At 60.2% G+C, this 89,878-nt stretch carries 81 protein-coding genes, 1 tRNA gene and 4 pseudogenes; 55 read left to right on the top strand and 31 right to left on the bottom strand.

Annotated features, from left to right (window positions below):
* The 6 genes and pseudogenes from RBB32_RS16555 to RBB32_RS16530 all read left to right on the top strand — a co-directional run.
* The coding region (locus RBB32_RS16555; RefSeq protein WP_306154321.1) for a VCBS domain-containing protein at positions 1–9,747 on the top strand (9,747 nt) is incomplete at its 5' end.
* Between the two features lie 76 nt (positions 9,748–9,823).
* Positions 9,824–11,890 (top strand): type I secretion system permease/ATPase, encoded by a 2,067-nt coding sequence (locus tag RBB32_RS16550; RefSeq protein WP_306154320.1) that lies wholly within the window; start codon positions 9,824–9,826, stop codon positions 11,888–11,890.
* A complete protein-coding gene (locus RBB32_RS16545; protein ID WP_306154319.1) occupies positions 11,887–13,062 on the top strand; it encodes an HlyD family efflux transporter periplasmic adaptor subunit in 1,176 nt (391 codons plus the stop codon). Before RBB32_RS16550 ends, RBB32_RS16545 begins: the two co-directional genes overlap by 4 nt.
* Positions 13,059–13,553 (top strand): hypothetical protein, encoded by a 495-nt coding sequence (locus RBB32_RS16540; protein ID WP_306154318.1) that lies wholly within the window; start codon positions 13,059–13,061, stop codon positions 13,551–13,553. Before RBB32_RS16545 ends, RBB32_RS16540 begins: the two co-directional genes overlap by 4 nt.
* Before the next feature lie 61 nt (positions 13,554–13,614).
* A complete protein-coding gene (locus RBB32_RS16535; RefSeq protein WP_306154317.1) occupies positions 13,615–14,913 on the top strand; it encodes a TolC family protein in 1,299 nt (432 codons plus the stop codon).
* A 41-nt stretch (positions 14,914–14,954) separates the two neighbouring features.
* Positions 14,955–15,105, top strand: a pseudogene (locus RBB32_RS16530) (IS5/IS1182 family transposase); the annotation flags it as partial.
* A gap of 97 nt (positions 15,106–15,202) precedes the next feature.
* Here RBB32_RS16530 and RBB32_RS16525 read toward each other — a convergent pair.
* From RBB32_RS16525 to nhaC, 4 genes are all read right to left on the bottom strand, one after another.
* Complete coding sequence (locus RBB32_RS16525) at positions 15,203–16,543, bottom strand: hypothetical protein (RefSeq protein ID WP_371931078.1); 1,341 nt, start codon at positions 16,541–16,543, stop codon at positions 15,203–15,205.
* A gap of 119 nt (positions 16,544–16,662) precedes the next feature.
* Complete coding sequence (locus tag RBB32_RS16515) at positions 16,663–16,800, bottom strand: 4-hydroxythreonine-4-phosphate dehydrogenase PdxA (protein WP_306154315.1); 138 nt, start codon at positions 16,798–16,800, stop codon at positions 16,663–16,665.
* Positions 16,770–16,985, bottom strand: a complete 216-nt coding sequence (locus tag RBB32_RS16510; RefSeq protein WP_306154314.1) for a 4-hydroxythreonine-4-phosphate dehydrogenase PdxA — start codon at positions 16,983–16,985, stop codon at positions 16,770–16,772. The genes RBB32_RS16515 and RBB32_RS16510 overlap by 31 nt, the downstream gene beginning before the upstream one ends.
* A gap of 50 nt (positions 16,986–17,035) precedes the next feature.
* On the bottom strand, positions 17,036–18,556 hold the full coding sequence (nhaC, locus tag RBB32_RS16505; protein WP_306154313.1) for a Na+/H+ antiporter NhaC: 1,521 nt from the start codon (positions 18,554–18,556) through the stop codon (positions 17,036–17,038).
* A gap of 422 nt (positions 18,557–18,978) precedes the next feature.
* Here nhaC and RBB32_RS16500 point away from each other — a divergent pair, with 422 nt between their 5' ends.
* From RBB32_RS16500 to RBB32_RS16480, 5 genes are all read left to right on the top strand, one after another.
* Entirely contained in the window at positions 18,979–20,808 is a 1,830-nt protein-coding gene (locus RBB32_RS16500) for an ABC transporter ATP-binding protein (RefSeq protein ID WP_306154312.1), read from the top strand.
* A 48-nt stretch (positions 20,809–20,856) separates the two neighbouring features.
* A complete protein-coding gene (locus RBB32_RS16495) occupies positions 20,857–22,380 on the top strand; it encodes an ABC transporter substrate-binding protein (RefSeq protein ID WP_306154311.1) in 1,524 nt (507 codons plus the stop codon).
* Positions 22,381–22,448: 68 nt separating this feature from the next.
* Complete coding sequence (locus tag RBB32_RS16490; RefSeq protein ID WP_306154310.1) at positions 22,449–23,372, top strand: ABC transporter permease; 924 nt, start codon at positions 22,449–22,451, stop codon at positions 23,370–23,372.
* 4 nt (positions 23,373–23,376) lie between these two features.
* Positions 23,377–24,216, top strand: a complete 840-nt coding sequence (locus tag RBB32_RS16485; RefSeq protein ID WP_306154309.1) for an ABC transporter permease — start codon at positions 23,377–23,379, stop codon at positions 24,214–24,216.
* Positions 24,217–24,329: 113 nt separating this feature from the next.
* Complete coding sequence (locus RBB32_RS16480) at positions 24,330–25,898, top strand: peptidase M14 (protein WP_306154308.1); 1,569 nt, start codon at positions 24,330–24,332, stop codon at positions 25,896–25,898.
* A 22-nt stretch (positions 25,899–25,920) separates the two neighbouring features.
* Here the strand turns inward: RBB32_RS16480 and RBB32_RS16475 are convergent, their stop codons facing one another.
* Positions 25,921–26,574 carry a GntR family transcriptional regulator gene (locus RBB32_RS16475; protein ID WP_306154307.1) on the bottom strand — a complete coding sequence of 218 codons (654 nt, stop codon included), beginning with the start codon at positions 26,572–26,574 and terminating at the stop codon, positions 25,921–25,923.
* 607 nt (positions 26,575–27,181) lie between these two features.
* Here RBB32_RS16475 and RBB32_RS16470 point away from each other — a divergent pair.
* Entirely contained in the window at positions 27,182–27,322 is a 141-nt protein-coding gene (locus RBB32_RS16470; protein ID WP_306154306.1) for a hypothetical protein, read from the top strand.
* Between the two features lie 109 nt (positions 27,323–27,431).
* Here RBB32_RS16470 and RBB32_RS16465 read toward each other — a convergent pair whose 3' ends face one another.
* Positions 27,432–28,238 carry a helix-turn-helix transcriptional regulator gene (locus RBB32_RS16465; RefSeq protein ID WP_306154305.1) on the bottom strand — a complete coding sequence of 269 codons (807 nt, stop codon included), beginning with the start codon at positions 28,236–28,238 and terminating at the stop codon, positions 27,432–27,434.
* Between the two features lie 113 nt (positions 28,239–28,351).
* Here RBB32_RS16465 and RBB32_RS16460 point away from each other — a divergent pair, with 113 nt between their 5' ends.
* From RBB32_RS16460 to RBB32_RS16420, 10 genes and pseudogenes are all read left to right on the top strand, one after another.
* Entirely contained in the window at positions 28,352–30,358 is a 2,007-nt protein-coding gene (locus tag RBB32_RS16460; protein WP_306154304.1) for a CocE/NonD family hydrolase, read from the top strand.
* Positions 30,359–30,443: 85 nt separating this feature from the next.
* On the top strand, positions 30,444–32,096 hold the full coding sequence (locus RBB32_RS16455) for an ABC transporter substrate-binding protein (protein WP_306154303.1): 1,653 nt from the start codon (positions 30,444–30,446) through the stop codon (positions 32,094–32,096).
* Between the two features lie 20 nt (positions 32,097–32,116).
* Positions 32,117–33,055, top strand: a complete 939-nt coding sequence (locus tag RBB32_RS16450) for an ABC transporter permease (RefSeq protein WP_306154302.1) — start codon at positions 32,117–32,119, stop codon at positions 33,053–33,055.
* A 1-nt stretch (position 33,056) separates the two neighbouring features.
* Positions 33,057–33,935: an ABC transporter permease gene (locus RBB32_RS16445; protein ID WP_306154301.1), complete on the top strand. Its 879-nt coding sequence runs from the start codon at positions 33,057–33,059 to the stop codon at positions 33,933–33,935.
* 80 nt (positions 33,936–34,015) lie between these two features.
* On the top strand, positions 34,016–34,963 hold the full coding sequence (locus tag RBB32_RS16440) for an ABC transporter ATP-binding protein (protein ID WP_306154300.1): 948 nt from the start codon (positions 34,016–34,018) through the stop codon (positions 34,961–34,963).
* The gene (locus RBB32_RS16435; RefSeq protein WP_306154299.1) at positions 34,960–35,919 is read left to right on the top strand and encodes an ABC transporter ATP-binding protein; all 960 of its coding nucleotides are present in this window, start codon (positions 34,960–34,962) and stop codon (positions 35,917–35,919) included. Before RBB32_RS16440 ends, RBB32_RS16435 begins: the two co-directional genes overlap by 4 nt.
* Positions 35,891–36,103 carry a helix-turn-helix domain-containing protein gene (locus RBB32_RS16430; protein ID WP_306154298.1) on the top strand — a complete coding sequence of 71 codons (213 nt, stop codon included), beginning with the start codon at positions 35,891–35,893 and terminating at the stop codon, positions 36,101–36,103. Before RBB32_RS16435 ends, RBB32_RS16430 begins: the two co-directional genes overlap by 29 nt.
* A 158-nt stretch (positions 36,104–36,261) precedes the next feature.
* Positions 36,262–36,420, top strand: a pseudogene (locus RBB32_RS16425) (IS630 family transposase); the annotation flags it as partial.
* A 25-nt stretch (positions 36,421–36,445) separates the two neighbouring features.
* Positions 36,446–36,577, top strand: a pseudogene (locus RBB32_RS21380) (integrase core domain-containing protein); the annotation flags it as partial.
* Positions 36,577–36,814, top strand: a pseudogene (locus RBB32_RS16420) (IS3 family transposase); the annotation flags it as partial. The pseudogenes RBB32_RS21380 and RBB32_RS16420, both read left to right, overlap by 1 nt.
* A 111-nt stretch (positions 36,815–36,925) precedes the next feature.
* On the opposite strand, the gene RBB32_RS16415 reads toward RBB32_RS16420, so the two are convergent.
* On the bottom strand, positions 36,926–37,798 hold the full coding sequence (locus RBB32_RS16415) for a LysR family transcriptional regulator (RefSeq protein WP_306154297.1): 873 nt from the start codon (positions 37,796–37,798) through the stop codon (positions 36,926–36,928).
* Between the two features lie 403 nt (positions 37,799–38,201).
* Between RBB32_RS16415 and RBB32_RS16410 the strand changes: the two genes are divergently transcribed.
* From RBB32_RS16410 to RBB32_RS16395, 4 genes are read left to right on the top strand one after another with little or no spacing between them, the layout of a single operon-like run.
* On the top strand, positions 38,202–39,077 hold the full coding sequence (locus RBB32_RS16410; RefSeq protein ID WP_306154296.1) for an amino acid ABC transporter substrate-binding protein: 876 nt from the start codon (positions 38,202–38,204) through the stop codon (positions 39,075–39,077).
* Between the two features lie 57 nt (positions 39,078–39,134).
* Positions 39,135–39,854 (top strand): amino acid ABC transporter permease, encoded by a 720-nt coding sequence (locus RBB32_RS16405; RefSeq protein WP_306154295.1) that lies wholly within the window; start codon positions 39,135–39,137, stop codon positions 39,852–39,854.
* 1 nt (position 39,855) lies between these two features.
* Positions 39,856–40,512, top strand: a complete 657-nt coding sequence (locus tag RBB32_RS16400) for an amino acid ABC transporter permease (protein WP_306154294.1) — start codon at positions 39,856–39,858, stop codon at positions 40,510–40,512.
* A complete protein-coding gene (locus RBB32_RS16395) occupies positions 40,509–41,240 on the top strand; it encodes an amino acid ABC transporter ATP-binding protein (RefSeq protein ID WP_306154293.1) in 732 nt (243 codons plus the stop codon). The genes RBB32_RS16400 and RBB32_RS16395 overlap by 4 nt, the downstream gene beginning before the upstream one ends.
* Here RBB32_RS16395 and RBB32_RS16390 read toward each other — a convergent pair.
* Positions 41,234–41,518: a hypothetical protein gene (locus RBB32_RS16390; protein WP_306154292.1), complete on the bottom strand. Its 285-nt coding sequence runs from the start codon at positions 41,516–41,518 to the stop codon at positions 41,234–41,236. The genes RBB32_RS16395 and RBB32_RS16390 overlap by 7 nt on opposite strands.
* Positions 41,519–42,071: 553 nt before the next feature.
* Here RBB32_RS16390 and RBB32_RS16385 point away from each other — a divergent pair.
* From RBB32_RS16385 to modC, 6 genes are all read left to right on the top strand, one after another.
* Positions 42,072–43,079, top strand: a complete 1,008-nt coding sequence (locus RBB32_RS16385; protein WP_306154291.1) for an LLM class flavin-dependent oxidoreductase — start codon at positions 42,072–42,074, stop codon at positions 43,077–43,079.
* 137 nt (positions 43,080–43,216) lie between these two features.
* Positions 43,217–44,359 (top strand): amidohydrolase, encoded by a 1,143-nt coding sequence (locus tag RBB32_RS16380; RefSeq protein ID WP_306154290.1) that lies wholly within the window; start codon positions 43,217–43,219, stop codon positions 44,357–44,359.
* A 76-nt stretch (positions 44,360–44,435) separates the two neighbouring features.
* On the top strand, positions 44,436–44,816 hold the full coding sequence (locus tag RBB32_RS16375) for a winged helix-turn-helix domain-containing protein (protein WP_306154289.1): 381 nt from the start codon (positions 44,436–44,438) through the stop codon (positions 44,814–44,816).
* Between the two features lie 69 nt (positions 44,817–44,885).
* Positions 44,886–45,656: a molybdate ABC transporter substrate-binding protein gene (gene modA, locus RBB32_RS16370; protein ID WP_306154288.1), complete on the top strand. Its 771-nt coding sequence runs from the start codon at positions 44,886–44,888 to the stop codon at positions 45,654–45,656.
* Between the two features lie 6 nt (positions 45,657–45,662).
* Positions 45,663–46,355 carry a molybdate ABC transporter permease subunit gene (gene modB, locus RBB32_RS16365; RefSeq protein ID WP_306154287.1) on the top strand — a complete coding sequence of 231 codons (693 nt, stop codon included), beginning with the start codon at positions 45,663–45,665 and terminating at the stop codon, positions 46,353–46,355.
* Positions 46,355–47,434: a molybdenum ABC transporter ATP-binding protein gene (modC, locus tag RBB32_RS16360; RefSeq protein ID WP_306154286.1), complete on the top strand. Its 1,080-nt coding sequence runs from the start codon at positions 46,355–46,357 to the stop codon at positions 47,432–47,434. The genes modB and modC overlap by 1 nt, the downstream gene beginning before the upstream one ends.
* An 86-nt stretch (positions 47,435–47,520) precedes the next feature.
* Here the strand turns inward: modC and RBB32_RS16355 are convergent, their stop codons facing one another.
* The 3 genes from RBB32_RS16355 to RBB32_RS16345 form a co-directional block, all read right to left on the bottom strand.
* On the bottom strand, positions 47,521–48,636 hold the full coding sequence (locus RBB32_RS16355; RefSeq protein ID WP_306154285.1) for a site-specific DNA-methyltransferase: 1,116 nt from the start codon (positions 48,634–48,636) through the stop codon (positions 47,521–47,523).
* Between the two features lie 89 nt (positions 48,637–48,725).
* On the bottom strand, positions 48,726–49,358 hold the full coding sequence (locus RBB32_RS16350) for a ribonuclease HII (RefSeq protein WP_306154284.1): 633 nt from the start codon (positions 49,356–49,358) through the stop codon (positions 48,726–48,728).
* Between the two features lie 88 nt (positions 49,359–49,446).
* The gene (locus RBB32_RS16345; protein ID WP_306154283.1) at positions 49,447–49,953 is read right to left on the bottom strand and encodes a hypothetical protein; all 507 of its coding nucleotides are present in this window, start codon (positions 49,951–49,953) and stop codon (positions 49,447–49,449) included.
* Between the two features lie 186 nt (positions 49,954–50,139).
* On the opposite strand from RBB32_RS16345, the gene RBB32_RS16340 reads away from it, so the two are divergent.
* Together RBB32_RS16340 and RBB32_RS16335 are read left to right on the top strand one after the other, a co-directional pair.
* Positions 50,140–50,379 (top strand): hypothetical protein, encoded by a 240-nt coding sequence (locus tag RBB32_RS16340; RefSeq protein ID WP_306154282.1) that lies wholly within the window; start codon positions 50,140–50,142, stop codon positions 50,377–50,379.
* 16 nt (positions 50,380–50,395) lie between these two features.
* On the top strand, positions 50,396–51,100 hold the full coding sequence (locus RBB32_RS16335) for a hypothetical protein (RefSeq protein WP_306154281.1): 705 nt from the start codon (positions 50,396–50,398) through the stop codon (positions 51,098–51,100).
* 101 nt (positions 51,101–51,201) lie between these two features.
* Here RBB32_RS16335 and RBB32_RS16330 read toward each other — a convergent pair.
* Positions 51,202–51,278, bottom strand: a tRNA-Arg gene (locus tag RBB32_RS16330).
* A 145-nt stretch (positions 51,279–51,423) separates the two neighbouring features.
* Between RBB32_RS16330 and RBB32_RS16325 the strand changes: the two genes are divergently transcribed.
* Positions 51,424–52,452 (top strand): LacI family DNA-binding transcriptional regulator, encoded by a 1,029-nt coding sequence (locus RBB32_RS16325; RefSeq protein ID WP_306154280.1) that lies wholly within the window; start codon positions 51,424–51,426, stop codon positions 52,450–52,452.
* A gap of 263 nt (positions 52,453–52,715) precedes the next feature.
* Here RBB32_RS16325 and RBB32_RS16320 read toward each other — a convergent pair whose 3' ends face one another.
* Complete coding sequence (locus RBB32_RS16320; RefSeq protein WP_306154279.1) at positions 52,716–53,576, bottom strand: LysR substrate-binding domain-containing protein; 861 nt, start codon at positions 53,574–53,576, stop codon at positions 52,716–52,718.
* A 103-nt stretch (positions 53,577–53,679) separates the two neighbouring features.
* Between RBB32_RS16320 and RBB32_RS16315 the strand changes: the two genes are divergently transcribed.
* The 4 genes from RBB32_RS16315 to RBB32_RS16300 all read left to right on the top strand — a co-directional run bounded on the left by RBB32_RS16315 (position 53,680) and on the right by RBB32_RS16300 (position 58,632).
* On the top strand, positions 53,680–54,633 hold the full coding sequence (locus RBB32_RS16315; RefSeq protein WP_306154278.1) for an NAD(P)-dependent oxidoreductase: 954 nt from the start codon (positions 53,680–53,682) through the stop codon (positions 54,631–54,633).
* A 17-nt stretch (positions 54,634–54,650) separates the two neighbouring features.
* Entirely contained in the window at positions 54,651–56,078 is a 1,428-nt protein-coding gene (locus RBB32_RS16310; protein WP_306154277.1) for an aldehyde dehydrogenase family protein, read from the top strand.
* 102 nt (positions 56,079–56,180) lie between these two features.
* Complete coding sequence (locus RBB32_RS16305; RefSeq protein ID WP_306154276.1) at positions 56,181–57,134, top strand: calcium-binding protein; 954 nt, start codon at positions 56,181–56,183, stop codon at positions 57,132–57,134.
* 103 nt (positions 57,135–57,237) lie between these two features.
* Positions 57,238–58,632, top strand: coding sequence for a hypothetical protein (locus RBB32_RS16300; RefSeq protein ID WP_306154275.1), 1,395 nt, complete (start codon positions 57,238–57,240; stop codon positions 58,630–58,632).
* A gap of 55 nt (positions 58,633–58,687) precedes the next feature.
* Here RBB32_RS16300 and RBB32_RS16295 read toward each other — a convergent pair whose 3' ends face one another.
* On the bottom strand, positions 58,688–59,659 hold the full coding sequence (locus RBB32_RS16295) for a DMT family transporter (protein WP_306154274.1): 972 nt from the start codon (positions 59,657–59,659) through the stop codon (positions 58,688–58,690).
* Positions 59,660–60,247: 588 nt separating this feature from the next.
* Between RBB32_RS16295 and rpsO the strand changes: the two genes are divergently transcribed.
* Positions 60,248–60,517 carry a 30S ribosomal protein S15 gene (gene rpsO / locus RBB32_RS16290; RefSeq protein ID WP_306154273.1) on the top strand — a complete coding sequence of 90 codons (270 nt, stop codon included), beginning with the start codon at positions 60,248–60,250 and terminating at the stop codon, positions 60,515–60,517.
* A 388-nt stretch (positions 60,518–60,905) separates the two neighbouring features.
* Entirely contained in the window at positions 60,906–63,041 is a 2,136-nt protein-coding gene (gene pnp / locus RBB32_RS16285; protein ID WP_306154272.1) for a polyribonucleotide nucleotidyltransferase, read from the top strand.
* 302 nt (positions 63,042–63,343) lie between these two features.
* Here pnp and RBB32_RS16280 read toward each other — a convergent pair whose 3' ends face one another.
* Positions 63,344–63,802, bottom strand: a complete 459-nt coding sequence (locus RBB32_RS16280; protein ID WP_306154271.1) for an Lrp/AsnC family transcriptional regulator — start codon at positions 63,800–63,802, stop codon at positions 63,344–63,346.
* Positions 63,803–63,937: 135 nt separating this feature from the next.
* Here RBB32_RS16280 and ald point away from each other — a divergent pair, with 135 nt between their 5' ends.
* Positions 63,938–65,056, top strand: coding sequence for an alanine dehydrogenase (gene ald / locus RBB32_RS16275; protein ID WP_306154270.1), 1,119 nt, complete (start codon positions 63,938–63,940; stop codon positions 65,054–65,056).
* Between the two features lie 32 nt (positions 65,057–65,088).
* Here ald and RBB32_RS16270 read toward each other — a convergent pair whose 3' ends face one another.
* The 9 genes from RBB32_RS16270 to mbfA form a co-directional block, all read right to left on the bottom strand.
* Positions 65,089–66,018, bottom strand: a complete 930-nt coding sequence (locus RBB32_RS16270) for an alpha/beta fold hydrolase (protein ID WP_306154269.1) — start codon at positions 66,016–66,018, stop codon at positions 65,089–65,091.
* Positions 66,015–66,932 (bottom strand): ornithine cyclodeaminase family protein, encoded by a 918-nt coding sequence (locus tag RBB32_RS16265; protein ID WP_306154268.1) that lies wholly within the window; start codon positions 66,930–66,932, stop codon positions 66,015–66,017. The genes RBB32_RS16270 and RBB32_RS16265 overlap by 4 nt, the downstream gene beginning before the upstream one ends.
* Entirely contained in the window at positions 66,929–67,549 is a 621-nt protein-coding gene (locus tag RBB32_RS16260; RefSeq protein ID WP_306154267.1) for an HAD family phosphatase, read from the bottom strand. The genes RBB32_RS16265 and RBB32_RS16260 overlap by 4 nt, the downstream gene beginning before the upstream one ends.
* A gap of 2 nt (positions 67,550–67,551) precedes the next feature.
* Positions 67,552–68,517 carry a DMT family transporter gene (locus tag RBB32_RS16255; RefSeq protein WP_306154266.1) on the bottom strand — a complete coding sequence of 322 codons (966 nt, stop codon included), beginning with the start codon at positions 68,515–68,517 and terminating at the stop codon, positions 67,552–67,554.
* 15 nt (positions 68,518–68,532) lie between these two features.
* Positions 68,533–68,982, bottom strand: a complete 450-nt coding sequence (locus RBB32_RS16250; RefSeq protein WP_306154265.1) for a YaiI/YqxD family protein — start codon at positions 68,980–68,982, stop codon at positions 68,533–68,535.
* Positions 68,979–70,418, bottom strand: a complete 1,440-nt coding sequence (sthA, locus tag RBB32_RS16245; RefSeq protein ID WP_306154264.1) for a Si-specific NAD(P)(+) transhydrogenase — start codon at positions 70,416–70,418, stop codon at positions 68,979–68,981. Before sthA ends, RBB32_RS16250 begins: the two co-directional genes overlap by 4 nt.
* A gap of 3 nt (positions 70,419–70,421) precedes the next feature.
* Entirely contained in the window at positions 70,422–71,255 is an 834-nt protein-coding gene (gene fghA / locus RBB32_RS16240; protein WP_306154263.1) for an S-formylglutathione hydrolase, read from the bottom strand.
* 82 nt (positions 71,256–71,337) lie between these two features.
* Positions 71,338–72,270, bottom strand: coding sequence for an AEC family transporter (locus RBB32_RS16235; protein WP_306154262.1), 933 nt, complete (start codon positions 72,268–72,270; stop codon positions 71,338–71,340).
* A gap of 45 nt (positions 72,271–72,315) precedes the next feature.
* Complete coding sequence (mbfA, locus tag RBB32_RS16230) at positions 72,316–73,293, bottom strand: iron exporter MbfA (RefSeq protein ID WP_306154261.1); 978 nt, start codon at positions 73,291–73,293, stop codon at positions 72,316–72,318.
* 149 nt (positions 73,294–73,442) lie between these two features.
* On the opposite strand from mbfA, the gene RBB32_RS16225 reads away from it, so the two are divergent.
* Positions 73,443–73,595, top strand: a complete 153-nt coding sequence (locus RBB32_RS16225; protein WP_306154260.1) for a hypothetical protein — start codon at positions 73,443–73,445, stop codon at positions 73,593–73,595.
* 90 nt (positions 73,596–73,685) lie between these two features.
* Positions 73,686–74,315, top strand: a complete 630-nt coding sequence (locus tag RBB32_RS16220; protein ID WP_306154259.1) for a TetR/AcrR family transcriptional regulator — start codon at positions 73,686–73,688, stop codon at positions 74,313–74,315.
* Positions 74,316–74,463: 148 nt separating this feature from the next.
* Here RBB32_RS16220 and RBB32_RS16215 read toward each other — a convergent pair whose 3' ends face one another.
* The 6 genes from RBB32_RS16215 to RBB32_RS16190 form a co-directional block, all read right to left on the bottom strand.
* Positions 74,464–75,648, bottom strand: a complete 1,185-nt coding sequence (locus RBB32_RS16215) for an amino acid aminotransferase (RefSeq protein WP_306154258.1) — start codon at positions 75,646–75,648, stop codon at positions 74,464–74,466.
* Complete coding sequence (sseA, locus tag RBB32_RS16210) at positions 75,648–76,505, bottom strand: 3-mercaptopyruvate sulfurtransferase (protein ID WP_306154257.1); 858 nt, start codon at positions 76,503–76,505, stop codon at positions 75,648–75,650. The genes RBB32_RS16215 and sseA overlap by 1 nt, the downstream gene beginning before the upstream one ends.
* 89 nt (positions 76,506–76,594) lie before the next feature.
* Positions 76,595–76,876 carry a hypothetical protein gene (locus RBB32_RS16205; protein WP_306154256.1) on the bottom strand — a complete coding sequence of 94 codons (282 nt, stop codon included), beginning with the start codon at positions 76,874–76,876 and terminating at the stop codon, positions 76,595–76,597.
* 84 nt (positions 76,877–76,960) lie between these two features.
* The gene (smpB, locus tag RBB32_RS16200; protein ID WP_306154255.1) at positions 76,961–77,437 is read right to left on the bottom strand and encodes an SsrA-binding protein SmpB; all 477 of its coding nucleotides are present in this window, start codon (positions 77,435–77,437) and stop codon (positions 76,961–76,963) included.
* A 150-nt stretch (positions 77,438–77,587) separates the two neighbouring features.
* On the bottom strand, positions 77,588–78,682 hold the full coding sequence (locus RBB32_RS16195) for a CaiB/BaiF CoA-transferase family protein (RefSeq protein ID WP_306154254.1): 1,095 nt from the start codon (positions 78,680–78,682) through the stop codon (positions 77,588–77,590).
* 151 nt (positions 78,683–78,833) lie between these two features.
* Entirely contained in the window at positions 78,834–79,529 is a 696-nt protein-coding gene (locus RBB32_RS16190; protein WP_306154253.1) for an SGNH/GDSL hydrolase family protein, read from the bottom strand.
* A gap of 171 nt (positions 79,530–79,700) precedes the next feature.
* On the opposite strand from RBB32_RS16190, the gene RBB32_RS16185 reads away from it, so the two are divergent.
* The 10 genes from RBB32_RS16185 (at position 79,701) to RBB32_RS16140 (ending at position 87,837) form a co-directional block, all read left to right on the top strand.
* Positions 79,701–80,630: an ABC transporter ATP-binding protein gene (locus tag RBB32_RS16185; protein WP_306154252.1), complete on the top strand. Its 930-nt coding sequence runs from the start codon at positions 79,701–79,703 to the stop codon at positions 80,628–80,630.
* The gene (locus RBB32_RS16180; RefSeq protein ID WP_306154251.1) at positions 80,627–81,388 is read left to right on the top strand and encodes an ABC transporter permease; all 762 of its coding nucleotides are present in this window, start codon (positions 80,627–80,629) and stop codon (positions 81,386–81,388) included. The genes RBB32_RS16185 and RBB32_RS16180 overlap by 4 nt, the downstream gene beginning before the upstream one ends.
* Positions 81,389–81,489: 101 nt before the next feature.
* Positions 81,490–82,287, top strand: a complete 798-nt coding sequence (locus RBB32_RS16175; RefSeq protein WP_306154250.1) for a S49 family peptidase — start codon at positions 81,490–81,492, stop codon at positions 82,285–82,287.
* Between the two features lies 1 nt (position 82,288).
* On the top strand, positions 82,289–82,459 hold the full coding sequence (locus RBB32_RS16170) for a hypothetical protein (RefSeq protein WP_306154249.1): 171 nt from the start codon (positions 82,289–82,291) through the stop codon (positions 82,457–82,459).
* The gene (locus RBB32_RS16165) at positions 82,456–83,421 is read left to right on the top strand and encodes a calcium/sodium antiporter (RefSeq protein WP_306154248.1); all 966 of its coding nucleotides are present in this window, start codon (positions 82,456–82,458) and stop codon (positions 83,419–83,421) included. Before RBB32_RS16170 ends, RBB32_RS16165 begins: the two co-directional genes overlap by 4 nt.
* 13 nt (positions 83,422–83,434) lie before the next feature.
* The gene (locus RBB32_RS16160; RefSeq protein WP_306154247.1) at positions 83,435–84,214 is read left to right on the top strand and encodes an SDR family oxidoreductase; all 780 of its coding nucleotides are present in this window, start codon (positions 83,435–83,437) and stop codon (positions 84,212–84,214) included.
* A gap of 291 nt (positions 84,215–84,505) precedes the next feature.
* Positions 84,506–86,374: an excinuclease ABC subunit UvrC gene (gene uvrC, locus RBB32_RS16155; RefSeq protein WP_306154246.1), complete on the top strand. Its 1,869-nt coding sequence runs from the start codon at positions 84,506–84,508 to the stop codon at positions 86,372–86,374.
* A gap of 109 nt (positions 86,375–86,483) precedes the next feature.
* A complete protein-coding gene (gene pgsA, locus RBB32_RS16150) occupies positions 86,484–87,143 on the top strand; it encodes a CDP-diacylglycerol--glycerol-3-phosphate 3-phosphatidyltransferase (RefSeq protein ID WP_306154245.1) in 660 nt (219 codons plus the stop codon).
* 4 nt (positions 87,144–87,147) lie between these two features.
* Positions 87,148–87,393, top strand: coding sequence for a molybdopterin converting factor subunit 1 (gene moaD, locus RBB32_RS16145; protein WP_306154244.1), 246 nt, complete (start codon positions 87,148–87,150; stop codon positions 87,391–87,393).
* Positions 87,394–87,837: a molybdenum cofactor biosynthesis protein MoaE gene (locus RBB32_RS16140; protein WP_306154243.1), complete on the top strand. Its 444-nt coding sequence runs from the start codon at positions 87,394–87,396 to the stop codon at positions 87,835–87,837.
* Positions 87,838–88,064: 227 nt separating this feature from the next.
* Here RBB32_RS16140 and RBB32_RS16135 read toward each other — a convergent pair whose 3' ends face one another.
* Positions 88,065–88,928 (bottom strand): LysR family transcriptional regulator, encoded by an 864-nt coding sequence (locus RBB32_RS16135; RefSeq protein ID WP_306154242.1) that lies wholly within the window; start codon positions 88,926–88,928, stop codon positions 88,065–88,067.
* Positions 88,929–89,050: 122 nt separating this feature from the next.
* On the opposite strand from RBB32_RS16135, the gene RBB32_RS16130 reads away from it, so the two are divergent.
* Positions 89,051–89,830: a VOC family protein gene (locus tag RBB32_RS16130; protein WP_306154241.1), complete on the top strand. Its 780-nt coding sequence runs from the start codon at positions 89,051–89,053 to the stop codon at positions 89,828–89,830.
* Positions 89,831–89,878 lie beyond the last annotated feature (48 nt).

Genomic DNA, 89,878 nt, shown 5'->3' with positions numbered 1-89,878 from the left:
GACCCGGACGGTGGCTATGAATACAGGCCGAATGCGGATTACAACGGCGACGACAGCTTCACGGTGACGGTCGATGACGGCAACGGGGGCAGCGACACGATCACCGTCGATGTCACCGTGACCCCGCAGAACGACCCAGCGACGATTACCGGGGATGGAACCGGGGCCGTTGTCGAGGCTGGCGGTATAGGGAACGCTGCGGCTGGCACCCCGACTGCGGGCGGCACCTTGACCGTCAGTGATATCGATGCCGGCGAGGCGGTTTTCCAGACACCTTCCGATCTGCAGGGAACCTACGGCACGTTCAGCTTTGATGCCGGCACCGGCGCCTGGACCTATGCGCTGGACAACGACCGTCCCGCCACGCAGGCGTTGACCGATGGCGAAATCGTCACCGACCAGCTGACGGTCGACAGCCTCGACGGCACCGCAAGCGAGACCATCGAGATCACGGTGACCGGGACGAACGACGTGCCGGTCGTGACCGATGACTCCGGGCAGGCAACCGAGGATTCGGATGGCGGCACCGACATTCTGACCGCGACCGGGCAGGTCACGATCACGGATGTGGACGCCGGCGAGGACCGCTTCGACACCGGCAGCCTTGCCTTCGATAGCGCCAGCCATGGCGGTGCCGCACTGGGCACCCTGACGGTCGACGCGACCGGAAACTGGACCTATGACGTGGACAACTCCCTGCCCGAGGTGCAATCCCTTGCCTTGGGCGAGTCGTTCACGGAAACTTGGCAGGTAACCTCGGCCGACGGAACTGCGACCAGCACCATCACCGTCACCATCAACGGCACCAATGATGATCCGGTGATCTCGGGCGTCGCAACGGGCGATGTCACCGAGGATGTCACGCTGTCCGCGATGGGCCAACTGTCGCAGGATGACGTCGATACGAGCAACTTCCATGACTGGACCGTGGAGGGGAATACCGGCGACTATGGCACCCTGACCGTCGACAGCACTGGCCAGTGGCACTACGCGCTGGACAACACAAACCCCGATGTGCAGGCGCTGCCCGTCGGCGGCACCCTGACCGAAGAGATCACCGTACGGGTGACCGACAACGATGGCGGCTACGACGAGCAGGTGGTGACGATCACCATCAACGGCACCAACGATGCGCCCGAGATATCGGCCGGGTCGGACCTCTCGGCGACGGTCACGGAATTGCCCGACGGCGACTCCGATGAAAACACGCTCGACCACGTCCAGACCGGGGCGCTTCAGGTCTCGGGTATCGACACGGCAGACACCCACAATGTCACCGCCGCACCGCAGGGCGCGGGGTACCTCGGTACGTTCACACCCGGCGCGCTCGATCCTGTCACCGGCGAAGTCGACTGGACCTTCACGGTGAACGATTCCGATCTCGATGCGCTGCGCGACGGCCAGGTCCTGACGCAGGACTACGAGGTCACGGTGGAGGATTCCCAAGGAACTCTCGACACCGTCACGGTCACCGTCACGATCAACGGCAGCAACGACCGGCCGGATGCGCAGGACGACGCGACACTGGTCGTGGCCGGCGACAATGCTGTGATGAACGTCTTGGCGAATGACAGTGACGTTGACACCGGCGAAACCGCTACCCTGACCGTGACCGAGGTGGACGGCCAGGCCATCACGGTCGGCGGGAGCATCACTCTGAGCGGCGGTCGCGGGACGGTCTCGCTGGCCGCGGACGGTACGCTGACTTTCGTGCCCGGCCCCAATGCCCCGGCCGAACTGATTCTGCCTTACACGATCGACGATGGCAGCGGTGCGGCCAATGCTACGGCGACCGCGGATTGGATCATCAACAGCGCCAGCGTCGACATCACCGACAATGCCAGCCCTGCGGGCGCCACAACCCCCGACGACGTGCTGTCCTCGGTCGACGATCTTACCCAGGTGGCGATTAACGGACAGGCGGCCGTCGGCGGGACGGTCACATCCCTGACCATCTCCGACGGCACGAACAGTGTGCCGGTCCCTGCGGGCAGCATAACGGTGCAGTCGGACGGCTCCTATTCGGTGAATGCCGACCTGAGCGGGCTGGATGACGGTACCCTGACCGTGACCGCAGATATCGAGGACGCGGCCGGCAATACATTGACAACGACCGACACGATCGACAAGGACACCGTAACGACCGTGACCATCGACCCGGTCCTGGTGGAGGAAGGGGTTACGCCGACGATCACCGGCACCGGCGAGCCCGGCGCAAGCATCGAACTGGACGTGGGCGGTACGCCATATTTCGCGACCGTCCAGCCCGACAACACCTGGAGCGTGACCCTGTCCGGGCCGCTGGGAAGCGACGAGGTACAGCTTTCCGCCAGCGCGACAGACCCCTACGGCAATACTGACACGGCTGACCGGAACATTACCGGCCTTGAAATCACCGATGATGTCACGGGTGAACCAGAGGACATCCTGGTTTCGGAAACCGGCCTGCCCGGTGGCAGCGCCGAAGGCACGGATGCGGAAACGGCAGACTCGACCTTCGTGCTGGGCACGGGCGGATCGCAGCTTGACTCCATCGTGATCGGCGGCTCGGTCTCGGGTGACGCCGTAACCGGCGGCACGACAGTGACGCTGGCCGATTTGCAGAATTCCGCGACCACGCCGGTGGATGTGGCGACCCAATACGGCACCCTCAGTATCACTGGCTATGATGCCGGAACCGGCACGATCAGCTACAGCTACACCCTGACCGGCAGCACTCCGGATCACAGCGACAGCGCGGCCAATGATATCATCCGCGAGACGATCCAGGTCGCAGCGGTGGAGAGCGACGGCGACATTCGCGTGGATAGCCTTGTTGCCGGTGTGGAAGATGATGCTCCCATGACACCGGTACCGGATACGCCGGTTTCCGTGGCCGAAGGCGGCGCTGCCGTCGGGACCGCGAATGGCGGTGACAACCTGCTGTCTAACGACATGCTGGGCGCCGATGGTGGCCGGGTGTATGAGATCACCTATACGGATACTAACGGGGATTCTGACACGATAGAAATCCCCGATGGCGGATCGGAGACCGTCAATACGCAATACGGCTCTTTGACCGTCGCCAGCGACGGCACATGGTCCTACACCCCCGATGCAAGTGTCGATCACGTCAAATCGACAAACGACACCGAACTGCGGGACGATTTCAGCTACACCACCATCGACGTCGATGGCGATGTCTCGCCGGGATCGGCGACCCAGCAGATCACTGTGACCGATACGGTGCCGGTTCTGGGTACGCCGCAGGATGCAAACCTTGACGAACAGCATCTCGCCAACGGCAGCAGCCCCGATACGGCCCTGCGCGAGGTTAGCGGTACACTCGACCTGACCCCCGGGCAGGACGATGTGAACGTGACCTTCACCACCAACAGCCCGCCCTCCGGGCTGAGCTCGGGTGGCGTGGATCTTGACTATGAGGTTTCGGCCGACGGGCAGACCCTGACCGCGACCAAGGGGGCTGGTGGGGAGACCGTCTTTGTCGTGACCCTGACCGATCCGACTTCGGCAGCGGCAGGATATACTTTCGACCTGCGCGGCCCGCTTGATCATGACGGTGCGGCAGACCTCGACCTGACCTTCGGCGTCGAGGCGCGTGACAGCGATGACGATACCGCGCTGGATGATTTCACCGTCACCGTGGTCGACGATGCGCCTGTCACAACGCTGACAGTGGACGTTGACGAGGACAGCCTGGCAGGAAATCCCGCCAACAGCTTTACCCTGTCGGCGGATATGACCGCCGCGAACACGACCGTCACCGAAGGTGGCGCGGCGCCCCTCAGCTCAACAACGCAGACCGATGGCAGCGTTGAACACGTCTTCACCAACGGTACCGTGACGGTCGGCGCCACGGGCGTGATCACTTATGTTCCTGCGCAGCATTTCAGCGGCACCGAGGATTTTGTCTTCAGTACCACCGATGATGATGGCGTCCTGACGTCCTCGGCCGTGACGGTCAATGTCGCGCCTGTGGCCGATGCGCCGAGGCTGTCGGTCGACGACGAAAACATCAATACGCCGGAGGACACCGCCGTGGCGCTGGGGCTGAAGGCCCCGATCATCACCGATGACGGCACCGGCCCGGGCAACAACGCAACCGCCGAACGGATCGGCGAGATCACCCTGACCGGTCTGCCCGAAGGCGCGACCCTGTCCTGGAGTGGCGGCGGCCCCCATGTCGTCGACGCCAGCGGCAGCGTGACCATCACGCTGAGCGATGCCGCGCTGGTGGACAGCGCCAGCGGCGAACTGTCCATGACCGGCGCCCAGTTTGAGGGGATGACGGTGACACCGCCCGCACACGCCTCGGAGAATTTCGAGGTGACCTACAGCGTGACCAGTTACGAGGTCGATGCAACCGGCACGATCCTGCCCGGCGTCGCGGGTGCCACCAGCACCGACAGCGTGGTCGTGCATGTCGAGGCGGTGACCGATCCGGTGACGCTGACCTTCGATGACACCGTCGATGCCTCGACCGTCACCAATGCCGACGCGATTGTCTATACCGGCAATACCCAGGCCGAGGTGACCCTGGAAGAGGACACCAGCGTGGATATTTCGGCAATCCTCGAGGCCAGTTTTGCCGATCTTGACGGCAGCGAAGTCCGGTCGTTCACTATTACCAACGGCTCCGGCTGGGACATCGTCGTGAACGGCACGACGGTTGCGGACGGCGACAGCTTTAACTTTCTCGCCTCGGGCCTGACGGACGATCCGACCGCGCTGCCGACCATCGAGATCGGCGGAGGCCCCGACTTCAGCGGTGAGCTTGATAACATCACTGTCGCCCTGAACAGTCAGGACACCGATGACGATGGCCATTGGGACGGCAGCGCAACCGTTCCGGGAACCACTAGCGGACCGGAAAGCGACAGCGTCACCCTGAACCTGAATGTGACACCGGTTGCGGACGATTCCACCATTCCGGCGGCCGACGGCGACGAGGATAGCGCCATCGCGTTCCTAGCCGGGTTTGCCGTTACGGACACCAGCGATAGGACCACGACCGGAGGGCAGGAGTTCGTTCAAGAGCTGTCTTTCGACGTGCCGGCAGGTTGGACTCTGACGACGCCGCCGTTTCCGCCCGGAGTATTGGTGAATACATCCGGGTCGACGGTAACAATCACCAACATGGCTAGTACGACAGGCGAGTTCGAAACCTATCTCGATACCGTCACCCTCACCCCACCAGCCCATGAAAGCAGCGATGTGACCATTCCAGTCACGGTCACGAGCGAGGACAACGCCTGGATCGACGGCGCGCCGGTTCGGGATGTCAGATCTACCGTTCATGACGTTGCCGTCACCGTGAACCCGGTGGCCGAGACCGTTGGCACCGACACCGATGGCGATGGCACGGATGACCTGACCATGAACGGTGATTTCGACTATACCACCGCCGGCGAAGAAGATGTCTGGTTCGACCTGAACAGCGACGGTTTCGACCTGGGCGGCGATTGGAACAATCAGGACACCGGCGAGCAGACCTTCGCCCGGCTGACGCCCGAACTGATACATGGAGACGGCTCGCCGACCAATGCAGTCGGATCCGAATTCCAGTGGTTCGATGGCACCACTTGGCAACAGGCGACCTTTGACGGTTCTCCGATCGATGTGCCGATGGAATACCTCGATACCCTGCAATTCCGCGCAACCGAGAATTTCTCGGGGCAGTTCCGGATCGGGGTGCAGGCCCATACCGTCGACCCCGACGACGATGGCTCCGGGCCGACGGTCGAAGCGACCAGCGGGCAATCGTACCTGACCAACGTCCTGATCTCGCCTGTCGCCGACGAGGTGACGATGTCGCTGTCGGCGCGCACCCAGGGGGTTGAGGATTCCGAGATCCCGCTGGCGATCCGCCCGCGCAGTTCGGACCCCTCCGAGACGTTCGACATCACCATCGAGGATATCCCCGCAGGGGCGGGTTTAACGTATGACGGGATGCCCGTGACGGTGACCGGAGGCGTCGCGACTTTCGACGATTTCGATCCGTCGCTGCCGCTTTTGTTGACGCCGCCGCCGAACAGCAACGACGACTTCACGCTCAACATCACCGCGCAGAGCGTGGACGAGCTGGATAACGGCGGGACCATTGTTCGCGACGAGTCGCCGCCGATCACTTTGCCGATGGATATCGCGGTTAAGGGTGTCGCCGACGTGGCCGATGTGGCCGTGACACCGGAGACCTATGTAGAGGCGGACCTGGACAGCAACGCCGACGCCGTCAACCTGGGCGATCTGGTTTCCGCCAATTCGCAGGATACGGATGGCTCCGAAACGCTGACCCTTCAGGTCACGGGGCTACCCGACGGCTTCGGGCTGAGCCAGGGGACTTTGCTGACCGGTCCGGACATCACCGGCGCCGACAGGGTGTGGGTTGTGCAGAACACCCAGATTGCCAGCACCGAGATCACCGTGCCCGAGAACTTCGCCGGACAGGTCGATTTCGAAGTGGTCCCCGTCACGACCGAGAACGACGGTGACTCCCGAACGGGTGCCGCAACCGAGGTCAGCTTCACGGTGACCCCGTCGCCCGAAGCCACGGTCACGACCGGGGCGGAGATCGTCGAAGATGTGTTGCAGCCCATCAACCTTGGGATCGTGCATCAGAACGGCGATACCGACGAGGTGCTCGACGGCGTTCGCATCAAGGTTTCCGATGCAGAGGGCGGCGATTTCACGCTGTATCTGGGCGCGCCCGGATCCGAGGTGGCATTGTCCGCTGCCGGCCTCACGGTCGTCACCGAAGGCGGCGTCGATTACTATGAACTGACCGGCGCGCAGGCGGGCCAGCTTTCGGCACAGGGTGGCGAGCATCTGGATGGTTCGCTGGGCGGTTTCGATCTGCAATACCGGATCACCGATCCGGGCGACGGCAGCGTGGCCCCGGAAACCAGCGGCTGGACCGCCGGACGGTTCGACCTGACCGCAACACCGGTCAGCGACGCACCCGCGCTGACGATCGACAGCATCGACTCGGTGCCGGGCGACAGCGTGACCGTCGACACCAGCGGCGATCAGGTGACCGTCAACCTTAACATCGACAACCCCGATCATGACGGCAGCGAACACCTTGTGCGCGTGATCCTGGACGACGTGCCCGAAGGCGTGACCGTCGATGGTGGCGAATTGCTTGGCGGCGGCACCTGGCTGCTGACCTATGAGGGGGGCGATGCACTGCCGGTCGACGATGCGGGTGGGCTCGATCTGCCGGTTACCTTTACCGTGGGCTATGGCGCAGCCGGGCTGACCGACGCGCCGATCTCGGTCACGGTGCAGACTCAGGACCGCGGCGATCAGGCCGGGTCTGCGACCGATGTTCTGTCCGATACGGCGCAGTGGTTCCTGACCACCACCTTCCCGCCCGGCGGCGAGGAGCCCCCTGCATCGATCGAAACCTGGGATTACACCGGGGCAGAGGCGACCGAGGATACCAGCTTCCTGCTGTCCGACATTGTCGACGCAGAGGTCGCGGCTCAGACCTCCAGCCCGAACATCCTGACCGTCACTATCGTCGATCTGCCCGCGGGAGCGCAGGTGGATGGCATGGTGCGCACCGTGATCGATGGTCAGGAGGTCTGGACCGCATCGGTGACGACCGCATCGGGTGACGACGCCGCCGAAGTTCAGGCAAAACTTGACACGCTTATGGACAGCATCGAGGTCACGCCGCCGCAGGATGGCAACGATAACAATCTTGCCGAACCCTTCGAGGTCAACGCCACGCTGACCACCGCCGTGGCCGGTGCCGGCAGGTCCGAGGCAGAGACCATCGCGCCAACCGTTCCGGTGAACCCGGTGACCGACATGGCCGCGATCGACATCGCTCTTGGTGCGTCGGACGCTGATGGCAAAGTGACGGAAAGCGATACCGAGATTCCCCTGACCGTAACGGTGACGAACCCCGCCGACGGACCTGACGGATCGACCGTCAACGGCGATCTCTACCTGCAAATCGGCGGTACGGGCGGACTGGAAAACGGGACATTGTCGCAGGGTGGCACGGAGCTGACGCCGCAGTCGGTTAGCGATGTCGAGGGCATACCCAACGGCACCTACTACATCGTCCCGGGAGTGGCGATGGACGGGCCGCAGGATCTGGTGTTCACGCCGGACAACATGGCCGCCGGGGACGTCACCTTTGACGCTTGGATACGTAACGTTGAGACCGACGCTGTCGCGACAACCTCGACGGGCACCGCGACCATTCCGGTCGAGATGAGCAACGACGGGGTCACGCTTTCGCCGACCGGCCCGCTCACAGGTGCCGAGGCGGCGGATTCCAGCAACGACGCGCTGATCGAACTCGATCTGGCGTTGGCCCTGAACGATGCCGACGGTTCCGAGGAAATCCTTACGGTTCTCCTGTCGAACCTGCCCGAGGGGTTCCTGCTGTATACCGGGGCCAGCGCAAGCGATGCGAACCTTGCCGAACTGGCGGTCAACGCCGGCGGCGCCGGTGGCGTCAACACCTGGGTTTTGGCCGATGGCGGCGCTTCGTTGCCACCCTATGTCGGTATCCTGCCGCCGCAAAACTGGAGCGGCACGCTGGACGATCTGGAACTCGCGGTGACATCGGGCGAAACCGCCCTGTCCGAGACCCGCGTGGACGTCCTGCCGATCGGCGACGTCACGGTCACGCCGGTGGCCAACGGCCTGACGCTGACGGGGACCAATTCGTTCGGCCGGGAAGGTAGCATCGTGGCGCTGAACCTGAACGCGTCCATGGTCGATTCCGAGGGTGCATCGGTGACGGCCGCCCCGGATGAAAGCACCGAGACAACGACGCTTGAAATCACGGGCCTGGGTGAATTTGCGTCCTTCTACACGGGCAATACGCCGCTTGGCTCGGGCGTCAGTTATGATGCCGGCAGCGACACGTACACCCTGACCGGGCTCAGCCAGTCCGATCTGGACGAACTGGGCTTTGTTCAGGCCCGTGACGCATTGGCAGATCAGGACACCGGCACCGCCGGCGTTCAGATCGACGTGACGGCGCGGACGGTGGAAAGCGGCGATGCCGGTGCGGTATCCACGGACACCAACGCCACGTTGACGGTCAACCTGAGCGCGCAACTGCCGACGATAGGCGACGACGACCTGATCTGGACCGGCAATGCCATCAACGGCAAAGCTGGTGAGGACACGGTGCATTTTCGCGGCGGCGAAAGCCTGACCGGGGCACAGCTTGATGCGCAGCTGAGCAATGTCGAGACGCTGGACCTCGGTGTCGAAGGGGTAAATTCGATCACCGACCTGACACCGAACCAGGTCCGCGGCATGACCGATGGCGGCAACCTGCTGACGGTGCGCGGGTCGGCCGAAGACACACTGTCGCTTTCGGGCGACTGGACCGACAATGGTGACGGCACCTTCACCGGAACCAACAGCAGTGGCCCGGATGTGATCCTGACGGTTGAGGACGTGACTGTAGACCCGCTGCCAAGCCCGTTCGCGGCGCCGATGATGATGTCCTTCGGGTTAGGGGGCGAAACGGAAGGCTTCGGCCTTGCCTCGCTCGGCGACGGCGATACGGCAAATCGCGCCGCCGTACCCGAGACGCCCGCATTTGACGATCTGATGTCGTCGGCGGGTGATGACGAGGATCTGACCGCCGGCCTGCCGGAAGAAAAGTCCAATGGCGATGCGCGCCAGCAATCTGAGGACACGGCGCCCGACCACTCGATGCCGGGGACCGCACTGGAGGATGAGCTTCAGCCGGGCGTCTACGAGGTCTGACGGCGTGGCGGCCGAAACGAGCATATCCCGCCCCGAAACGGGCAGGACCAGCTCTCACAAGGGTTGGACAGAAGCGGTGTTGCGCGTTGCCGCGCATTACCGCATCGCCGTCTCGCCCGAGCGTGTCCGGCTGGATATGGCGTGGTCTGCTGACGTAGACCGGTTGCGGGTTCTCGCGCGCTCGGCGGGGCTTTCGATCCGAGAGCCGAACGTCCGGGTCGACGCAATTTCGAGCCTGCGCCTGCCACTGGTGGTGGAATTCGACGACGGTGATGTCGGCGTGGTCGAACGGGAAACCCCGGATGGTTTCGGGGTCGCTCTATCCGGCGACGATGGGTTGGAAACGCCAATTTCCCGCGAAGATCTGACACGCCGCACCCGCCGCCTGTTCGTGCTGCGCCCGGCCTCTGCCCGGCCCGATCGGCGGATCGACGATTATATCGCGCCTTGGCGCCCCGATTGGCTGCGTAATATCGCCCTGGCGGACCTTGCGCCCTACAGGGCCGTCATGATCGCGTCGCTGGTGACGAACGTGTTGGCGCTGGCGGGGATCATCTTCTCGATGCAGGTTTATGACCGGGTCATTCCCGGTCAGTCCATGAACACGCTGTGGGTGCTTTTCACGGGCGTTATGCTGGCGCTATTCTTTGGCCTCCTGATGCGTTTCGCGCGTGGGCGGATCACCGACGAGGCGGGCAAGGCCGCCGATCTGCGCATTTCGGACCGGGTTTTCGGTCATGCGCTGCGCGTGCGCAATACCTCCCGCCCCCGGTCCACCGGCACATTCATCTCGCAGGTGCGTGAACTGGAACATGTGCGCGAGATGATGACCTCGACTACCGTGTCGGCAATTGCAGATGTGCCGTTTTTCCTGCTGTTCTGCGGACTCTTCTATTACATCGTCGGCCCGTTGGTCTGGATTCCGCTGGCTGCCGTGGTCCTGATGGTGGCGCCCGGCCTTTTTGCGCAGAAGCGCCTGCGCAGGCTGGCCGAGGCCAACACCCGCGAAAGCGCGCTACGCAGCGCCATGCTGGTCGAGGCGATACAGGGACTTGACGATATCAAGTCACTGCAGGCCGAAACCCGGTTCCAGAACCTGTGGAACCATTACAACGAAACCACCGCCGGATCGTCGATGCAGCTGCGCGATCTGGTGAACCGCCTGTCATCCTGGGCGCAGACCGTGCAGGGCGCGGTCTTCGCGGTGGTGGTCTGCTTCGGGGCTCCGCTGGTGATGGCGGGTGAGATGAGCACCGGCGCGCTTGTCGCGGCATCAATCCTGTCTTCGAGGATGCTGGCACCGCTGGCCTCTGTCACCCAGATCCTGACCCGCTGGCAACAGGCAAGGGTCGCCCGTCAGGCCCTTGATCAGTTGATGGCACTGCCGGTCGATACTGCCCCGCAGGAACAGCGCATCCACAAGCCCGTGATCCACGGTGATTTTGCCCTGAATGAGGCGGTATTCGGCCATGACCAGATGACGCCGATCATGAAGATCGAGCAGATGAAGATCGCACCGGGTGAACGCATCGCCATACTGGGGCGCAACGGCGCCGGCAAGTCAACCCTGTTGTCGGGGCTGGCAGGTCTGCTTGAACCCTTGGCGGGTGAAATTCGCGTCGATAACGTGGTGATGGGGCTGATCGACCCCACGGACCTGCGGCGCGACATCGCCCTGCTGGGCCAGGGGGCGCGGCTGTTTCATGGCACATTGCGCGAGAACCTGATGCTTGGCGCACCGGATGCCACGGACGCGGCGATCCTGGATACGCTGGATCGCATGGGCCTTGGCGAATTCATTCACCGGTTGCCCGAGGGGCTCGATCATCTGGTGCAGGAAGGCGGGCTTGGTCTGTCCGGCGGCCAGAAACAGGGCTTGCTTATGGCGCGCCTCCTGCTCCGTGAACCCAATGTCCTGTTGCTGGACGAGCCGACAGCCGCCCTCGATGAGGTCTCCGAGGCGGCGATGATCGACATACTCGGAAAGGTGGGGCGCGATGTGTCGGTTATTGTCGCCACCCATCGCCCCGCCGTTCTGCGGATCGTCGACCGCCTGATCGTGGTCAACAACGGCTGCATCGCCATGGATGGCCCCAAAGACAAGGTGCTGGCACAATTGCGCGGCGCCGAGGCTGCGGCATGACGGCCCTGTCCATCATTGAGGAACGCCCCACCGCAAGGGCCGAACGCAGGCTGGTCTGGCTGGTCTTCGTCATGCTGGCGCTGTTCCTTGGCTGGGCCTGGTATTTTCCGCTGGTCGAGGTGTCCAGCGGTCAGGGCACGGTCGTGCCCTCTTCGCGCGAACAGGTTATCCAGTCGCTCGAAGGCGGGATCGTGACGGCGATTTCGATCAAGGAGGGCGACATGGTCGAGAAAGGTCAGACAATCGCCAGGCTCGACGCCACGCGCTCGGCCTCCAACGTGGAGGAAGCGGCAGCGAAATATCATTCCAGTATCGCCGCGGCCGCACGGCTGCGCGCGGAACTGGACGGCCGCGATACGGTAAACTTCCCTGATGAATTGTCTGGCGATGAATTCGATCAACTGAGGCGCAACGAACTGGCCCTGTTCCGGTCACGCCGCAACAGCCTGCAAGAGACACTGTCGGGCCTGACCGAAGGGCTGGAGTTGACACGCCAGGAGCTCGAAATCGCGGAGAAGCTGCAACAAAGCGGCGCCGCAAGCCGGGTCGAGGTGATCCGACTGCGCCGCGATGCGGCCCAGACCGAACTGGAGATTGCCCGCCTGCAGGCCGATGCGCGGGTCCAGGCCGGCGAGGAGTTGCGGCGGGTCAATGCGGAAGCCGAGGTGCAGGCTTCGGTCATGCGTGGCCGGTCGGACCAGCTTGAAAGACTCGTTTTCCATGCTCCCATGCGTGGCATCGTCAAGGACATAGCGGTGACGACGATCGGCGGTGTCGTGCCGCCGGGCGGCAATCTGATGACCATCGTTCCGATGGACGATCAGTTGTTGATCGAGGCGCGGATTTCTCCGCGCGACATTGCCTTCATTCATCCCGGCCAGGAGGCGCAGGTAAAACTGTCGGCCTATGATTACGCGATCTTCGGCGGGCTGTCCGGCGAGGTGGTGACGATCTCGCCCAACACGGTGCGCGATGAGGTAAATCCCGAACAAGTCTATTACCGAGCCTATATCCGCACCCGTGAGGATTTCCTGACTAACAAGGCCGGAAAGCGTTTTCCGATCGTTCCCGGTATGATTGCGACGGTGGACATCCGCACCGGAGAAAAGACCGTCTGGCAGTATCTCGTCAAACCGTTCAACCGGGCACAGGAGGCGCTTCGTGAAAGATGAAGGCACGGGGTACTCCGACCATTCGCAATACCAAACATGACCGCAAAGGGGTTAACGACATGATACGACATTGCGGCGCATATCGCGCCCTTCTTATGACTGCCATTCTGTCCCTTTCGCCTTTGGGGGGCGTCACGGCGCAAGAGGCCGACTCCGTCCAGATGGTCGATCCGAATGCCGGTTTTTCTTCGGTATCCCGTGAATATCCAGACCTGAACGTACCCTATTCCAGAGAAGGCGTTAAAAAAAGGATTGCGAGGGTTCGCAGCGTGAGGCCGGGGATGTCGCGGCGCGATCTGCAACGGGCGCTTGGGCGCCCTGCCATCGGGTATGGCGACGGTTCGCTGGAATTTCATGTGTCGCTGCCACTGACTGGTCCCAGCCAGCTGATCTGCCAGTACCGCGTGTTTTTCGACGATGACGGAATGGTTGACCGCGCCGTGTGGCGCCGCCAGCAATGTGCGAATCTGATCTCGGCACAGAAACGGTGATCTCTGCATGATCCGAAAACGGCCGTCGCGACAACGGACCACAGAGCTCAGAGGGCTGGTAATGGCCTCGGCGTGCCTGCTGCTTGCAGGCTGTGTCGCGCTGCCTGAGCCCGACGGTATGGAGGCGGCGCTTATCGAGCGCGCCGAAAGCCTTGCACCGCTAGCGCCGGCAAAGGGCAATGATACCCGAAGCGTGGCCCGCAACGGTCTCTTGCGCAACCCGGCGGTGCGCGAGGCAGCCAGCCTCGTCTCGGCCAGTGCTGATGAGGTGCGGGTGCAGCGCGCTGCGCTTTTCCCGGCTCTGGGAATGTCGGTGGGCGGCGGTGTCGGTTCTGCAGGAGACGGAAAGGCCGTGGCTGAGCTGGCAGGAACGCAGTTGCTGTTCGACGGCGGCAACAGCAAACGGGCTATCAAAATCGCTGATTTCGACATGCAGATCAGCTATGTCACCTTCCAGAAAGAGGTCGACACGGCCCTGACCGATCTTCTGGAAACCTATGACGAGGTGCAAACGCTATCTGATCTGCTCGGCGTCTATCGCAAGCAGCTCGATGCGCTTGGCGAGTTGGAAGAATTCGTCGCCTCCCGCGCGGCCAGCGGTGCGGTCCCCTCGACCGACGTGCTTGAGACGCGCCGGCGTCTGCAGTCTGCCGCCTTTCTGGTCAATGATACCGAACTCGCCCTGGCCGAGGCGCGCGATCGGCTGATCCTGCTGAGCGGGCAATCCCGTGGCGGGCATATCGGTATATCTTCCCCGTCCTGCAAGTCACAGGATGCAACTGACGACGTTCTTCTGGCGCGGCTCGAACTCGGGCGCGCGCAACTTGCCTCGGAGCAGGCACAGAATGCGCTTAACCCTAGTGTCGCTCTTAAGCCGATCGTGCGCGCAGAAGCGGGCACCGACCGGTTGCCGGTCGGCCTCAACCTCGATGTGCAGTCGGACCTGTTGCAAGGCGGTGCGCTCAGCGCGAAGGCAAAGGCAGCACGCAACACCCTTGCCGCAGCCAAAGCGCGGGTTGACGCCGCGGGCCTTGAAGAAAGCCTTGGAGAACGCGGGCTTCTGCGCTCGCTGGCCGCCGGAAAACAGAAGCGCGAACTGCTGGAACGCCAGATTTCGCTTGTGTCCGAAACCCGTGAGCTTTACCGCAGCCAGTATCTGGATCTTGGCACGCGGCAGCTTTCGGAGCTTCTCGACAATGAAGAGGAGTATTATTCGCGCAAGGCCGAATTGGTCCAGCTGCAATCCGAATTGGCGCGAACCCGGCTGGAATGCGCGGTGCGCAGCGGCCGATTGCGAAGCGCGCTCGGGCTTGAAGGAACGCGCATATACGGCTATCCGCTGGCGGATGATCTGCTTTGATCGGATGAGATGGTGCTGCCGCCCATGCTTGCTGGCACGGTGACTGGGGCTATGGTGCTGACAGCATTCGAAAATCCATGGGCAAACGCGATGTTATGGCTCGTCATCCCGTTGCACAAGTTACGCGTCGGCGTCGACTGCTCGCTGCTTCGTTTGTGCAACCTAGTCGAACGGTGCTTTAACAAGCTGAAGAAGGGGCACTGCATAAAAGTGACGTCGTAGTCCGGCTTGCGCGAACTTTACGGGAACTATCCGCAGTTTTAGTCAGATTTCTGGTCTCTGAGGGCATTTAGAGACGTGTTTTGCCGACCTTGAGGCGTGTTGCGGCTTCTTGGGCGATCAATCCATCGCTATCGTACGAGGCCTTGATGCTTTCAAACCGAGCCAGTTTGCATGGCAAGGTCCTCGAGGGGATGGGCTGAAAGCGGCCGAGCTTCGGCGGCATGCCGAACGGCAGCAACGAGTCGGCGTTGCTTGCTGCAGCGTTGAAAGTCCGTTTCGAGCCGATTGTGTTGAAAAACGCCGTCACCGCGGAATCGTGCCTAAAAACAGGAACATGCTTCGCGGAAAGCCCGCCTTGGCAAACATCGTTTCTGGACCGGCGCTTCAGTGGGAAGGAATTCTGCGAAATCGACAGACTCTGGGCGGAAACCGAGTTTCTCAACACGATCAGTCCAAAGCTGCCGGTCGCTCTCAATCGTAGTGACGGGATGGATCCACGAAACCTACATAGATCGTGATGGCGAACGTTGACCCCGCGATCACGATCAACGTGAGCTCTAAGGATACCGCTGTCAAAACGGCGCTCGTGAAAATGCCAAGTGAAAGGACCGGCAAACTTTGTCAGCCTGATCTGCATATCGTTGACCTGCCACAAGCGGCGACCAGGTTTCACTGAATGTTCCAAGGGCGACATTGAGCCCTTTTCTCCGAAGAGTGACAGGTGTCCAGTGAGATCGGCGAAATCCCGTAGAATGGCGGTCAATTGCGCTTCCAGTCTTTTTCCGTTCGCAGGATGTTCCTCGTCCAGAGCCATGGTCCCAATCGTGAAACCAGCCGCACCGGCCCCATAAACGGCGGCAATCCGTTCTTGGCCCGCAATGGAGCCCGCCACGATGACCGGCTTGCCTGTGGCTTGGCAGACGGTCTCGATCAACTGAGGCACGTTTTGGTCCGGAGAGCGGTAGGCGAGGAGATCAAGGCCATGTACGCCATCTCGGGATGCAAGATCGGCCACACTCGCCGCGATCTCCTCAATGGTGCCTTCCAGCGCGCTCGGATGTCCGGGAAGCTCGCCTATAAAGGGATAATATTGAAGTCCACTCCCGGAAAGCACCGGCAGCACATCATCGACCCGAGTGCCACCAAGCAGAACATCAATGCCGATGTCGACGGCGGCGCGCGCGGATGCGACTTCGCTTTCTTTGTCAAGAGAAACGACTTCGAGGTACAAGGTGGCTCCTTTTGCCTGAATAGCTTTGTTAAGGGATTTCAGGTCTTCAAGCGGCAGCCCAACATCCTTTAAGCCGATGTGCCGGACGCCAAGAGAGGGAGCCGTTTGCAGATGCGTCATGGCATAGGTGGCGGTTTTGTCGTTGCGTGTGAGCATGAAGGTGAAACGCAGCCCCATCAGGTGACCTCCTCGGTTTTGCTGCGTGTGGCGGCAAGTCTGCGCGCGTAGTCGATGGCAACGGATAGACTGCCGGGTCAGCAGATATTCTGCTCGCAATATCAAAGGCGGTGCCGTGATCAGGTGAGGTGCGCACGAAGGAGAGACCCAAGAGTGATGTTCACCCCTATCTCGACACTCAGGTACTTCACAGGGATAAGCCACTGGTCGCGGTATTGGGCGACCACTACATCAAAGCGATCTTTCCGGGCCTGCATGAGACTGTATCCCCTGACCAAGGCCCCGAAGCGTCGATCCCTCCAGCCCGCGCCGCCTCGATAGCTGACGCGATGATTTCGGCCTCCTCACGGCCGAATAGACCGCTTTCGCCGGTGAGCAGGATGTGAGCCCATCCGAGCGGAGAGATATGCTCGAGCAGAGCGGGGAAGCGAAACCACTTCATAATATGAAGCCTGCGCGGGTTTGAGCGCAGGCTTCTTTTTGAACAGCCGGCTACTTTGCCGCAACAGCCTTGTGTCCTTTCAAGGGGTCATCATAGCCATAATCGCTCATATCCGCGATGGAACGGTCGTTTTCCTGCCAATCGCGAATTTCAGCATCGCTCGCGTAAGGGGAAAAGAGACCTGTCCACGCGAAGAATATACCGATAATCGGCGTCATCCAGCAGGCGAAGGCCAACGGGATATAAAGCAGGTTTTCCAGATTCCCCTCAACGATACCCAATCCCAGTGCTGAGATCACAAATGCGCCGCCGGCGTTCCAAGGTATCAACGGTGACATAAGTGTTCCGCCTTCCTCGATCGCGCGGCTGAGGTTCAGGGTTGAGCGCCCCATGCCGCGATAGACTGGTGCGTACATCCGGCCTGGCAGTGCGATCGAAAGGTAGGGATCGCCTGCCACCAAGTTGGTTGCGGTTGAGGTCCCGATGGCAGCCGTCTGAACGCCCGCGAAGGAATGCACCTTGGCCAAAATGGCCGCGATGATTGCTTGAAGGCAACCTGTCCGTTCCAGTGCGCCGCCGAAGCCAAGCGCAATCAGGATGAGAGAGATCGTCCACATCATCGACTGAACACCGCCCCGGTTCAATAGGCTGTCGATCTCGCGAACACCGGTATCGATGGAGTAGCCACCGTTGGCGAAGCCGAACACTTCATGCAGCGTTGCTCCCTGAGCGATCATTGCAGTGATCGCACCTGCGACGACCCCTGCGAAGAGCGACGGAATTGGTGGTTTTTTCGCGATAGCGAGACCAATAACCAGTAGCGCAGGCACCAACAGCCAGGGCGAGATCGCGAAATATTCGTTCAATGCTTCGGTGATTGTATCGATCCGCTCGAACGACGTGTTGCCTTTGTCCACCAGAGCAAACCCTGCCCAAATGTAGATCCCGAGGGCGATTAGCATTGCGGGGACCGTCGTTGGCATCATGTTTCGGATGTGATCAAAGAGGTTCACGCCCGTAACTGCCGGTGCAAGGTTGGTTGTATCCGAAAGCGGAGAAATCTTGTCACCGAAGAAGGCACCAGATACGACGGCTCCGGCAGTCCAGTAGGCTGGCACGTCAAAACCTGCGCCAATTCCCATCAATGCAAGGCCGACGGTGCCAACAGTGCCCCAGGATGTGCCCAAAGAGACTGAAACGACAGCACACATGAGCATTGACGCCGCCAGAAATATCTGCGGGGACAGGATAATCAACCCATAGTAAATCAACGTGGGCACCGTTCCTGACGCGATCCAGACGCCAATGATCATACCAACCACGATCAAGACCGACACGGATGGCAGCGATACGTTGATGACGCGGAAAACGCCCGCCTCCATGTTCCCCCAGTTGTGCCCCAAGTAGAGACCAACGAGCCCGGTAATTGCAAGGCCGATGGCCAGCGGAATGTGCGGCGTGAAATCGCCAAAGTAGAATAGTTGTATTCCCAAAACCAATAGCGTCAGAACCACCGGTACAAGCGCAAGGCCAAGGGACGGCTTGCGCGGGGTTACTTCATCCAAAGACATATTGCCCCTCCTTTTTGGCTGCCTTGTGCGTGTGATTTATGCAGCCAAGATTCACCTAATCACAGGTGAAACTAGAATAGAATGCCCAGCTTCGAGTTGTACGCGGCTCGGAAGCTCTGAAGGCGCTGGTGCGAGAAACGATCACGCACGGTTGCGTCAGATAGATTTGACCCTGCATCTCATGGCATTGCTGGGGATCGGGCATCTGGGATCATTCAACCCGTTTTGGAACAGCCTTTTAGCATTTAGATACCCCTATTGTTGAACAATAAATCAATATTATCCTTCAGAAAGTATATATCGACCTATTGACAAGCCCGTCTGTTCAAATGGCATATAGTCTCAGTTAGACATTCGCGCTGCCATCCCGGCGGCGATCCTGATCACCATGGTGACTTCGCTCACCCGAAAAAGGGGCCAAGATGAAGGACACGCTTTCCGCACCGCTACTCAGCGTCGATGGGCTTTCCGTCTCATTCGGCTCCAAGCCCGTAATTGAGAATTTGGACTTCTCGGTATCGAATGGACGCACGGTCGCCGTCGTTGGCGAAAGCGGATCGGGCAAAAGCGTCACATCGCTATCGATCATGCGATTGGCCGATCTGAACGGTGCGCGATTCGACTCGGGAAGGATTATCCTGACAACGGATGCTGGCACGACCGATCTGTTGAAGATTGATCAGAATGCCGCACGCAAGATACGTGGCAAAGATATCGCGATGATCTTTCAGGAGCCGATGACCTCTTTGAATCCGGTTTACACCATCGGGGACCAGATCGCGGAAATCCTGACCCTTCATGAACAAATGTCACGACAAGACGCGCTGGCAGAAGCCGCCCGTTTGCTGGATCTCGTACGCCTGCCGGATGCTCGGTCAATCATCGGGCGATATCCCCATCAGCTTTCGGGTGGCATGCGTCAACGCGTTATGATCGCGATGGCAGTCGCCTGTAAGCCAAAACTGTTGATTGCCGATGAACCCACGACTGCGCTGGACGTTACCATCCAGGCGCAGATCCTGGACATTCTACGGGATCTCCAGAACGAATTGGGGATGTCCATCATCTTCATTACCCATGACATGGGCGTTGTCGCGGAAATCGCGGATGATGTCGTCGTGATGTGGAAAGGCCAAAAGGTCGAAGAAGGGCCTGTAGAGCGCATCTTCGCTGACCCCCAGCACCCGTATACACGAAGCCTTCTGTCTGCAGTGCCCAAGCTCGGTGCGATGACCGGGGAGGCTTTCCCGCGCAAGGAACCGCTTACCGTTCTTGTCGATGGAGAGCCACAGCTGGTCGGTGAAAGCCGCGCACAGGACACGGCACGCAATGACGAAACGCCGCTGCTGTCGGTTCAAGATCTGTCTGTGAACTTCGACATTAAGAAAACCTGGTATGGCAAGGTTACGCATTACTGTCCTGCGGTTACCAATGCGCGGTTTACGATCCAGCCGGGGGAAACTGTGTCACTGGTCGGCGAAAGTGGCTCAGGGAAATCGACGATTGCACGTACGATCATGCAGCTTAACGATCCGACAACCGGCGAGATCACATTCGATGGTCGCGACATGTCCGCCATGGGGCTGGCTGAACGACAACGACTCCGCCGAGAGATCCAGTACATCTTTCAGGATCCCTTTGCCTCGCTCGATCCACGCAAGACCATTGGTTGGTCAATCGCCGAACCGATCCGGACGCATGGCATTCTGGACAATGACCGCGACACCAAGCTCCGGATAGGGGAACTTCTGGAACGTGTGGGATTGCCCGCCGACGTCGCAGACCGTTACCCGCACCAGTTTTCCGGAGGACAACGTCAGAGAATTTGTATCGCGCGTGCGCTGGCCAGTAAGCCGAGGTTGATCATCGCAGACGAGGCCCTTTCAGCACTGGATGTCTCTATCCAAGCTCAGATCATCAACCTGTTCATGGACCTTCAGAAAGACGAAGGCCTAGCCTATCTTTTTGTAAGCCATGACATGGCCGTCGTCGAAAAGATGAGCCACCGGGTCGCCGTTCTATATCTTGGTCAGATCGTCGAACTCGGCAGCCGCATGCAGATTTTCGAACAGACGGCCCATCCCTACACGAAGCGCCTGCTATCTGCGGTTCCCAATCCGGCTCCCACTGCGAAACGTGAACGCGTCAAGCTAGACGGTGAAGTTCCATCCACCACCCGCAGGGTTGGCGATGCGCCAGCCACGGCCACATACACCGAGATATCAAAAGGCCATTTTGTCGCCGCGCATTGAGCGCCCGATCACGCATTCTTTGCACAACAACCAAAAGGACAACAGCCAATGAAAAAGACACTGACAGCAATGGCCATTGCCATGGCCGCCTTGACCGGCGGGACGATCACACCGGCACTGGCCGACGGCAAGCTGGTGGTTTCCTCCCCGCAAGATCCCGGTAGCTGGGATCCGATTGATACATTTCTCATCAACTGGGCATCGCTGGCGACCAATGTCTTCGAAGGTCTGACCTATCGCGGCCCCGACATGGAACTTGTCCCCGGTTTGGCCACATCTTGGGATGTTCAGGAAGACGGGACGCGTATCCGCTTTACCCTGCGCGAGGGTGTGACGTTCCACAATGGCGAACCCTTCAACGCGGATGCCGTAAAGTTCACCTTCGACCGTCTGCTGGGCGAGGAAGGCGCGAAAGGGCCGCAGCGTGCGAACTACGCCGCAATCGAAACTGTTGAAGTGATTGACGAGTACACGGTCGATTTCCACCTGTCGCAGCCAGATGCAGTCCTGCTGACCAAGCTGGCAGGCTACGGCGCGATGATCGTACCGCCGAAGTACATCACCGAAAACGGTGACGACGTTTTCAACACGCAACCTGTCGGCACTGGTCCGTTCAAGATGGTGTCGTATGAGCCCAAGGTAGGTGCCGAGCTGGAAGCAAACCCCGATTACTGGGGCGGCGCGCCGAAGCTGTCCGAACTGGAATATCGTTTTATCACTGAACCGGCGACGGCTGTTGCCGAGTTGCAATCGGGCGGCGTCGATCTGGTCATCCCCCCGACCATTCCGGTGGGAATGATCCCCACTATTGAAGCCGATGACAATCTCGAGCTTGTCACGACGGCCGGACCCACTGTCACGGCGCTGCGGTTCAACACGTCAGACGGCATCACCGCAAATGAAGACGTCCGCAAAGCACTGATCATGGCGGTCGATCGCGAAACCATCGTCGATTCGATCTTGGGTGGTCAGGCGTCGGTCATCGCCTCCTTCCAGGGTGAGAGATCCTTCGGCTTCGACCCCGAAATGGAACCGCTGCCCTATGATCCCGAAGGCGCGAAAGCCTTGCTTGAACAAGCAGGGGTTTCGGCCGGCGCATCGGTAGAAATCAACACACGCGGCAACGACGCAACCTTCAACGAAGTGGCCCAAGCGGTTGCGGCTTATCTTGGCATGGTTGGCGTCAACGCCACGATCAAACCCTATGAAACGAATGTCTTGCTCAACGACATCATTCCACAGGGTAAAACCGGCGAAATGTTTCAGCAAAGCTGGGGTGGCTGGACGTTCGATTTCGACAACACCGCATATGCGATGTACCACACCGGCCAGAAATGGAACCCGTACGACAGCGACGAAAAGCTGGATGCGATGCTGGAAGAACAGCGCCCACTGACCGATCAGGCGGAACGCGAACGCCTTCTGCAGGAAATCGCGACCTACGCCGCCGACCGCGCGCTGGAAATGCCGCTCTACAACATGAACGCGATCTACGCGATCAACACACGCGTGAATGGCTTCGTACCGGCCCCCGATAACCGGCTGAAACTCAACGAAGTGTCGGTGGACTAATATCCACTTCTCGGAAGCGGCGAAGATGCGCCGCTTCCGATCCGATCAGACCAGAAGAAAGTGATACAATGGCAACATTCCTGATCAAGCGATTGGCACAGGCGGTGTTCGTTGTCATGATTGTGACCCTCATCGTGTCGGTGGCTGTTCGCATGACCGGCGATCCGGCGATGATGATTGCCCAAGGCGCGACCGACATCACCGAAGCAGATCTGGAACGCATTCGCGAGGGATTGGGGTTGAACGAACCTTTCGTCAGCCAGTATTTCTCGACGCTCGCCGGTCTGTTCACCTGGGATTTCGGGCGCAGTTTCCTTGGCGGCACGCCGGTACGCACCCTGATCGCAGGCGCGCTCCCCGCGACGCTGCTTTTGGCCTTCTGTTCTCTGGCCGTTTCAATCGCGATATCCATTCCGCTGGGCATTCGCGCCGCGATCCGCCGTGGCAAATGGGAAGACCAGCTTATCCGCATCGTGTCACTGGTCGGGCTGTCCTTCCCGAACTTCTGGCTTGCAACCATGCTGGTTCTGCTGTTCTCGATCACCCTGCAATGGCTACCGCCCAGCGGCATGACAGGCATCGCCAGCTTCATTATGCCTGCCGTGACCATGGGTGTCATCCTGACCGCGACCAATGTCCGCCTGGTCCGCACCTCGATGCTTGAGGTAATGCAATCGCAATATATCATGGTGGCACGCGCGAAGGGGTTGTCCGAGCGGACCGTTCTTTACAAGCACGCCCTGCGCAACTGCGCTATTCCCCTGATCACCTTTATGGGGCTGCAATTCGGCGGACTTTTGGGCGGCATCGTCGTGGTCGAGCGCGTCTTCAACTGGCCCGGGATGGGTAGCCTGGCCTTCGACGCGGTCGCGGGGCGTGATTACCCCGTTCTACAATCCGTCATCATGATCCTCTCCACCATGATCGTTCTCGTGAATCTGCTGGTTGATATCGCTTACGGCCTTGTCGATCCGCGTATCCGGACAGAGTAAGCCCATGAATAACCTTCTAAACTCGCGCTACTTCTCATTGGAATTGATCCTCGGGCTCGGGCTGACGGTGGGCGTCATCATCTGCGTGGTCTTTTCCGGTTGGCTCGCGCCCGGTCCTGATCAGATCAACCTGACAGCGCGCCTGCTGCCACCATTCGTCGACCCGGCCCATCCTTTCGGCACCGACCCTCTGGGCCGGGATGTTATGGCGCGGGTCTTCGCGGGCGGTTGGATATCACTTGAGGTTGGCTTTATCTCGGTGATCGGTTCCGTTCTGGTTGGTGTGACGATGGGGCTGATCTCAGGCTATTACCGCGGGTTCTGGGACATCCTTTTGATGCGTTTCGCGGATATCCAGCTTGCGCTGCCCTTCATCCTGCTGGCCATCACGGTCATTGCGATTGTTGGCGGAAGCCTGACAAATACGATCATCCTGCTGATCGTCTCGCAATGGGTCCAGTATGCCCGTCTCGTCCGGGCACAGGTGCTTGCGTTGCGCGAACGGGAGTTCGTGCTGGCTGCACAGGCGACGGGGGTGAAGAACATCAACATAATCCGCAGCCACCTTCTGCCCAATCTCATGGGGCCGGTGGTCGTGCTGATGACCCTGAACGTCGCGAACAACATACTGCTCGAAAGCAGTCTCACATTCCTTGGCCTGGGTGTCGATCCGACAATCCCAAGCTGGGGTGGTATGCTCGCCGATGGGCGGACCTATCTGCAGACCGCGTGGTGGGTCAGTGTTTTCCCCGGGGTGGCGATCTTGCTGACCGTGCTTGGCCTGAACCTGCTCGGCGACTGGCTGCGCGATACCCTTGATCCAACGGGAAGAACCGAAAGATGATCTATCACGCACAGCCGAAACGGACACTTGATCAACTGGTCGATGAGGTCACCGCCTCGTTCGAGGCGTGGACGTTCGACGACCGCGCAGCGCGTGCCAATGCGCAAGCGCGGTTGGCCGAAAAGGGTATTACTGCACGTATCAGAAGCGCCTACAAACCATTGGTGCATTTCTTTCTCGAAGATGTTCGACCCGGCTTCACCGAGGCGACGATCCAATGGCCGTGGCACCCGAACGCCGTCGAAAACCGCTTCTTGCTGGAATCCTATCCGCTGGCCGCACTTTTTCCGCAGGCAAGGCTGCATTTCGTGAAAGGCCATGAGGGGACCGAATACGAGGTCACCCTGATCTATCCCGACGGTGAAGAGCAGTACTCCGTCCTTGCGCCGAACCGTGTTCATTCCGACCACGTCGGAGAAACGGCGCTGTCGCCCACGGGCTGGATCGTGGATCGGGCTGGCGCTCGCCGACTGGAAACTGACTATGAACGGTTGTTCACCGGGGCAATGACGGCGATCGCGTCCCATGACTGGGGGACCGACGAGCCATATTTCGAAGAACTGAATTTCTCGGTCTCTGTCCCGGCACGCGATCATGACCTTGGCTATGCCGATGAAGTGATCAGCCTGGTCGAGGCCATGCATGAGGATTTGTATTTCTCCTGCCTCGAATTCTTCCAGCACTATTCCGGCCGCCCCCTTGGTGATCGCCATCTTCAACCGGGTCAGATCGTTCCCGAAGTCGTTCAAGGGGACGAGCCCGAGATCCGTATCAGCCTCAAGCCGCTAACCAATGATGATCGCGCGGGTCAGCCCCAGTCGCTTCATGACGCGTCGGAGCCCCTGTCGGTAACCCAAATCCGCGCAGAACTCGACGCTCTGGGCGGTAACGAACTAGACTGCCACAGTCGCGCCGGTCGTCTGGTGCAGGCTCGACATCTGACCGGGCACGGTCGACCGATCATGATCTCGGCAGGTCAACACGCCAATGAAACCACACCGATCATTGGGGCGTTACGTGCCGCGCATGCACTGAAGGCCAGTGATGCCACGTTCACGATTTCGCCGCTGGAAAACCCCGATGGCTATGCGCTTCAAGGAAGGCTGTCTGCGCAGACCCCACGCCATATGCTGCATGCGGCGCGGTATTCCGCGCTGGGTGACGACCTAGAATACCGCCAAACAGAAGCCACCCTGTTTGAAAAGAAAATTCGGCTCCAGGCCGAGGAAATCTCGGGCGCGCAACTTCATGTGAACCTTCATGGCTACCCGGCTCATGAATGGACACGGCCGCTGTCGGGTTATATCCCGCGAAACTTCGCCATGTGGACGCTTCCGAAAGGCTTTTTCCTCGTGTTACGACACCTGCCCGAATGGGAAAAAACCGCTCGCGAACTGATAGAAGCCGTCACGGCAGATCTGACATCCGTGCCGGGACTGTCAGAGATGAACGCGCGCCAGATCGCACTCTACGAGATACACGCCGGAGAAACAGGCTTCGAGATGATCAATGGCTTTCCGTGCTATGTCCACCAAGATGATCGCCACCGGGTCCCCCTGACCCTGATCACCGAGTATCCCGACGAGACCATCTACGGCGACGCGTTCATCGCAGGCCATGAGGCGCAGATGCAAACCGTACTAGCTGCCCATGCTGCCTGGCAGCGCATTGCCTTGGCATGAGGCGATGTTCGGATCTGTCGCCTCATCCGGCATCCCTGCCAGAAAACGCAGCCAGAACTGCGCGTTCGGATTGCGACAGGTAGCGTTCAAGCTGAGCCGCTGCCGCTTCGACCTCTCCGGCCTGGACCTTGGCCAGCAATTCACCATTCATCGCGATATAGGGCTCGTGAAGCCAACGAGGTGCATTGAGCAACTCGAAGGCAAGTCGTAGTTCCGCGGCAAGGTTTCCGTAGAATGCGGTGAGTTTCGGGCTGTCGGCAAGGTCGACGATGGCCGCGTGAAAATCCATGTTAGAGCTTCCCACGGCTCTCCAGGCTTCGCGTCCATGTGCTTCGTGCGCCGACGCGACCGCATCGGCCATGCGCATCACGGCGGGATGGTGGCCGTGTGCCAATCGCAGCGCCTGGCATTCGATGATGCGACGAATATGGTAGATGTCGATGATCGCGCCCATCGACGGGGTCGCGACGAATACACCGCGATTGGTCTTGTGGACCAGAAGCCCGTCCTTGGTAAGCGATCTGAACGCTTCGCGAAGTGTGTTCCGCGAGACACCCATTGCCTGCGCGAGCGATACTTCGGACAGGCGTTCGCCAGGTTTCAATTCGCCGAATATCAAAAGGTTGCGAATTCGATCAGCTACCTGATCGGCAAGTGCCACGAAACTCTCGGACATAGAAAATCGCACTCCTCTTCTGCATTCAAGACGAAGACCGTCGCCATTTTCGTAAGACAATTAGTATATACTGTTCAACACAATAGTCACGCCATCATGGCCGCAAACGAAGAAAATGGCGAGTTGTCACGTTAACCGAAGGTGGTGCGGCCAGTGCTTTTGATGCTGGCTTCAGGCAATACTGGCGGCTGCTTTCCTCGCGCGAAGTGTTTCCATCCAGTGGTAGCGAATGGCTAGGGCGGTGCGCCAGCGATGGCCCTGCATCACGCGCTCTCGCTTTCGGACTGGCAAATGGCTGTTCTCGGGGCTCTGTTGCAAATATGTTTGAGGCCCGAATAGGTGGGCTTTATCGTTTCACTTCAGGCGACCAGACGGTCTTTGAACATGGACATCGCGCCGGTCCTGTTTCCGAACTTGGCGGGGGTCAAAGATATCGCCAGTGCGTTCTGCGACTCGCTGGCTGATCCGCTTCAGCGCCTGTCGTGCTTGTGGTTCCGCCGGGGGATGTGTTCCCACGGGTAGCCCGTAGTTGTTCCAATTTGTAGATATGCCGTTATTCGCGAGACATCTTCTTTAACCTCCCAAGTTTGGGAAGCAGGAGGTGTTAATGACCAAGGGTCAACGCGAGGTTCAGCGCAAGTTGCAGATACTGCGACATGCGGAGAAGATCAGTCACGCGGCCCTGATCATTCGCTACCACCTGATGGAAGCTCGCCGTGCGTGGAAAGCCACCGCTAGCGTCGCCTGAGGCCAATATCAATGGCGCTAACGCCACCCCCTTTCGGGTAACGTGACGACTCCGCTAGTGCAACGGACCCCCGCATCTATACCCGGCAAAAGCAGTGCCGTTTGCCATGTCAAAGCTGTTCGACCTCAAAGGTCCAAGCGCCGGGTGCCATGTCGTTGCGCACGAGTTGCACGATCCGGGGATCAAGCGCTTCCGGTGGGAACAGACCGCATTGCGCCATAGCCCGATGGGTATCGACGTTTTGCCCCAAGTAGTCGAGCACTACCCGCGAGGCGGCAGGTTTGCGTCCGCGCTTCAGCGGTCCGCCGGTCTGGATGCCCAGCAGGTAGTCGATCCCCGCATTGTAGGAGGGATACAGGATCATCTGAGTGATCGAGGAGGACAGCACCGCCTCGTTTTCCACTACGTTGATCCGCTCTCCGAGAAAGAACACCACGCCTTCGTACTTGAAGACGCCATGCGCACCGCCCTGCACCGAGGCCTCGCGCTCGATGTTTTTCCACAGGTAAAAGCCGTCCTTGCGAGTGATCTGCGCGTAGGAGCGCATGATGAGCCCGGGATTGCTGTAGGAATGGAAGTAGCGGAAGTAGCCGCCGCAGTAGCGGTCGAGTGGTTCGGAGAACTGATTGAGCCGTTTCAGCGTCGGGCCCAGCGGCGTTGCCTCCACCTCACCACCCGGACGGCGGCGCAGCGAAATCAGATTGGTGAACCGCGCCGGTTCCATTAGCAGCTCGGCTTCGGTCACCCCGAAGAAATCGCAGATCTTGCGCATGTTGTGGCGCGATGGGCGGACGGCACCCGAGAGGTACTTGTTGAACTGCTGACGATTGATCCCAATGCGCCGGCAAACATGCGCGATGGACGGGAACAGCGTGCAGGCGAAGCTGAGGTTGGCGGAAACCGGGTCAGTAGACATGACCTGAAGCTACCTGATGCACTAAGAAAGTCAATCTGCGCCATCACGCGAAATTGTGACGCTGTCCTGCGTATGTCACGATCTGTGGCACGGATACGAAAGGACGCCGCCACATGGACCAGCACAGCCCGCTTCACGAGGTCATCGAGGAACGCCACGTCGAAATCTCGCTTCCGGACGGCTGCATCCTCGCGGCGCGCATCTGGCGCCCGGCGGACGGTGCGCCGGTGCCGGCGGTCTTCGAATACCTGCCATACCGCAAGGGCGATGGCACGCTGGCCCGCGACGCAGTGCGCGCGCCCTATATCGCGGCCCGCGGTTACGCCTACGTGCGCGTCGACCTGCGCGGCACCGGCGAGTCTGAAGGGCTGATGGTCGACGAGTACACCGCGCAGGAGCTACAAGACGGCTGCGACGTGATTGCCTGGATCGCGGCGCAGGACTGGTGCGACGGCGGCGTCGGCATGGTCGGCATTTCTTGGGGTGGCTTCAACGGCTTGCAGGTCGCCGCACTGCAGCCGCCCGCCCTGAAAGCCGTGGTGTCGATTGCCTCGACCGACGATCGCTATGCCGACGACGTGCACTACATGGGCGGCACCATGGTGGTGGACCAGATTTCATGGGCCTCGCACATGTTCGCCATCAATACGCTGCCACCGGATCCTGAGCTCGTGGGCGAGAAGTGGCGCGAGATGTGGATGCAGCGGCTCACCGGCTCGGGCCTGTGGCTGAAAACCTGGGCCGAGCACCAGCGCCGCGATAATTTCTGGAAGCACGGGTCGGTCTGCGAGGACATCGGCCGCATCAAGGTGCCGGTCTATGCCGTGTCGGGTTGGGCCGACGGCTACTGCCGCACAGTGTTCCGTCTGATGGAGTCGCTGCAAGGCCCGAGAAAGGGCCTCGTCGGCCCTTGGTCACACAAGTACCCGCACATCGGTGTGCCGGGGCCGGCGATCGACTGGAACGGCGAGGAGCTGCGCTGGTGGGACCAGTGGCTCAAGGGCATCGAGACCGGCATCATGGACGAGCCGCAGCTGCGCCTCTACATGCAAGACCACGCCGATCCCGCCAGTTTCTATGCCCATCGCGACGGCCGCTGGATCGAGGAGCCGAGCTGGCCCTCGCCGAACGTGGCGCGCACAGGATTCGCGCTTGGCGCGGACGGCTCGCTGGGGCAGGACGACGCGCCGGTCGGCACCTGCGAAATCCGCTCGCCGCTCGGCACCGGCATCGCGGGGGGCAAGTGGTGCTCTTACGCCAAGCCCGGCGACCAGCCGGTCGACCAGCGCCGCGACGACGCCGGCAGCCTGGTGTTCGAGACCGCGCCGCTGGAGTCCGCGCTGGAGATCGCCGGTGACACCAACTTGGTGCTGACGTTCAGCGTCGATCAGCCGGTGGCACAAGTGGCGGCGCGCCTTGTCGACGTGGCGCCCGGTGGCGCGGCAACGCGGGTCAGCTATGGGCTGCTGAACCTGACGCACCGCGACAGTCACGAGACACCCGAGGCGCTGGTGCCCGGCGAGGTCTACACCGCGACTGTGCCGTTCAAGCACGTGGCGCAGACTTTCCGCGCCGGTCACCGCCTACGGTTGGCGATCTCCACCAGCTACTTCCCGATCGCCTGGCCGTCACCCGAGCCGGTGACGCTGCGCGTCAAGGCCGCAGCGAGCCGACTGGTCCTGCCGCTGCGCGCCGCCACCGACGACCCGAAGCCGCGCGATCTCGGCACGCCGAAGGGCGCAGCGCCGATGGAAAAGGACGTGCTGGCGCCCAGTCGTTCCGACTGGGTGGTCAGTGAGGATCTGGCCACCGGCGAGACCGTGGTGCGGATCACCGACGACGACGGCCGCATCCGCATCGCCGACAACGGGCTAACCATCGGGGCCTGCGGCGTCGAGACCTATTCCTTCAGCGGTACCGACTGGCGCTCGTTCAAGGGGCATGTTGTCTGGGATCTAGATATGTTGCGCGGCGACTGGCGGATGTCGAGCCGCACCGAGACCGAGATGACCGCCACCGCCACGCATTTCGTCATCAAGGCGAAGCTCGTCGCGAAGGAAGGCGAGGCGGTCGCCCACGAGCAGGAGTGGCTATGCGAAATTCCGCGTGACTTCGCGTGACCGGCAGCCGGCGCTGCGCCTCGCGCCGGGACATGAAATACTGCGCCGGAGATCCCGGTAATTGGGTGGGCCCCTTGCCTGGGTAATGTCCCCACCCGACACCACCAACGAAGGCCGAAACGGCCAGATCATAGGGAGTATCATAATGACCGATCAGACCAATACCGCAAACCCGGGTATCGACCGTCGTGCCTTCCTTCGCGGTGCCACTGCCACCGGGATCGCCGCGGCCACCATGCCGCTTGGCTCGCGCATCTGGGCGCAGTCCGGCAAGGTGCTGCGCGTCAGTTCCTATGCCGACATCGACGCGCTCGACCCGGGGTTCTACCAGAACGGCTACAACGTCGACGTGATGAACTGTATCTATTCCAAGCTGGTGCGCTACGTACCGGGGCGTGAATTCGACTGGGAACTGGAGGCCGCCGAAGAAATCGAGCAGATCGACGACACCCACATTCGCTTCAAGCTGAAACCGGGGATCATGTTCACCGGCGGCTATGGCGAGATGACCGCCGAAGACGTGAAGTTCTCCTTCGAGCGGGTGCTCGAGCACGATAGCCCGGTCAAGAGCGACTGGGGGCCGCTGGACCATGTTGAGGTGACCGGCACCTACGAGGGAACCATCGTCCTGAAGGAGCCATTCCAGCCGCTGTGGAGCATCACGCTGCCCTATGGCACTGGGCACATCGTCTCGAAGAAAGCAGTGATGGAGGCGACCGAGAGCGGCGGTAATTTCGGCATGGAGCCGCCGGCCTTTTCGGGCCCCTACATCCTGAAGGAGTGGAAGCCGAACCAGTATGTGCACCTTGTGCGCAACCCCGAGTGGACCGGCGAGGCGCCGGGCTTTGATGAGATCCGTATCCTGCCGATGGACGACACCAAGACCGCCGAGCGCGCCTATGAGGCCGGCGATCTCGATTACACCGAGATCACCCTGTCGTCGCTGGCGCAGTACCGCGGCAATCCGCCCGCCGATACGGTGATCGAGGAATATCCCTCGCTCTATTATGTTTGGCTGGGCATGAACCTCGACAACCCGGCGCTCGGCGACAAGAACCTGCGCAAGGCGATCCAGTATGCGATCAATGCCGAGCAGATCATCGACGCCGCGTATTTCGGCGAGGCCGCCCCGGCCACCGGGATGATCGCACCGGGCCTGCCAGGCCACCGCGAAACCCCCTCGGTGCCGGTCGCAGGTGATCTCGACAAGGCGCGTGAGTTCCTTGAGGCTGCTGGCGGACCGCCCTCCGAACCGCTAACCATCGACGCGCTGAACGCCACAGTCTGGAAAACCATGGCCGAGGTGGTCCAGGCGCAGCTGGCTCAGATCGGCATCCAGACACAGATCAACGTACAGGACTCCGGCTCGTTCTGGACGCTGGGCATGGAGAGCGAAGGCGAGCGCTGGAAGGACATGCAGCTTGTGCTCAACCGGTTTTCGATGCTGCCCGACCCCTATTACGCTACCAGCTGGTTCGTCACCGATCAGGTTGGCGTGTGGAACTGGGAACGCTTCTCGAACGAAGAGTTCGACCAATTGCACCAGCAGGCGCTCAGTGAGACCGACGGCGAGAAACGTGCCGAGATGTACCGGACCATGCAGCAGCTCATGGAAAACAGCGGCGCCTACAAGTTCATCACCCATGAAGGCAGTCCAGTGATGTATCGCGAAGGTCTGGACCCCGCACTGCGCCCGGACGGTCGCCCGCTGTTCTTGGGCTTCGACGGCGACATGTAAGTGAAGGGAGACCGCGACCCGTGATATTCTACGCAACTCAAAGGCTCGTCCTTTCGGTCGTGATCGTCATGGTCGCGGTCTCCATGCTGACCCTGATGCTGCACGTGGTGCCGGGCGATCCGGCGGTGATGATCCTGGGGCCGCGCGCCACGCCTGAGCTGATCGAGCAGACCCGCGTCGCCATGGGACTCGACCAGCCGCTTCTGCTGCAGATCGTCACCTTTTTCGGCAACATCCTGCGCGGCGATCTGGGGCAGGACGTGTTCACTGGACGCGCGGTGTCGCAGATCGTCTTCGAGCAGCTGCCCTACACGCTGATCCTGATCACCGTCTCGATCCTTTGGGCCGCCGTACTGGGCATTGCGCTCGGCTGTTACTCGGCGCTGCGGCGCAACACTTGGCTGGACACGCTGACCGGGGTGATCTCGGTGGGCACAATCTCGATTCCGGCCTTCGTCATGGCGCTCTACTCGGTGTTGGTCTTCGCGGTCTGGCTGCGCTGGCTGCCCGCCATCGGCGCCGGTGAGGGGTTCTGGGACGGGGTCACGCATCTGATCCTGCCGTCTTTTGCCATCGGCGTGTCGTGGGTCGGCTACGTGGCGCGGGTCGTGCGCGCCTCGATGCTCGAGGTGATGGGCCAGCCGCATGTGCGCATGGCCCGCGCCTATGGCCTGCCCGACGCCTGGATTACCCGTTCGCACATCCTCAAAATCGCGGTGCAGCCTGCGGTGACGCTGATCGGCACCGGTGTGGCGCATCTCTTCTCGGCGGCGGTTTTCGTCGAGGTGATCTTTGCCCGCCCCGGCATCGGCGCACTGATCGTGCAGGCGGTGAACGAGCGCAACTATCCCATCGTGCTGGGCGCGGTGCTGGTGACCACCGGCATCATCGTGCTGGCCACGCTGATCTCGGATCTGGTGATCGCCTGGCTTGACCCACGCCAGCGAGAGGAGCTGTAAGATGACCGACGCAACCCAGAGCCTACTGCCCGAACCCGGCCTGCTGGCGCGCAGCCTGCACGTACTGTCGGGTAACCGCACCGGGGTGATCGGCTTTGTGCTGGTGGCGCTGATTGTAGGCTCGGCGATCTTTGCGCCGTGGATTGTACCCTATGATCCCACTGCCATCATGACCGGCCCGCGCATGGCGCCGCCTTCGGCCGAGCATTGGCTGGGTACCGACAACATCGGTCGCGACATCTTCAGCCGGGTTATCGCCGGCGGACGCATTGCTATGCTGGTCGCCGCCGCCTCGCTGACCGCGGCGCTGAGCGCCGGGTTGCTGCTGGGGCTGATCTCCGGGCTGGGCCCGCGCTGGCTCGACAATTTGTTGCTGCTTATCTTCGACGCTCTGCGTTCGTTCCCGACCATCGTCTTCGGCCTGGCCGTGGTGACCATCATCGGCCCGAGCTTGTTCACTGTGATGCTGGTGGTGGCGATCACCTCAGTTCCGATTTACGCGCGAATCGTACGGACCCAGACGCTGGCACTGAAGAACGCCGAGTTCATCCTCGCCGAGCGCGCCATGGGCGTTGGCCTGCCGCGGCTGCTGTTCGTGCATATGCTGCCGAACGTGCTGGGCCCGCTTCTGATCCTTGCCTCGATGGACGTGCCGCTGGTCATCGCTACCGAGGCGGGCCTCAGCTTCCTCGGCATGGGGGTGCGGCCGCCGACCCCATCCTGGGGCGTTATCCTCAACGACGGCTACAACTTCATTCGCAACTCGCCCTGGCCGGTTATCGGCGGCTCAATCCCGATCATCCTGATCACTCTGGGCTTCACCTTCATGGGCGAGGCGCTGCGCGACATCTTCGATCCCAAGCTGAGAAAGGCCGGCTAATGGCACCCTCTACTGCGACACACCAAGCCGGAGAAACCCCCGCGAATGCCTGTCCTTTGGTCTCGATCGAGGAGCTCTCGGTGGATTTCGACACCCCGCGCGGCACCATCCACGCCCTACGCAACATCTCTCTTGAGGTGCCGAAGGGCAAGGTGCTCGGCCTTGTTGGCGAGAGTGGCTGTGGCAAGTCCACGCTGGCCTACTCGATGATCGGACTGCTGGCGGAGAACGCAAAGGTTACCGGTGGTTCCATTCGCATGGGCGGGCACGACCTAGCGCACTTCAAACCGAAAGCTTGGCGCAAACTGCGCGGCACGCGCATCTCGATGATCTTTCAGGATCCGATGACCTCGCTCAACCCGGTGACGACCATCGGCAAGCAGATGATTGACATCCAGTATCGTGAGCCTGTCAGGCGTGCTGAAAAGCGCTCCCGGGCCATCGAGTTTCTCGAGCAGGTGCAACTGCCCGACGCAGCGGCCAAGCTCGATGTTTACCCGCACCAGCTGTCGGGGGGGATGCGGCAGCGGGTGTGCATCGCCATGGCGCTGCTGACCCGGCCGGACCTGCTAATCGCCGACGAGCCGACCACCGCGCTCGACGCTACGCTGGAGATGCAGATCGTCATCTTGCTGCGCGAGTTGCAGGAGAAGTTCGGCTGCTCGGTGCTGTTCGTCTCGCACCATCTCGGCACGGTGTCAGAACTTTGCGACGAGGTTGCGGTGATGTACGCCGGTGAGGTCGTCGAGCGCGGCGCCGTGCGCGAGGTGTTCCACGCGCCGCGCCACCCCTACACGCAGGCCCTGTTCGACTGTGATCCGGCGCGTATTCGGCAGGCCACCCGGCAATTGCCGACCATCCCCGGCACGCTACCCGATCTGCGCCGCCCGCCCGAAGGATGCGCCTTCCGGGCGCGCTGTACTAAGGCCTTCTCGCGCTGCAACGCCGAGCATCCGCCGCTTTACGCTGCGGAGCAGGGGCAGGTTGCACGGTGTCATCTCAACGATCCAGCGGAGAACGCGGCATGAGCCTTCTGGAAGTCACCGACCTGCGCATCCGCTATGCTCGACAGGGCCGGCTGAAGGCAGCGTTGCGCCGCGAGAGCCATGATTTCGAGGCGGTCTGCGGAGTCTCGTTCACGCTCGAGCCGGGCCAGACGCTGGGACTCGTGGGCGAGAGCGGCTCGGGTAAGTCGACCATCGCCCGGGCTCTGATCGGCCTGAAGACATCCTCCGGCTGCTCGATACGCTTCGACGGGGTCGATATCTCGGGGGCCTCGGGACGCGACTGGGCCCGGCTGCGGCGCAAGATGTCGATGATGTGGCAGGACCCAGTTGGCTCGCTGTCGCCGCGGCTGACGGTGAAATCGCTGGTTACCGAGCCGCTGCGGATCAACGGGCTACGGGCGGGCCAGACCGAGGCCGAGCGACTGCTGGGGCTGGTGGGGCTACCGGCGGAGTTCGCCACACGTTACCCGCACCAGCTTTCAGGCGGGCAGGCACGGCGCGTCGGTGTGGCACGGGCGCTGGCGCTCGATCCCAAGCTGTTGATCGCCGACGAGCCCACCGCCGGGCTCGACATGTCAGTGCAGGGCGAGGTGCTTAACTTGCTGACCGAGGTGCAGGCGCGCAGCGGCGTGGCGATCCTGATCATCACCCACAACCTCAACCTTGTGCGCCACGTCACCGACCAGATGGCGATCATGTATCTGGGGCGCTTCGTCGAGCAGGGGCCTACAGAGCAGGTCTTCGCTCATCCGAAGCACCCCTATACCAAGGCGCTGCTGGCGGCGAACCCCGGGTCCGATCCGGAGGCGCGGGATGAGCGGATCGCGCTTTCGGGCGAGGTGCCGAGCCCGGTGAACCGGCCCTCGGGCTGCGACTTCCATCCGCGCTGCCCTTGGGCACGCGAGGCCTGCGCGACGCGCGATCCAAGCTGGGTCGAAGAAGACGGTCGTGGCCATAGGTGCCTGTTTCCGCTGTGAGGGCGGGAAGGGCCCTGTTGCAAACTTGTGCTTTGGCGGCAAAGGCAAGCTTGATCCGCATCGCTCATTTCTGATTGAGCTGATTGAACAGGACGGCGATATGACCATGCCTGAACTGGCCGGTGCGCTGGCAGACGCGACCGGCGTTCAAGCGCACCCGGATGCAATTGGCCGGTTCCATTAAAGCGTTCCGCCTTTAACCTGAGACATCGGCGAAAGGCGGAACGCGTGCAACGATTGAGCGGAGCACTGCGTTTCGCGAAAATCTGTGATTCAGGTTTTTCGCGAAACGCTTTAATCGGGGGAAAACGCCCCACTGGGGCCTTTTCTGACCCCTCTAATCTGCCGCCTTACAGCCCCGACCTGAACCCCATCGGGATGGCGTTCTCCAAACTCAAAGCACACCTGCGCAGGATCGGCGCACGAACCTTCACCGAAATCTGTGACCTCTTCTCAACGGAAGAATGCTGGAACTACTTCAAGGCTGCCGGATATCTCTCAGGTGAATGGTCGCATGCTTTAGGCCGCGTCCGATCTGGCCGACTATCTCGATGCCAAGGGTATGGATCACGTTCGTGGGGCACCACACCATCCGCAGACCCAAGGAAAGATCGAAAGGTGGCATAAGACCATGAAGAACCGTGTGCTGCTCGAGCATTCCAGGTATCTATGAGCGGAAAAGGCAACTGCTACGATAACTTCGCCATCGAGACATTCTTCAAAACGATCAAGGCAGAGTTGGTATGGTGTAGGTCGGGGCTCATGTGCCGAGATGCTGAGCTTGACAACCTTCCAGTACATCAACGGCTTCCACAATCCACGCCGCAGGCACTCAGCGTTGGGTTGGAAATGCCTGATCGCATTCGAACGGATAGTGGCCAAAACCAGCACTTGAGGCAGCACGAAAACGCGAAAGGCCCATTAAGCGTGTGCCGAGGAATACCCTGTTCTGGTTGAGGTTTCCGCATTACGCGTTGCGCCGCAGTGGCGCCGTGAGGGCGATGACTCAATCGACCAGCCTGCAAAGGCGGGCTGCTGGTTCATCCGAGGGACGAGCATAAAGCGTAATCAGCAGTGGGACCGTCTCAGCCTCGTTGTCGCAGATGATCAAACTTCCGTTTTGGACCTCTGTGTGAATCATGCTCATTGGAAGCCAGGCCGTTCCCACGCCAGCAAGTGCAAGCTCCTTGATCCCAACCGAAAAGGCGCTCTCCACAATGCTATGCTTCTTGGATACTGGTTTCGCGTTTCTTTCTGACAGGAGTTCGCCGAAAAAACTCTGGGGCGGATACTGTATGACAGGTGTGTCCACTGGGGCCTTGTTGCCAAAGCGCAGTGAGAAGCGCAAAGGGCCACCGACGACGGGCACAAGTTGGTCCTGCCCCCACACCGCGCGAATGACACTCGAGTCGAAGGGCATATCAAAGCCGCTCTCTTTTTCGTAGCAGATCAACAGCGATGCCTCACCAGTAAGAAAAAGCGAAATGCAATCGTTCTGGTTTGCCGCTTGAACACGAAACGATGATAGTGGGAAATGTTCCTGCGCAGTGGTCACGAAATCGGCAAGAGTCGAGGCGATAAGGGAATGTTGCGCGGCTACGGTGACGGTGGTGCGGCTCGGGTCGTATTCGGAAATTTGACGCCGTAGCGCCTGGATGTGAAAGGCAAGTGCCTGCATCTCTTCTTTATTGGCAAGAAGAGCTGGTTCTATTTCGATCCTGTTGGGAGTGCGCGTGATTATCGTGCGCCCGAGCCATGCTTCGAAACTTTGAATTCGGCGAGAGAATGCTGGCTGCGTGATGTTTCTGCGACGAGCTGCGCGACTTAAGTTGCCCTCTTCAAGGAGGACGATCACATCGTCAATAAGGTTTAGATCCATGGATCATCCCGGGCTAGCCATACAAATAGTATGAGTAGACTAAAAATTTAACATTGTTCAAGGAGATGTTTCTGCAGTTAATCTGAACAGAACTTTGAGCGAGGACGAGACGAATGAGGCCAGCCGTGTGGTCCGAAACATCAAAATGGTTGAATGGAGCGTATCATCCGCTTGGCCCCGGCCGCATGAGCGTTCAGCGTCTTTTTGCTACGGTCAGCAGGTTGAGCTTGGAAGGGATATCCCATGCCAAGCGCGAGTGAATCACTGAGCCGCTCATCCAGGCAAAAGTCTACCTTTCGGCGCTATTCTGCCTTTGCCTAAGCGTTACGTGTCTCACGCGGCGTTAGACAATCTTCGGATAGCAATCATAATAATCATCCAACACAACAGGGAGTAAAAATCCATGCTACTAAAATCAACCAAACGTATTTTGGCCTCGGCGGTTCTTGCCATAGGCCTGTCACCAGCGGCGCTGCATGCGCAGGAGCTTACCGGAACGCTTGCGAAAATTTCTGAAGCCGGTGAAATCGTTATCGGCCATCGCGAAAGCTCAGTTCCGTTTGCCTATCTGAACGATAATCAGGAGCCCGTGGGATACTCCATCGACCTGTGCATGAAGGTCGTGGAAGAGGTCGAGAAAACAATCGGCAAAGAAATCGACATCCGTTACGTCCCGGTCAATCCGAAGACACGTATTGCGCTCATGGCCAATGGCACCATCGATTTGGAATGCGGCTCTACGACGAACAACCTCACCAGGCAGCAACAGGTAGAGTATTTGCCCACCACCTTCGTGACGGGCACGAAAATCCTGACTCGCAAAGATTCTGGCATCTCTTCAGTGTCTGACCTGGACGGTAAGGCGATTGCGCTCGCGCAGGGCACAACAAATGAACGCGCCATCAAGGCGGCGGTCGAGGATTTGGACCTGGATGTGAAAATCCTGCCTGTGCGAGATCATGCAGAAGGGATGCTGTCGCTCGAAACTGATCGGGTCGATGCTTACTCAACTGACCACATCTTGCTTCACGGCTTGATTGCGAAATCGAAAACACCAGAGGATTTCGCTGTCGTCGGAGAGTTCTTGTCGTTTGACCCCTACGCGCTGATGGTGCCACGCAACGACAGTGCTTTCGAGCTGGTCGGCAAAACAGCTTTGGCCAATGTTTTCCGTTCCGGCGAAATCGACGAAATCTATGCCAAATGGTTTGACCCGCTTGGTGTTCCCGCTGATCCGCTTCTTAAAGCGGCGTTCCAGCTTGGCGCTCTGCCCGAATAAGTTCCTTCGGCCCGCCCGTGTGAGGGCGGGTCGCATTTCCCAAGAGAGCATCTCAAAATGAACTATAACTGGAACTGGAGCGTCCTCTTTGAGCCGGAATATTTCGGCTGGTTGATCTCTGGACTGGGATGGACCATTTCGGTCGCATTATGCGCGTGGGTGATCGCTCTTGTGGTGGGCTCGCTTATCGGAGTGGGCCGCACGCTTCCTAACAAGTTCTTAAGTAAAATTTGCACCGCCTACGTCGAACTGTTCCGCAATATCCCACTGCTCGTGCAGATGTTCATCTGGTATTTTGCCGTTCCAGAGATGGTTCCAGAGGACGCGGGCCGTTGGATGAAACGCGAGATGCCTCAACCGGAATTCGTCACGGCAGTTGTGGCCTTGGGTCTTTACACGGCAAGCCGTGTGGCCGAGCAGGTTCGGGCCGGTATTGAGACAGTGCCGCAAGGGCTGCGTTCTGCCGCCATTTCTCAAGGTATGAGCATCGCTCAGGTTTACCGCTATATCCTACTTCCTATTTCCTTTCGCCTGATCGTGCCACCGATGACCTCGGAATTCCTGACTGTTTTCAAGAATTCCTCTTTGGCTCTGACAATTGGACTTTTGGAGCTAACAGCGCAGAGCCAGCAGATCGCTGAATATACGTTCCAAAGTTTTGAAGCCTACACCGCAGCGACAGTGATCTATGTACTTATTGCACTTTGTGCGACGGTCATCATGAGCCTGCTTGAACGCCAGACGCGTATTCCCGGTTACTCAGGCAAGGAGAGCTGAAATGGGCGATTTTGATTTCAGCGTTATTATCGACTCGTTGCCCTTTCTTTGGGATGGTTTGCAGTTAAGTCTTCTCCTGACCTTTCTCGCCATTATCGGTGGTCTTGTTCTCGGCACACTTCTGGCCTTGGCGAGACTGTCTGGTATCGCGCCGCTGGCACTCTTTGCCGCGGGCTATGTCAACTTGATCAGGGCCGTTCCGCTGATCCTTGTGATTTTTTGGTTCTACTTCTTGGTCCCGCTGGCACTAGGACGTCCGATCGGTGGCTTTTACTCGGCGCTGATTGCCTTTGTCATGTTTGAAGCTGCCTACTATTCAGAAATCATGCGGGCCGGTATTCAAAGCGTTGCAAAGGGCCAGGTTCATGCAGGCAAGGCTACTGGACTTGGCTACTGGCAAATACAACGGTTTATTGTTTTGCCTCAGGCGTTCCGTAACATGATCCCCATACTGGTGACGCAAGGCATCATCTTGTTTCAGGACACGTCGTTGGTTTTCGTCGTGTCGTTGCGAGACTTAATGACAGCCTCTTCAATCGTGGCCCGGACCGAGGGCCGCTTGGTGGAAATGTATCTCTTTGCCGCGCTCGTCTATTTTGTGATCTGCTTTGCCGGATCGCTTTTTGTGCGCAGGCTTCAAACACGGATGGCGACATGATCGAATTGGAAAATGTAAGCAAGTGGTATGGTGACTTCCAGGTCCTTACCGACTGCACGACAAAAGTAGAAAAGGGCGAAGTCGTCGTTGTTTGCGGTCCTTCTGGCTCGGGTAAATCTACATTGATAAAATGCGTAAATGGCCTTGAAACAGTTCAAGAAGGCCGGATCGTCGTTGACGAGGCAGAAGTCACCGCGAAAAGCGCAAAGCTGACGGCGTTGCGTGCCAAGATTGGCATGGTTTTCCAACATTTCGAACTCTATCCGCACATGAGTGTTTGCGACAATCTCTGTCTCGCTCAGGAAAAGGTGCTTGGCAGGTCCAGGTCTGAGGCCGAGGCTAGGACAGAAACACTTCTGACCCGAGTTGGAATGATTGATCATATCTCCAAATACCCAGGTCAGCTATCAGGTGGTCAGCAACAACGCGTCGCGATTGCGCGCTCGCTCGCCATGGATCCGATAGCGATGCTTTTCGATGAACCGACCTCGGCACTCGATCCAGAAATGATTAAGGAAGTGCTCGACGTAATGGTCGAACTTGCCCGAGAGGACGGAATGACCATGATGGTAGTGACCCACGAGATGGGTTTTGCCCGCAAGGTTGCTGATCGCGTGGTTTTCATGGATCAAGGAGCGATCGTAGAAGATCGCCCTACGCAAGAATTCTACGAAAACCCAACCAGCGAGCGCGCACGGGATTTCTTATCGAAGATTCTCAATCATTGACGAGCGTAATAACCTACGCTGCCTGAATGCCTTTTGTAGATTGTGGCGATGACATGATCGCCTGCATTCTCGTGGGCGGCATTTTCAAGTACTGCATGCAGGCTTGAACTAAGAAGTAGTATAACTGTCGTCACCCGTGCTGCCAAAGCGCCATGAGTATCGAATTTCTGAAAGGTAGACAGCGCTCTTTGGTTCAATGAACGTGGTGAACCCAAACCTGGTAGGATCACTTGGTGAAAGTGCCCAAGAAACAGCGCTCCTTTGACTTTGAATTTCACCACACAGGAAAGACATCACGGCACAGAAACCGCCCCCCGTGATCCCGCGCCGAGGCAGTGCGCGTAGCCTTGACCAGAGGCATGCCACGTGCTGCGGAATAGCAGGTGAACACCACCGGCTCGAGAGAACCTGCGAACAACCGCATCCTCCGGGCGGGCGGCCCTCATATAGCGAGGTCCGTTTGGGGGCTTTGTTCGCGCAAGGTTTATGTTTTTCTGCGTCGCTTGTTCTGCGCGAAGCGGTATGACGTGTAGCCCGCGCCACCGGCCAGATGCTGCAATCCTCCTGCAAAATCCAAAGTCGGATCTGCGATACACTTTCCATCAATACCACCTGCTCTTTCCGCCGCGCTATTCTGCGCGGAGTTTAACCTGGCAGATGGGTCAATTTTACTCGCTCGTAACACACCCAATGAGGCCAATTACACATGCCGATCCACAGGCCAAGTCAAGGGAACGGAACAATCCCGTGACCGGCCCAACAGGTAAACCGAACCGCATGGCCTTGGCTTAGCCGTGCGCGGCGATTAGCTGTGTCCCAAAGGAGGCCGCAATGCAGCACTTTTCACTTCTTGATCTCGCCCCCGTTTCCGAGGGAAAGACCACAGCCGATGCCCTTGAGGGAACGGTCGACCTTGCCCGCGCCGCCGAGCGGTTCGGCTATCACCGTTACTGGCTGGCCGAGCACCACAATATGCCGGGTATCGCCAGCGCGGCCACCGCCGTGATGATTGGCCATGTGGCCGGGGCGACCAAAACCATGCGGATCGGGGCCGGGGGTATCATGCTGCCCAACCATGCGCCGCTTGTCGTCGCGGAACAGTTCGGCACCTTGGCAACGCTTTATCCGGGCCGGATCGACCTCGGGCTGGGCCGCGCGCCCGGCACCGACATGGCCACCGCACGGGCGCTGCGCCGTCACATGGCCCCCGAAGACAGCTTTCCCCAGGACGTGCAGGAATTGATCGACTATCTTGGCGAAGACACCGGCGCGTCACCCGTGCGCGCCATTCCCGGTACCGGCACTCATGTCCCGGTCTGGATTCTCGGGTCCAGCCTTTATGGCGCGCAACTGGCCGCCTACCTGGGGTTGCCTTACGCTTTCGCCTCGCATTTCGCGCCGGCCATGCTGGAACAGGCGTTGGAGGTCTACCGCCGCACCTTCCAGCCATCGGAACACTTGGAGAAACCCTATGTCATGATGGCCGCAGGCGTCTGTGCCGCTGACAGCGATGCCGAAGCGGAATTCTTGCGCACCTCGCAACTGCTTGCCTTCGCACGGCTGAGGTCGGGGCGGCCCGGCAAACTGCCCCGCCCGACCCATGACATCGAGCAGGAAATCCCCGCGCCGGTCATGGCGCAGGTGCAGGACGCCTTGTCATGTTCGGCCACAGGCTCGGCCGCAACCGTCAGGCAACAACTCGGCACGCTGATCGACAGATTCCAGCCTGACGAGTTGATGGTGACCGGGATGATCCACGATCATGCCGCGCGGGTCCGCTCGTTCGAGATCGCGGCCGATATATTGAATGAACGACTGGACAGGGATGCGGCGACTTGAGACCATCAGGCGCCGTTTTCCCAAGGGCAGGGCGCGCGCGTGCAAAGATTTGGTTTGGGACCGCATGTCGCGAAACGCTGTGATTCAGGTTTTTCGCGAAACGCTTTAAACTGTCGCCAACCCGACAGGAGGCTCCGATGTCACCCAAAGCTGATGACCTGACAACGCTTCGGCGTGAATTCCACAAGGCCCCGGAACTGGGCTTTGAGGAACATCACACCAAGGTGCGTGTTGCGCAAATCCTGCGCGATATGGGCCTTGAGGTGCATGAAGGTGTTGGCGTTGTCGGTATCCTGCGGGCGGGTCAGGGCAACCGTGCCATTGGCTTGCGGGCCGATATGGATGCTTTGCCGATCCACGAAGCCAGCCAGCATAACTACCCCTCGCAAATCCCCGGCGTGATGCACGCCTGCGGCCATGACGGGCACATGACCATGCTGCTTGGCGCGGCCCGAACCCTTGCCAAGGATCCCGGCTTCGATGGCACCGTCATCTTTATCTTCCAACCGAACGAAGAACACGGCCTTGGTGCCCGGGCCATGATTGACAAGGGCGTATTAGAGCGTTTCCCGATGGATGAGGTCTATGCCATCCACAATCTGCCGGGCGCGCCCTTGGGGCAGGTCTCGACACGCCAAGGGCTTATCTGTTCCAGCGAAAGCCTGTTTGAAATCCATGTTCAGGGGCAGGGCGGCCATGCCTCCATGCCGCAGGCCGGGCGCGATGCCATCACCATCGGCACCGAGATGGTGCAGGCGCTGCAAACCATTGTCTCGCGTAAGCTGCCCCCCGGTGCGGGGGCGGTCGTCTCGGTGACCGAATTTCTCACTGACGGGCAACGCAACGTGCTGCCGGGCCATGCAACCCTCAAGGGCGATGTGCGCGCCCGCGACCCCGGGGATCGCGAAGCCATCGAAGGCTTCATGCGTCAAATCACCGAAGGCATCGCAACAGCACACGGCATAACCGCCGAGATGACATTCAATACCGAATTTATCGAAACGATCAACGCGCCCGAACCGACAAAGGCGGTCATCAATACCGCCCGCACCATGGGCCTTGAAACCCTGCCCGATCGCCCGCCCATGAGCTTTTCCGAAGACTTCGCGCATTTCGCCGCCGCCGTGCCCGCCTGTTTCCTGCTGATGGGTAACGGCGAAGACGGGCCAAACGCCCAACCCCTGCACAGCAACGACTATGATTTCAACGATGCCCTTCTGCCCATCGGGGCCGCGTTCTGGGTTGAACTGGTGCGCGGGCGGTTATCCGGGATAGAGTGAATGGCACGTGGCATGCCTACGATATCCGGGCTGTGCCTTGCTTGATCCTCGTGGCTGATAAAGGCACTACTTCGACATGACAGCCAATTCCCATCGCCCCTCGGAGCCACGCCTGCGCATTCGGATCGTCTTTGGCGAGGACGAGATGATGGGACCGGGCAAAGCAGACCTGCTTGAACGCATAGATCGTTGCGGTTCGATTGCCGCCGCTGGCCGCGAGATGGGCATGAGTTACAAGCGTGCCTGGGAATTGATCGGTACCTTGAACACGATGTTCCGCGCGCCGCTGGTCGAAAGCACCCGTGGCGGCCCGGGGGGCGGCGGGGCCGTGCTTACCGAACTGGGGCATGAGGTGCTGGCACAATATCGGGCCTTCGAAACAGAGGCGGCAGAAGGCGGGGCCAAGCGCCTTGCGGCTTTGTGCGACTTGCTAAGCGATATTCCCGATGGGAAATAACGCTTGACAGGACGAGTGCCACCTTGCGATATGTTTTGCGAAACATATCACTTGTCAGGAGTTTCATCCGTGTCCAAGCCCGCCTTTCTGCGTACGGCATCAATCGCCGTGACCGTCGCCGCCCCCGCCGTGGCGCAGGCGGATGAGATCATGGTCTTTGCTGCGGCCAGTATGACCAATGCCATGGCCGAGATAGAAGAACGCTTCGAGGCCGCCACCGATCATGACCTTGTCGTGTCTCTCGCGGGCTCGTCGGCACTCGCCCGGCAGATCCAGCAGGGGGCGCCGGCAGATATCTTCATTTCGGCCAACCCCGACTGGATGGACACGCTCGAAGCCGAGGGCCTCGTCGAAGAAGGCACGCGGTTCGACCTTCTCAACAATTCCATCGTGCTGATCGCAGCCGACACCGAGGCCGAGCCGGTCGAAATCGGCGCCGACATTGATCTTGCGGGGATGCTTGGCGGTGACCGGCTTGCCATGGCGTTGGTCGATTCGGTGCCCGCAGGTATTTACGGAAAGGCGGCGCTGGAAAGCCTCGGTCTCTGGGGCAAGGTCGAAACACAGGTGGCACAGGCCGACAATGTCCGTGCGGCGCTCGCTTTCGTGGCAACCGGCGAGGCCCCCTACGGGATCGTCTATGCCACGGATGCGATGGCCGAGGATGACGTGACCGTCATCGGCACCTTCCCCGCCAAGACCCACCCGCCCATCGTCTATCCCGCGGCCGATCTGTCGAACCGCGATACCCCGGCTGAATCGGACTTCCTCGACTATCTGCAGGGGCCGCAGGCGCGTGAGGCCTTCGAGCGTCAGGGCTTCGTGGTCGTGACGCAATAGCCCGGGATGGATTGGCTCGGTCCCGAGGAATGGAGGGCTGTCGCGCTCTCGCTCCAGGTCTCCTTCTGGGCGACGTTGGTAAGCCTGCCCCTGGGCATTCTCACGGCCTATGCGCTTGCGCGCCTCGATTTTCCCGGCAAGCAATTGCTGAACGGAATCGTGCATTTGCCGCTGATCCTGCCGCCGGTGGTGACGGGCTACCTGCTGCTGCTGGGCTTCGGGACGCGTGGGCCGGTGGGCGGTATCCTTGCCGAGTTCGGTATTGTGTTCGCCTTCCGCTGGACCGGTGCGGCACTCGCTGCGGGGATCATGGCCTTTCCGTTGATGGTGCGCGCGATCCGGCTGTCGATCGAGGCGGTCGACCCCAAACTTGAACAGGCGTCATCGACACTTGGGGCGTCACCGGCCTGGGTCTTCCTGACGGTGACGCTGCCGATGACACTGCCCGGCATCATCGCGGGGGCGATCCTCGCCTTTGCCAAGGCCATGGGCGAGTTCGGGGCGACGATCACTTTCGTTTCCAACATTCCCGGGCAGACCCGCACGATCCCCTCGGCGATCTATGCCTTCCTTCAGGTTCCCGGCGGCGAGGGATCGGCCATGAAGCTGGTAACCGTTTCGGTTGTCGTCGCCATGGGGGCGCTTCTGCTGTCGGAAGTGATCAGCCGCCGTGTGGCCACACGGATCGGGGGCGCGTGATGCTGGACATCGCCGTGCGCCATGCCTTCGCCGGGTTCACGCTCGATACGAGCTTTCGCGCGCCGCCCGGGGTGACGGTACTGTTCGGGCGTTCGGGGTCTGGCAAGACAACACTGGTGAATGCGGTTGCGGGGCTGCTCATGCCCGATGCGGGCCGTATCGCTGTTGGTGACTGGGTGTTGCTGGATACCGAACGCGGTATTCGCCTGCGCCCGCATAAACGGCGGTTGGGCTATATCTTTCAGGAAGGGCGGCTGTTCCCGCATCTCACCGTGCGCCAGAACCTGGCCTATGGCGCATGGTTCGCGCCCAAGAATGCCCCTCGCGAGGATGAGGCCAAGGTGGTGGAGCTTCTGGGGATCGGCCCTTTGCTGAACCGCCGCCCCGCTGCCCTATCCGGTGGCGAAAAGCAACGCGTCGCCATTGGTCGCGCCCTTCTGGCCGCGCCGCATATGATCCTGGCGGATGAACCCCTTGCCGCCCTCGACGACGCTCGCAAATCCGAGGTGCTGCCCTATTTCGAGCGCCTGCGCGACGAGGTGGAAATCCCCATCCTCTACGTCACCCATTCCGCCGCCGAGGTGGCCCGCCTCGCCACCACGGTCGTCACGCTGGAAGAGGGCCGCGTCACCGGCCAAGGCACCGCCGCCGAGGTTCTGGCCAATCCCTCTGTCACACCGCTCGGCGCACGGGCGGCGGGGGCTGTCCTCGAAGCCACCATCGCAAGGCATCACCCCGATGGCCTGACCGAACTCCACGCCGGGGGCACGCCGCTTTTCCTGCCCGCGCTTGGCCAACCCGAAGGCAGCACTGTCCGCGTTCGCATCGCCGCGCACGATGTGATCCTCGCGACCAGCGAACCCAGCGATCTTTCAGCCCTCAACATCCTGCCCGGCACCGTCCACGATATCCGCAGCGGCCAGGGCCCCGGTGCCATTGTCTCGCTTGATACGCCCGCCGGGCGCATCCTTGCGCGCGTCACCCGCCGCTCGGCCAAGCGCCTTGGCCTGCAAAGCGGCACGCCATGTTACGCGGTTATCAAATCCGTGGCCCTCGCGCCGCAGGATATCGGCGGATAAAAAAAGCCCCGCCACAAGGGCGGGGCACAAGGTAAGTGCCCAAGCGTCAGGCCACAGGCACCGGCGGTGTTCGATTATTCGTTAATTCAGTTCGGGCGCTCGGCCATCTCGGCGCGGATCTGCTGCCGGAAGAGGTCAATCGGCACGCGCTTGCCTTCGCGCTTGATGCACCAATAGGTCCAACCGTTACAGCTTGGCGCGCCTTCAAGGGCGGCCCCCACCTGATGGATGGAGCCACGCACATCATCGCCCACAAGCGTGCCATCGGCGCGCACCTTGGCCTTGTGGCGGCCATTCATGCTCAGAAGTTCCTCACCGGGGCGCAACATGCCGCGTTCCACCAGCTGGCCAAAGGGAACGCGCGGTTCGGCACGTTTGGCTTTCGACACTTCTAAAGCTTCGCGGTCAAACTTGCGAATGCCGCCAAGGCGCTTTTCCGCGACCTTGCGATAGGATGCCTCGCGTTCGATCCCGATGAAATCCCGGCCCAGCATCTTGGCCACGGCCCCTGTCGTTCCGGTGCCGAAGAACGGGTCAAGCACCACGTCGCCGGGGTTCGTGCTTCCGACCAGAACACGATGCAAAAGGCTTTCGGGCTTTTGCGTCGGGTGGGCCTTCTCGCCCTTGTCGTCCTTAAGGCGCTCGTGCCCGGTGCAGATCGGCAAAACCCAATCGCTGCGCATCTGCACGCCTTCGTTGAGCGACTTCAGCGCCTCGTAGTTGAAGGTATATCTCGCGCCCTCGGCCTTGCTGGCCCAGATCATCGTTTCATGCGCATTGGTCAGACGCTTGCCCCGGAAGTTCGGCATCGGGTTCGACTTGCGCCAAACCACGTCGTTCAGAATCCAGAACCCTTCGTTCTGAAGCGCGGCACCGACGCGGAAAATGTTGTGATAACTGCCAATCACCCAGATCGCCCCATTGGGCTTGAGCAACCGGCGCGCGGCCTTGAGCCAATCGCGGGTAAACCGATCATAGGCCTCGAAGCTGGCGAATTGATCCCATGCATCGTCAACCGCATCCACCGCGCTGTTATCAGGGCGATGCAAATCCCCCTTCAACTGCAGGTTATAGGGCGGATCCGCAAAGATCAGGTCCACGGATTCTTCCGGAAGGCTGTTCATCATTTCGATGCAGTCCCCATCCAGAATCGTATTGAGCGGGAGCGCCTTCGCACTCTTGGCTTTGGTCATCGTTTTCATTTTCTGCCTCTTTGCCGGCGCTTTGTGCGCTCTGGTCGTTGAGGTCAAAGATGAGTCAAAGCCGATTCGCCGTCAATTTCTTTTTTGAATCAGTCACTTACAGATTTATCTTGATACAAGATATTGTGTACCGGTTTGAAAGAACGTCTATGGTGTGGGGTCACACCAAGATTTTGAAGGGCCTCTTTGTGGGTTTTTGACGGGTATCCCGCGTTGCTGTCCCATCCATAGCCGGGAAACTGTTGCGCCAAATCCCACATGATGCGATCGCGCCTTATTTTGGCCACGATTGAGGCCGCCGAAATCGACAGGGAAACCGCGTCGCCCTTGATGATCGCGCGCGCCGGAAGGGGCAGGTCACGCGGGATCATATTGCCATCGATCAGCGCCATGTCCGGCGGGGTGGACAGCCCGGCAATCGCCCGCTCCATCGCCAGATGCGAGGCACGCAGGATATTCAGTGCATCAATCTCTTCGACAGTGGCATGTGCCACCGACACCTCGGCACATTCCATCAGCGCGTCATGCAGCGCCGCGCGCCGCTTGGCGCTCAGCTTCTTGGAATCGTGCAGCCCTTCAGGGATGTTGCCGGGGTTCAAAATAACCGCCGCCGCGGTTACCGGCCCGGCCAAGGGGCCGCGCCCCACCTCGTCAACACCTGCCACGCGGGCGTAGCCCCGTGTGATGGCCTCTTGCTCATGCGAAAAATCCGGTCCTGTCATGGGATGCTAAAACCACGCCCCGCCGGAGAATGCAAAAGGGAAGGGCGCGGGGCCCTTCCCTTTTCCTGCTCGATGACAAGGGGCCGGGTTACCGGCGATGGGCCACGCTATAGCCATGCTTTTGCAAGCAGCGTCCGCGATAGATCGTGCGAGGTGCCCCGTTCCGGGCGCGAACGCGGGTTTGGCAAGCGCGCGGCAGGCTGTTGGTAAAGCCGTAATTGCGCGTCAGGCAGTGCCGCCCAAAGCCGCGAAGGTTCTGGCCATTGCCCCTGCGTGCCGTGACCCGGCAACTGCCGGGCAGCAGTTTACGCTGCACCCGGTTGGGCAGGGGGCGTGCATGCTTGTTGCCACGGTGGCGGTTGTTCCATTGCCGCCCCGGCCCGCGATGGCGGTCATTACGGATATGGCCGCGGTTGCGGGTAACGTGACGGTCGTCATCCTTGGATTTGGCAATGGCCGCGCCCAGGATGGCAATCGCGGCGACACCGGCGATCACCTTGGCCGCGTCCTCGGCGTCGGCGCGGGCGGGCGCGGCGCTCAGGCCGGTCACGGCCATCGAGGCGGCCAGGATGAGTGTGATGAACTTGCGATGCATGGGTCTTGTCCTTTCGTCAGGTTGATCGGGGGCCCGGCCTGCATGGCCAAAGCCGATACCGAAACCTGCGCCTGCCCCCGCCAGACAGGCAATAACGCCCCCTTGTTATCGGATAGCAGGCCGGATTCGTCCCGGTTGCGCCGCATGGATATTGAATAGCCTCGCCATTCGGCGCAGTTTGGGCGCATGACAAAGACATTTCTCCCCCTCGCGCTCGCTGGCGCGCTCCTGGCCGCGCCCTCCTTGGCGCAGGCCGCTTGCACCGCTGAATACAAGGCCAAGCGCGATAATCCGCTGGAACTGCACTACGATGTGGCACAGATCAACGGCCCCTGTACGATACAGAACGCACGCGCACAGTTGGCCAATCAACTGTCCCGCCGGGGGCTGATCCTTCTCAAGGTGCTTTCGGTGTCCAAGCAATAGGCCAAGGGGAAACAATTTGTCCGAGTCCCAAGCTTCCGCCTCCGAGGCGCTCCGCTCCGGCACCCGCGTCGTCACCTTCGGGGTGGCCGCCGTTGTGCTGATCCTCGCCCTCGCCGCCGTTTTCCTGTTCCTGACGCTGCCCGACGCCAATGCCTTCAACGCCCGCGTCGAACGCATCTTCGTGGAAAACGATGCGCTTACCACGGATGCCGAGATCAAGCTTTTGGAAATCCTCGCGCTTTCGGGCACGGCCTTTTCCGAAACCCTCAGCAGCTACCGCATGGTGATCTTCGTTTTGCTGGTGTTCGCAACGGCGCTTCTCGTGGCCGCACTCGTGTTCCTGCTGATGCTCGTGGCCCTCAACCGCCGCATGGCGCAAATCGAACGCGCGGGCATTCAGGTCAGCTCCCTCCTGATCAGCCGCGAGGAAAATGCCGTCTACCTCAACAACCACGGCTTCAAATTGACTGACGCGGCCATGGAAACCCTCTCGATTCTCGCCGAGGCCCGGCTGGACGACGACGTGCTTACCGGCGCCCAGATCGAGGCGATGATCTCGGGCCGCGCGACCGAGGACTGCGAAGAAGCCGCCGGCGCCACCCGCATCAAACGCCTGCGCGATACGCTTGGCAACCAACTGGTTAGCGAACTACTGGTCAAGAATATCGCCCGCCGGGGATATATGCTGGCCATCGACAAGGATGTGATCCGGGTGATCTAAACGGCAGGGGCCACCCCCCCTCCCTCTTCGTCGCGTCCCGCGCCTGTGACCGGAAGGGGCGCGCGGCTGCGCCGCGCGACGGCAAAGAGGGCCGGACACTCTGGCGACCCCGGCAGGATTCGAACCTGCAACCTGCCCCTTAGGAGGGGGCTGCTCTATCCGGTTGAGCCACGGGGCCGCACATCACCCTCCATATCGGCCCCGTTCCGATTTGTCATGACCCCAATTCAACCGCGAAGCCCTTCGCGCCTGATTTTGATGTGCTTGATCCCCGCGACCCGTTTGCGATAACAACTACCAAAGGCCCTTCAGGACAGTCTATCGTGAGTAACCCCGAAAACCGCCCCCTGACCCTGCGCGATGTCTCCGAGGCATCGGGGGTTTCTGAAATGACCGTCAGCCGCGTCTTGCGCAATCGTGGCGATGTCTCGGATGCCACCCGCAAGCGCGTACTGGAAGCGGCCAAGCAACTGGGCTATGTCCCCAACAAGATCGCCGGCGCCTTGGCCAGTCAACGGGTCAACCTCGTGGCCGTGATCATCCCGTCGATGTCCAACATGGTCTTCCCCGAAGTGATGACCGGGATCAGCCAGATCCTAGAATCGACCGATCTGCAACCTGTCGTGGGCCTTACCGATTACCTGCCCGAGAAAGAAGAGAAAGTCCTCTACGAAATGCTTTCGTGGCGCCCCTCGGGCGTGATCATCGCGGGGCTTGAACATTCCGATGCGTCGCGGGCCATGCTGCGCGCCTCGGGCATCCCGGTGGTTGAGATCATGGATACCGATGGCACGCCCATCGACTCGGTTGTCGGCATTTCGCACCGCCGCGCCGGTCAACAAATGGCCGAGGCGATCCTCAAGGGCGGTTACGAGCGCATCGGCTTCCTGGGTACCAAGATGCCGCTCGACCACCGGGCGCGTAAACGCTTCGAAGGTTTTACACAGGCGCTTGCCAAGGGGGGCGTCGAAATCGCGGATCAGGAATTTTATTCCGGCGGCTCGGCCCTTGTGAAGGGCCGCGAGATGACACAGGCCATGCTGGAGCGTACCCCCGATCTGGATTTCCTCTATTACTCGAACGACATGATCGGCGCGGGCGGCTTGATGTACCTTTGGGAAAAGGGCGTCGATATCCCGAACGAGATCGGGCTGGCCGGGTTCAACGGTTTGAACCTTCTCAAGGGCCTGCCGCGCGAACTGGCCTCGATGGATGCCTGCCGGCTTGAGATCGGACGCCGCGCCGCCGAGATCATCGCCAAACGGGTGGAGGAAGATTCCGACGATCCACAGTCCACCCGCCTCGCGCTTGAGCCGACGATTACCTACGGCGATACCCTGCGCAGGCCATAGGGCGCCGTTTTGGCGACACGCGAATGACGGGTTTGAATCTTTGTAGGATATTGCAGGGGCAAGCCGCGCATTGACGGGCTGCGGTGCGGCGACCCGACCTCTAGGCGTAGCACTTTATCTCAACCACTGGCGCGTGACCTCCAATCGCAGCGCATACATCAACTCAATCGCCGTGCCGTGGGGGCGGCCCGGCGATGCGCGGCGGCCTGCGGCCTTGATTCCGCGCGGAGGCAAAAGCCCGCTGGTGACCAACGCCACAGACATCACCCCGCAAAAACCCCCTTCACCCAGTCGCGCACCGTGGCCACCTCGGCGCGGGGCGGGGCGCGGCCATCGCGTTCCACAAGGTAATGCGCCAAGCGTACCGGAACCTCCGGCCCGGCACAGCGAACGGGCCGCCCGGCCTCCACCGCCGCCCTTACATAGCGCGCCAGAACCACCGCCACGCCTTGGCCCGCCGCGATCATCTCCAGGGCCGCGGCGCTTGTGTCCACGCTGATGCCAAATCGGTCGGGCACCGCCACGCCCTGCGCCTCGCCATAACGGGCCCAGTTATCCTCCTGCCCCAGGATATGCAGCGGGGTTTGCTCGGACACCGGCGCATCTTCACCCGCCGGGCAAACCGGCACGATCGCCTCGGTCGAGAGTTTCTCGGCCCGGACCCCGGGCCAATCGCCATGCCCGCTGCGAATGTCGATATCCACGTCCTCATCCTCCAGCGAATCCGCCCAGATGGTCGAGACCAGCCGCAATTCGAGGCCCGGATGTGCCGCGTGAAATTCCGGCAGCTTCGGCGCCAGCCACAATACGGCGGTCGATACCGGCACCCGCAATGTCACCGCCCGGACCATCTCCGGCCCGAACAGGCCCAGCGTCGACAGGCTCAGGTCATCCAGGGCCCGCCGCACATGCGGCAAGTATGCCTTGCCCATCTCGCTCAGTTGCAGGTTTCGCGGCTGACGCAGGAACAGCGCACAGCCCAGCTTTGCCTCAAGCGATTTGATGTGCAGGCTGACAGCGGCTTGCGTCAGGCCCAGTTCCTCGCCAGCGGCGGTAAAGTTCCGCAGGCGCGCGGCGGCCTCGAAGGTGCGCAGCCAAGTCAGGTTGGGAAGGGATGTGCTCATGGATAAATATTTTATGGCCTTTCGGTTGATTTAAATCGTTTTTCTTTTGCGCGACAATCCGAAAAACTCGGGCGCAATGACAGATCATCAATAGGGCAACGCCATGAAAGTCGGATTTATCGGGTTGGGAAATGTGGGCGGCAAACTCTCGGGTAGCCTGCTGCGCAACGGGGTGGACCTGACGGTCTATGACCTCAATGCCGATCTCATGGCGGTGCTGACCGACCGGGGCGCACAGGCGGGTGAAAATCCGGCTCAACTCATGCAGGCCTGCGATACCGTCATCACCTGCCTGCCGTCGCCCGCCGCCTCGGACGCGGTGATGCAGCAAATGCTGCCGCATGTCGGCCCCGGCAAGATCTGGATGGAAATGTCCACCACAGACGAGGCCGAGGTCAAACGCCTTGGCCAAGCGGTGATCCGTGCAGGCGGCGCTGCGGTGGATTGCCCGGTCTCGGGCGGGTGTCACCGCGCCGAGACCGGCAATATCGCGATCTTCGCGGGCTGCGACCGGGCGACTTTTGAAACCATCCTGCCGCTGCTTACCAAGATGGGCCGCCGCGTGTTGCACACTGGCGAGATCGGCAGCGCCTCGATCCTCAAGGTCATCACCAACTACCTTGCCACCGCCAATCTGGTTAGCTGCTGCGAGGCGCTGGTAACGGCCAAGGGCGCGGGCATGGACCTTGCCACCGCCTACGAGGCGATCAAGATCAGCTCGGGCACCTCCTTCGTGCATGAAACCGAAAGTCAGGTGATCCTCAACGGCTCGCGCGATATCTCCTTCACCATGGACCTTGTGAAGAAAGATATTGGCCTGTTTCAGGCCGTGGCCGACCGCGCCGGTATCCCGCTTGAGTTGAACCCCATGTTGATGCAAATCTTGGATGACGGCATCGCGCGCTATGGCGAGCGTGAGCTTTCGCCAAACATCATCCGCCGGCTTGAGGATGCCACGGGCCTTGATATCCGCGCCCCCGGCTTCCCGGCGGAAATGAGTGACGATGAACCCGAAGAACCGGGATACGAGGTTGTCCCGACGCGCGGCCAAAGCTGATCGGAAAGGGGGCAGGGATGCTCGAAACGCTTGGGATGCACTATGTTGGCGGGCGATGGATCACGCCGCTGTCTGACGCCACCATGCCCGTCACCAACCCGGCAAGCGAGGCGCAGATCGGCACGCTCGCCATGGGCGACGCCCGCGACGTGGACCGCGCGGCAAAGGCCGCCGCCGAAGCCTTTGAAAGCTACGCCCAAACCTCGCGCGATGACCGTATCGCGCTGCTTGAAACCCTGCTGCAAATCAGCCGCGACAGGCTTGAGGATCTGGCCAAGGCCATCAGCACCGAGATGGGCGCGCCCATCACCATGTCGCGCGAGGCACAGGCCGACGCCGCCGTCGGCCACCTCGAAGGTTTCCTTGAGGCGCTGAAATCCCAAACCCTGCGCGAAACGCTCTCCAACGGCGACATTCTGCTGCGCGAACCCATCGGGGTTTGCGGCCTGATCACGCCCTGGAACTGGCCCATCAACCAGATCGCGCTCAAGGTTTTGCCCGCGCTTGCCACCGGCTGCACCTGCATCCTCAAGCCGTCTGAATACACGCCGCTTTCGGCCAATCTCTACGCCCAGATGATCCACGATGCGGGCACGCCGCCGGGGGTTTTCAACCTTGTCCATGGCGATGGCCCAATCGTCGGTGCTGCCCTCTCGCGCCACCCCGATATCCAGATGATGTCCTTCACCGGTTCCACCCGCGCAGGTCAGGCCGTGACCCGCGACGCGGTGGACACCGTAAAGCGCGTCACGCTGGAACTGGGCGGCAAATCCCCCAACCTTGTCTTTGCCGATTGCGATCTGGAAACCCAAGTCCGCGATAGCGTGCTGGAATGCATGTACAACACCGGCCAAAGCTGTGACGCGCCCACCCGCCTTCTGGTCGAAAGGGCCTGCTATGACCGTGCGCTGGACATCGCCAAGCACACCGCCGAATCTCTCGCCCTTGGTGACCCGGCGCAAGAGGGCGACCATATCGGCCCGCTCTACGATGAAATTCAACTCACCCGCGTCCGCGCCCTGATCCAAAAAGGCATCGACGAAGGCGCGCGCCTTCTTACCGGTGGCCCCGACCGGCCCGCAGACTTCCAAAAAGGCTGGTACCTGCGCCCCACGGTCTTCGCCGATGTCTCCAACGACATGACCATCGCGCAACAGGAAATCTTCGGCCCGGTCCTCGTGATCATCCCGTTCGAGGACGAAGATCACGCCATCCAGATTGCCAACGATACCCCCTATGGCCTTGCCGCCTACCTGCAAACCGGCGACCCTGAGCGCGCCGAACGTGTTGCCGCCCGCCTGCGCGCGGGGGCGGTGCATATCAACGGCGGGGCCTTCAACTATGGCTCGCCCTTCGGCGGCTACAAGCAATCCGGCAACGGGCGCGAAGGCGGGCTTTTGGGCCTTGAAGACTACCAAGAGGTCAAGACCCTGCATTTCGGATAATAGCCCCGGATTGACGGCATTTTAACCATCTTGCCCGGATAGGATTGACCACATGCGCCCCCGTGGCGGATTATACGCGGGGCTTTGCGATCTGGTGCGAAAATGCTGCTTGTGGGTTTGATGGGGATGCTGACCGTCGGTGCGACGGCGTTTTACGGCTTTGACGCGCTTCTTTCCGAGGGCGAGGATGAAGGCGCTAACGCGGCCCCGCAACCCGGTGACGGGGCTGATACCGGGAATTCCGAATATATGGATATTCCCGCCGTGGAAGACGACAGCGGTGGTACCATCGCCACGGGCACGGCGACGGACGACAACCTGCAAGGCACCCAGGCTCCCGATCAGATGAACGGTTACGCCGGGGACGATCAGATTGATGGCCTTGCGGGCCGCGACGACCTGCATGGCGAAAGGGGGCACGATACGCTTGCCGGTTCGGAAGGGCAGGATACGCTGCACGGCGGCGACGGAAACGACCACCTGTCAGGTGGAATGGATGCCGATACCCTTTATGGCGGCAATGATGATGACAGCCTCGAAGGGGACTATGGCGACGACAGCCTTGTTGGCAGCGATGGCAATGACACCTTGACCGGTGGCGCCGGGGCCGATGCCCTGCACGGCGATCAGGGCGACGACAACCTTGCAGGCGGCACAGGCCAGGACACGCTTTTTGGCGGGCTTGGAAATGACACCCTCAACGGGGCTGACGATACAGACACCGATTATCTTAATGGCGGGTCAGGGGATGACCAGATCACCGCCGGCACTGGCGATATCGCAAGCACCGGCAACGGTGCGGATACCGTTTCGCTCGATGCCCGCCTGATCAGCGATCACCAACCCCTGATCACCGATTTCTCGGCCGAGGAAGACAGCCTTGCCGTGATCTACGACGATCTGGCCGATCCCGACCCCGAGGTGACCATCGAAGACGACCCCGATCAGGATGGTCGTTTATCCCTGCTGCTCAACGGCAATGTCGTGGCCTCGCTCGACAATGCGCCTGACCTTATGCTTTCGCATATCACCCTGATTCCGCAAAGCAGCCTTTAGGGCGGCGCGGGCGCGGCGCATAATATTCCACACACCGCCTTGGCCTTTCTCCAAACTCGCTTTAGACCTTGGGCATGACATTCCGTCGTGCCTTTGGCCCCAAATGATGCAAAACTCTGCGATAGAACGCTTTGCGGCGATCTTGTTGCTTGCCCTGACGGCCATCTTCGCGGCCAAGGAATGGGGCGTGGCGATGCCGCCGCTTGCCATCGAGCTGACTGCACTTACGGTCATTGTCCTGTTCGGTCTGCGCGTGGGCCTTGCCCGGCAGGCTTTTATCTTTACCGGTATGGCGCTTTGCCTCTGGCTGGCGCTGGCCGGTCAGGACTGGATGGAATACACCCGCCAAGGCCTCGACAAGGCCGCCTTCATCGCGGCCTTCTTCACCGCGCTTTCCACCCTGCGCCATACCGCCGAACGCTCACCCTCGCTTGGCAAGCTTGGCGCTTTCCTTGCTGCACAGCCTCCCGGACGCCGCTATGCCGCCTTGACCATGGGGGGGCATGCCTTTGCCTTGGTGATCAATTACGGCTCCATCACCCTGCTCGGCAGCCTCGCGTCCCATGCCGCCAGCAACGATTCCGACCCCGTCATTCGCGGCCACCGCACGCGCCGTATGCTTCTGGCCATCCAGCGCGGCTTTGTCTCCTCGCTCACATGGTCGCCGCTGGCGTTTTCCCTGGCGATCACCATCGCCATCATTCCGGGCGCTTCATGGTCCGGGGCCGTGGCCCCCGGATTGGTCTCTGCGGCGATCATCGCCCTGACAGGCTGGGCCATGGATACAGCTTTCAAGCCCAAGCTGGCCGTGCGCCCCCCGCGCCAGACGCCTGAAGGGTCATGGACCCTCCTGTTTCCGCTGCTTGCCCTGCTTGCGGTTCTCGCCATCACCATCGGCAGCCTTTACGCGGTCACCAACCTGCGCATCGTTGGCATCGTCATGGTGGTCGTCCCCGTGGTTTCGGTTCTCTGGGCGCTTGTGCAATTTCTTGGCCCCACCCAGAAAACGCCGTTAGGCCAGCGATTGAAATTCTATATCACCGAAGAATTGTCCGGTTTCCGGGGGGAGATCGTTCTTTTGATGATGGCGGGCTTCATCGGGACAACAGGCGCCCCGCTGTTGAAGCCCATCATCCTGTCGCTTGGCCTTGATCTGGCCGCAGTGCCCCCGGCGATCATCCTTGCTGCACTGGTCTGGCTGGTGCCTCTGCTGGGGCAGATCGGCATGAATCCGATCCTCGCGGTCACCCTGATCGCCCCGTTGATCCCAAGTGCCAGCGCGCTGGGCATCAGCCCCAATGCACTTGTCGCCGCCATCGTCGCGGGCTGGTCGATGAGCGGGGCAACATCCCCCTTCACGGCCACAACCCTGCTGATCGGGGCCTTCGGTAATGTCAGTGCAACGCGCGTGGGCCTTGGCTGGAACGGCGGGTTCTTCCTCGTTACGGCCAGTTTGCTCACCATCTGGGTGCTGACCTATGCCTTGGTGCTCGGGTGACGGGTGCGCCCGTGCCCGAGCATATGAAAGACCCAAGACCGGGCCGCAAAGTGCCTCAGCGTGCCCTGATGCGGCGTGTTCTGCGCCGTCTTGGGCGCATGCGGGCGCGATTGGCCGGAACCTGCTCTCGCCAGAACACATAAAGGCCGGAACTCAGGATGATCCCGATCCCCAGCCAGGTCAGGCCGTCAGGCAATTCCGCGAACATCAAGTAGCCCATGGCGGTGGCCCCAATGATCTCAAGATACTGGAACGGGGCCAGCATACCCGCTTCGGCTTGGCGGAAGGCTTCGGCAATCAGGATGAAGCTTGCGGCGGCAAGGCCCCCCGACGCCAGGATTGCCCCCCATGCCCAGCCGGGCAGGCTGGCAAAAGAGGGCTCAAACTGCCCCGCCGCGCCGAGGCCGAGGGAAACCACAGCCATCCCGAGGCACGCATAGAACGTCGCGCCGCACTGGACGGTCAGGCTCGACCGGGCTCCGCTGGCCTTGCGCAGCACGATCATGTTGAGCGCATAACACAGGGCGGCCAGCAGGGGCAGGAACGCCGCCGGACCAAACCCGCCTCCGGGCCGGATGATGATCAACACCCCAAGCAACCCGACCAGAACGGCGATCATGCGGCGCGGTCCAACCCGCTCTCCCAGCAAGGGGCCGACAAGTGCCGTCAGGATCAGCGGCTCGGCAAAGAAAATCGCGATGGCCGTGGCGATTGGCATGACCGAGAAAGCCCAGACCAGACTGGTCAGGGTCACCATGACCAATCCGCCGGACAAGGCGACGATCGGCGAGAACATCGGCCCGCACAGCCGGTGCCGCATCACAAGCGCGATCGGGGCAAGGCACAGGCCCTGGGCCAGCAAGCGCGCTGTGGTCACCTCGACGGCGGACATATGCCCCGTCAGAATCTTGGCCAATGTGTCCCCCAGGGGCAAAAGCAGCATTGCAACCGCCATGCAGATCATCCCGGTTACCGAGCTGTTCCCGAAGAACGCGGGGCGGCGGGTTTCGGTCAGAACAAAAGTCATGGTCACCACTCCAAAAGCAGTCGACCCGAATGGATTTCGGGTGAGTGACGTCCGGGCGTTCAGGACAGGATTTCAGGTTCAGGATAGATGCGTATTGGAAAAGCGACGCCATCGCATGACAGGCCAATAGGGGCTTGAAAGGCCAATGGTCAAGGGGTTGTTTCACGATTTGAAGCGATCCTTCGACCGGGCGCATGCCGGGGAATGTCAGACCAATGAGGAAAATCGCCAGGGTCGCAGCACGGTGTCCTTCTGTGGCCTACAAGAAATTGAAGATTACGGCGAGGCGCCACCGAGATGTAGGCGCTATGTTTTCACGGCGTTTGTTCTAAGCTTAACGGTCGGGCGCGATTGGTCCATATCTGGTTGTTGATGAAAGCCTCCGGTCACAACCATTGGGCCCGAGGACGGCCGTTTTGCGCGCGCCTGATGGGGGCCGCCTTTCACGCGCATTCCCTCTTTCCTTTTTTCAAGAAATCTCCTATATGCCCCCATCGCTTGGGAAAAACCCTTGCGACATCTCCATAGGACCCTGCTGGACGACATCCCGGCTTGTGCCCTCAACCCTTAATCTCAAAGGAGACCCCGATGTCGATCACAGTCGAAGAAAAAGCACGCCTGATGAAGGAATATGCAACCAAGGACGGCGACACCGGGTCGCCCGAAGTTCAGGTTGCGATTCTCACCTCGCGTATCTCCACGCTGACCGAGCACTTCAAGACCCATAAGAAAGACAACCACGGCCGCCGTGGTCTTCTGAAAATGGTCGCACAGCGCCGGAAGCTGCTGGACTACCTCAGGGGCAAAGATGAAGGCCGTTACAAGGACCTCATCAAACGCCTCGGCATCCGCCGCTAACAGGTTTCGATCCACCGGATCAACGAAGCGCTCGCTCGGTCCCCGAGCGGGCGTTTTTTCGTTTTGTACGTTTTGTACGAAACTCGCGTACAAAACGTACAACCTTTTGAGCGCGTGTTCGCGGGCTCAAAATCGCTCGAACCCCGGCGCTTTGCAGGCACGCCGCGGGGCGCGGCGGCTGTTGTTTGCCGGGCCGTAGTCCCGATTCGCGCCGCATGCACTGATCTATCCTTCCAAAACACCCCAAACTCCTGTAAGGCGCACCCATCTGAGACGTGACGCTCTGACCCCGGCGCATGAAATGATGAAGGGGTCGGCGGCAATGGGGCCGCCATTGAAACGGAAGACTTGGGATACGCCCAAGAGCGCTTCCAACTAGGATACGACGATGTTCAACGAAGTAAAAAAATCTATGCAGTGGGGGGAAGATACCCTCACTCTGGAAACGGGCAAGGTTGCCCGTCAGGCGGATGGCTCGGTCATCGCCACCCTTGGAGAAACCAGCGTCATGGCCAACGTGACCTTCGCCAAGGAACCCAAGCCCGGTCAGGATTTCTTCCCCCTCACCGTGCACTACCAAGAGAAATACTATGCCGCGGGTAAAGTGCCCGGCGGCTTCTTCAAACGTGAGGCCCGCCCCACCGAGAAGGAAACCCTCACCGCGCGCCTGATCGACCGTCCGATCCGCCCGCTCTTCGTGCCCGGCTTCAAGAACGAAGTTCTTGTTATGTGCACAGTACTTAGCCACGATCTGGTCAACGATCCCGACATGGTCGCGATGATCGCGGCCTCGGCGGCGCTGACCATTTCCGGTGCCCCCTTCATGGGTCCGATTGCCGGTTGCCGCGTGGGCTACGAGGATGGCGAATACATCCTGAACCCCGATGTCGAAGACATGCACGACCTGCGCAACAACCCCGATCAACGCCTTGATCTGGTGGTTGCCGGCACCAAAGACGCCGTGATGATGGTCGAATCCGAGGCCTACGAGCTGACCGAGGACGAGATGCTGGGTGCCGTGACCTTCGCGCACGAGCAAATCCAGCCCGTGATCGACCTGATCATCGGCCTTGCCGAAGAGGCGGCCAAGGAACCCTTCGATTTCACCCCGCCGGATTATTCCGAGCTTTACGAGGCGGTCAAAGGCCTGGGCGAAGACAAGATGCGCAGCGCCTATGCGATTCTGGATAAGCAGGAACGCCAAGCTGCTGTCGGCGCCGCCAAGGAGGCCGTTCTCGAAGGTTTGACCGAGGAACAGCAAGAAGACCCGAACCTCGGCTCGGCTCTGAAGAAACTCGAAGCCGCCGTTCTGCGCGGTGACGTGGTGAAATCGGGCAAGCGGATCGACGGCCGCTCGCTCGATGAGGTCCGCCCGATTGTGTCCGAAACCGGCATCCTGCCGCGGACCCATGGTTCGGCCCTCTTCACCCGTGGCGAGACCCAAGGCCTTGTGGTCACCACCCTCGGCACCGGCGACGACGAACAGATCATCGACGCCCTGCATGGGAACTTCCGCTCGAACTTCCTGCTGCACTACAACTTCCCGCCCTATTCGGTCGGTGAAGCGGGTCGCGTTGGCCCTCCGGGTCGTCGTGAAATCGGTCACGGCAAACTGGCATGGCGTGCCCTTCAGGCCGTTCTGCCTGCCGCAACCGACTTCCCCTACACCATCCGCGTTGTCTCGGAGATCACCGAATCGAACGGCTCTTCCTCCATGGCCTCGGTCTGTGGTGGGTCGCTGTCGATGATGGACGCAGGCGTGCCGCTCAAGTCGGCCGTGGCCGGTGTGGCCATGGGCTTGGTTCTGGAAGACGACGGCGACTATGCGGTCCTGACCGACATCCTTGGCGACGAAGACCACCTTGGCGACATGGACTTCAAGGTGGCCGGGACCGAAGCCGGGATCACCTCGTTGCAGATGGATATCAAGGTTGCAGGCATCACGCCCGAGATCATGAAGAAGGCTCTCGCCCAAGCGAAAGAAGGCCGCCTTCATATCCTTGGCGAAATGTCCAAGGCCTTGACCGAAGCAGGCGATTTCAGCGTTCACGCACCCCGCATCGAAACCATGACCGTTCCGCAGGATAAGATCCGCGAAGTCATCGGTTCGGGCGGCAAGGTCATTCGCGAAATCGTGGAAACCTCGGGTGCCAAGGTTGATATCAACGACGAGGGCATCATCAAGATCGCCAGCCCGAACAACGAGTCCATCCAGAAGGCCTATGACATGATCCACTCGATCGTGGCAGAGCCCGAGGAAGGCGCGATTTACAAGGGCAAGGTCGTCAAGATCGTCGATTTCGGGGCCTTCGTGAACTTCTTTGGCAAGCGCGACGGTCTGGTTCACGTCAGCCAGATTGAAAACCGCCGCCTGAACCATCCCTCGGATGTGCTAAAGGAAGGTCAGGAAGTCTGGGTCAAACTGCTGGGCTTCGATGATCGCGGCAAGGTGCGCCTGTCGATGAAGGTTGTCGATCAGGAAACCGGCGAAGAAGCCAAGAAAGAAGAGAAAGCCGACGACTGATCATCGGTTTCCTCAATGTTTCGAAAAGGCCCTGGCAATCGCCGGGGCCTTTTTTTGGACTTGTCTGCGCTGTGTATTCTTGGGGGTAAACCGACCGCTTTATTCCCCGTGATGGCGGGTGAGAAAACTGCGATAAGGTTGCACAAGGGTAATCAGTAGCACCGAGTGCAGACGTAACGAGTTGTATTAGTTTTGGTGTGCAGCTTGTGTGCAATACGGCGAGCCGTCACTCACGATTGATCGCCGCGGGGTCTTGGCAGGGATGCCAAGACCCCATTTGCATTTTGGCCCTGTGTGCCACGTCAAAGTGGCAAGGCCGTTGTCTTGAACACCGTCCGCAAGGCAAAGCTGGATTGCATCTTGGCGACACTTGGCAGCCGTGTCAGGTATTGCCGGTGGATGCGGGCGAAATCCTCGGTATTTTCGGCGACGACTTTCAGGATGTAATCGGCGGCGCCTGCTGTCAGGTGGCATTCCAAAACGTCGGGAATGCGTGCCACGGCCTTTTCAAAGGCTTCCAGCACCTCGTCGGCTTGGGTTGAAAGCGTAATCTCCACAAAGATCGTCGCGGGCATGCCCAGCTTTCGGGCATCCAAAAGCGCAACGTAGTCGCGGATGTATCCTTCGGCTTCGAGGCGCTGCACCCGTCGATGGCAGGCACTGGCCGAAAGGTTCACGGCTTCGGCCAGATCAGCGTTCGAAATCCGGCCCTTGCGTTGCAGGACTTTCAAAAGCCGCCGATCCATCGCGTCCAAAGCCATTCAGGCAAGACCTTTCGTCGTATCCGAAATTTTTCGAAGACTATTCAAAAAAACAGGAATATACGAGGGAAAATTCAATCCATTTGCGCGCCTCCTGCGACATTCTATGACAATCGAATGCGAGGAGGATACGCAATGCATATCGGATGCCCAACCGAGATCAAGCCACAAGAGTTCCGCGTCGGCATGACGCCCAATGCCGCGCAAGAGGCAGTTTCGCACGGTCACGAAGTGATCATTCAGTCCGGGGCTGGCATGGGGGCCGGTTTTGACGACGCCGCCTATGAGGCAGCGGGCGCCAAGATCATCGACACCGCCGAGGAAATCTTTGCCACGGCGGACATGATCGTGAAGGTCAAAGAACCCCAGGCGGTCGAGCGCAAGATGCTGCGCGAGGGACAGCTTCTTTTTACCTATCTGCACCTTGCCCCTGATCCCGCCCAAACCCATGATTTGCTTGAATCCGGTTGTACCGCGATTGCCTATGAAACCGTGACCGACGACCGGGGGGGCCTTCCCCTGCTGGCGCCGATGTCCGAGGTTGCAGGCCGTCTGGCGCCGCAGGTGGGGGCCTATACCCTGCAAAAGGCCAACGGTGGCCGCGGTGTCCTGATGGGCGGTGTGCCGGGTGTTGGCCCGGCCAAGGTTCTGGTGATTGGCGGTGGTGTTGTCGGCACCCACTCCGCGCGTATCGCGGCGGGCATGGGCGCGGATGTGACCGTGCTTGACCGCTCTCTGCCGCGCTTGCGGTACCTGGATGATGTCTTCGGCGATACCTTCAACACTGGGTATTCTTCGGCTGGTTTGCTGGCTGAGCATCTGGAAGAGGCCGACATGGTCATCGGCGCGGTGCTTATCCCCGGGGCCGAAGCGCCCAAGCTGGTGCGCCGCGATCAGTTCCCCAGCATGAAACCGGGTGCGGTTCTGGTGGATGTGGCAATTGACCAAGGTGGGTGTTTCGAAACCTCCAAGGCCACCACCCACGCCGATCCGATCTACGAGGTGGACGGCATCATGCACTACTGCGTGGCCAACATGCCGGGGGCCGTTGCGCGCACTTCGACCATTGCGCTTGGCAATGCCACCATGCCCTTCATGCTGGCCTTGGCGGACAAGGGGTGGAAACAGGCCTGTGCCGACGATCCGCACCTGTTGAACGGGTTGAACGTTCACGCCGGGCAACTGACCTACTACGCCGTTGGCAAGGCCCTTGGGATTGACGTGATCTCGCCGCAGATGCTGGTCAAAACATAAGGTGATTGACCGGGCCCCAAAGCGGGGCCCGGTCACTTTTGGCTGGTTTCAAGTGCAGATAGCAACAGGCCAACCACCTCGTCGCTGTGTGAATAGGCAAGCGCATGGCCCGCCCCTTCAATCACTTCATGCTCGGCCTTGCGGTTCCACTCGGCCAGCTTGCCCATTCCCGAAATCGGGATCACCTCGTCCTCACGTCCCCAGATCGCCAGAACGGGCAGGTCGCTTTCGGCAATTGCGCGATGCTCGTCTTCTGAATCACGGTCCAGTATGCCGCGCATAGAGGCAAGGACCGCCCCCCGAAATCCGCGATACCGAAGTTCATTTTGTTGCCGGTTCACGATATCCGGCACGCTAGATGGCAAATCGCGCTCGGTCTCGGTTCCCTGCCGGAAGGACCGGCCGTACATTGCCATGAAAAGCCACCGACCAAAGCCGCCATAGTTCACCACCAAGCGCGCCACCGGGCCAAGATCATGCCCCATCCCCGCCGGGGCCAGCAGGATCAGATTCTTCACTCGTTCGGGGTGTTGCGCCGCATAGCAGGCCCCGATTGAGCCGCCCATGGAATAGCAGACAAGGCTGAACCGATCGGTAACGCCAAGATGTTCCAGCAGTTCCTCAAGCTGCGCGGTGAAAAACTCTGCCTCCTGCGCGCTGCGTGGCCGGTCGGAAAACCCTCGCCCATAAAGGTCATAGGTCAGCACCCTGTAACCCGCCTTGGCCAGCCGGGGCGCGATTCCTTCCCAGACAAAGGAAGGCGTCGTCAGGCCATGCACGCATACCACCAATGGCCCGCCTTCGGGACCGAACCATTGATAGTGCGTCGCACCGCGCGACAGATTGGCAAACTCACCGGGCGCCGATTGCCGGGCCTTTGGCCCCATGCGTGGGCGCGCCAACTCGGTCACGGTGGGGGCCAGAACGATCGCCGCCAACCCGGCAAGAAACCACTCGATCATTGTGCCTTCTGCCACGCATCAAGGATATAGCGGCTGGTCATGAGGTCCAGATGCGCACCGCCGCCATTCTTGAACAGGGTGATGTCGTCATCGCTTTGCCGGGTGAAACCCTCGGGTTCGTAATGGTCGGCAATCAGGTCTTCGCGGGTGATCGTGCCTGCCTCCAGCGGGATCTTGATTTCGCCGATATGGCCCACGGTGGTGTCGTAGCTGTCCACGAAAATTCGTGCTCTCTTCATGCCCTCGTCATCCACCTCGCGCATATCCGGGCGATAGGCCCCGATCACGTCGATATGCTGTCCGGGCTGGAACCATTCGCCCTTCAACACCGGTTCGGTCGACATGGTGGCGGAGGTGACGATGTCGGCATCGCGCACAGCGCGTTCCAAATCATCCGCCACCCGCAGGCCCGGGCAATCTTCGCACATGGCTTCGGCATTGGCGCGGGTGCGGTTCCAGACCCGGAAACGCGCCTTGGGGAAGGCCGCCTGATAGGCCTCGAACAGCGAACGCCCAACCGTGCCGGCCCCCACGATCAGGATATTCTCACTGTCCGGGCGGGCCAGTTTGCGCGCGGCAAACAGGCTATCGCCGGCGGTCTTCCACTTGGTCACAAGGTGAAAATCCAAAAGCGCGGCAAGGGTGCCGTCCTTGTCGGAATAAAGGTTCACCGCGCCGTTGATCATCGGATCGCCCTTGCCGGGGTTTTCCGGGAAGATCGTGGCGGTTTTCACGGCCATCCCCATCCCGTCAATCCAAGCAGCACGTGACAGCAACGTGTCGGGATCACGATAAAGGAAGGTATCGCCGATCTCGGCCTTCGGCAGCTTATGACCGGCCTCAAAGGCGTCACAAAGGCCGATCCAATCAAGATGCTTCTGGCCTTCGTCGAATGGAATGATCGTGATGTTCATTGCGCTTCGTCCTTTGTCAGCAATCCCTGTTTGACCAGACAATGCGCCCATCCTTCGGGGCCGTCAAACAGATGGGTTTGCCAGCCGCGCGCCCGCGCAGCCACGATATTGTCGTGCCGGTCGTCGGTAAACAAAAGCGTTTCAGGGGCAAGGCCGCAGTCGTCCTCAAGCGCGGCATAGATCGCGGCATCGGGTTTGATCATGCCCATTCGCCCGGAAATGTAGTGCCGGTCAAACTCGTCCAGGAACGGATATTTCGCCACGCTGACGGGGAAGTTCTCGGCCCCGAAATTCGACAGGGCAAAGACAGGGATGCCCTTGGCCCGCAATTGCCGAAGCAAATGCACACTTAGCGGAATGGCGGGGCTCGCCACATCGGCCCAGTTGTCGCGGATCATTATGATCGCATCGTACCAATGGTCATGGGCGTTGGCGGTTTCCTCAACCACCTGCTCAAAAGGATGGCCCGCGTCGATCCGGTTCATCATGCCGTGGATATCCACCTCTGCAAACATCGCGCGGGTATGATCCGCGCCCATGTGATGGGTGAAATAGCGCTCTGGCTGCCATTCGATCAGGACATTGCCGATATCGAAGATCACCGCGTTGATGGGCATCACTACCTCCGTCGCGGGGCCTTGCCCGCCAATGTTTCGTCCTTCACCGACTCGCGCCAAAGCAGGTAGAGCCCCGATCCGATGATCAAGGCAATACCGATCCATGCCGTGGGCGCAGGCCATGTGCCGAAGACGGTGACACCCCACATGATGGCCATGGGCATGGCCACATATTCAAACGGTGCGGCAAAGGCTGCCTCGGACAGGCGATAGGCCTGAGATATGAAAAAGCCTCCCATGACGCCGCTGAGGCCCAGCATGAAGAGAATGAGCCAGTCTTCGGCCATGACTGGCCCCCACGCCCGCAGCAGGAATGACAGCGAGGGATGCGTTTCGGTGGCAAAGGCCCCATGCCCGAGTGTCAGGCCAAATCCCGCACTGGCGATGATAAAGGTCACCTGGATGTAAAAGGCCATCGTGGCCGCGCTTTCCGTGCCGCCGATTTTACGCGCGACGATGTGGATCACCGCGTAAAGCATGGCCGCCAGCATCGGCAGAAGCGAGGCGACCTGAAACGCCGAGGTGCCCGGTTTCACGATCACGAGGACACCGATGAACCCGACGGCGATTGCCACCCACCGGCGCGCGCCCACGGCTTCGCCCAGAAACACCACCGAGAACACGGTAATGACCAAGGGCGAGATGAAGAACACCGCAACCGCATCCGCAATCGGCATCGCGGCAAGCCCCAGAAAGAGGCACATATTCGCAAAGACGACACAGACGCCGCGTAGCAAATGCATCTTCAGGCGCCGGGTGCGCATGACCTTGAAACCGCCGCTTAGCGGCATGATCACCGTAAGAAGCACGAGCGCGCCAATGGACGAGCGAATGAAAATCACCTGATGCAGGGCATATGTATCCGACAGGAACTTGATGCCCACATCGTTGAGCGAAAAACACATGACTGCCATAAGCGCGAAAAGCGCACCGGTCAGGTTTGATTGCTGGACGGTTGCGGGGGTCATGGCAGGCCTCTGGGTTTAGCCAGAGGCGGCGCGTACGGCCCTCTCCAGCCCATCCAGAAAACGGGAGCGATCCGCCTTTGTAAACCCCTTGCCGCCGCCTTGCCGAAACGGGTCGGCGGCGCGCAGGTCAGCCATCAGGTCACGGGTGGCCAGCACTTGCCCGATGTTTCGTTCGGTCAGCATCTCACCGTTGTGCTTGATCACCTGTGCGCCCGCCTCCACGCATTTCGCGGCAAGCGGTATATCCCCGGTAATCACCACATCCCCCGGCCCGGCGCGGTCGGCGATCCATTGGTCGGCCACATCGGCTCCTTCCGGCACGATAACCGTTTCAATCAGTGGGTTCTGCGAGGGGCGCAAACCACCGTTCGACACGATGAACATGCGCAGGCCATGGCGCGTACCGACCTTTTCCACCTCGGCTTTTACCGGGCAGGCATCGGCATCGACGTAGATCGCGCTCACTTCTTGGCCTTCTTCGGCTTATCCTCACGCTTGACCTTGTATTCTTCGGGGATCGGCATGCGGTTGAAGGCATCCAGGCCCGCGATCTTGTAGGCCTCGGCCAGCGTGGGATAGTTGAAGGTATTCTGAACGAAGTAATCCACCGTGCCTTTCAGGTTCAAAACCGCCTGCGCGATATGGATCAATTCCGTCGCGCCTTCGCCGACGATCTGAACACCCAGAACCCGCCGCGTCTTGAGCGAGAAAAGCATTTTCAACATACCGTGTTCCAGGCCCATGATATGCCCGCGGCTGGTTTCGCGGAAACGTGCGATGCCCACTTCATAAGGGATGCCGCGTTCCTGCATTTCTTCCTCGGACATCCCACAGGTGGAAATTTCGGGCACCGAATAGATGCCATAGGGGAACCAGGGGCTTTCGGACAAGGTGGGCGTATCAAGCGCGTGACAGGCCGCAACGCGCCCTTGCTGAAGCGAGGTGGAGGCAAGCGAGGGGTGGCCGATCACATCGCCCGTAGCATAGATATGCGGCACATTGGTTTGATAAGTCTTGCGGTCCACCTCAAGCCGCCCGCGGTGGTCGGTTTCAAGGCCCGCGGCATCCACGTTCAGCTTGTCGGTGGCCCCCATGCGCCCGGCGGCGAAAAGCAACATCTCGGAACGCACATGGCGCCCGTTGGCCAGGGACACCTCCACATGGGTGGCGCCATCCTCGACCTTTTCGATGGCAGAGCCAAGCCGCAGGTCCACGCCGTTTTCGCGGATTTGATGGGTGAATTCCTCGATCAGCCGACGGTCGATGAAATCCAGGAAACTGTCACGCGGTTCGATCAACGTCACCCGCACATCAAGCGCCGAGAACATCGTGGCATATTCCACCCCGATCACGCCGGCACCCACCACGATCAGGCTGCGCGGGATTTGCGCAAGTTCCAGAAACTCATCGCTATCCACGATGGTTGTGCCGTTGAAAGGGATATTATCGGGCCGATAGGTTTTCGTGCCGGTGGCAATCAGGAACTTGTCGCCCGAGACCTTGGTCACCTCGCCCGCTTCGGTGGCGACTTCGATTTCGGTTGGGCTGACGAACCGGGCCAAGCCATTGAGGGTGTCAACATGATTGCGGTTGAACTGATGTTCCAGCACATCCACCTCGTAATCCAAGGTCATGTGCAAACGCGATTTCAGGTCGCCGGCGTCGATATCATCCTTCACGCGATAGGAACGTCCGTAAAAACTCCGTTCGCGCCAGCCCGAAAGGTTCAGGACGGTTTCGCGCAAGGTTTTTGACGGGATCGTGCCGGTATGCACCGAAACCCCGCCCAAGCGGTCCTTGCGATCAATCACCAGCACGCGGCGCTTGAGCTTGCCCGCTTGGATCGCCGCCGACCGGCCCGATGGGCCGGAGCCGATGATGATCAGGTCATAATGCGACATCGGTTACCCCGCATAAAGCGCTTCGGCGTGGAAGCTGATGTGATCTTCCATGAAGCTTGAAACAAAGAAATAGCTGTGGTCATAGCCCGGTTGCATCCGCAGTGTGGCCTGCTGCCGTTTCTCGGCGCAGGCGGCGGCAAAGGCCTCGGGGCGCAGCAGGTCAATGAATTGATCCTGCGTGCCGGTATCCACCAGAACCGGGCCGTCAAAGCCACGTTCGCGCATCAGGATGCTGGCGTCATGTGCCGCCCATTGGCTTTCGTTGTCGCCAAGATAGGCGGCGAATTGTTTGCGGCCCCAATCGCTTTGGGTGGGGTTCGAGATCGGCGAGAAAGCCGAAACACTGGTGAAACGCCCGGGCAGGGACATCGCCAAGGTCAGTGCACCATGCCCGCCCATGGAATGGCCGGTGATCGCCTGGCGGGTTTCGTCAATCGCGAAATTCGCGGTCAGGACGCGGGGCAGTTCATCGGCGATATAGTCCCACATCCGAAAGTTCGGCTTCCAAGGGTCCTGGGTGGCATTGACGTAAAACCCGGCCCCTTGACCAAGGTCAAAGGCTTCATCATTGGCCACGCCTTCGCCGCGTGGTGACGTATCGGGAAAGCACAGGGCGATCCCCTGTTCGGCAGCCCAACCCTGGGCACCCGCCTTGGTCATTGCGTTCTCGTGCGTGCAGGTCAGGCCTGACAGATACCACAGCACTGGCACCGGCCCGTCCTTTGCCTCGGCGGGCAGGAAAAGCCCGAAGGTCATGTCGCAGGAGCAAGCCTCGGATTTATGGGTGTAGACCCCCTGAACCCCTCCGAAACAGGCGTTTTCCGATACGGTTTCCATGGTGCAATCCCTTTCGCGATGAATGTTTGGCCCGACAGTCACCACGGCGCGGACCACAAGGCAACCCCATAGACGGCAATCGTCAATAAAGTCCCGACACCCAGCCGATAATCAGCGAAACAGAAATGATTGCGAGGGAGGTGGAGATCAGGATCGAGGCGGATACCCGTTGTGGCGCCACCCCATAGTGACTGGCCAGCATGAATACATTGCCTGCCACCGGCAGGGCCGCCGCCGCGATCATCACCGCCGCCGAATAGGGCGCGACGGGAAAGAGGATCAGGGCCGAGAATGCGACAAAGGCCGGGTGTAGCACCAGTTTGCAGAATGACAGCCAACCGGCCACAAAGGGCCGTTCGGCCGATTTCGAGGCAAGCGAGGCACCGATGGCAAAAAGTGCGCCGGGTGTCGCCGCGCCTCCAAGGATGCTCACGAACTGGTTCACCGGCTTCGGAAGCGGCAGGTTCAATGCCGACCATGTAAGGCCAAGGACAATGGATACGATCATCGGGTTCCTGATCAGGCCCAACCCCACGCTGCGCAGGATGCCGATACTCATCCGTCCATCTCGTGACCCGGTAATAAGGATCACAACGAGCGAGCCGAAAATGATCAAATCCACGGCGAGGACCATCATCACCGGCCCAATCGCGGCCTCGCCCATCAAGAGAACCAGCATTGGGACGCCAAGAAAGCCCACATTGCCGATCACGGCGCATTGCGCCTCGATCGCGGCCTCTTCGATGCTGACACGGCGCAGGAGGGCGACGAAGGTCGCCAGCCCGTAAACAAAGGCTGTGCCCCAAAGGTAGGCCATGACAAACCGCCACTCGAGAACCTCGCTCATGGAGAGGTTGGCGGAAAAGCGGAACAGCATGGCCGACAAGGCAAAGTAGAAAACGAACTTGGTCAGCCATGCGGTTGCCTCTTCGCTGAAGAAACCCGTGCGCCCGGCGCCATAGCCCAACCCGATAATCAGGAAGAACGGCAGTGTCTGTAAAAAAATATCCAGCATCTAGCGCTTGTTAGCATCTGGCAGGCTTTGGTCAATCGCTGGATGCTATCCGCTGCCGATCAAAACCCCCGCCGCAAAGACAAGCGCACCGCCCAGAACGACCTGAAAGGCGGCGCGGAAGAAGGGGGTTTCCATGTACCTGTTCTGAATCCATGCAATCGCCCAAAGCTCGACGAAAACAACGCAAATGGCGATAACCGTTGCTGTCCAGAAATCCGGGATCAGGTAGGGTAAGGCGTGCCCAAGCCCGCCGACCGTGGTCATGATCCCCGAGGCAAAGCCACGCTTGATTGGGCTGCCGCGACCGGAAAGTTCACCATCGTCGCTGGCCGCTTCGGTGAAGCCCATGGAAATACCGGCCCCGACCGAGGCCGCAAGGCCAACAAGAAAGGTTGTCCAGGTGTCCTGGGTGGCAAAGGCCGTGGCGAAAATCGGGGCGAGGGTGGAAACCGATCCATCCATCAACCCTGCAAGACCCGGTTGAACCCATGTCAAGACGAACTGACGCTTTGAAACTTCGGCGTCGGTATCGCGGGTGTCTTCATCAAGGTGCTCTTGTTCAAGTTCGCCGGCGCGGTCTTGGTGGCCCGCTTCCGCAGCGGCAAGGTTACCCAGAAGCTTGCGGGTTTCCGCATCGCCCGTGCGCTGTGCCGCCTTGAGGTAAAAGGCCTCGGCGTCGCGCTCCATCATCTCCGCCTCGGAGCGGATACGCTCGATCCCGAGGTTTTCCACCAGCCAGACAGGGCGCCGGGCATAGAAGCCTGCCACATGCTCGCGACGGATCAAGGGGATCACGTCACCGAACCGCGTCTGGTGCAGGTCAATAAGGGATTGTCGATGCCTGTCTTCTTCCTCGGCCATGCCGTCGAAGACCTTGGCGGTGTCCGGATAGTCCGCGCGCAGGCGTTCGGCATAGTTTCTGTAAATGCGTGCGTCGTCTTCCTCGGATGAAATGGCGAGGGCAAGTATCTCTTGTTCGCTCAGATCAGAGAAGCGGCGGCGGGAGGAAACTCCTGGTATCATGGCATTTCTCCTTAGAATGATTCTAAGATACTTGCCGGTTTGGGAATTGCAACACGGCAAACTAAACAAGATAGTTCAGAAAACCCTTGATAAGTAAACTATACGGTTTAGATTACATCTAAACGAATCAGTTTAGATGGAGAGCGCCGATGAAAAACCTCTTGATGGCCCTTTGCCTTGTGTCCTTCGCTGCGCCCGCGGCGGCAATGAGCATTGATATGTCAACTCTGACACCCACCCTGACCTACCCCGAGCCTGTCTCGGAGCCTGTCACCAAGGACAACGGTGGAATGTCCAAGTAAGCCGTTGACCCGCCTGCGTCATTTCGCGAGGGCGGGCTTGCGATTTCCCCCCTGAGCCGACTAAACTGTCTCGGCTCGGGGAGGGTCCGCATGACGGCAGAGTCCGCAGAAATCAAAAAAGGCCGAAAGTTCGAACAAGTCCTTAACGGGGCGCGTGAAGTCTTCATGCGTGACGGTTTCGAAGGGGCCAGCGTGGACGACATCGCCAAGGCGGCGGGTGTCTCAAAGGCGACGCTCTATAGCTATGTCCCTGACAAGCGCCTGCTGTTTTCCGAGGTCGCGAAAGCAGAATGTAACCGACAGGCCGACGGGGCAATTGCGGAAATCGACATTAATGCGCCGGCCGAAGTGAACTTGGCCGCGGCGGCCCGGCATCTGGTGGGCTTTTTCCTGTCCGATTTCGGCACGCAAGTGTTTCGGATTTGCCTGTCAGAGGCACATCGCTTTCCAGATTTGGGCAAGCGGTTCTACCAATCCGGCCCTGCCATGGTGCGCGAGCGTATGATCCCGGTCTTGCGGTACTATGTCGACAAGGGTGAGCTTGAAATCGAAGACTTTGAACTGGCCGTTAATCAGTTCGCCGAACTGTGCAAATCAGATTTGTTCGTGCGCAAACTTTGCGGTTTGCAAAATGATTTTGCGAAGGCGGATGTGGATCAGGTCATCGAAGGGGCCGTGGAGATGTTTGTCGCGCGATACGGGGTGCGCAAAACGGCATGATGTGGCGCCGACGATGGGCGCCACAGGTTTTGGGGAAGCTTATATTAGAGCGTATCCAGTTTACATTGGATCAAAATGTATCACCAATGTCCCGAGAAAGCCGTAGGCCTGGCAGGGTATTGGTGATGCAAGAATAACAGGAAACGTTCTAAATGCCGACGTCGATAACCGCCTTGGCAAGCACAGGGACGGTATCCCTGTTCAGGCCCGCGATGTTTAGGCGCGAGTCGCCGACCATGTAAATTCCGTGGTCTGCGCGCAGCTTTTCAACCTTGTCGGGCGATGCCCCAAGGCGCGAGAACATTCCACGATGCTGTGCAAGAAACCCGAACCGATCCGAGCCAGAAAGTGTCTTTAGCTCGTCAGCCAGCTGCGTGCGCAGGGCCAGCATTCCGGTTCGAACCTCTTCTAACTCGGCCTGCCAATCGGCGCGCAACGCATCATCGTTCAAAACGATGCTCACCAAACGCGCGCCGTGATCGGGTGGGAAAGAGAAGTTCTGCCGGTTGAGGTAGGCAAGGTTGCCCTGCGCTACCGCTTGCAGGTTCTTGTCTTGCGCTACCGCCATCAGAAGGCCGGTACGTTCACGGTAGATCCCGAAATTCTTGGAGCAGCTTGCCGCAATCAGGGTTTCCGGGCAGCCCGAGGCAACAGCGCGGGTGGCCGCGGCATCCTCATCCAGACCGTCACCGAACCCCTGATAAGCGATGTCGATCATCGGGATCGCGCCCTTGTCGTTCATCAGGTCGATCACGGATTTGAATTCAACCGTGTTCAGGTTTGCCCCGGTCGGGTTGTGGCAGCAACCGTGCAGTAGCACCACGTCGCCTTTGCGCACTTGGCCCAAGTCTTCCATCATGCCGCCGAAATCGACGCCGCCGGTGGCGTTGTCGAAATAACGGTACATGATGGTTTCCATGCCCAGATACTTGAGAATGCTCAGGTGGTTGGGCCATGTCGGATCCGACACGAAAACCCGCGCCTCGGGGTTGGCCATGCGGATCAATTCAAAGGCCTGACGCACCGCGCCTGTGCCGCCCGGCGTGGCCACCGCCGACACCTGATCGCGCGCGACACTATCGCCCAGAACAAGATTGATCATCGCATCGGAAAAGGCCGGATCACCGGCAAGGCCGGTATAGGCTTTGGTGCTTTCCTCGTCCCACCAGCGACGCTCGGCCGCTTTTACCGCGCGCATGATCGGGGTGACGCCCTCGGCATTGCGATAAACGCCGACGCCAAGGTCGATCTTGGTGTCGCGGGGGTCGTCCTTGTAGGCTTGCATCAGCGCAAGGATCTTGTCTTTGGGCTGTTCATTGAGGTGTTCGAACATCAGTCGTCTCCGGTGGCGACGGGCACGGTGGGGAAAGCCCCCCATTCTGTCCATGATCCGTCATAAAGCGCGTGATCTGTCTTGCCGACACGTTCAAGCGCAAGATTGATAATCGCCGCGGTTACGCCCGAGCCGCAGCTTGTGATTGCGGGTTTGCCCATATCGACGCCCGCGGCGTCAAATACGGCGCGCAGATCACCGGGTGATTTCATCGTCCCGTCATCGTTCAGCAGGTCGCGGTAATAGACGTTCTTGGATCGTGGGATATGTCCGCTGCGCAATCCTTCGCGCGGTTCGGGGTCTTCGCCTCGGTAACGACCCGGAGAGCGCGCATCGAGAATTTCGTAATTCCCCAGCTTGGAGGCTGAAGAAACCTGCGTGACATCTTTTACCATTTGATTCTGGCGGCGCACGGTCATGTGTCTGTCTCGCACCATGGGGGGCATGTCTTCGGTCGGGTGACCTTCGGCTTGCCACTTGGGCAGGCCGCCATCCAGAACCGCGATATTCTCTTGCCCCATCAGCCGGAACAGCCACCACACGCGTGCCGCCGAAAACAGACCATGGGCATCGTAGACCACCACCTGATGGCCGTCGCCCACGCCCATGGCGCGCATGCGGGACATGAACTTTTCCACCGGCGGCACCATGTGCGGCAGGTCCGAGCGGTTGTCGCTGATATCGTCGATATCGAAGAACCGCGCGCCTGGAATATGGGCTTGGGCGTATTCCGCCTTGGCGTCGCGCCCTTCTGACGGCATGAACCATGTGCCGTCCAGAACCCGTAAATCGGGGTCTTTCAGGTGACTGGCGAGCCAATCGGTTGAAACAATGGTTTTCGGATCATCTTGTGCCATGGGCGCCCCCGGGTTGCGGACGCGCTCTGCCTAGCGCGCGGGGGCGAAAAGGGCAAGGGCGGGCGCCGGTTAAGACGCCCGCCTTGGCCTTATTTTGCCATCATTTTCTTGACCATGCTGACCACGGCCAGCAGGACGCCACCGCCGACACCGCCCGATGCAACCTGACCGATGATTGCGCCGATATCGGCACCGCCTGCGGCTTCGGCCACGCCGCCCGCGCCCAGCATGGACAGGATCTGCCCGCCCAAACCGCCGCCGACGATACCCGCGATGGAATTGCCCAGAAGGCCAAGGTTGATGTTCTTGAAGATGCCGCCGGCGACGTTACCGCCCACGGCGCCCGCGATGAGGCTGATGATAAGTTCCATGGTGTTCCCCCTTCCGTTTAAACACTCGGGGAAACTATCAGCGGAGGAGCGAAAAATAAGGGGAATATGGCCCGGGCGCTTCCCCTAGCCGTGATCCTTGAGAAGGCGCTGTTTCTGGCGGTTCCAATCGCGTTTGGCGGCGGTTTCGCGTTTGTCGTGGGCTTTCTTGCCTTTGGCGATACCGATCTTCAGCTTGGCGATACCCTTGTGATTGAAATAGAGAACCAAGGGTACCAGCGTCATGCCTTTACGCTGTGTCGCGTTCCAAAGATTGGCCAATTCCTTCTTGGAAGCCAATAGTTTGCGTTTGCGCTTTTCTTCATGTGCAAAGGTCTTGGCCTGCTCGTAGGGCGCGATGTAGGAGTTCACCAGCCACAACTCGCCGTCGTCCACGCTGGCATAGCTTTCGGCAATATTGGCGCCTCCTTCGCGCAGGGATTTCACCTCGGAGCCTTCAAGGATGATGCCGCATTCCAGATCGTCCTCGATGGCATAGTCGAACCGGGCGCGGCGGTTTTCGGCCACGACCTTGTAGTTCGGGTTGTCCTTCGGTTTTGCCATCGGTGATCGGTCCTGTGCGGCGTTACGGAAGCACCAAGATAGACCCTGTGAGGAGGCGATGAAAGGGGGGCGGCGCGAATCGGGGAGGAACCCTCGGGTTAATGTCGAAAACCCCTGTCGACAGCAGGTTGGTTTCGCGTCTGTATTGGCTTAGGTCAGCAGGCGGCGTGCCTTGAGTTCGGCACGCAGGGCAACACCGTCCCCGCCACGTTCCGCGACCAGGCCGGGGGTGGTGCGCTGACCATCAAAGCGTGGGGCCGGTGTGGGTTGTGGACCGGTCTCTGTCACGGTCCAGATGCCGCGGGCCGTATTGTGCGGGTCTTGTGCCGCGTGCCATGGGGACAGGACGGGTGCCACGCAGGCATCGGACCCTTCGAATATCCCGGCCCAATGGTCGAGGGGCTGCGTTGCGAAAATCCGGGCCAGTGCCTTGGTTTGGGCCGGCCATTGGGTGGGGTCGTTTTGATCGGCAAAGCCTGCATCGTCAGACAGGCCCAAGAGGTCAAGAAAGGCGGCATAGAACTTCGGTTCAAGGCATTGTACGCTGATGTGGCCGCCACAAGCGCAGGGATAAACGCGCGACCAATGCGGCCCGTCCAGAAGGCTTTTGCCGCGCGCCTCGTTCAGGTTGCCGGAGGGGACCATGGACATCAAAAGCGCCATCATATGGGCCGAGCCATCGACGATGGCGGCATCCACGACTGTGCCCTTGCCGCTGCGCGAGGCTGCCAAAAGCCCCGCCAAGATACCCGCCACCAGGTACATTGCACCGCCGCCGATATCGCCCAGTAGAGTGGCAGGGGTTTGCGGCGCATCGCCGGGCGCTGAGGCGTACCAAAGCGCACCGGAAGAGGCGATGTAGTTCAAATCATGGCCCGCCATCTGCGCCTTCGGTCCGGTTTGGCCCCAGCCGGTCATGCGTCCATAGACAAGGCGCGGGTTATCGGCTTGCAACACCTCAGGGCCAAGACCAAGCCGTTCCATTACGCCCGGGCGGAACCCTTCGATCAAGGCATCGGCGGTTGAAACAAGGGCCCGGGCGATTTGCAGGTCGCCGGGGTCTTTGAGGTCCAGCGCGATCGAACGCTTGCCGCGATCCAGAAGATTACTCTCGCCCGCCACCGGATTGCCATTACCGGGGCGGTGAATGACGATGACCTCGGCCCCGAGATCGGCCAGCATCATCGCGGCAAAGGGGCCGGGGCCAAGACCTTCGATTTCGACTATTCGATATCCCTGCAGCATCCTTGCTCCCGCGTTTCCAGGGCCAGTTTAGAGCAAGTCGCCGAAAGGTGTGAACCGATGATTGGATGATCGGGCGTGCAAGCGGTTTCGAAACCGCTTGTGCCAAGGATTTTCGAAAATCCTTGGCTGCGTCAGGCGTGTTACGGCGGGCTTATCGTTTTCGCGCTTCGGTCTGGCGGATGATCTCGGCCACGCGCTTGCCGATCTCGGTGCTGCCCTTGGCCGATGGGTGGATCAGATCAAGCGTGTGATAGGAGCGGTCGCCATGCGGCACCAATCCGTCCAGTGACAGGAAATGCACACCACGGTCCAGTTTGGCCAGACGCGCCATGCGGCGATCCATTTCATCGCCTTCGTCGCGGCAGGCCTCGATCGGGGAGGTGACGCCGGGGGTGCGCATATAGCCCACCATGACCACCTGTGAGCCTTTGGCGCGCAGATCAGAGACGAAACCGGGGATCGTGCCGCGCTTGCCGTCCTCGGAAATCAGCTGATTGATGCGGCGGCTGCACTGACCGCAGCCACAGCCCATCCAGATGTCATTGCCGCCACCATTGAGCACCACCCAATCCCATTTTCCGTCCACATATTGCTTGCGGATATTGAGGCCCGCACTGCCGGAAATGGGCAGGCCATAGTAGTACTTGGCCCCCATGACCGAACGGTCGATCACGTCCTCGCCCAAGGTGCGTTCGACGGCGTGGGACACGGAATTTCCCGTTGCCCCGTGGATCGCCAGCATGGAATCGCCCATGGTCAGGATGCGCGCCGGGGCATCGCGGCTTACGGTTTCGGTGCAACCCGCGAGAAGAAGGAACAAGGCGGTAATTCTGAGCAGCTGACGCATGGTATTTCCTAGGGGTCGTGACCTTGGGGGCAGGTCTTGGGATAGCATGCTCAAAGCGGGTTGCCAGCAGGATAATGCCCCTGCGAGCCTGCACAGTTTCCCCTGTGCAGACGGTGATTGCACTTCTGTTGTATTCGCCTAGCTTGGCGAACAATGAAGCGGAGAATACCCATGGCACCCATTGTCGAGGTCGAGGACCTGCAAAAAACATACAAAGGCGGATTCGAGGCGCTGAAGGGCGTATCGCTATCCATCGAGGAGGGTGAGATTCTGGCCCTGCTCGGCCCCAATGGCGCGGGTAAGACCACGCTGATCTCGGCGCTTTGCGGAATCACTACGCCGACCGGCGGCATCGCCCGCGTCGGTGGCCACAATATCGTGGACGACTTTCGCGCCGCGCGGTCGATGATCGGCTTGGTGCCGCAGGAGGTGGCGCTTGAACCTTTCGAGAAGGTCATCAATACCGTGCGTTTTTCACGCGGCTTGTTCGGCAAGCCGCGCAACGAGGCGCTGATCGAAAAGGTGCTGCGGCAGCTTTCGCTGTGGGATAAGCGCGATGCCCGGATTCGCGAGCTTTCGGGCGGGATGAAGCGCCGGGTGCTGATTGCCAAGGCATTGTGCCACGAGCCGCAAGTCTTGTTTCTGGATGAGCCGACGGCGGGTGTGGATGTGGAGTTGCGCCGCGACATGTGGCAAGTGGTCGAGGGCCTGCGCGAAAGCGGCGTGACGATCATCCTGACCACGCATTACATCGAAGAGGCCGAGGCGATTGCCGACCGGATCGCGGTGATCAACCACGGTGAGATTTTGCTGGTTGAGGAAAAGGACACCCTGATCCGGCGGATGGGGCGCAAGACCCTGCGGATCGACCTGACCACGCCGGTCGATGCGGTCCCCGAGGGCTTGGCGGCGTATGATCTGGAACTGACCCAAGGGGGTGAGGCCCTGATCTATCACTATGATACCCAAGGCGAGGGCACGGGGATTACCCGGCTTTTGCAGGCCCTCGCCGCCGAAGGGCTGTCCATGAGCGATATCCACACGCGGCAGTCGAGCCTTGAAGAAATTTTCGTAAGTCTGGTGCAGGAGGGCGCGGCATGAACTGGCAGGGGGTAAAGGCCATCTATATCTACGAGATGAAGCGCTTTTTCCGCACGATCATGGAAAGCCTTCTGTCGCCGGTAATCTCCACGACGCTTTACTTCGTGGTCTTCGGCGCGGCCATCGGAAGCCGGATCGACGAGGTGGAGGGCGTGACCTATGGCGCCTTCATCGTGCCGGGGTTGATCATGCTGAGCGTGATGACACAGGCGATTTCCAATGCCTCCTTCGGGATTTATTTTCCCAAGTTCATTGGCACGATTTTCGAGTTGCTCTCGGCCCCGATCAACTTTTTCGAGATCGTTCTGGGCTATGTCGGGGCGGCGGCCACCAAGTCGTTGTTGATCGGGGTGGTGATCCTGCTGACGGCGGGGCTTTTCGTGGATATCGAAGTGCAGCACCCCTTGGCTATGGTCGCCTTCCTGGTCTTGACCTGCCTGTCGTTTTCCCTGTTCGGTTTCATCATCGGGATTTGGTCGGAGAACTTTCAACAGCTGCAATTGATTCCGCTGCTGGTGATCACCCCCTTGGTATTCTTGGGCGGTGCGTTCTACTCGATCTCGATGCTGCCGACGGCGTGGCAGACGGTGACCTTGTTCAATCCTATCGTCTACCTGATCTCGGGATTCCGTTGGGCGTTCTTTGGTTATGCCGATGTCCCCGTGGTGGCGAGCCTTCTGGCCATTGGGCTGTTTCTTGGGATCTGTCTTGGGATTGTCTGGCTGATCTTCAAAACCGGCTATCGCATCAAGAGCTAGTGACTTATTTGCCCCGCTCAGCGGGGCAAATGTATCTTTCTTTCGCGCCGCCCGGGATTGCCGCCTTGTTTAAGCTGCGTGGGCATTCTACATCCCTTGGCATGAAAGCGCTTATTCCCTTTATCAAACGCGGGCCGCTTGTCGCGGTAATCCGGTTGCAGGGGTCCATCGGGATCGGTGGCCGCAACCAGTTGAACGACGAGTCCTTGGCTTCGGTGATCGACAAGGCCTTTAAGCGAGGCAAGCCAAAGGCCGTGGCCCTTGTGGTCAACTCGCCGGGTGGTTCGCCCGTGCAATCTTCGTTGATCGCGGCGCGCATTCGGCGGCTGGCCGAAGAACGCGACGTGCCTGTGCATGCCTTTGTAGAGGATGTGGCGGCCTCGGGTGGCTATTGGCTGGCGGCGTCGGCCGATGACATATGGGCTGACCAAGGGTCGATCGTGGGGTCGATCGGAGTGATCTCGGCGGGCTTCGGCGCACCTGTGTTCCTTGCCCGCCAAGGGGTGGAGCGACGGGTGCACACCTCGGTGCATTCCAAGAGTTTCATGGATCCGTTCCTTCCGGAAAAGGAAGAGGATGTCGCGCGCCTGAAGACCATTCTTGAGCAGATGCACGAAGGCTTTACCGATTATGTGAAATCGCGCCGGGGGGATAGGCTCAAGCCCGAGGGCGACCTTTTCACCGGCGAGTTCTGGCTCGGACGAAAAGCCCATGAACTGGGTCTGGTCGATGGCATCGGCCATGTGGTGCCAAAACTCAAAGAGCTTTACGGCGATGACGTGCGCTTTGCCAAATATGGCCGTAAGCGCGGGCTGCTGCAAAAGTTCGGCGCCAGTATCGCACAGGATACTTTGGCCGCCGTCGAGGAACGGGCGGATTACGCCCGGTTTGGCCTCTGACGTGATCATCAAGATCGTCATATTGTTTCTGGTTGGCATGGGCGTGATGGCCATGTTCGGAAAGCTGCGCTTTCCGGGGCAGCAAAAGCTGGCTTCGGCGAAATGCCCCAAATGTGGACGGTTCCGCATCGGCAAAGGCCCCTGCCAATGTCAAAAGAAGGTGCGTAAATGATTGAATGGGGTCTTGCCGGGCTCGGCCTTGTAATCTTGCTTTTGGCAGGTGATGCCCTGGTCAAGGGTGCGGTGAACCTGAGCCTTCGGTTGGGTGTGCCGGCCCTGATCGTCAGCCTGACCATCGTGGCCTTCGGCACCTCTGCCCCGGAATTGCTTATCTCGGTAAACGCCGTGTTGGATGGCAAGCCCGGGCTGGCCTTGGGCAATGTGGTGGGATCGAACACGGCCAATATCCTGTTGGTGCTTGGGCTGCCTGCCCTGATCTCGGTGCTGCACACAAGCGAATGTGACAGCCGGAAAACCTATGTTTTCATGCTTGTTGGCTCGGTCATCTTTGTCGGCTTGGCCTTCATGGGCGAGTTCAATATCGCCTCAAGCCTGATCCTTCTGGCGCTTTTGTCTTTCGTTCTGACAGATGCGTTCCTTGAGGCCGGTCGGCATCGCAAGGCGAATGCCGCCTTGATGCTGGCCGAGCCCGATGGAGAGGAGGATGTCGAAGGCGCCGACCCGGATATGCCGTGGTGGCAGATCATCGTCTTTCTGGTGCTTGGCCTGATTGGTTTGCCCCTGGGTGCCGATTTGCTGGTGGATAATGCGTCGATCATCGCGCAACGCTACGGCGTAAGCGATGCGGTGATTGGCCTGACGTTGGTCGCACTGGGGACGTCCTTGCCGGAACTGGCGACCACCGTGATGGCGGCTTTGCGCAGGCAGGCCGATGTTGCCTTGGGCAATGTAATCGGGTCGAACATGTTCAACCTCTTGGCCATCATCGGGATTACCGCGATTGTCGGGCCCATTCCCGTGGATGCGGAGTTCTTGCAGTTTGATCTTTGGGTCATGCTGGGCGCGTCGTTGTTGATTATCCCCTTCGTGTTTTTCAAACAGGATATCGGGCGGATCTGGGGCGTGGTCTTGACGGGCCTCTATTTGGCCTATGTCACCATTGTCCTGACATAAGCGGAGGCAGGCGATGACGACGGCATTGGTAACCGGGGCAAGTAAGCGATTGGGCCGGGCCATGGCGCTTGAACTGGCGCGGCGTGGCTATGACGTGGCCGTGCACTACGCCACCAGCCGCGATGAGGCCGAGGCCGTGGCGCACGAGATCACCGGCATGGGCCAACGCGCCGTGGCCGTGCAGGCCGACCTGTTGGTCGAGGATGAGGTGCAGGGGCTTTTGCCCAAGGCTGTTGAGGCGCTTGGTGCGCCGGTGACCTGCCTGATCAACAACGCCTCGGTCTTTGAGTATGACAATATCCAGACCGCCACGCGCGAAAGCTGGGACAGGCACATGGAAAGCAACCTGCGCGCGCCTTTCGTCCTGACCCAAGCGATGGCTGCCCAGGTGCCTGAACCCGAGGCCTGCGAGTTGGGTGAGCCGGTGGCGCGTGGTCTGGTCATCAACATGATTGATCAAAGGGTGCGCAAACTGACTCCCGAGTTCATGACCTATACCTTGGCCAAGATGGGCCTTTGGGCCTTTACCCAGACCGCCGCACAAGCACTTGCGCCCCGGGTCAGGGTGAACGCCATCGGGCCGGGACCGACGTTGAAAGGCCACCGCCAAAGCGAGAGCCACTTTCAGCGGCAGCGGCAGACGACGGTGCTGAACCGTGGGGCCAATGCCGCGGATATCGTGGCTGCCTTGGCATATTTCATAGATGCGCCAGCGGTGACCGGGCAGCTTTTGTGCGTGGATGGCGGACAGCATCTGGGATGGCAGACGCCGGATGTTTTGGGGGTCGAGTGACCTTTCCCCAAGGGAAGTTGTGCACTTGTCACATTCGCGTTAACTCGCCGTTACAAAAACTTTAATGATTTCAATGTTTTGCCGAGGGTGTAAATTTTTCCCTTTATATTTCAATAGGTTAAAAAGATGCTTATTTTTTGGGCAGATTAACGAAATACGCTGGATTCAATAAGAAATTCCCGTTGGCCGCGCTTTGCCCACAAAGTTATCCACATAAAACGGGGACAGCTTTCCTCTTGTACCCATGCCGATAAGATTGCAGCAAATCTTGAGAATCAGACCGGTAGGCCCATGACCGAAACGCCAGAGGACAAGATACCCGATACCGGGCATGAAGTGATCCAGTCTTACCTCAAGACCTTGGACTCTTCGCCGGGTGTCTATCGCATGTTGGATGCGCAGGCGCGGGTGCTCTACGTGGGCAAGGCGCGCAACCTCAAGGCGCGGGTGTCAAGCTATGCGCGGCCCACCGGGCATACCCCGCGTATCGCCCGGATGATCCGGGAAACCGCTTCGATGATGTTCCTGACGACCTCGACCGAGACCGAGGCGCTTTTGCTGGAACAGAACCTGATCAAGCAGCTCAAACCGCGCTACAATGTGCTTTTGCGCGACGACAAGAGCTTTCCGAATATCCTTGTGACAGCGCATGATTTTCCGATGATCAAAAAGCACCGCGGCGCCAAGAAAGAGAAGGGTCAGTATTACGGCCCCTTCGCCAGTGCGGGGGCGGTGAACCGGACGCTGTCGCAATTGCAGCGGGTGTTTCAACTGCGCAATTGCAGCGATGCGCAGTTCGAGACCCGCACGCGGCCCTGCCTGCAATATCAGATCAAACGCTGCACCGCGCCTTGCGTGGGCTATATCAGCAAGGCCGACTATGCCGCGGCGGTGAAGGATGCGCAGCGGTATCTGTCGGGGCGCTCGACCGAGATTCAGGACAAGCTCAAGGCCCAGATGGCCGAGGCCTCGGATGCCATGGAGTTTGAACGCGCCGCCGCCCTGCGCGATCGGATCAAGGCGCTGACGCAGGTGCAGACCGCCCAAGGCATCAACCCGCGCACGGTGGACGAGGCCGATATCATCGCCCTGCATCTTGAGAAGGGTCAGGCCTGTGTGCAGGTGTTCTTTATCCGGGGCGGGCAGAACTGGGGCAACAGGGATTTCTATCCGCGGGTCGGGGCCGATGTGGAAGAGGCCGAGGTGTTGGAGGCCTTTATCGGGCAGTTCTACGACACCAAGGATCCGGCGCGGCAGTTGATCCTGTCGCATCCCATCGAGAACGCCGATCTGATGGCCGAAGCCCTGAGTGAGAAACTGGGCCGGAAGGTGGCCCTTTTAGTCCCGCAAAAGGGCGAAAAGGCCGAGTTGGTGGATGGTGCGCTTCGCAATGCCCGCGAAAGCCTTGCCCGCAAGATGGCGGAAAGCGCCACGCAGGCCAAGTTGTTGAAAGGACTGGCAGATGCCTTTGATCTGCCCGAAGCACCGCAGCGGGTCGAGGTCTATGACAACAGCCATATTCAGGGCAGTCATGCGGTGGGCGCGATGATCGTCGCGGGCCCCGAAGGCATGATGAAAAACCAGTACCGCAAGTTCAACATCAAGGGCGATGACCTGACCCCCGGGGATGACTTCGGGATGATGAAAGAGGTTCTGACCCGGCGGTTCAAACGCCTGCTGAAGGAAGACCCCGAGCGCAAGGAGGGGCATTGGCCCGACCTCTTGCTGATTGATGGCGGCGCGGGGCAGGTCAGCGCCGTGGCCGGGATCATGCGCGAGATGGGCGTGGCGGACATTCCAATGGTCGGCGTGGCCAAAGGGGTGGACCGCGATCACGGCAAGGAAGAATTCCACCGCACCGGAAAACGCCCCATGGCCCTGCGCCACAACGACCCGGTTTTGTATTTTATTCAACGGCTTAGGGATGAGGCGCACCGCTTTGCCATCGGCACGCACCGGGCCAAGCGGGCCAAGGCGATGGGGGCCTCTCCGCTGGATGAAATCCCCGGCGTGGGCGCGGCGCGAAAGCGCGCGCTTCTGGCGCATTTCGGCTCGGCCAAGGCGGTCAGCCGCGCGGCACTGGCGGATTTGAAAGCGGTCGAAGGTGTTTCGGCAGGCTTGGCGCAGAAGGTTTACGACCATTTCCACGAAAAGGGCTAAGTGACGGAATTCACACCGAATTCCGGGCCGTTTTTCGCCCGGAAAACGGTATTCCAAATCACCGCATCTGTGTCTTTCCACGCAGGGCAATACGGGCTAGAAACGTGCCATGACGTGGAATATTCCCAATATCCTGACCTTGCTTCGGCTGCTTGCGGCGCCGGGGGTGGCGGTGATGTTTTTGTACTTCAACCGGCCATGGGCGGATTGGTTCGCGCTGATGCTTTTTATCAGTGCCGCGATCACCGACTATTTTGACGGATATCTTGCAAGGCTTTGGAAACAAACGACAAAGCTGGGTACGATGCTGGACCCGATTGCCGATAAGGCGATGGTGGTGATCGCGCTGATGGTGATCGTCGGCTATTCGAGCATGTCGCCTTGGCTGGTGCTGCCGGCCACCGTGATCTTGTTCCGCGAGGTTTTTGTGTCTGGCCTGCGCGAGTATCTGGGCGATACCGCCGGGACGCTGAAGGTCACGCAGCTGGCCAAATGGAAAACAACCGCGCAAATGGTTGCGATTGCTGTGCTTTTTGCCCAGGGCGTGTTCGAGCACTACCTTGGTATGTCGGCCATGGGGATGGATCAGGCGATGTTCGATGCCATATTGAGTGGTGAGGACGACGACCTGCATGGCCTGCGCTGGAAGATGATGGGGATGGTCTGGACGGGGCATGCAGGGCTGTGGTTGCTGTGGATCGCGGCCGCGCTGACATTGATCACGGGCGTGGATTACTTCAAGAAATCAACGCCTTACCTGAAGGATTAAGCAGATGGACGTGCTGTATTTCGCGTGGGTTCGGGAACGGATCGGGCAGCCCAAGGACAAGGTTGAAACCAAGGCCGCGACGGTGCGGGACCTGGTTGAGGAATTGCGCACCCGCGAAGAACGCTACGAGGCTGCCTTTGCCGATCTGGATGCCCTGCGGGTGGCCGTGGATCAGGAGCTTGCGGACTTCGATGCACCGCTTGACGGGGCAAGGGAAGTGGCATTTTTTCCTCCGATGACAGGGGGTTAGGTGGATATTCGGGTTCAGGAGAACGCCTTTGACCTGGGGGCCGAGGCCAATGCCTTTGCCGCGCGGCAAAAGGGTGTTGGCGCGGTTGTGACCTTTACCGGGATCGTACGTGATCTGGGGGAGGGGGATTTGCAGGCGATGCAGATCGAACATTACCCCGGCATGACCGAAAAGGCGATTTCCAAGATTGCCGAAGAGGCGCTAAGCCGTTGGAATCTTGGGGATATTCTGGTCATTCATCGGCATGGCGTGTTGCGGGCCGAGGATTTGATCATGATGGTGGCCACCTCCTCGCGTCATCGGGTGGATGCCTTCCAAGCCGCTGAATTCCTTATGGATTACCTGAAATCCCGTGCGCCGTTCTGGAAGAAGGAAGTCACCCCCGAGGGGGCCGATTGGGTTGAGGCCAAGGACGAGGACGAGGACGCGCTGAGCCGCTGGTGAAACGTACAACTTGTACGTTTTGTACGTGAGTTCTGTACGAAAATCGGCGGGTGGCTTCGTGAATTCGTACGAGTCGTACGAAACCTTGCCAATCCGGCCGCCAAGCCGCTGCGATTTGGCCCAAGGAGGCGGAGGCGAAAGCAACGGTTCCGGGGATCGGTGACGAAGCGGTTATCGCCGCATCCCGGCGGCACATGCGAAAGCGTTTCGCGAAATGCAGACACCGCCTAACCGCGCATTTCCCGTTGCATCACGTCAACGAAGGCTTTGACCCGCGTTTTCCGAAAGGCCGATGGCAAATGAATGCTTTGGATCGGAAGGGACTCTGCATGGGTATTGGGGAACAGTTCGACCAAGCGCCCGGTGCTTAGGTCATCTGCCAAGAATATATCGGGGCAGGTGAATATCCCCATGCCCGCCCGCACCGGCGCCAAGCAGGCAGAGGGGCTATTGGCCAGAAACGGGCCGGAGACAGGCACCTGTATTGTCTGGCCTTCAATGCAAAACGACCACCGGTTGGGGTCGGTACTGTTGGTGTCACGGATGCAGATATGATCGCCAAGGTCCGCGGGATGCTCCGGCGTGCCATGCGCCTTGAGATAGGCCGGGGCGGCGACCACCTTCATTCTGGTTTCGCCCAGCTTGCGCACGATCAGGCTTGAGCCGCTCAAGTGCCCGATGCGGATGGCCACGTCAAAGCCCCCTTTCGCCAGATCCTCGTAGCGGTCGGACAGGGCCAGTTCGACGGTGACATTCGGGTGTTCCTCGGTGAAACGGCTGGCGGCGCGGGCCACCGTGGTTTCGCCGTAGGTGGTCGGTGCCGCGATCCTGATCACGCCTTTCAAGCCATCGGCGGCGTCGAATTCGTTTTCCAGTTGCTCGAACTCGGCCAGAACCCGGCGCGCGCCTTCAAGGTATCGCGTGCCCTCATGGGTCAAGGACATTGAGCGCGTCGTGCGGTGCAGCAGGGTCATTCCGATGTCTTGTTCAAGCTGTGCCAGCCGTTTGCTGACCAGTTTGTTGGATAGGCCCAACCGCTGCCCCGCCGCCACGAAAGAGCCGGTTTCGACAACCGCGACAAAGCTTTGCATTCCTGCCAATCGGTCCAATACATTATCTCCAAAATAGCGATATACATTCACGAATATCGCTATTTTATGGTGTAATGACCATGGCTAAATCTCTTGCAGGAAAACAGACAGGAGACAGCAAGATGGCAACCTCAGATGCACCGATTTCGATTGGCCGGGTCGTTTTGATCGTTCGGGACTTGGCCAGGATGGCCGAATACTATGAGAAAGTGATTGGGCTTGGCCGGATCGACCGCGATGGCGAAACCGCCCTGCTGGGGGCGAATGGCCGGGTTTTGATCGAGCTGCGCCAGGACCGTGCGGCGCAAGTGGCGCCGGGGGACGCGGGGCTGTTTCATACCGCCTTTCTTTTGCCGTCGCGTGGCGCGCTGGGCGCATGGCTTGGCAAGTTTTCCGATCTTGGTGGGCGGCTGGATGGCGCATCGCACCACGGTGTAAGCGAGGCGCTTTACCTCAATGACCCGGAAGGCAACGGCATCGAGATTTACCGCGATTTGCCGCGCGAGACTTGGGTCCGCGATGGCGACCGGATCGAAATGGTGACAAAGCCCCTGGATTTGCAGGCCCTGCGCCGCGATGCAGGCCAATGGCGCGGCGCGCCCGAGGATATGGTCATTGGGCATGTCCACCTGCGTGTCGGTGACGTGGCGCAGGCGGCCGAGTTCATTCGCGGCCAGATCGGCATGACCCAAACCTTCGAGGTGCCTGCCGCGCGTTGGTTCGGGGCGGGTGGCTATCACCATCACCTTGCCGCCAATGAATGGCAGTCGAAAGGGGCTGGCCCGCGCTTGGACGGGGCGGCAGGGTTGGCCAGTGTCGAGCTTTTGGCCGACCCCGGAACGCTGACCCCCGGGCGGCTTGTCGATCCGTGGGGGACGGAGTTTACCGTAACCACGGCCTGACACGGGCCTTGGCGGCACCCACTGGAACCTTCGTTGCACCTGCGCTAT

The organism is Roseovarius sp. MMSF_3281, assembly GCF_030733685.1.
GTDB lineage: Bacteria > Pseudomonadota > Alphaproteobacteria > Rhodobacterales > Rhodobacteraceae > Roseovarius.
This window is presented reverse-complemented; position numbering and strand designations above follow the sequence as displayed.

Coding starts and splice junctions, on each gene's coding strand:
- RBB32_RS16320 (WP_306154279.1), bottom strand. CDS start 53,576: ATGAGCACATCCCTTCCCAACCTGACTTGGCTGCGCACCTTCGAGGCC.
- RBB32_RS16305 (WP_306154276.1), top strand. CDS start 56,181: ATGCTGCTTGTGGGTTTGATGGGGATGCTGACCGTCGGTGCGACGGCG.
- RBB32_RS16385 (WP_306154291.1), top strand. CDS start 42,072: ATGCAGCACTTTTCACTTCTTGATCTCGCCCCCGTTTCCGAGGGAAAG.
- RBB32_RS16295 (WP_306154274.1), bottom strand. CDS start 59,659: ATGACTTTTGTTCTGACCGAAACCCGCCGCCCCGCGTTCTTCGGGAAC.
- RBB32_RS16495 (WP_306154311.1), top strand. CDS start 20,857: ATGAAAAAGACACTGACAGCAATGGCCATTGCCATGGCCGCCTTGACC.
- RBB32_RS16315 (WP_306154278.1), top strand. CDS start 53,680: ATGAAAGTCGGATTTATCGGGTTGGGAAATGTGGGCGGCAAACTCTCG.
- RBB32_RS16205 (WP_306154256.1), bottom strand. CDS start 76,876: ATGGAACTTATCATCAGCCTCATCGCGGGCGCCGTGGGCGGTAACGTC.
- RBB32_RS16300 (WP_306154275.1), top strand. CDS start 57,238: ATGATGCAAAACTCTGCGATAGAACGCTTTGCGGCGATCTTGTTGCTT.
- RBB32_RS16380 (WP_306154290.1), top strand. CDS start 43,217: ATGTCACCCAAAGCTGATGACCTGACAACGCTTCGGCGTGAATTCCAC.
- moaD (WP_306154244.1), top strand. CDS start 87,148: ATGGACGTGCTGTATTTCGCGTGGGTTCGGGAACGGATCGGGCAGCCC.
- RBB32_RS16185 (WP_306154252.1), top strand. CDS start 79,701: ATGGCACCCATTGTCGAGGTCGAGGACCTGCAAAAAACATACAAAGGC.
- RBB32_RS16470 (WP_306154306.1), top strand. CDS start 27,182: ATGACCAAGGGTCAACGCGAGGTTCAGCGCAAGTTGCAGATACTGCGA.
- mbfA (WP_306154261.1), bottom strand. CDS start 73,293: ATGATACCAGGAGTTTCCTCCCGCCGCCGCTTCTCTGATCTGAGCGAA.
- RBB32_RS16510 (WP_306154314.1), bottom strand. CDS start 16,985: ATGAAGTGGTTTCGCTTCCCCGCTCTGCTCGAGCATATCTCTCCGCTC.
- RBB32_RS16350 (WP_306154284.1), bottom strand. CDS start 49,358: ATGACAGGACCGGATTTTTCGCATGAGCAAGAGGCCATCACACGGGGC.
- RBB32_RS16395 (WP_306154293.1), top strand. CDS start 40,509: ATGATCGAATTGGAAAATGTAAGCAAGTGGTATGGTGACTTCCAGGTC.
- RBB32_RS16215 (WP_306154258.1), bottom strand. CDS start 75,648: ATGTTCGAACACCTCAATGAACAGCCCAAAGACAAGATCCTTGCGCTG.
- RBB32_RS16345 (WP_306154283.1), bottom strand. CDS start 49,953: ATGCATCGCAAGTTCATCACACTCATCCTGGCCGCCTCGATGGCCGTG.
- smpB (WP_306154255.1), bottom strand. CDS start 77,437: ATGGCAAAACCGAAGGACAACCCGAACTACAAGGTCGTGGCCGAAAAC.
- RBB32_RS16260 (WP_306154267.1), bottom strand. CDS start 67,549: ATGCCCATCAACGCGGTGATCTTCGATATCGGCAATGTCCTGATCGAA.
- RBB32_RS16500 (WP_306154312.1), top strand. CDS start 18,979: ATGAAGGACACGCTTTCCGCACCGCTACTCAGCGTCGATGGGCTTTCC.
- RBB32_RS16375 (WP_306154289.1), top strand. CDS start 44,436: ATGACAGCCAATTCCCATCGCCCCTCGGAGCCACGCCTGCGCATTCGG.
- ald (WP_306154270.1), top strand. CDS start 63,938: ATGCATATCGGATGCCCAACCGAGATCAAGCCACAAGAGTTCCGCGTC.
- rpsO (WP_306154273.1), top strand. CDS start 60,248: ATGTCGATCACAGTCGAAGAAAAAGCACGCCTGATGAAGGAATATGCA.
- RBB32_RS16135 (WP_306154242.1), bottom strand. CDS start 88,928: ATGCAAAGCTTTGTCGCGGTTGTCGAAACCGGCTCTTTCGTGGCGGCG.
- RBB32_RS16490 (WP_306154310.1), top strand. CDS start 22,449: ATGGCAACATTCCTGATCAAGCGATTGGCACAGGCGGTGTTCGTTGTC.
- RBB32_RS16525 (WP_371931078.1), bottom strand. CDS start 16,543: ATGGGGCTGCGTTTCACCTTCATGCTCACACGCAACGACAAAACCGCC.
- RBB32_RS16460 (WP_306154304.1), top strand. CDS start 28,352: ATGGACCAGCACAGCCCGCTTCACGAGGTCATCGAGGAACGCCACGTC.
- RBB32_RS16535 (WP_306154317.1), top strand. CDS start 13,615: ATGGCCTCGGCGTGCCTGCTGCTTGCAGGCTGTGTCGCGCTGCCTGAG.
- RBB32_RS16435 (WP_306154299.1), top strand. CDS start 34,960: ATGAGCCTTCTGGAAGTCACCGACCTGCGCATCCGCTATGCTCGACAG.
- RBB32_RS16465 (WP_306154305.1), bottom strand. CDS start 28,238: ATGTCTACTGACCCGGTTTCCGCCAACCTCAGCTTCGCCTGCACGCTG.
- RBB32_RS16265 (WP_306154268.1), bottom strand. CDS start 66,932: ATGAACATCACGATCATTCCATTCGACGAAGGCCAGAAGCATCTTGAT.
- RBB32_RS16190 (WP_306154253.1), bottom strand. CDS start 79,529: ATGCGTCAGCTGCTCAGAATTACCGCCTTGTTCCTTCTTCTCGCGGGT.
- RBB32_RS16270 (WP_306154269.1), bottom strand. CDS start 66,018: ATGATCGAGTGGTTTCTTGCCGGGTTGGCGGCGATCGTTCTGGCCCCC.
- RBB32_RS16280 (WP_306154271.1), bottom strand. CDS start 63,802: ATGGCTTTGGACGCGATGGATCGGCGGCTTTTGAAAGTCCTGCAACGC.
- sthA (WP_306154264.1), bottom strand. CDS start 70,418: ATGTCGCATTATGACCTGATCATCATCGGCTCCGGCCCATCGGGCCGG.
- RBB32_RS16405 (WP_306154295.1), top strand. CDS start 39,135: ATGAACTATAACTGGAACTGGAGCGTCCTCTTTGAGCCGGAATATTTC.
- pnp (WP_306154272.1), top strand. CDS start 60,906: ATGTTCAACGAAGTAAAAAAATCTATGCAGTGGGGGGAAGATACCCTC.
- fghA (WP_306154263.1), bottom strand. CDS start 71,255: ATGGAAACCGTATCGGAAAACGCCTGTTTCGGAGGGGTTCAGGGGGTC.
- RBB32_RS16355 (WP_306154285.1), bottom strand. CDS start 48,636: ATGAAAACGATGACCAAAGCCAAGAGTGCGAAGGCGCTCCCGCTCAAT.
- RBB32_RS16455 (WP_306154303.1), top strand. CDS start 30,444: ATGTCCCCACCCGACACCACCAACGAAGGCCGAAACGGCCAGATCATA.
- RBB32_RS16130 (WP_306154241.1), top strand. CDS start 89,051: ATGGCAACCTCAGATGCACCGATTTCGATTGGCCGGGTCGTTTTGATC.
- RBB32_RS16160 (WP_306154247.1), top strand. CDS start 83,435: ATGACGACGGCATTGGTAACCGGGGCAAGTAAGCGATTGGGCCGGGCC.
- modB (WP_306154287.1), top strand. CDS start 45,663: ATGGATTGGCTCGGTCCCGAGGAATGGAGGGCTGTCGCGCTCTCGCTC.
- RBB32_RS16515 (WP_306154315.1), bottom strand. CDS start 16,800: ATGCAGGCCCGGAAAGATCGCTTTGATGTAGTGGTCGCCCAATACCGC.
- sseA (WP_306154257.1), bottom strand. CDS start 76,505: ATGGCACAAGATGATCCGAAAACCATTGTTTCAACCGATTGGCTCGCC.
- RBB32_RS16485 (WP_306154309.1), top strand. CDS start 23,377: ATGAATAACCTTCTAAACTCGCGCTACTTCTCATTGGAATTGATCCTC.
- RBB32_RS16165 (WP_306154248.1), top strand. CDS start 82,456: ATGATTGAATGGGGTCTTGCCGGGCTCGGCCTTGTAATCTTGCTTTTG.
- RBB32_RS16225 (WP_306154260.1), top strand. CDS start 73,443: ATGAAAAACCTCTTGATGGCCCTTTGCCTTGTGTCCTTCGCTGCGCCC.
- RBB32_RS16235 (WP_306154262.1), bottom strand. CDS start 72,270: ATGCTGGATATTTTTTTACAGACACTGCCGTTCTTCCTGATTATCGGG.
- RBB32_RS16255 (WP_306154266.1), bottom strand. CDS start 68,517: ATGACCCCCGCAACCGTCCAGCAATCAAACCTGACCGGTGCGCTTTTC.
- RBB32_RS16445 (WP_306154301.1), top strand. CDS start 33,057: ATGACCGACGCAACCCAGAGCCTACTGCCCGAACCCGGCCTGCTGGCG.
- nhaC (WP_306154313.1), bottom strand. CDS start 18,556: ATGTCTTTGGATGAAGTAACCCCGCGCAAGCCGTCCCTTGGCCTTGCG.
- RBB32_RS16415 (WP_306154297.1), bottom strand. CDS start 37,798: ATGGATCTAAACCTTATTGACGATGTGATCGTCCTCCTTGAAGAGGGC.
- RBB32_RS16310 (WP_306154277.1), top strand. CDS start 54,651: ATGCTCGAAACGCTTGGGATGCACTATGTTGGCGGGCGATGGATCACG.
- RBB32_RS16410 (WP_306154296.1), top strand. CDS start 38,202: ATGCTACTAAAATCAACCAAACGTATTTTGGCCTCGGCGGTTCTTGCC.
- RBB32_RS16400 (WP_306154294.1), top strand. CDS start 39,856: ATGGGCGATTTTGATTTCAGCGTTATTATCGACTCGTTGCCCTTTCTT.
- RBB32_RS16175 (WP_306154250.1), top strand. CDS start 81,490: ATGAAAGCGCTTATTCCCTTTATCAAACGCGGGCCGCTTGTCGCGGTA.
- modC (WP_306154286.1), top strand. CDS start 46,355: ATGCTGGACATCGCCGTGCGCCATGCCTTCGCCGGGTTCACGCTCGAT.
- RBB32_RS16195 (WP_306154254.1), bottom strand. CDS start 78,682: ATGCTGCAGGGATATCGAATAGTCGAAATCGAAGGTCTTGGCCCCGGC.
- RBB32_RS16545 (WP_306154319.1), top strand. CDS start 11,887: ATGACGGCCCTGTCCATCATTGAGGAACGCCCCACCGCAAGGGCCGAA.
- pgsA (WP_306154245.1), top strand. CDS start 86,484: ATGACGTGGAATATTCCCAATATCCTGACCTTGCTTCGGCTGCTTGCG.
- RBB32_RS16180 (WP_306154251.1), top strand. CDS start 80,627: ATGAACTGGCAGGGGGTAAAGGCCATCTATATCTACGAGATGAAGCGC.
- RBB32_RS16220 (WP_306154259.1), top strand. CDS start 73,686: ATGACGGCAGAGTCCGCAGAAATCAAAAAAGGCCGAAAGTTCGAACAA.
- uvrC (WP_306154246.1), top strand. CDS start 84,506: ATGACCGAAACGCCAGAGGACAAGATACCCGATACCGGGCATGAAGTG.
- RBB32_RS16540 (WP_306154318.1), top strand. CDS start 13,059: ATGAAGGCACGGGGTACTCCGACCATTCGCAATACCAAACATGACCGC.
- RBB32_RS16340 (WP_306154282.1), top strand. CDS start 50,140: ATGACAAAGACATTTCTCCCCCTCGCGCTCGCTGGCGCGCTCCTGGCC.
- RBB32_RS16475 (WP_306154307.1), bottom strand. CDS start 26,574: ATGTCCGAGAGTTTCGTGGCACTTGCCGATCAGGTAGCTGATCGAATT.